This window comes from Rhodococcus sp. HNM0569 (assembly GCF_012726205.1).
In the GTDB taxonomy this organism is placed as follows: domain Bacteria; phylum Actinomycetota; class Actinomycetes; order Mycobacteriales; family Mycobacteriaceae; genus Rhodococcus_F.
The window spans coordinates 226165-338640 of sequence record NZ_JAASAE010000004.1 but is presented as its reverse complement, the minus strand read 5'-3'; the positions used below and the strand labels follow the sequence as shown (position 1 = coordinate 338640).

Below are 112476 nucleotides of genomic sequence, written 5' to 3'. Positions count from 1 at the left end.
AGCGACGCCGTCGGCGCGCACGGCCCGCGTCCGGCCCTGCCGCCGCCGAGGAGCCCCATCAGAAGGTGCGCGGACGTGCCCCGGCGCCCCGGCGGCGCACCGCCGCACCCGACGCCCGTCCGGCTCCGGAACCTCGCGCCACTCCTCGCGCACAGCCCGGCCCGCCGCCGCAACGCCGACCGGAGACCCCGGCGGGCCGCCGCGTCGAAGCGCGGCCCGAGCCCGCACCGATGGCGCGCCCCGAACCGACGGCCGCGCCGAAGGCGTCGATGCCGCGTCGGCGTCGGCCGGCGCCCGAACCCGGCACGATGCCGCGCGCGTCGATGCGAGAGGACTGGAACTCGCCGTCCCAGGCGCGGCGGCAGGAGATGCCCGCGCGTCCCATGCCGCGCGTGCGCTATCGCGACGAGCGGCCCCCGCGCGAGTTCGACCGCTGAGTCACCGCTCCCCGCGCGAGCGGGGTCAGCGGCGCGGGCTGCGCAGCTCGCGCGGAAGCGCGAACACCAGGGTTTCGTTGGCGGTCGTCACCGACTGGACGTCGCTGAAGCCGTGCTCGGCAAGCAGATCGACGACGCCGCGCACGAGGATCTCCGGCACCGACGCGCCGGACGTGATGCCGACCGTCGTGACACCGTCGAGCCACTCCGGGTCCACCTCGCGGGCGTAGTCGACCAGGTGCGCGTCCTTGGCTCCCGCACCGAGCGCGACCTCGACCAGGCGCACCGAGTTGGACGAATTGCGCGACCCGACGACGATCACGAGATCGCATTCGGCGGCCATCGCCTTGACCGCGACCTGACGGTTCTGGGTGGCGTAACAGATGTCGTCGGACGGTGGGTCCTGCAGATGCGGGAACTTCGTGCGCAGCCGGGCGACCGTCTCCATCGTCTCGTCGACGCTGAGCGTGGTCTGCGACAGCCAGATGACCTTCGAGTCGTCGCGGACGGTGACGGCGTCGACCGCGTCGGGGCCGTCGACGAGTTGCACGTGATCGGGCGCCTCGCCCGCCGTGCCCTCGACCTCTTCATGGCCTTCGTGGCCGATCAACAGGATGTCGTAGTCGTCGCGCGCGAACCTCTTGGCTTCCTGGTGCACCTTGGTGACGAGGGGGCACGTCGCGTCGATCGTCTGCAGATTGCGGGCCGCTGCGGCCTGGTGGACGGCGGGAGACACGCCGTGCGCCGAGAACACGAGCAACGAGCCGTCGGGCACCTCGTCCGTCTCGTCGACGAACACGACACCGCGTTCGGTGAGCGTCTCCACCACGTGCCGGTTGTGCACGATCTCCTTGCGCACGTAGATCGGCGCCCCGTGCTTGTCGAGCGCCTTCTCCACGGTTTCGACGGCTCGGTCGACGCCCGCGCAGTAGCCACGGGGCTCGGCGAGCAGCACACGCTTGCCGCCCGCCGGACCGGAATCGGCGGAACGAGAGATACCCACTTCGAGGGGGACAGCCGAAGACATGCCTCCAGGGTACGGGCAGCGCGCCGGGACCGGGCGCCGGGAAGCCGACTCGCGGCCCGTCCCGACTACCCAAACCGGGCGATGTCGTGCACCCTTGTGGACATGATCCGTCCGCCCTTCGCTGCTCGCGTCGCCGCCGGTCTCGCCGCCACCGCGGTCGAGGAACTGCGCAAACTGCCGTCGACGGCCGTGTCGTTCCCGGTCACCGCCGTCAGTCATGCGCTGCAGACCACGATGCGCGTGCAGCAGTCGGTCACGTCGCTCGCGATCAAGGGCGATCAGGTTTTCGACCTCGCCGGGTGTGCGCGCGACGAGCAGCCCGAGTGGGCCGTGTTCGACGACGATCCTGTGTCGGACGGGGACGACGAATCAGTACCGGACGGGGACGGCGAGCCTGTGTCGGACGAGGCCACCGGTCAGCCGGGCCGGTTCGCGCTGTACTCGCTGAGCCCCGAGGAGACCCCGCCCGCCGCGACGGCGCCCGAGGTGACCGTGCCCGAGGTAGTCGAGTACCTCGATTATCCGGAGCTGACGCTCGCGCAACTGCGGGCGCGGCTGCGCACACTGTCGATCGACGAACTCACCACACTGCTCGACTACGAGAACGCGACGTCGGCGCGCGCGCCGTTCCAGACGATGCTCGAGAATCGCATCTCGACCGCCAAGGCCAAGTGAGTTCGTCTCCCGCCGGCACTCCCACTCCCCCGAACTCGGCCGAACATCCGTGGCCGGTGCGGTCGGTGGCGATGAAGGTCGCGCAGTGGATCGACCGTCTCGGCAGCATCTGGGTCGAGGGCCAGATCACCCAGATCAACGCGCGTCCCGGCACGCGCACCGCGTTCCTGGTCCTGCGCGATCCCGCAGCCGACATGTCGCTGTCGGTCACGTGCTCGCCGCGACTGCTCGAGGAATCCCCGGTGCCGCTCACCGAGGGCAGCCGGGTACTGATGTTCGGCAAGATGTCCTTCTACACCGGTCGCGGTTCGGTGTCCTTGCGAGTCACCGAGATCCGGCCCGTCGGAATAGGCGAGCTCCTCGCGCGCATCGAGCGGCTGCGCGCACTGCTCACCGCCGAGGGCCTGTTCGACCCCCGACTCAAGCGGCCACTGCCGTTCCTGCCGCGCACGATCGGTCTGGTCACCGGGCGCGCGAGTGCCGCCGAGCGCGACGTCATGTCGGTCGCGCGCAGTCGCTGGCCCGCCGTGCGTTTCGAGGTGCGCAACACCGCCGTGCAGGGGCCCACCGCGGTGCCGCAGATCGTGGACGCACTCGCCGAACTCGACCGCGCCGAACATGTCGACGTCGTCGTCGTCGCGCGGGGCGGCGGTTCCGTCGAGGATCTGCTGCCGTTTTCGGACGAGGCGCTGATCCGTGCGGTCGCCGCCGCCCGCACGCCGGTCGTGAGCGCGATCGGGCACGAACCCGACAGTCCGCTGCTCGACCACGTCGCGGACGTGCGGGCCGCCACTCCCACCGATGCGGCCAAGCGCGTCGTGCCGGATGCGGCCGCCGAACGCGCACTCGTGCGGGAGCTGCACGCGCGCGCCACGGCGGCGCTGCGCAACTGGGTCGACCGCGAGGAATACCGCGTCTCGCAGTTGCGCAGCCGGCCGGTACTCGCGAATCCGCTGCAGGCGCTCGACCGTCGGGTCGACGAGATCGAACGGCTGCGCAGCCACCTGCGCCGCGATGTCGGACGGGTCCTGACGGCCGAGGAGACGTCGGGCGCACACCTGCGCGCACGGCTCGCAACGCTCGGACCTGCGGCGACCCTCGCGCGAGGGTATGCCGTCGTGCAACGTATCGTGCCCGGGTCGGACCCCGAGGTGCTGCGCGCGGTCGACGACGCACCACCGGGCACCCAACTGCGGGTGCGGGTCGCGGACGGCGCGGTGCGCGCAGCGGTGATGGGAAAGGACCGGCCGTGACGGGAAAGGACCAGCACACGTGAGCGAGAACGACGCAGCGAGCGGCGAGGAGATCGCGGTCGGCAGCCTCGGCTACGAGGCCGCGCGCGACGAACTCGTCGATGTCGTGAAAGTGCTCGAGCAGGGCGGACTCGATCTCGACGCCTCGCTCGCGCTGTGGGAGCGCGGCGAGGCGCTCGCCACGCGGTGCGAAGAGCATCTCGCCGGGGCGCGAGCACGTGTCGAGAAGGCCATCGCCGCGCATACGGACGACGCGGCCGGCGAGGGCTGAGCCGGGCTCGCGCGATCGGAGCGAATTACGGCGCCGGCACCTCGGCCGCGGCCACCGCGTCGGCCAGGGTGCGGAAGGCGTCGTCGTCGCCCGCGCCGGTGAGCAGCACGCGCACGTCACCGAAGTCGCTGATCCAGATCGGTTCGACATCCGCGCCGCCGTACACGATCCACGTCTGCCCGCCGGCGTTCTCGGTGCCGGTCGCGCTGCGCGGTTCGCCCGCGACGAAGCGCACCAACTCGTCCTCGGCGGCGTTGCTCTGTGTCAGCTGCAGGTAGCGCCCCGCGGTGTCGATGTAGCCGACCGTCGTGGCGTCTCCGCCGTCGTTGCCGGTGACGATGCTGCGGCTGCCCGAGTTGGGTGTCCACCCCTCGGGAATCTCGGGGTTGCGCACCGGGAACGGCAGCGTCTGCGCGTCGTAGTCGAGCGCGGCGTCGACGTCGAAACTCGGGATGGGGCCGGTGGTGGGCCCACCCGGGCTGAACGTGCACTGACTCGCGATGCCCGCGATGATCACGGCGAACAGCGCGAGCGGAATCAGCGACCACAGCATGTCGCGGTTGCTGTTCAGAATGCGGGGTTTCGAGGAGGCCACGGGTCCAGTATCCAGATCGCGCGATTCTGCAGCGTGGACGCCCTCCCTCCGGCGGCCCGACCGGGACCCTCGACCGGCCGCGCGGGCCCCGAGTGCGACAATGACGACACCCGCCGGTGCCCGACGCCGGCTCGTCACATCGTCCGCCCACCCAGCAGGAGGCACAGCCCATGACGGCCAGCACCGAGTCGAGTCGCCGCGAAGCTCCGGACCGTAACCTGGCGCTCGAACTGGTCCGCGTCACCGAGGCGGGTGCTCTGGCAGCCGGTCGCTGGGTCGGCCGGGGCGACAAGGAGGGTGGCGACGGCGCCGCCGTCGACGCGATGCGCGAGCTCGTCTCGAGCGTCTCGATGAACGGCATCGTCGTGATCGGCGAGGGCGAGAAGGACGAGGCGCCGATGCTCTACAACGGCGAGAACGTCGGCAACGGCGACGGCCCGGACTGCGACTTCGCGGTCGATCCGGTCGACGGCACCACCCTCATGTCGAAGGGGATGCCGAACGCGATCTCGGTGCTCGCGGTGTCCGAGCGTGGCTCGATGTTCGACCCGTCGGCCGTGTTCTACATGGAGAAGATCGCGGTGGGCCCCGAGGCCGCCGACCTGATCGACATCACCGCGCCGGTCGCCGAGAACATCAAGCGCGTCGCGAAGGTGCGCAAGTCGTCGGTGTCGGATGTCACCGTGTGCATCCTGGACCGCCCCCGCCACAGCGAGCTGATCCAGCAGGTCCGCGACACGGGTGCGCGCATCCGGCTGATCTCGGACGGCGACGTCGCGGGCGCGATCGCGGCGGCACGCCCCGAGTCGGGCACCGACATGCTGATCGGCACGGGCGGCACGCCCGAAGGCATCATCGCGGCCGCCGCGATGCGCTGCATGGGCGGTGCCCTGCAGGGCAGGCTCGCTCCCAAGGACGACGAGGAACGCCAGAAGGCGATCGACGCGGGCTACGACCTCGACCGCGTGCTGTGCACCGACGATCTCGTGTCGGGCGAGAACGTCTTCTTCTGCGCGACGGGTGTCACCGACGGCGACCTGCTGCGCGGTGTCCGCTACTACGGCGGCGGCGCGTCGACGCAGTCGCTCGTGATGCGCAGCAAGTCGGGCACGGTCCGCATGATCGACGCGTACCACCGGCTCGAGAAGCTGCGCGAGTACTCGGCCGTCGACTTCGACGGTGTCGACGGAGCCATTCCCCCGTCGTTCTGACCCGCGTCGTTCCGACGTCGACGAAGCACCCCACACTTTCCGCCCCGAGTGGGAAAGTGTGGGGTATGAGCGAATCCAGCGACCAGAACTACCGCATCGAACACGACACCATGGGTGAGGTGCGGGTGCCCGCGGACGCGCTGTGGCGCGCGCAGACCCAGCGCGCCGTGGAGAACTTCCCGATCAGCGAGCGGCCGCTCGAGCGTCGGCAGATCCGCGCTCTCGGACTCCTCAAGGCCGCATGCGCGCGTGTCAACCGCGACCTCGGCAAGCTCGATCCTGCGAAAGCCGACGCGATCATCGCGGCCGCCGAGGAGATCGCCGACGGCAAGCACGACGACCAGTTCCCGATCGACGTGTTCCAGACGGGTTCGGGTACGAGCTCGAACATGAACACCAACGAGGTCATCGCGTCGATCGCGGCGCGCGCGGGTGTGCAGGTACACCCCAACGACGACGTCAACATGTCGCAGTCGTCGAACGACACCTTCCCCACCGCGACCCATCTCGCCGCCACGGAAGCCGCTGTCACACACCTGATTCCGGCTCTCGATCATCTGCGCCTCGCATTGCGCGACAAGGCCCACGAGTGGCGCGAGGTGGTCAAGTCCGGCCGCACACATCTGATGGATGCGGTACCGGTCACCCTCGGCCAGGAGTTCAGCGGGTACGCCCGGCAGATCGAGGCAGGTATCGAGCGCGTGAACGCCACGCTGCCGCGCCTGGGCGAGCTGCCGATCGGTGGCACCGCCGTCGGTACCGGACTGAACGCACCTGCCGAGTTCGGCGAGAAGGTCGTCGCGGAACTCGCCAAGGCGACCAACCTGGATTCGTTGAGCCACGCGACGAACGCCTTCGAGGCGCAGGCGGCGCGCGACGGCCTCGTCGAGGCGTCGGGCGCACTGCGCACGATCGCGGTGTCGATCACGAAGATCGCGAACGACGTGCGCTGGATGGGGTCGGGTCCGCTGACCGGCCTCGCCGAACTCCACCTGCCGGACCTGCAGCCGGGCAGCTCGATCATGCCCGGCAAGGTCAATCCTGTTCTCCCCGAAGCGGTCACGCAGGTCGCGGCGCAGGTGGTGGGCAACGACGCCGCCGTCGCATGGGGCGGGGCCAACGGCGCGTTCGAACTCAACGTCTACATCCCGATGATGGCGCGCAACCTGCTCGAGTCGTTCCGTTTGCTGGCGAACGTGTCGCGCCTGTTCGCGGATCGCTGCATCGCGGGCCTGAAGGCGAACGACGAGCACCTGCGCACACTCGCGGAGTCGTCGCCGTCGATCGTGACGCCCCTCAACTCGATGATCGGGTACGAGAAGGCCGCCGCGGTCGCGAAGACCGCACTGAAGGAGAAGAAGACGATCCGGCAGACCGTCATCGACATGGGCCTGCTCGGCCCCGACTTCACCGAGGAACAGCTCGACGAGAAGCTCGACGTCCTCGCGATGACGAATATCGACCGCAGCAAGGATCTCTGAACTGGTCTCCTACCTCGCACCAGGCCGCTTTGCCGCAGCGGAGCTGTCCTACCCGCACCCCGGGATGACGGCCGGTGGACAACGACCTCCCGGGTTCCGGGAAGTGCGGCAGCGTCGACGCCTCGGCGTCGGCGCCGCCGCCTTCGCATCCGCAAGCGGAGCCCTCGCGCACTGGCGCATGCACGAACAAGCCGGATTGCACGTCGCCGCGACGACCGAACACGCGGCGATCGGCGCCGTCGTTCTCGTCACCGTTCGTCTTGCGGGCGTACCGTTCGAGGCCCCCTGCCGTGTCGTGTACGAAATCGACGACCGCGCCGAGGACGGCACGCGTCGCGCAGGTTTCGCATACGGCACCCTGCGCGGGCACCCCGAGCGTGGCGAGGAGGCGTTCGTCGTCTCGCTCGACGCCGACGGCGCAGTGTGGGGCGAGATCGTTGCGTGGTCACGGCCGGGCCGCTGGTTCACCGCGGTCGCGGGCCCCGCGGCACGCCTCGTGCAGAACCGAATGACAACGCGCTATCTGGACGCACTCGCCGATTTCGTGTGACCCGAGGCGCGCGTCCTACTTCTGACGCCCCTTGAACCGGGGATCCTTCTTGTTGAGGACGAACACGCGGCCGCGGCGGCGCACGACTTGCGAGCCGGGTTGGGCTGCGAGCGATTTCAACGAAGCACGGACCTTCATGCTGGCCTCCGGGGATAGTCGCAGTGATGTCGACCGCCATCATGCGCCATAACGACAATGATTGTCATTATGGCGTGCGTCTCGCCCACAGGTCTACGGACGCAGCAGCGCCTTGATCGCCCGGCGCTCGTCCATCGCGCGGTATCCCTCGGCCGCCTCTTCGAGCGGCAACGTCAGGTCGAAGACGCGGCCCGGGTCGATCGTGCCGTTCCAGATCAGGTCGACCAGCTCCGGCAGGAACCGGCGTACCGGAGCGGGCCCGCCGTGCAGGTGCACCTCGGCGAAGAACAGTTCGGCGCCCGGCAGTCGCACGTCGTGCGACACCCCGACGTAGCCGACGTGCCCACCCGGACGCGTCGACCGGATCGCCTGCATCATCGACTCCTGCGTGCCCACCGCCTCGACGACACTGTGCGCGCCGAGGCCACCGGTGAGCTCCTTGACTCGCTCGACCCCGTCGTCGCCGCGTTCGGCCACGACGTCGGTGCCGCCGAACTCACGGGCAAGTTGCTGACGGCTCTCGTGCCGGCTCATCGCGATGATGCGTTCGGCGCCGAGCGTCGCGGCGGCGAGGACGGCCAGCAGTCCGACCGCCCCGTCGCCGACGACGGCGACCGTCCTGCCGGGCCCGGCGTCGGCGGCCACCGCGCCGAACCACCCCGTCCCGAGCACGTCCGATGCCGCGAGCAGGCTCGGTACCAGCGCGTCGTCCGGCACCCCGGGCGTCGCGACGAGCGTGCCGTCGGCGAGCGGTATGCGCGCGTACTGCGCCTGGGTGCCGATCCCACCCATGGGCACGTTGTGCACACATCGGCTCTGGTATCCGGCGCGGCAGATCTCGCACGTGTTGTCGGACGCGAAGAACGAGCCGATCACGAACTGTCCGGGCCTGATCTCCGCGACACCGGAACCGACCTCCTCGACGATGCCCACGTACTCGTGCCCCATCGGCGCCGGTCCGTCTACGGATTCGAGGCCGCGGTACGGCCACAGATCGGAGCCGCACACGCACGTCGCCGTCACCCGGACGACGGCATCGGTGGGTTCGACGATCACCGGGTCGGCACGGTCCACGACCTGCACCTCGCCCGGCGCGTTCAGGACGACACCACGCATCTCGAGCCTCCTCGTCCATCGATCGGTCCGTGCTTCCCACTCCACCACTCCGGCGAGCGGACCACGGACGGTTCCGGCAAAAGGAGTGCGCGAGTCAGGCAGTGCTCCAGGCAGGACCGAGGAATTGCAGCTGTTACTCGCGGTAATGGGGAGTCGCGGTCACCAGCAGGCCGCGGTGATCCGAACCCGGCAGATCGACCGCGTCGAACGAGTCGATCGTCATGTCCCGCACGACCACATGGTCGATCCCGACGACGGGCGGAAACGCCGTGTCGGTCGGGTACGACGGCACGAGGCCCGCACCGGCGAGATCGGCGGCATCGCGATAACCGTCGGTGAGCAGTGAGCGGTAGCGCGAGTGCGACCACGTCGAGTTGAAGTCGCCGCCCACGAGCACGGGCACCCCTCGTGCCGCGAGATCGTGCAGATCACCCGCGAGACGGCCCATCTCGGCCGCCCACATCCACGCGGGCGACGGATAGGGCGGCAGGGGGTGCACGGCCGCGACGCTGATCGAGCGGCCGTCCCCGAGATCGGCACGCGCGGTGAGATTCGCCATCTCGTAGCCGCGCAGGGTCTGCTCGTCGCGCAGCGGATAACGGCTGTAGATGCCGGTGCCGCCGCCTCCGTCCGGTTTCGGCGCGAGGTACTGGTACGGCAACAGCGCGTCGACGCCCGCGGCACGCAGCCGCACGACGGCGTCGTCGGTGAGTTCCTGCACCGTCAGGATGCCCGCGCCGCTCGACCGCACACGATCGACCACCGCGTCGACGTCCCCCTCCCCGAGCCGGATGTTGGCCTGCATCAGCGTGATCGGCTCCCCCGCGACGCCCGGCACATCGGGCTCGTCCGCCACGAACAGCGGCAGTTGCGTATACACGGCGGCGACCGCGATCAATGCGGCCACCGCCGCCAGGATCCGTTGCCGGGCGCACACGAGCAGCACGACACCGAGCAGCGCGGCACCGACCCCGAACGGCACGAACGACGACGCCTTGACGAGCACATTGCTGACCGGGCCCACGTAATGCGCGACCACGGCGCCCGCACCGCCCAGCGCCGCGACGACGCCGACCACCGCGCAGACACGTCGCGCGGCGCGAGCGAGTGTCACCGCACCGCCGCGTCGGGCTCGCGGACTGCACTCACGCGGCGCAGCGCCCCGAAGAGCGCGAACACGACGAGCGCCACCGCGAGCGCGCTCACGCTGTACCAGACGATCGCGCGGTCGGGTGCGAACCACGTGCCGTACGCGCCGGCGACGAGCGCACCGATCGACATGCCGCCCACCTCCTGCGCCGTCCACAGACCACTCACCCGACCGCGCAGGTGCGCGGGCGTGTGCGACTGGATGAGCGAGAACCGCAGGATCTCCTGCGCCGAGAGGACGGCGCCTGCGACGACCATCACAAGCATCGTGACCGCGACGATCGTGGTGAACCCGACGAGCGCCTGCACCGCGAAACCGGCGACGAGCGCGGAGAGCAGCACGAGCCCCGGACGCGACGCGCGGCCGAGGATCCCGCTCGTGAGCGTCACGACGACGGCACCGACCGCGCTCGCCGCGTACAGCAGGCCGGTCACCCGCGAATCGGACTCGAAACGTTGTGCGACGAATGCGGGCACGAGGACGAGCACGCCGCCACCGAGCATCGCGACGGTGCCCGCGACGATGACACCGCCCACGACGCGCGCCTGCACGAGATAGCGCAGCACCGAGGTTTCCTTCGGGCCGTCGTCACCGTCGCCGTGGTGGGTCGCGGGCGGAAGCGACGGCAGCCCCCACAGCGCGGTCACCGTGATCACGGTGCCGATCGCGGCGATCCAGTAGTTCCATGCGACCGAGCCTGCCGCGATCACGACACCGCCGAGCGCAGGCGAGAGCACCGAGCCCAGCCGCGCCCCGAGCACGTTGATCGCCCCCGCGCCGACCAGTTGTTCACGCGGGATGAGCGTCGGGATGACCGACATGAGTGCGGACACGCTGATCGAGCCGATCAAGCCGTTGATCACCGCGAGCACCACGATCGCGACGACCGACGGCGACGCCGACATCGCGTTGAGCGCGAGCCCGACGAATGTGAGCCCGGAGACCGTGCGGGCGAACAGGATCAGCCGTCTGCGGTCGTAACGGTCGGCGAGGTTTCCGCCGAGGAGCATGCCGCCGATCGACGCGATGCCCTCGGCGGCACTCACCGCGCCGACGAGAAACGACGATCCCGTCAGGTCGTACACCTGGATCGGAACGCCGACCGCGAGCATCCCGATGCCGAAGATCGAAATCGTGCGGGCGACGAAGACGCGCCGGAAGGGCGCGCTCACCTTGAGCGGTCGGAGGTCGATCAGTACCCGGTTCGCAGCCATACGCGTGTCTCGCTGCCGCCTCTCGTGTCGGAAATCAGTGGGTGGTCGTGTTCGGCGTCACTCGGCCGCCAGCGCCGTCGAGATCGTCGGCACCACCTGGTCGGTGGCCCACGACAGCGACAGTGCGGACGGGAAGCCGAGCGCGTTCGGCAGGCCCGAGGTGCGCGCGAGCTGCACGACGGAACCCCGTTGGACGGCCGGTAGACCGTTCCACGCCTCGAACTTGGTGTAATCCCCCATGTCGTCGGTGCGGGTCACGACGAACACGACATCCGCGTCGAGGTCGCCGAGATTCTCGTAGCTCACCATGCCACGACCGTCGGCGTCGACGGGCAGCGTGGTCGCGTACGGCGCGAGGACCAGTCCGAGCGACGACACGAACTGGCCGATGCCGCGCTCGTCGGACGCGAGCACCGCCATCTGGCCGCCGCCGAGGTCGCCGATCAGGGCGTTGTACGTCTTGCCTGCGAACTGCGGATCAGCCGCCCTCGCGTCGGCTGCCTTGGCCTCGGCGGCCGCGATGACTTCGTCGGCCTTGCCCGGGATGCCGAGTGCCTGCGCGACCTTGCGGGTCGAGTCCTGCCATGGCTCGCCGTTGGCCTTGGAGTCGAAGTGCACGACGGGTACCTGCGCACTCAACTGGTCGTAGGTCGCCTGGTCGAGTCCCCAGAATCCGGTCGAGACGATCACGTCGGGTTCGAGGGCGGCGATCTTCTCGGCCGCGGACGCCGCATTCTGCAGTTGCAGTTGTTCGGGCCGCTCCCCACCGAGCGCCTCCTCCTCCCACGGGAAGATACCGGTGCCCCCGGTGGCCGCGAGGTTCTGCTGGTCGGTGGGCATCGCGATCGGGACGATCCCGAGCGAGAGCAGGATGTCGGCGTCCTGCGGCGACAAGGGCAGCGCCCGCACCGGCTGGGCATCGATCGTCGCGTCGCCGAACTTGCCGGAGACCGTCACCGGGTAGGCGCCCGCAGCGACGTCGGACGAATCGGTGGCGCCGGACGTGGTGTCTTCGTCGCTGCCGCACGCGGCGAGGCCGGTCACGAGCACCGCGGCGGCGAGCAGAGCGCCGATTCTTCGTCGGACACCCGCAGGATTCACTCCGTCCCTTCCTGAATGCGCGAACATCATCGGGTTCCTCTCGTTCGGTTCGGGATCTCTGAAGCTGTGTCGGCGCTCGCGGCGCGCGCCGCGAGCAGTTCGATCGAGCCCGTGGTGAAGACGTCCGCGACGTCGAGTTCGAGGCCCTCGCGTCGTGCCGCGCCGACGAGCCGCATCACCGCCATGCTGTCGAGTCCGAGATCGACGACGCTGTCGCCGAGCCCGACGCGCACGCCGGCAACGTCGCCGACGAGGCGGCACACGATCCGCTCGGCGTCGGTCACCGGCGCACGGTAGGACGCGCCGGAATGTCGCTCGGGTACGGGCAGAGCGCGCCGGTCGAGCTTGCCGTTCGCGAGCGTCGGCAGCCGGTCGAGAACCACGAATCCCGACGGAATCATGTATGCCGGCAACACCTTCGCGAGCGCGGCACGCAACTCGTCACCGTCGACCGAGCGGCCGGACGCGGGCACGACGTACGCGGCAAGTGCGACCGGGACACCCATGTCGTCGCGTGCGACGACCACGGCGTCGGACACGTCGCGGTGCGCGAGCAGCGCCGCTGCCACCTCACCCGGTTCGACGCGGTACCCGCGGACCTTCACCTGATCGTCGTCGCGACCGCGGTAGCGGACCGCGCCGTCGGCCGTCCACGACACCCGGTCGCCGGTGCGGTACATACGTGCACCGTCGCCGTACGGGTCCGGCACGAATCGTTCTGCGGTGCGCCCGGACTCGCCGTGATAGCCGCGCGCGAGACCCGCGCCGGTGACGTACAGTTCGCCGACCACACCGACGGGAACGGGCCGCAGCCGCTCGTCGAGCACTCGCACCGCGGTGCCCGCGACGGCCCGGCCCGCGACCGGGGCGGATGCGTCGCTCACCCGCGCGACGAGCGAATCGACGGTGCTCTCGCTCGGGCCGTACAGGTTGTACGACTCGGTCGCGGGAGCCATCGCGCGCAATCGGTCCCACAGGGGTTGCGCGACCGCCTCGCCGCCGAAGCCCAGCGCGGCGGGGGCGCCCCCGTCCGGCACGAGTCCGGCGTCGAGCAGCTGCGCGAGATGAGACGGCGTGACCTCGACGAAATCCCAACCCTGCGCGCGTGCCTGGGCGACGGTCCGGGCCGGGTCGCGCCGCGTGTCGTCGTCGACGAGGCACACGGTGTGCCCGGAGAGCATCCACAGTTGCGGCTGCCACGCCGCGTCGAAGAACAACGACCACGCGTGCCCGACGTGCAGGTGGTCACGCCCGGCGCGCCGCTGCGTCGGCACGTGCAGCGCGCGGCGGTGGCTGCGGTACAGCGCGGCGAGGCCGCGATGCGTGGCAACCACGGCTTTCGGGGCTCCCGTCGATCCCGACGTGTGCACGACGTAGACCGGGTGGTCGGGACGCAGCGGGGTGGTCCGTTCGTGCTGTGCGACGGGACCGGACGCGAGCGCGAGCGCGTCGGCCTCGGCCACCGACGGATCCAGCACCAGCGCAGGCAGCGGCCCGAACCGGGTCGCGAGGTCGCCGGTCGCGAGCACCAGTCGGGGACGCACGGATTCGACGATCGTCGCGATGCGCTCGCGTGGCGCGCCGGGATCGCACATCACGTACGCGCCGCCCGCTGCGGCGATCGCGTACACCGCGACGAGCGCGTCGACGCCGCGCGGTACGAGCAGCGCGACGGTGGTCTCCGGGCCGACTCCGTGGCCGATCAGAGCACGCGCGAACCGGTGGACACGGGCACCGAACTCGGCGAATGTGATTCGGTGCTCGCCTGCCACCGACGCGGCCCGCTCACCGAAGCGCGCGACCGCGTCGTCGAGCAGGTCCGGCAGGGTGGTGGCCACGCCGTCGCCGCCCGCGTCGGACGGATCCGGCAGCGCGAGGTGCGCGGGTTCGGTACCCAGGTGCACGTCGAGGGCGGCGACCGCGCGTTCCAGCGGTTCGCGGGCGAATGCCGACAGGACCGCGACGACACCGGCCGCGAGCCGCTCGGCCGTCGCACGGTCGAACAGTTCGGTGCTGTACTCGAGCAGGCCCACGACGGTGTCGGTGCCTGCGAACTCGACGAAGTCGAACGACAGGTCGAACTTCGACGTCTGCGCGGCGACGGGATACGGTGCGGCACCGTCGAAGCGGTCGGGTCCGGGCTGTGTCAGGTACACGACCATCACCTGGAACAGCGGGTGCGCGGGCCCGGGCCGGTCGTCGGCGTCCGCACTCACGGCGTCCACGACGTGATCGAACGGCACGTCCTGGTTGTCGAAGGCCGCGAGGTCGGTGGCGCGCACGCGCGCGAGAAGTTCGCGCAGCGTCGGGTCATCCGACAGGTCGGTACGGAGCACGAGCGTGTTGAGGAAGAATCCCACGAGCCGTTCGAACGCGGCGTCGGTGCGCCCGGACACCGGTGTGCCGAGCGGGATGTCGGTGCCGGCACCGAACCGCTGCAGCAGCACCGCGACCGCGGCTTGCACGAGCATGAACATGCTCGTGCCCGTCTCGGAGGCGACCGTGCGCAGCCGGGTGACGACCTCGGCGGGGACGACGATCGGCGCGGCGTCGCCTGCGAACGTCGACCGCGCGGGTCGTGCCCGGTCGTACGGCAGGGCGAGCTCGTCGGGGATGCCCGCGAGGTCGGCGCGCCAGTGGTCGAGTTGGCGCCGCGCCGTCGACTGCGGGTCCGCGGGATCCCCGAGCACCGCGCGCTGCCACAGTGCGTAGTCGGCGTACTGCACCTCGAGCGGCTCCCACTCGGGCGCGCGGTCGAGCTGACGCAACGCGAACGCGTGCGCGAGATCCTCGACGAGCGCGGGCGTCGACCACTCGTCGATCGCGATGTGGTGCACCACGATCACCACGACCGTCGAGTCGGCGCCGTCCGCGCGCACGAGCGCGGCACGGATCGGGATCTCGTCGCGCAACCGGAACGGCCTGCGGACGAATGCGGCGACGGCGGCGGATTCGGCACGGCCTCCGGCTCCCTCGGCACGACCCCCGGCCGCTCCCCCGACGGACACGACCTCGACCGGGACCGCGGCATCGTCGGGCTCGACGACGTCCTGGTACGGCTCGCCGTCCTCGCCCACCGGGAAGCGGGTGCGCAGCGCCTCGTGCCGCATCGTGACGTCGTGCAGTGCGGCACGGAAGGCGACGTCGTCGAGCACACCGTCGACGCGCCACGACACCGGAACGTTGTACGCGGCGCCCGCCGCGGACAACTGGTCGACGAGCCACATGCGGCGTTGCGCGTAGGAGACCGGCAGCCGTGCCGGCCGCTCGTATCCGCGCACGGCGGGCCGCACCGACACGGCTGCCCGCTCGGCGACGCGGGCGAGAAGTTCCGGTGTGGGGGCGTCGAACACGTCACGCACCGAGAGCCGGATACCGAGCCGCGAATCGACCGCGTTCACGAGCCGCACCGCGGCGAGCGAGTGGCCGCCGAGCGTGAAGAAGTTCTCGTCCACGCCCACGGGCGGCTCGTCGGCGGACCGGCCGAGAGAGTCGGCGAACAGCGCGCACAGGTCGGCTTCGAGACCGGGGCGCGGCGCGCGGGACTCGTGCGACGCGAAATCAGGTGCGGGCAGGGCCTTGCGGTCGAGTTTTCCGTGCACCGACACCGGGACCCTGTCGATTCCGAGCACGACGGACGGCACGAGGTGGTCGGGGACGCGACCGAGCAGTGCGTCGCGTACCGCGGCCGGTTCGAGGTCGGCGGTCACGACGTAGCCGACGAGGACGGGGCCCGCAGGGCTGCGGTGTACCGCAGCCACGCCGCGGCCCACCCCCGGTACGGATTCGAGTACGGCGTCGACCTCGGCGAGTTCGATGCGCATACCGCGCACCTTCACCTGGTCGTCCGCGCGGCCGAGGAAGTCGAGTGCGCCGTCGCGGCGTACCCGCACGATGTCGCCCGTGCGGTAGAGGCGAGCGCCGGGTGCGCCGAACGGATCGGCGACGAAACGCTCCGCGGTGAGCACCTGTCGGCCGAGATAGCCCGTCGCGACCTGGACGCCGCCGAGCCACAGCTCACCGGGCACGCCTGCGGGCACCGGACGCAGCCGCGTATCGAGCACGTAGGTCGTGACATTGGCACCCGGCGAGCCGATGCCTCCGTGCCGGCCCGTGGTGACGGAGTCCGCACGGGTGACCTCGACCGCCGCCTCGGTGGGTCCGTACAGGTCGTCGACCTGTACACCGGGCCATTGTCGCGCGACGCGCGCGACGGTTGCCACCGACAGCGCCTCGCCGCTACACGCGACGTACTCGAGCTCGCCCGGTCGCTCCGCCGCCGCGGCGAGCAGTTCTTCGAGCATGGACGGCACGAAATGCGCGTGTGTGACGGCGCGGCGCGCGAGCACGTCGGCGAGCGCGTGCGGGTCGCGATGCGCGTCGACCGGCGCGAGCACCACGCGCGCCCCGGACAGCAACGGCCAGAACAGCTCCCACACCGAGACGTCGAAGCTGACCGGGGTCTTCGCGATCATCGTGTGCGCCTGCGTGATCGGCCGGGCGTCGCTCACCCACGCGAGCCGGTTCGCGACCGCGCGGTGCGACACGACGACGCCCTTGGGTGTGCCGGTCGACCCGGAGGTGTAGATGACGTACGCCGGGTGGTCGAGTCCGGCACTCGTGTGCACCGGCTCGTCCGGTTGCGCGTCGAGTTGCGCACGCGCTTCGGGCTCGTCGACGGCGACGACCGGCGCACTCGTGACGGACGCGTCGAACCCGCGCGTCGCGAGCACGCACAGCGGCCTCGCGTCGCCGAGCAGGTACCGGATGCGCTCGTCGGGCAGCGCGGTGTCGATCGGCAGGTAGGCGGCACCGGCCTTCAGGACGGCATGGATCGCGACGAACTGGTCGATCGAGCGCGGGATCGCCACGGCTACGACGTCTCCGGGCCGCACACCACGCGCCACGAGCGCATGCGCCCACCGGTGCGAGGCGGCGTCGAGTTCGCGGTAGCCGAGCGTCCGTCCGGCGCAGTCTTCGACCAGGGCGATCGACTCGGCGTGTTCGCGCGCCGCGCGGGTGAGGGCGTCACCCAGCGGCGCGAGCGCGAACTCGCGCACCGGTCCGGTCGCGAGCCCGAGCGCACGACGGGTCTCGTCGTCGGTGAGCAGCGGGATGTCCGAGACGCGCTGCGCCGCATCGTCGACGGTCCGCGCGAGCATCCGGGTCAGCGACTCGACGATCATGTATGCGGTCGACTCGTCGAACAGATCCTCGGCGTACTCGGCGGCGATCGTGAGCGAGCCGGTGTCGGGTGCGTCGACGAAGGTGAGGCCGAGGTCGAACTTCGCGCGGACGCTCACGAGTGGTTCCCACTCGCTGCGAAGACCGAGGAAATCCGGTGTCGTGGCGGGCCGTTGGAGATACCCCACCATCACCTGGAAGAGCGGATTGCGGCCCTCGACACGCGGCGGCGCGAGCCGCTCGACGACGTCCTGGAAGGGCACGTCCTGGTGTTCCATCGCCCGTAGGTCCGCGTCGCGCACCCGCTCGACGAGTTCGGCGAATGTCGGGTCGCCCCCGAGGTCGGTGCGCAGCACCACGGTGTCGACGAAGAAGCCGACGAGATCGTCGAGTGCCGCGTCGCTGCGTCCGGACACGGGACTGCCGACGGCGATGTCCTCGCCCGCGCCGAGCCTGCCCAGCGTGGCCGCCGCGGCGGCATGCAGCACCATGAACACCGACGCGCCCGCGCGATCGGCGAGCGCCCGCACGCCCGCCGCGGTGTGCGGGGCGAGGTCGAGCCGGACGTGACCCGCGGCGCCGGTCGCGCGCTCGCCACGGGCACGGTCGCGTGGCAGGTCGGTTTCGACGGGCAGGCCGTCGAGTTCGCGTGTCCAGAAATCGAGTTGCGCGTCGAGGGTGCCGTCGGCGGCGAGCGCGCGCTGCCACAGTGTGTAGTCGGTGTACTGCACGGGAAGAGGCGCCCACTCGGGCTCGGTGGCGCGTGCCCGCGCGAGATAGGCGAGGGTCAGATCACGCAGTAGGGGCATGTCGGACCATTCGTCGGTCGCGATGTGGTGCAACACGAGCGCCACGACGTGCTGCGGCTCCCCCGTCGCGGCGGCGGGCCCTTCGGTCTCGGCCACGCGGTAGACCGCGACCCGCAGCGGGGTGTCGCGGCGCAGGTCGAACGGCGCGGTGAGCCGGGCCGCGACGAGGCCACGCACGTCGTCCGGTGCGGCGGCGGCGACGGTGACGTCGAGTGCGCTGTCGGCGTCCACCACATGCTGGTGGGTGATCCCGTCGGTGACGTCGATCCTGGTGCGCAGGCTCTCGTGCCGCGTGAGCACATCCCGCACGGCCGCGACGAACGCGTCCGGATCGAGGTGACCGTGCACCGTCGCGACGTGCGCGTAGTGGTACGGCAACGAATCGCCGTGCAGCTGTTGCACCGTCCACAGCCGCTCTTGCGCGGCCGACAGCGGGACGAGCGCGGGCCGTTCACGCGGCGTGAGCGCGGGCCTCGCAGCTGCCGCGCCAGGCAGCCGCTGCGCCAGGCCCTCGACGGTCCGAGCCTCGAACAGATCGCGGATCGTGAGTTGCACGTCGAGCTCCGAGCGGACGCGGCTCACGACGCGCATCGCGATCATCGAATGCCCGCCGAGTTCGAAGAAGTCGGCGTCGGCGGCCACCTCGTCGACATCGAGGACGTCGGCGAAGATCGAGGCGAGTGCGTGTTCGGCCGGTGTCTGCGCGGCGCGGCCGCCGGTGGCCGACGGCAGTGCGGGCGCGGGCAGTGCGGCGACGTCGAGTTTGCCATTGACGGTCGTCGGAAGGTGGTCGACACTCTGCAGTCGCGCGGGAACCATGTAGTCGGGCAGCTCGGCGCGCACGTGCGCGAGCACGTCCGCCTCGACGTAGCCGTCCGCGGGCACCACGTACGCGGCGAGCCGCTTCGTGCCGGGCACGAGCGGGTCGTCGACCGCGACGACGGCGGCGGCGGCCACCGTGCCGAATCCTTCGATCACGGAGTCGATCTCGTGGAGTTCGACACGATAGCCGCGGATCTTGACCTGGTCGTCGACGCGTCCGAGGTAGTCGATGTTGCCGTCGCCGCGCCGCCGCACGAGGTCACCCGTGCGGTACATGCGGGCGCCGGTCTCGGCGCCGCGCGCGCACGGGTCGGCGACGAACCGGTCGGCGGTCAGGTCGGGCCTGCGCAGGTATCCCCGGGCGAGGCCGGCACCCGCGACGTACAGCTCGCCCGCGACACCGTCGGGCACGGGCCGCAGCCACGGGTCGAGGATGTGGACACGGGTCGCGCGGATCGGCGTACCGACGGTGGGTGCAGGGCTGTCGGCGGTGCCGCCGCCGAGTGTGTTGATCGTGTACTCGGTCGGCCCGTACAGGTTGTACCCGAGCGTTCCCTCGGTGTCGCGCAACCGGTTCCACACGGAGTCGGCGACCGCCTCACCGCCGAGCAGGACCAGCGGCGGCCGGTGCGCGTGTGCGGACTCGGTGAGCAGCCCCTCGGCGAACAGTGCGGTCGCGTAGGTGGGCGTGACGTTGACGACGTCGATCGCGTGCGCGTCGCAGTAGTCGACGAGCGCACGCGCGTCGCGGCGCAGGTCCTCGTCGCACACGTGCACCTCGTGGCCTTCGACGAGCCACAGCAGCTCTTCCCACGACATGTCGAAGGCGAAGGACACGGTGTGCGCGATGCGCATGCGGCCGCGCCCTGCCGTCGCGGGGCCGAAGATCGCGGCCTGGTGATTGCGCTGCATGTTGGTCAGGCCGCGGTACGGCGTGACGACGCCCTTGGGCTTTCCGGTCGATCCCGACGTGTAGATGACGTATGCGGGCCGGTCGAGGCGCCCAGGCGTGCCCGGCGCGAAAGGAACGCATTCGGCCGCGGTGAGCGCAGGCCCGGCACCCTGGTCCGGTGTCAGGCAGCGATTCTCGTCGAGCGCGAGCCGTTCGCGTACCGCATCGGTGACGACGAACAGTGCGGGCGCCGCGTCGTCGACGACGGTGAGCAGACGCCCGTCCGGCTGGTCGAGTTCGAGCGGCAGGTAGGCGGCGCCGGTACGCAGCACCGCGAACAGCGCGACGACCGTGTCGATCGACCGCGGGACGCCGAGGCACACGACGTCCTCCGGGCCCACCCCGCGTCCGAGCAGTGCGCGGGCGAGCGCGTCGACACGCAGGGCCAGGTCGGCATAGGTGCAGCGCGCGTCGCCGGACACCAGCGCGATCTCGTCGGGCACGGCCGAGGCCTTCGCGATCAGCATCTCGGCGATCGTGACGTCCTCGACCGGAGGCAGCGGAGTCGACCATTCGTCTTGTGCAGCAGCCGCTTCGGCGTCGGTGAGCGTCGGCGCCGTGACGGCGAGAGCGTCGCCCGCGTGTGCGAGGAAACGCAGCACGGCGAGGAAACGCTCGTGCAGCGCATGCGCCCGCGCGGCGGTCACCAGGTCGGTGCGGTAGTCGATCTTGACGTGCAGGCGCTCGCCCGGCGAGACGACGACGGCCAGCGGGTAGTGGGTGTGGTCGAGGCTGTCCTCGCCGACGATGCCGTAGCGCTCGGACTGTGCACGCATCCGCGCGGCGTCCTTGAAGTTCTGCAGCACGAAGAGCGTGTCGAACAGTTCGGTGTGTCCGGTGGCCTGCTGGATGTCGCCGAGACCGAGATACTCGATGTCCATCCGGTCGACGTACTCGTCCTGCATGCGGCGCAGCAGCGCGGTCACCGTCTCGTCCGGGCGCAGCGCGACCCGGATCGGCACGGTGTTGAGGAACATGCCGACGACGCGGTCGAGGCCGACCACATCGGCGGGCCTGCCCGCGACGGTCGAGCCGAACACGACGTCGGTGCGGCCAGATTCGGCCGCGACGAGCAGGCCGGTCGCGGCATTCATCAGTGCGTTGAGGGTGACGCCCGTCGACCGGGCGCGCTCGCGCAGCGCGCCTGTGAGGCCGTCGTCGACGTACGACTCGATGCGCGCGGGCACGACGGCGCCGCGGCCCGCCACCGAGCCGGCGAGGAGGGTCGGTTCGACGTCCGCGAGCCCGCGCTGCCATTGCTGCCGTGTCGCGTCGTCGTCGCGGGTCGCGAGCCAGGCGAGATAGTCGGTGTAGGCGGCCTCGGGCCGCGCGAACTCGTCGCCGGCGTAGTGCGCGAGGAGCGCGTCGACGAACAGCGCTCCCGACCACCCGTCGAACACGATGAACTCGCGGTTGACGACGAGTCGGTCGAGTGCGCTCGTGCGGAGCAGCATCATGCGCCACAGCGGCGGCCGCGCGAGATCGAACGGCGTGCGCCGGTCGCGTTCGGCGAGTTCGGCCGCGCGCGCATGCTGCTGCGCGGCCGGCAGGTCGGTGAGGTCGATCACGGTGAACGGCACCTCGACGGCGCGCGGGACGAACTGCACGGCCTCGTCGAGGCCCGCGTCGGTGAATCCGGCACGCAGCGTGGGGTTCTCGTGCGCGAGCGCCGCGGCGGCGGCACGCATGCGCTCGACGTCGACGCGACCACCGAAGTCGAGCGTGAACTGCGCCGTGTAGATGTCGGTGCTCGTATCGGCGTCGCCTGCATCGGTGTCGATCGTCCCGGAATCGGGGCGCCCCCGCTCGAACACCGACTGGAACAGCAGGCCGCGCTGCAGCGGCGACAGCGGCCAGATGTCCGCGAGTTCGGTGTCCGCGGCGGCCTCGACCGCCGCGATCTGCGTGGCGGTGAGCGTGATGTGCCGCAGGTCGGCGGGCGCGAGGCCACGGACGTGTCCCGCCAGGGAGTCGACCACCGCGGCGAGTTCGGCACTCCAATGACCGGCGAGCTCGTCGAGCCTCCCGGCGGCGCCGGGCCGGCTCACGGGTGCGCCGGCGAGGCTGAGTTCGACCGCCGAGCCGTCCGGCCGCACGTGCACGTCGAGCGCGTAGTGGGTGAGCCTGTCGCCGCCGATCCGCACGAGTACCTCGGGGCGCGGCAGCGCCGCGAGCGTGGGCCCGGCCACCACATTCGCGTACCGCAACATCGCCCAGTGCTCGCCGGGCGAGCGGCGGCCGACCCGCACGACGGCATCGTCGATCGTGCCACCGAGTGGCATCCGCACCGGCGTGGTCCACGACAGCGGGCCCGCGAGCCGCGACAGTTCCACCGCCGCGCGACCCTCGTCGTGGAGGTCGACGACGATCTCACCGTCGGTCTGTCCGGTCCAGCGGGCGAGCGCACGGGCGGTGACGACCGTGTAGAGCTCGCGTGCGGACACGCCCGCCGCGCGGGCCGCGCGGTCGACGAGCCTGCGGCCCACCGCCAGTGCGACGGTTTCGCTGTCGCTGCTCGTGTAAGGCGGGTCGGCGAACAGTGGCGTCGCGACTTCCAGCACGTGAGTCCACTCGTCGAGCTCGGCGAGGAGTTCGGGTGACGCTGCGGCCTGCGTGAACTGCCGGGCACGGGCGACGAGCGAGACCGGAACCGGCCGGAGTTCGGGGATGCGGCCTGCTGCGGTGGCGGCGAGCGCCGCGCGCAGGTCGGCGACGACGATGCGCCACGAGCGGGCGTCGAGCAGAGTGACGGAACCCGCGACGTCGAGCGTGGTAGCACCCCGTCCGGTGATCGCGAGGACGCGGCGCGCCAGTGGGTCCGGTCGGTCCATGCTCGCGACAAGGTCTGCGGCGCACGGCGTCCCGACTGGCGCGACATCGAGCAGCCACAGCGTCGGCACCGGTGCGGTGAGCTGGGCGCGCAGCACGTCGTGGTGGGCGAGCACGGCGTCGAGTGCAGCCACGACGTCGCCGCCGTGCGGGATGCCGAGGCGCGCGGTGTGCACGCGGTCGCCGGGCGCCTCGCCGCTCTCGCGCACCGCGGTGATCGCGGGCAGCGCGGCGAGCGGCCCCACCCCGCTGGTGTCGTGCGCGTCGTGTGCAGCCGCGTCGACCGCCGAGGTGGGGCCGAGTTGCCAGACGTCGGCGTCCGGATCGGCGAGGAAGTCGTCGACGAACGCGTCGAGCCCTTGCGCGTACCGCATCGCGGAGTCCACGTGGTCCGGGTGGGCGCGCATTCCGACGGTGATCGGATCACCCGTATTCGGTGTCACAACGGTGATTTCGAGCTCGCCGACCGGACCCCACGAGAGCGGCGTCGCGACGGTGTCGCGACCGATCGCGTTGCGCGGAGTCGGGTTCGGCACGATGTTGACGCCGATGGACGGCGGGCGCCACGCCGTCTCCCCGGGCGCCGCCGCCCCGGCCGCAGGCGAGGTGCGCTCGGCGATCGCGCGACCGATGTCCTCGCCGCGATAACGACCGTGACGCATCGCATTCCACAGTTTCCCGACCACACCGTCGGCGACCTCGGCGAGCCGCGCGCCGTGAGCGACGGGGAACCGCAACGGCACGACATTCGACGCCATGCACGGGAGGGTGCGCAGCACCCGATCGCCGCGGGCGGCGGTGGGCAGCGACAGCACGACCTCGTCGCGCTCGGTGATGCGTGCGATGTACGCGCCCGCGAGCGCGACGAGCAGGTGGGTGAGCCGCATCCCGTGTTCGCGCGCGTACTGCTCGAGCGGGATCCGGCGGTCGAGGTCGAGCACCATCGGGTCGAGGATCACCGGCTGCGCGGGTCCGGGCGGCGGGCCGACGCGCGAAAGGGTGCTCGACTGGGGAAGATCCGCGAGTTCGGCGAGCCAGTAGGCACGGTCGGCGGCGAACTGCTCGCTCGCGCGGTAGTCGGCGTCGGCGGCGACGTAGACCGGCAGCGTCCAGCCGGGTTCCAGGTCGACGGACTGCTCGCGTGGGTACCCGCGGGCGATGCGCCCGATGACCAGCGCGATGCCGTACCCGTCGTTGACGATGTGGTGGTATTGCTGGAACACCCGGACGGTGTCGGCGTCGAGCCGGTGTACCGCGAGATCGAAGAGCCGGTCGGTGGCGAGGTCGAGCCTGCGCGACATGCGTGCGCGCATCCACTCGTCGGATGCGGCGTACGGGTCGGCCTCGTGGCCGAAGTCGACGACGGGCACGGTCCAGTCGCTGTCGTCGCGCACACGTTGCACCACGTCGGCGGACGCTGCGGCGGTACCCGCGCCGTCCGCGGCGGCGTCGGAGATCTCGAAGTTGACGTGCAGTGGCTGCGACCGTGCGACGATCTGCCCGGCCACCTCGGCGAGCCGGTCGGCGTCGACGTCTCCCGTGGTCTCGGTGTAGACGCCGATGTTGTAGAGGTGCCCGGAGCTGTCGAGCTCGTGGCCGAAGTAGATGTTGCGTTGCGCCGCCGTGGCCGGATACACCGTGCCCGCCTGCAGTTCCGCATCCCTGTGTAGCACCGTGACATCTCCCAGATCTCCGTGCCCGTGCGGGACGCCGGTCGTACTCGTGTGGCGCGAAGACCGTGCCGTTCGTGGCCGCATTCTGCGGCCGTGACTTGATCAGTAGTTAGGGTACCCAAAGACTGTCCGGGTTCAGCGCGCGGTCGCCCGCACACGCACCTCCCCCGCTGCCGCGCCCGCGGTGGTCACCGCGTCGGGCCACGCCTGCACGAGTGCGTGGGCCGCCTCCTCGCCCCACCGGCCCACGTCGATCCGCAGGCGCGTGTGCAGCACGCTCGCTCCGCCCGGCGCCGTCTCGACCCGCACCGCGAGGTCGATCGGCGCACCCGTGTCGACGCTCACGACGCCTCGCGCGCAGGTCACGGCGACTTCGGGTGTCGCGAGCGCCGCGAATGCGGGCGCGGCCTGCGCGTTGAGATAGCGCAGGAAGGAATAGGCGGCGCCGGCATCGGCGGCGAGGGCCTGCTCGGTGTGCGCAGCGACCTCGCCGGGATCCGCACCGAGTTCGACGCGCACGGGAACCACGACGTCGAACGGGCCGACCACCCCCGCCGGGTCGGGGGTCTTCGCGACAGCCGGCGGTGCGGCGGGTACCGGATTCGGCGCACCTGCGTGGACCGCCGGACGCGCGTCGCGGCCGACCGCGACGACCGTTGACGTCGCGCCCGCCGCCGCGGTCCACCGCGTCAGGACCACCGTGACCGCCGCAACCACGAGTGGCTCGGGAACGGCGGCAGCAGCCCCCGGGTCGAGAGTGACCGGATCGCATACGTATTCGGCCCGCCGATCTGTCGGGTCTCCACCGAGACCGCCACCGGACGCGAGAACGGGTGCAAGCTCGGCGAGCCGCATGAGCAGCGCCGGGTCCTGTGCGTCCGCAGCCAGGCGCGCCGCGAAGCCCGCTCCGGTCACGGCCGGTCGCGCCGCCGCGGTCCCGCGCGGCGCCGCGAGCAGCACCTCGAGTTGCGCACGCAAGATCTCGAGTGACGCGGCGTCGGCGGCCGCCGCGTGCACGGCGACCTCCAGCGCAGCGTCGGTGCGGCGGGCCGCGATCATCCGGCCCGCGTGGGCATCGAGGGCCGACGCCGGGTCGGCATCGGTCAGCACTGCCGGTTCGGCGACCTCGAGGTGCGGGAGGGTCCGCAGCGCCCACACGCCGTGCGCGCCGACGTCGAGCCTGGTGCGCAGCGCGTCGTGCGCGACGACGAGCTCGCGCAATGCGGCGGCGAGGGTGTCGTCGTCGATCCCGTCGGTCGGCGCGACGCAGAATCGACCGGCCGCGGTCGCCCCGGGCACCTCGCGCAGCCTGTGCAGTGCGGGCGTGAGCGCGAACGGTCCGGGCTCGTCGGCATCGCGCGGCCCGGATTGCGGGGCCTGACCGGCGGGCGCCGAGGATTCGCCGGGGAACTCGGCGACCGCCACGAGCCCTGCAGGCGTGCGCGCCGAGAAGACGTCGCGCGCCGCGAACGAGATGCCCGCGCGCCGTGCGGTGTTGACGAGCGTCATCGACGTGATGCTGTCGCCACCGAGCATGAAGAAGTCGTCGTCCGGGCCGACCTCGCCGACCGGGAGACGCAGCACGTCCGCGACGAGAGCGCACAGCGTCTGTTCCTCGGGCGTGTCGGGCCGCGTCCTGCCGTGCGCCGCGTCGACGACCGGGAGAGCTGCGCGATCGAGCTTGCCGTTCGCGGTGAGCGGCAGCGTGTCCAGCACCGTCGTCGTCGACGGAATCATGTAGGCCGGCAGAGTCTTCGAGGCAGTCTCGAGTACGGCATCGGTGTCGATCACGACGCCCGGCCGGGGCACGACGTAAGCATGCACGTGCCCGTCGCGCACGAGCGCGACCGCGTGGGCGACGGTGGGATGTGCGGCAAGGGTTGCTTCGATTTCGCCGAGTTCGACTCGCAGGCCACGAAGTTTGACCTGTCCGTCCGCACGCCCGAGATAGTCGAGCGTGGGTGTGCCGTCACTCGAGGCGATCCAGCGGACGATGTCGCCGGTGCGGTAGAGCCGTTCGCCGCGACTGTTCGGATCCGCGACGAAGCGTTCCGAGGTGAGTCCGGGCCTGCCGGAATAACCCCGCGCGAGCTGGACACCACCGAGGTAGAGCTCGCCCGCGACGCCGACCGGGACGCGTGCGAGTCGCGCGTCGAGCACGTAGGTGCGGGTGTTCGTGATCGGTGTGCCGATCGGCACGGGACCGACACCCGCCGGGTCGATCTCGGTGGCGGTGACGTCGACCGCGGCCTCCGTCGGTCCGTACAGGTTGTGCAGCTCGGCCGACAGCAGCCCGCGCCGCGCGAGTGCGTCGACACTCGCGCGGTGTTCGGGGCGCAGCGCTTCGCCACTGCACAGCAGGCGTCGCACCGGCAGCGCGGTGTCGTCTTCCGCGCGTTCGGGGGCAGGCCCGGGGGCCTGGGCCAGTTCGGTCAGGAAGGCACCGAGCATCGACGGCACGAAGTGCGCGGTCGTGACGCCGCGTCTGCGGACGACGTCGATCAGGTACGCGGGGTCGCGGTGGCCGTCGGGTGTCGCGAGCACGAGCGTCGCGCCGGTCACGAGGGGCCAGAAGAACTCCCACACCGACACGTCGAATCCGCTGGGCGTCTTCTGCAGCACGCGGTCGACGGCGGTGAGTGCGTAGCGCTGCTGCATCCAGGCGAGGCGATTGGCGATCGCCCGCTGCCCGACGACGACTCCCTTGGGCGTGCCGGTGGATCCCGACGTGTAGAGCACGTAAGCAGCGGCGTCGCCCGCGGCGGGGGTGCGGGCCCGGTCGCGGCCGTCCGCCGCGGGGGCCCCTGACTCGTCCACCTCGAGCACCGGCGCGGCGTGTCCCGTCGCGGCGGCACCCACGGCCGTCACGACGAGCGCCGGGTTCGCATCTGCGGTCATGAACGCGAGGCGCTCGGCGGGGTACGACGGATCGAGCGGAAGGTACGCGGCGCCGACGCGGTGCACCGCGAGCAGCGTCACGACGAGAGCCGCGCTGCGCGGCACGGCAACCGCGACCACCGCGTCGGGGCCGACGGCACCAGCCGACGCCGTGCGAAGCGCGGCCGCGAGCCGGTCCACGGCCGCGTCGAGCGTGCGGTAGGTCCACTCGTCGCCGGTCTCGTCGACCACGAGCGCGAGAGCATCCGGGGTCTGCGCGGCCTGACGCGCGAACAGCTCTCCCAGCCCCTCCGTGGGAAGCAGTGCCTCACAGCCGTTCTCGGCGGCACGAAGCGCGTCGAGTTCGGCCTCCGGTACGGCCGCGATGCGCGAGAGCGGGACGTCGACGTCCCGCGCGATGGCGTCGAGCACCGAGACGAGCCGGTCGGCGACACGCTGCGCGCTCGCGCGGTCGAACAGGTCGGTGGCGTACTCGATCCGCCCGCGGATTCCGGCGTCACCCGCATCGGCAAGCTCGAACGTGAGGTCGAACTTCGCGGTCCCGGTCTCGACGAACTCGGGTGTCGCAGTGAGACCGGCCATCTCGATCGGGACGATCGGATCTCGGTACTGCACGAGCACCTGGAAGATCGGATGCCGCGACAGCGACCGCTCGGGCGCGACGACGTCGACGAGTTGCTCGAACGGGAGATCCTGATGCGCGAATCCGTCGAGATCGGCGGAGCGCACGCGCGCGAGCACGTCGCGCAGTGTCGGGTCGCCGGCCAGATCGGTGCGCAGGACGACGGTGTTGACGAAGAAGCCGACGAGTTCGTCGAGCGCCGGGTCCGGGCGCCCCGCGACGGGCGTCCCGACGACGACGTCCTCGCCCGCCCCCATGCGTGCGAGCAGCACCGCGACCGCCGCGTGCACGAGCATGAACATCGACACGCCCGCGTCGGCAGCCGATACGGCCAACCGGGCGTGGACATCACGGTCGAGCGTGAAGTGCACGGCGTCACCGTGATACGAGCTCTCGGCGGGCCGCGGCCGGTCGCGCGGCAATGCGATCTCGTCGGGCACCCCGTCCAGGCGTGCGCGCCAGTACTCGGCCTGCGACGCGACCAGCGCGCCGGCCTCGGCGGGGTCGCCGAGCAATTCACGCTGCCACCGGGTGAAGTCTCGGTACTGCACGGGCAGCGGTGGGACGTCGAGCACGGTGCCCCGCACGCGCGCTGTGTAGGCGTGCGCGACGAACGACATCAGCGGGTGTGCCGACCGCTCGTCGGCCGCGATGTGGTGTACCAGCACGAGCAGGTGATGCTCACGTCCGGCCGCGCGGACCAGTACCGCACGCAGCGGCCATTCGTGTTCGAGGTCGAAGGCGTGTCTCGCGCGGGCGCGCAGTTCGGCGTCGGCAGCACCCACCACGTCGGCAGCACCCGCCACGTCGACTTGGTCGAACGGGACGGCCTGCGCGTCACTCTCGTGTACGTACGCCACGCCGAGACCGTCCTCACCCGGCGCGAAGGTCGTGCGCAGGGTCTCGTGACGCGCTGCCACGTCGCCGAGGGCGCCACGCAGCGCGTCGAGGTCGAGGTCGCCGTCCAGTCGCAGCGCGAAGGCGATCGTGTACGTCGGACTCGGGCCCTCGAGTTGGAACTGGAACCACAGCCGGCGCTGTGCGGGCGACAGGGCGGCGCCGGTCGGCTCCGGCGAGTGCCCGCGGCGCAGCGGCGGCCGTGCGGGTGCATGCGATGCGACGCGCGCGAATCCGGCCGCGGTGCGGGCGTCGAACACGTCGCGCATCGTGAGCTCGACGCCGAGCCGGTCCCGCACGGTGGCGCCGAGACGTGCAGCGAGCAGTGAGTTTCCGCCCAGCGCGAAGAAGTCCTCGTCCGGCCCCACCGACGCGACGCCGAGCAGGTCGGCGAGGAGGTCGCAGTAGACGATCTCAACGCCGTGCGGCACCCGCGAGACCCCGCGCGACGGTTCGGGCAGCGCGCGCCGGTCGAGCTTGCCGTTGGGCAGCGTCGGGAGCTCGGGCAACATTACGAAGGACACGGGGACCATGTAGTCCGGCAGCGTCGTTCGCAGCCGGTCTCGCAGAACGTCGTCGTCGGGCACCGACGACCCGGCGACATACGCGACGAGCATGTCGTCGCCCGCGGACGAGGGCCTGACGTCCACGGCGGCGGCGTCGACGCCGTTGACGGCAAGGAGCGCCGCCTCGATCTCGCCGGGTTCGATGCGGAAGCCGCGCACACTCAGCTGGGTGTCGGCGCGGCCCACGAACTGCAGTGCGCCCGAACGCGTGCGGCGCACGAGGTCGCCGGTGCGGAACAGCCGTGCTCCGCCGGGTGCGGCCACGAACCGGGCGGCCGTCTGGGCGGAGAGACCGCGGTATCCGCGGGCGACCTGCACGCCGTCGACGTACAGATCGCCGACGACACCGTCCGGGACGGGGGCGAGAGTGTCGTCGAGCACGTGCAGCGTCGTGCCGGGGACCGCATCGCCGACGAGCACGCGTGGGCCGCCGTCGGCCGTCCACACGGCGACGTCACCCGCCACCTCCGACGACCCGTACGAGTTGAGCACGGCTGCGCCGGTGGCCCCCAGTGCGGCGACGGTGGCGGCGTCGAGCGGCTCGCCGCTGAGGAACCACGTGCGGACGAGCCGTGCCGCATCGGGCCGCACGTCGGCGAGCGTCGCGGCGAGACTGGGGACCGCGGTGAGCACCCGTACCCGGTGGGTGACGATCAGGTCGGCGAGCGCGTCGACGTCGCGGGCCTGGTGCGGCTCGCTCAGTACGAGTCGCGCACCCGCGACGAGACCCGCGAGCACCTCGGTGGTGCCGTCGACGAACGCGACCGAACTCTTGACCAGCCGCACGTCGCCCTCGGCCGGAACCGGCAGGACGTCCCGCTGCCAGGCGACTCGCTCGGCGAGCGCAGCGGCCGTGCCGACGACTCCCTTCGGCGTGCCGGTCGATCCGGACGTGTACAGGACGTACGCGGCGTCGTCGGGACGCAGGTCTCGCACCGGAACCGACTGCGGCGCCGACGCCGAGCGCACGGCGCGCACGTCGCCCCGGTCGAGCGCGGCGTCCGGGCGTGCGTCCGACAGCATCGCGTCGATGCGGGCCTGCGGGTAGTCGAGATCGATCGGCAGTACCGCGGCGCCTGCCGTCAGGACGCCGCAGAGTGCGACGACGAACTCGACGCCGCGCGGCACCGACAGCGCGACGACCGAGCCCGGTCCGATGCCGTCGGCATGCAGCGCGGCGGCGACGCGGTCCGCCCACTCGCGCAGATCGCGATAGGTGAGTGTGGTGTCCCCGCAGACGAGTGCGGTGCGGTCGGCATTGCGCGCGTAGGCATCCGACAGCAGGGTCGGCAGGAGCGGAGTGTGCGCGGCCGCACCCGACTGCGCGCGGGCTCGTTCGCGGCGGGTGCGTACATCGAGGTCGGCGACCGGCCGCTGCGGGCTCTCGGCGAGCGCCGCCAGCACCGTGTGCAGTCGTTCGGCGAGATCCTCCGCGGTCTCGGCGCCGAACACGTCGTGTGCATACTCGATGCGCACGCACATGCTGCCGTCCGCCTGTTCGACGAACTCGAACGTGAGGTCCAGTTTCGCGGTGCCCGTACCGACGAACTCGGCACTCGCACGGGTCGCTCCCAGAGCGAACTCGTCGAACGCGGCCCGGTACTGCACCATCGTCTGGAACAGCGGGTGCCGCGCCGAGGAGTGTGTTGCACCGACCGCGGCGGCGATGTCTTCGAGTTGCACGTCCGCGTGTGCCTCGGCATCGAGTGTCGCGGTGCCCGCCTGCTCGACCGCGTCACGCAGTGTCGCGTCGCGCGGCAGGTCGAATCGCAGCGGCAGCACGTCGACGAAGAGCCCGATCAGGTGCTCGAGGCCGCTGCGCCCGCGGCGCGCCACGGGGGCGCCGAGCACGACATCGCGTCCGGCGCCGAGTCGCGAGAGCAGAACCGCGACGGCCGCGGACGCGACCGCGGGTGCGCCGACACCTGCCTGCTCGGCGACCGTGCGTACGTACGGCGCGGCGAGGTCGAGAACGACTTCGCCGCCCGTGTGCGACGGCGAAGGCGGGCGCACCCGGTCGTACGGCAGCGCGAGTTCGTCGGGCGCGCCGTCGAGTACGTGACGCCAGTGGCCGAGCAGACGGGTGCGCAGCGTCCCGAATTCGGGAGCGGCGGCGATCCGCCGCTGCCAGGCCGCAAAGTCCGCGTACTGCACGGGTAGCGCAGGCAGTGCGTCGCCGCGCCACACCGCCTGCAGATCGTCGAGGAACAGACCTGCGGACCATTCGTCCGCGGCGACATGGTGGAAGACGACCACGAGCGTCGCGCGGGCCGGCGAAGACACGAACACCGTTGCGCGTACGGGTGGTTCGGAGGCCAGGTCGAACGGGCGACGGATTTCGTCGTCGAGCAGCCGGGCGCGGTCCACATCGTCCACCGGGACGATCCGGGTGGACGGGCCGTCGGCACGGCGCTGCGCCGCCGGCAGCCCGTCGTGCTCGACCGTCACCGAGCGCAGCACGTCGTGCCGCGCGAATACCCGATCGACCGCGCCGGCGAGGCGGCGCGCGTCGACCTCGCCGGTGAGCGCGACGACGAGGGGGATGTTGAACGCTGCCGAACCCGGCGAGAGCCGATCCTGCAGCCAGATCCGCTGCTGCGCGAACGACACCACCGCGGCATCGGATCGGGCGGCCGGTTCGATCGGCGGAAGGGCGGGCGGCGCGCAGGCGACCACCTCGGCCAGACCCGCGACGGTAGGCGCGTCGAACACCTCCCGCAACGTGACCGCGACCGCGAACTCGCGCGCGATCCGGCCGATGAGGCGCGTCGCGGACAGCGATGTGCCGCCGAGCGCGAAGAAGTCGACGTCGGCGCCCACCGAGGGCAGGCCGAGCACGTCCGCAACGAGATCGGCAAGCGCTGTCTGCACCGGCCCGACGGGTGCGAGCCCTTCGGCGGCGAAATCGGGTTCGGGCAGCGCCTTCCGGTCGACCTTGAGGTTCGGGGTGAGCGGGAACGTCTCGAGCGGGACGATCGCGGACGGCACCATGTACGCGGGCACTGTGGCACGCAGGTGCGCGGTGAGCGCCGCGGGATCGACCGAATCACCCTCGCGGGGCACGACGTATCCGACGAGCCTGCCGGTACCGGTCGCGTCCCGTCGTACGGTCACGACCGCGTGCGCGACGGTATCGAATGCGCAGGCCGCGCTCTCCACGTCGCCCAGTTCGACGCGGTGGCCACGCACCTTGACCTGGTCGTCGGCGCGACCGAGATAGTGCAGCGCACCGTCGTCGTTCCACCGGACGAGATCGCCCGTGCGGTACATACGGCCGTCGCCGAACGGATCGGCGACGAAGCGGGTCGCGGTGAGATCGACCCGGCCGCGATAACCCTGCGCGAGCTGCTCGCCCGTCACGTACAGCTCGCCGGTCACGCCCGGCGGCGTGGGTCGCAGCGCGTCGTCGAGTACGCGCACGCCGGTGCCCGGATACGGCCTGCCGATCGAGCCGTTCCACTCCCCTGCGCGGACCGGAGTGCTCGTGCACCACACCGTCGCCTCGGTCGGTCCGTACATGTCGACGACCGACCGCGCCCTCGTCGCGAGTTCGCGCGCGAGCGACGTCGGCAACGCCTCGCCGCCCACGACGACATCGACACCGGAGAGGTCGGCGTCGCCTGCGCCGGGCTCGAGCACCGCGCTCCACAGCGACGGCGTCGCCTGCATGCACGTGACGTGTTCGTCGCGGATCAGCCGCGCGAGCACGGCGGGATCGCGGGCGTCGTCGTCGCGCGCGAGCACGACGCACGCGCCGCGCGTGAGCGGAACGAGGAGTTCGAGCACCGCGATGTCGAACGACAGTGTGGTGACCGCCAGCATCCGAGTGCGGGTGCCCAGATCGACGAGTTCCGGTGCGGCCGCGGCGAATCGCGCGAGCGCACGACGCGACAGCACGACGCCCTTGGGCCTGCCCGTCGAACCGGACGTGTAGATCAGGTACGCACACTGCCCGGGCAGCGGTGCGTCGGCGGCCGAGGTGACGGGCGCGGGCTCGCCGATCGTTGCGAGGTCGACGAACTGGGTCCCGCCGGGAATCACGACCGTGTCGGCGAATCCGCTCGCCGCCAGCAGTACTCGCGGCGACGCATCGGCGAGCATGAACTCGAGACGCGCAGGCGGGAAACCGGGGTCGAGCGGCACGTACCCGGCGCCGGTCCGGAGCACCGCGAGCAGGGCGGCGACGGTGTCCGCGCTGCGCGGAAGGGCGAGTGCCACGAGGTCACCGGCGCCCACCCCACGCGACGCGAGGACCTCCGCGAGTCGACCGACGCGTCGCGCGAGATCGGCGTACGTGAGCCGTTCGCCGCCGCACACGAGCGCCTCCGCGTCCGGGTGCGCCGCGACGCACCGGTCGAACAGCACGAGCACGTCCGGTGCGGGCTCGGGCGTCCCCGCACCGACGACCCACTGCACGAATGCGGCGCGATCCGTCAGCTCGGCGTGCGCGATCGGCACCGGCGGACCCGGCTGCCCCGCGGGGCCGGCAGCGAACTCGACCATGCGCGCGAGCTCGTGTGCGTGGCGGAGTGTTTCGGCGTCGCTGTAGCGGTCGGCGTCGGCGTCCACGACGATCTCGAGGTCGTCGCCGGTGGTGCGGCGGAGCACGAACGCGAGATCGCGCACCGGTCCACGGGCGACCGAGTGCACGGTCGTCTCGCAGTCGGGCAACGACACGGAGTCGCCGAACGGTTTGACGTTGACGGTGGGTCCGACGATGCCGGGATGCCCGGCAGGGACGTGCAGGTCGCGGTGGATGTCCTCGCCGCGATAGCGCGTGTGGGCCTCGAGGCTCCGGCGTGCCGCGTGCACCGCCTCGGCAATCTCGGTCAGCGTGTGCGACAGCATGACCGGCACACGCAGCGGGACGACGTTGACCGCGGTCGTGACCACCGACCCCGCGGGGGTGCCGAACCGGTTCATCGTGGGAAAGCCCAGCACGATGTCGCCCGCGCCGGTGCGACGCGCGACGTACGCGGCCGTCGCGGCGATCACCGTGTCGACCCAGCCGCCTGCACCGCCGCGCGCCGCCCCTGCCACCGAGACCGTCGCGGTGCGCACCGTACGCGCGGTGCGCGACGCGTCGACGGGGCCCGCGGTCGACAACGTGCGCGCGTCGGCGGCGCCCGAGAGTGCACGGGACCAGAAGGCGGCGTCCTGGTCGCGGTCGTCGCTCGCGCGGTACGCGGCGTCGTGGGCGACGACGTCCTCGAATTTCCCGAACCGTGCCCGCGGCGCGTCGGCGCCGCTTCGGGCCGCGGTGTAGAGCGCGGCGGCGCGCCGCACGAGCAACGAGTACCCGTAGACGTCGATCAGGACGTGATGTCCCCACATCACGATGCGGTGCCGATCGCGTCCGAGAGCAAGTACCTCGCAACCGAACCCGGGCTCGCGCGACGGATCGAGCGGCGTTCGGGTGCGCGTCCGGATACGGTCGTCGGCCGCTGCGGCGGGATCGGGTGCCGACGACAGGTCGATCACGTCGACGTCGCGGACGGGCCACGCGTGCGCCTCGACCGCGGGCCCGCACTCGTCCTCGGCGACCCTGGACGTGAGGGTGCCGGACTCGCGAACGGCGCGGCCCAGGGCATCGGACCATGTCCCGGCGTCGAACGCGCCACGGACGTCGAGATACTCCAGCGTGACGAAGGTGGGATTCGACGGGTCGAGGCGCTGCGCGAACCACATGCCGGACTGCGCGCCGGTCAGTGCCGATCGCCGGTTCTCACTCACGACATCCTCCACGCGACCAGCTTTAGTGAGCCTTACCTAAGGCTCGCTCACAATAGCAGGTAGGCTGCCCGTCGTTCGGCGCCGACGAGTGCCCGGTCGCCCGACACTCGATTCCAACGAAAGGACACGCCGATGCCGGTGACCACACCCTCGCGCCGCATGGAGCTCCCCATCGTGTTGCGCAAGCTCGACGTGATGCGCACCCACGACGTCACGCCCCGCATGCGGCGCATCACGGTCGCCGGCGACCAACTCGGCAGCTTCGAGTCGGGCGGCAGGACGCTGCCCGCGTTCACCACGGCGGGGTGCGACGACTACGTCAAACTCTTCCTCGCCGAGCCCGGCCACGACCCGGTGCTCCCCGAGCAGCACGACGGCCATCTGCACTGGCCGAAGAAGCCGGCCCCCCTCGCCCGCACGTACACGGTGCGCCGATTCGACGCGGACGCGGGCGAACTCGACCTCGACTTCGTGCTGCACGGGCACGGCGTCGCGGGCAACTGGGCGCGCGCGGCCCGGCCCGGCGACGTCCTGCACCTCGCGGGCCCGAAGATCTCCACCGTGCCGCCGACTGGTGTCGACTGGTGGCTGCTCGCGGGCGACGACACGGCGCTTCCCGCGATCGCACGCTTCGTGGAGTCCGCGCCCGGTGTACCCGTGCACGCCGCGGTCCTCGTCGAGAGCGCCGACGAGGAGCAGCGAGACCTGCCCGGCGTCACATGGGTGCACCGCCAGGCCGGGGTGCCCGACGCGCGTGTCCTCGCCGACGCCGCCCGCTCGATCGCGCCCGATACCGGGCAAGCGTGGATGTGGATCGCGGGCGAGACGGGCGTCGTGCGCGAACTCCGTTCGGTGGCCAAAACTCTCGGGATCGGCAAGCCCATGCTCGACGCGTCCGGCTACTGGCGCTCGCCGGACACGCAACGGCCACTCGGGCGCCTCCTCGCGATGCGCGAGGAGGCGCGCGAGAGCCTCGACGTCCGACGGCGCACACGGGTTCCGCGGACGGCCGACTGACCCGTTACCGGATCACGCGCCCGCTGCCGAGTGTTGTGTCAGGGCCGGCTGCGCGGTGGCCGCGAGGTCGGCGACGATCGTGTCGGTCGTCGCGACCACGCCGCACCGCTTGCCCACGTAGTCGAGCGCCATGAGGTGCTCGTCGCGCGTGAAGTCGGCGGTCGCGTCGGCCACCATGAACGGCGCGACGTCGTTCATGAATCCGTCTGCCGCACTGAGCATGCACCCCATGTGTGCATAGATGCCGGTCACGATCAGCTGGTCACGGCCGAAGTGCCCGAGCAACTGCCGGAGATCGGTGCGCTGGAATGCCGAGTACCGCCACTTGGTCACCTGGATGTCCGACGCAGTCGGAGCCAGCTCGGCGATCACCTCCGTGGCGCGCCCCGTCTCGAGGCCCACGCCCCAGAAATCGGCGAGAATGCCACGGCGCGAAGGATGCTGGTCGCCTGGTTGCATCGTGTAGATCACCGGGACCTCCGCCGCGGCGCACGCGGCGCGGATGCGCTCGATGTTCGCGACGGCGGGGTCGATCGGTTCCTCGCCACGCGTGTAGGCGTCGACGAAGTAGTTCTGCATGTCGTGGATCAGCAGCGCGCAGCGGCCCGCGTCGAGCGACCAGTCCACCCGTGCGGCGGGGACGTCGTCCGCGCCGGGGAGCGGGTACGGGGTGATCGATGGGATGGCCAACAGTGACTCCTCGTCTCGGTTGTCTCTCGTGGTTCGGGTCGCGAATCCCGTTCGTACACCGCGTGTCGACGGTCGGTGTGCCGTCACATGTCGAGCGTGGCGCCGCCGTCGACACGCAGGTCGTGCAATGTGACATGCCGTGCGGCGTCCGAACTCAGGTACAGCGCGGCGTGCGCGACGTCCTCGGCGAGTGCGAGACGGCGCAGCGGGATACCGAGCCGGTACGTCGCGGCATCGCCCGCGATGACCGAATCCGACTGATCGGACGAATCCCACATGCCACGCAGCATGGGCGTATCCGTCGAACCGGGCGACACGATGTTGCAGCGCACACCCTGATTCGCGACTTCTAGGCCGAGCGAGCGGACGAATGCCGTCGCCGCGGCCTTCGACGCACCGTACGCCGCCATGTTCGTCCGTGGGGACGCCGCCGCATTGGAGCTGACCGTCGTGAGCGCACCACCACCCGCCGCGATCAGGCGTTTCGCGCCTTCCGAGGCGACCGTGACGGTGCCGGTTGCGTTGACGTTCATGCAGGCCGACCAGTCGTCGGCGGCGTCGAGCGCGGATCCGGTGCGCAGGACGCCCGCGGCGTGCACGACGATCCGGACGGGACCGAGGGCGCGTTCGGCGTCGTCGAAAGCTCCCCGCACCGCGGCCTTGTCGGTGACGTCCACCTGTTGCGCGAGACCGCCGGGCGGTGTGCTGCGCAGGGGCTCCGCGTCCCACGCCGCGACCACCGCGCCGCGGTCCGCGAACAGCTGCGCGATCGCCGCTCCCATGCCGCCTGCCGCACCGGTGACGACCGTGACCCTCCCGTCGATTCCGTCCATGATCATGAGCATAGGCTATCCTTAACCGCCGAACATCGGGCCGCGCCCCGCAGTCGATCGCCAGGAGACTCATGTCGTCGATGACCACCGAACCCGAGATGTCCGACACGGAAGCATCGTTCACGCCGTGGCCCGCAGAGCTGGCCGAGCGATACCGCCGCGAGGGACTCTGGGCCGGTCGCACCTTCGACGACGTGCTGCGCGACACCGTCGCCGCCCGCCCCGAGCACACCGCCGTCGTCGACGCGCACAGGCAGTGGACCTACCGCGATCTCGACGGCAAGGTGGACGCGCTCGCGGCCGGCCTCGCCGATCTCGGCGTGACACCCGGTCAGCGAGTCATGATCCAGCTGCCCAACCGCGCCGAATACATCCAGACCGTGTTCGCGCTGTTCCGGCTCGGTGCGCTGCCCGTCTTCTGCCTTCCGGCGCACCGGTCCGCCGAGCTGACAGCGCTCGCGAAGTCCTCGGCGGCCGTTGCGCTCGTCACCGTCGACGAGCACGAGAAGTTCGACCACGCGTCGCTCGCCCTCGACGTCGCGGGCGCCGTCGAGCACGACATGCAGGTGATCGTCCTGAGCGATTCAGCCGGTGGGATCCCCGACGGAGCAGTCGATTTCGGCTCCCTACGCGGCGCCCCGCGTGAATTCGCGCGCGCGGAGCCGTCGTCGGTGGCCTTTCTCCAGCTGTCCGGCGGCAGCACCGGCGTCCCCAAGCTCATCCCCCGCACACACGACGACTACCTGTACAGCGTTGTGCGCAGCAACGAGATCTGCGAGGTCACGCCCGACACCGTCTACCTCGCCGCACTGCCTGCCGCACACAACTTCCCGATGAGCTCCCCCGGAATCCTCGGCGCGGTCGTCGCAGGCGGCACGGTCGCGCTGACGCTCTCCCCCGCGCCGTCCGTCGCCTTCGCGATGATCGAGAAGGCGCGCGTCACGATGACCGGCCTCGTGCCACCACTCGCGCGGCTGTGGACCGAGACTGCCGAACAGGGCACCGATTTCGACGTGTCCTCGCTCGTCACCGTTCTGGTCGGCGGTGCACGCTGCCCCGACGAGCTGGCCGCGCGCGTCGAACCCGCGCTCGGCGCGCGGCTACAGCAGGTGTTCGGCATGGCCGAAGGTCTCGTGTGCTACACGCGATTCGACGACCCGATGGGCATCGTCACCACCACGCAGGGCCGCCCGATGTCGCCGTTCGACGAGGTCCGTGTCGTCGACGATCACGGCGACGACGTGCCCGCAGGCGCCGAGGGGAATCTGATCACGCAGGGCCCCTACACGATTCGCGGTTACTATCGCAATGCCGGCGCGAACGCGCGTTCGTTCACCGCGGACGGCTGGTACCGCACGGGCGACGTCGTACGATTCGACGACGCGGGCAACATCATCGTGTGCGGCCGCGCGGTCGACCACATCAACCGCGGCGGCGAGAAGGTGTCGGCCGAGGAGGTCGAGGAGCAACTTCTCGCGCACCCCGCGGTGCGCGACGCCGTCGTCGTCGGTGTGCCGGATCCCTACCTGGGCAATCGCACGTGCGCGTTCGTCCTCGCCGCCGACCCGGCCGCCCCGCCTCGGACCGGCACGATCCGCAAGTTCGTGCGCGAACGCGGCCTCGCAGCGTGGAAGGTGCCCGACGTGGTGACGGTGCTCGACGAGTTCCCCGAGACCGGTGTCGGCAAGACCAGCCGAAAGGATCTCCGGACGCTGCTCACCGCGAACGCCGAAAACGCCTGAGCCCCAACTACACCCCCTGAACACCCAGGCCCCCAGGGGCACAATGTCACATAGTGTGCATCCAACGCACACTATGTGACATTGTGACCGACCGGCGGGGCTACCGACCGGCGGAGCGAGCAACCGGCGCAAATCAGATTCCCGGGCCGAACTCCTCGAGCATCTCGGTGACGAGTTCCGCGATCGGCGAGCGTTCGCTCCGGGTGAGCGTGATGTGCGCGAACAGCGGATGACCCTTGAGCTTCTCGATCACGGCGGCGACGCCGTCGTGCCTGCCGACTCGCAGGTTGTCGCGCTGCGCGACGTCGTGGGTGAGGACGACCCGCGACCCGCTGCCGAGTCGGGAGAGCACGGTGAGCAGCACATTGCGTTCGAGCGACTGTGCCTCGTCGACGACGACGAACGAATCGTGCAGCGACCGTCCACGAATGTGTGTGAGCGGCAGTACTTCCAGCATTCCGCGGCTGATCACTTCGTCCATGACCTCGGGGCTTGCGAGACCGTCGAGCGTGTCGAAGACGGCCTGGGCCCACGGCCCCATCTTCTCGCTCTCGCTGCCCGGCAGGTACCCGAGCTCCTGGCCGCCGACCGCGTACAGCGGCCGGAAGACGACGACCTTGCGATGGCTGCGCCGCTCGAGCACCGCTTCGAGACCCGCGGTGAGCGCGAGCGCCGACTTGCCGGTGCCCGCCTTGCCGCCGAGCGAGACGATGCCGATGCTCTCGTCGAGCAGCAGATCGAGTGCGATGCGCTGTTCGGCCGAGCGCCCGTGCAGCCCGAATGCCTCGCGCTCGCCGCGCACGAGTTGCACGCGCTTGTCGGGAGTGACCCGGCCGAGCGCGCTCGACGTGCCGCCGAGCAGCCGGATACCGGTGTTGCACGGCAGTTCACGCGCGTCTTCGAGGTCGACCGCGCCGTCACGGAACAGGTCGTCGATGTCGCCGGGCCCGACCGACAATTCGGTCATTCCAGTCCACCCCGACGGCACGACGTCCTGCGCGTGGTACTCGTCGGCGGGCAGGCCCACCGCGCCCGCCTTGACCCGCAGCGGCGTGTCCTTCGTGACCAGGACGACGTCGCGGCCCTCCGCGGCGAGGTTGAGCGCGCACGCGAGGATGCGGGAGTCGTTGCTGTCGGTGCGGAAGCCGACCGGCAGCACCGTGGGATCGGTGTGATTGAGCTCGACGTGCAGGGCGCCGCCGTCGGCACCGATCGGGACCGGATTGTCGAGCCTGCCGTGCTCGATGCGGAGGTCGTCGAGCATCCGGAGAGCTTCGCGCGCGAACCATCCCAGCTCGTGATGATTGCGTTTGTCCTCGAGCTCGCCGATCACGACGAGCGGAAGGACGACGGAGTGCTCGGCGAATCTGGTGACGGCCCACGGGTCCGACAGCAGGACCGACGTGTCGAGAACGTACGTACGGACGGAGCGAGTATCAGTCACGTGAAGCTCCTAGGTCTGCGCGGCACCACGCAGACTCGGATCGCTGGACCGGTCCGTCCCTTGTGCGGCATCCCGCACAGGGGCCGGGTGCCGGCCCCTTCGCGCTGATTTCCAGAGCACGATCAGGACCTCCCGTACAGATAGCTTCCGCGCTACCTGTTGATCGTGACGGTACTGCGAAAAGACACACCCGTCGCCCTGGGGCGACGGGTGTGTCGGTGAACTCTGGGTAAAGGTGCAGGTCGGCTTACAGCAGACGCCAGTCCTCGAGGCCCTCGTACAGCGGGAAGTCGGCGGCGAGCTTCGAGACCCGGCCGCGCAGCGCGTCGACGTCCGCCTTGCCGGCGAGTGCCGTGGCGATGATGTCGGCGACCTCGGTGAACTGGGCATCGCCGAAGCCGCGGGAGGCGAGGGCCGCCGTGCCGATCCGCAGGCCGGACGTGACCATCGGCGGGCGCGGGTCGAAGGGCACGGCGTTGCGGTTGACCGTGATGCCGACCTCGTGCAGCAGATCCTCGGCCTGCTGGCCGTCGAGCTGCGAGTTGCGGAGGTCGACGAGCACGAGGTGCACGTCGGTGCCACCGGTGAGGACGCTGACGCCCTGGTCGGCGACGTCGGACGCGGTGAGCCTTTCGGCGAGGATCTTCGCACCCGACAGCGTGCGCTGCTGGCGGCCCTTGAACTCGTCGGTGCCCGCGATCTTGAGCGAGACGGCCTTCGCGGCGATGACGTGCATGAGGGGGCCGCCCTGCTGGCCCGGGAAGACCGCCGAGTTGATCTTCTTGGCCCACTCCTGCTTCGCCAGGATCAGACCGGAACGCGGCCCGCCGAGCGTCTTGTGGACCGTGGTGGACACGACGTCGGCGTAGGGCACGGGCGACGGGTGCAGGCCCGCGGCGACGAGCCCCGCGAAGTGCGCCATGTCGACCCACAGGTACGCGCCGACTTCGTCGGCGATCGAGCGGAAGGCCGCGAAGTCCTCGTGGCGCGGGTAGGCCGACCACCCGGCGACGATGACCTTCGGCTTGCCCGCGAGCGCGATCTTGCGGACCTCGTCCATGTCGATGCGGTGGTCTTCCTTGCTGACCCCGTACGACTCGACGTCGTAGAGCTTGCCCGAGAAGTTGAGCTTCATACCGTGCGTGAGGTGACCGCCGTGCGCGAGGTCGAGGCCGAGGAGCTTCTCCCCCGGGTTCATCAGCGCCATCAGGACGGCCGCATTGGCCTGGGCGCCCGAGTGCGGCTGCACGTTCGCGAACTCGGCACCGAACAGCTCCTTGGCGCGGGTCCGTGCGAGGTCCTCGACGACGTCGACGTACTCGCAGCCGCCGTAGTAGCGCCGCCCCGGGTAGCCCTCGGCGTACTTGTTGGTGAGCACGCTGCCCTGCGCCTGCAGCACCGCGCGCGGAACGAAGTTCTCCGACGCGATCATCTCGAGCGTGTCGCGCTGGCGGCCGAGTTCGCCGGCCATCGCGAGAGCGAGCTCGGGATCGAGATCGGCGAGCGGGGCCGTGTTGACGTCGGAACCGGGCACAGCGGTCATCGAGATGTCTCCAGAAGGTCGGGGCTGGGTGTCGGGTTGTGGCCGCGGGCGCACACGCACCCGTCACCCCAGTCTACGAAGCCACCCGACCCGCCCGGCAACCGCCTATGCAGCGTCGACGCCGCGCAGCGCGCTCGGGACGAGCGGTTCGTCGAGCAGTCGGCGGAACCGTTCGGCGCGATCGGAACCACGCGGGACGTCGTCGAGCCACGTGCCGAGCAGCCGATAGCCCTCGACGTATGTGCTGATGTAGGCGCGCCACAGCGGCGACGACAGGAAGCGCAGCTGCTGACGCGCACGCTCGGGGGTGGTGAGCGACCAGCGCTGCAGGAACTGCGCGACGTCGTCGTGGCTGCGGTGCTCGTCGTGCAGCATCATCGCCGCATCCTGGCGGACGCCGAGCAGGCCCGCCGACGCCTCCGACAGCCGCTCGGCCGTCTCGCCGTCGAACCGCAGGCCCAGGTCGGCGTAGATCTCCTGTGCCCAGGCACCCCACCCGGGGCCGACGACCGCGCCGAGCGCGAGGTCGGCGAGCCCCTCGGCCATGAGGCATTGCGGCGTGTTGACCACGAACAACGTCTGCTCGGCCTGGCCGCTGCCGACGAGGCCCGCTTCCTTGCGGCAGTGCTCGGTGTGGTGCCCCGGGTACGCCTCGTGCGCGATGAGCCGCGGCAGGTTCGCCATGTGCTGTTTCAGGTCGGAGTTGATCGCGACGCGCGAGCGGTAGTCGCCGAGGTAGTAGTTGAAGCCGGACCACGGCTTGTCGCCCACGACCTCGTATTCGACGGTCTCGACCTCGGGCAGCGCGTACTGCGCGCGCACCAGATCGCGCAGCGCGCTCGAGAACGCTTCGACGCACTCGCGCAGCCGCTCGGGCGGGATCTCGTCGGCCGCCCGGTGCGCGCGGATGCGGTCGGCGAGCGGGCCGGACCCGGGCAGCACCTCGTCCATCCTGCGGTGCGCCTCGCGGTAGACGGCCTCGTCCTCGCGTGCGATGCGCACGTCGAAGTACGCCTCGACCTCGTCGACGAAACCGATGTCCTCGCCCGCGAACTTGCGGCCCGAGCATTCGAGGGCCCGCAGGTGCACGTCGAGGAAGCGGGAGCGCTCGTGGGACAGGTTGGTCGAGGCCAGTTCGTCGCGCAGGGTGCGCGCGGTGCGGGCGAGCGCCGCGGGATCGGGCGGTGGCGCGTTGTCGACGGCGCGGCGCAACGCCGGATCGCCCGTGTAGGCGTCGACGAAGCCTTCTTCGAGGCGGTCGAACGACAGACCGAGTTGCAGGTATTCGCGTACCAGCGTGTCCGGTTCCATACGTCCCGACACTAGCCGAGGCGGTCCCCTCTCTCGTGGCAGCGGGGCGGGACCTTCGACCGTGCCGGGACGCCCGATTCCGACCCCGGCTGACGTGCCCGTGTGTCACCAAGCACAATCTTGGGCATGCACACACCCGTGACGCGTCCTGCCACCGGTGCCCACACCGACGAGGGTGAGCTGCGCTGATGTCCCGTACGAGTGAGCCGAGCCCGTACATCGAGTTCGACCGCAAGCAGTGGCGCACACTGCGCAAGTCCACGCCGCTCGTGCTCACCGAGGAAGAGCTCAAGGGTCTGCGGGGCCTGGGCGAGCAGATCGACCTCGAAGAGGTCGCGGAGGTGTACCTGCCGCTCGCACGTCTGATCCACCTGCAGGTCGCGGCACGGCAGCGGCTGTTCGCGGCCACCGCGACCTTCCTCGGGGAGAAGCATCCCGACCGGCAGGTGCCGTTCGTGATCGGTGTCGCCGGATCGGTCGCGGTGGGCAAGTCCACCACCGCGCGTGTGCTGCAGGCGCTCCTCGCCCGCTGGGAGCATCACCCCCGCGTCGATCTCGTGACGACCGACGGCTTCCTCTACCCGACGCGCGAGCTCGAGCGGCGCGGGCTGATGCACCGCAAAGGTTTTCCCGAGAGCTACGACCGCCGCAAGTTGCTGCGGTTCGTCACCGAGGTCAAGTCCGGTGCGCGCGAGGTGGCGGCACCGGTCTACTCGCACGTGTCGTACGACATCGTGCCCGGCCAGTACCACCTCATCCGCCAGCCGGACATCCTGATCATCGAGGGCCTCAACGTGCTGCAGACCGGCCCGCGTCTCATGGTGTCCGATCTGTTCGACTTCTCGATCTACGTCGACGCCCGCATCGAGGACATCGAGTCGTGGTACGTCAAACGCTTTCTCGCACTGCGCAAGACGTCGTTCTCCGACCCGCAGGCCCACTTCCACCACTATGCGGGCCTGTCCGACCGCGACGCGACCGTCGCGGCCGTCGAGATCTGGAACAACATCAACCGGCCCAATCTCGTCGAGAACATCCTCCCGACGCGTCCTCGCGCAACACTGGTGTTGCGCAAGGACGCCGATCATTCGATCAATCGGCTGCGCCTACGGAAGCTGTGACCCGGTCGCCCAGCGAGTCGTACACCGCCGACACGTAGCCGTCGGTGCGCGGTGAGCCGAGCAGTTCGGGCTCCATGCGGTTCATGACGTACGCGAAGGTGAGCCTGCGGTCGGCGTCGTTGACGACGATCGATCCGCCGTAGCCCGTCCACCAGCACGCCCGCTGTTGCGGGATGCTCGGGTGGAGGCGGCCGCCGCCGAGCGCGAAACCGGGACCGAACCGCACCGGGGCGCCGAGCACCGCATCGACGCCGTCGGAGTGCGGCTCGAACACGCGCTCGACGGTCTCGGCCGACAGCACCCGTACACCGCCCAGGCCCATACCTGCGTGCGAGACCGGAGTGTTGACCGCCGCGACCGAGCGGGCATTTCCGTGCCCGCCCGCCGCACCGATCCCCGCGGCGCGCCACTGCCGCGACGACGTGACAGGGATCGGCACGAGCGGATTGGTCATGGTCTTGACGAATACGCTCTCGGGATCGAGTGCGCCGTAATCGAAGCCCGTGGGCGGCGGCGCCACGAGCGGCGCGATCCGGTCGTCCTCGTCGGGGCCGACACCGAGATGGAAGTCCGCCCCCAGCGAATGCGCGATCTCGTCAGCGAACCAGGCACCGAGCGCACGCCCGTCGACGCGGCGCACGAGCGCGTCCACGAGATGCCCGTAGTTCAGCGCGTGGTAGCCCGAGGCCGTGCCCGGCTCCCACCACGGTTCCTGCGCCGCGAGCAGCGCCGACGACGCGGGCACGTCGCACACGTCGTCGACACTCACGCGCTCACGCCACCCGGCGACGCCGGACGTGTGCGACAGCACATGCCGCACGAGCACGCCCTGCTTGCCCGCCGCACCGAACTCGGGCCAGTAGCGCGCGACGGGCGCATCGAGGTCCAGCAGCCCGCGGTCGACGAGCGCGAGCGCGGCCATCGCGGTCGCCGTCTTGCTGAGCGAGTACACGTTGACGAGAGTGTCGCGCTGCCAAGACCTTCCGGCGCCGTCCTGCATCCCGCCCCACAGGTCGACCACGACCTCGCCGTCGTGCACGACACAGACCGAGGCCCCGAGGTCGGTGCCGTCCGCGAGGTTGCGTTCGAGGAGGTCGGCCACCGGCGCGAACCGCGGCGCGTACGTGCCGCCGAGCGCCGTGCTCACCGCGCGCCTACCGTCACGCGCGCACTGTCGCCCGCCGCCGCACCGGCACGCTTGCCACCCTCGTCGAGTTCGCGTTTCAGGTCGCGTACGTACCGCGCGAAGTCGACCTGGATGGTGTGCCGCGGCGCGTCGTAGTACTGCGCGAGGCTCGCGGCGTCGTCGCTGCGGATGGCCTCCTCCATGTCGCCGCGACCGGGCAACCGGTAGGTGCCCGCGAGCAGACCCGCGACCAGCTTGCTCTGCTGCTCCGCGAGGTTGACGATCGTGGGCGACGCCTGCGCGAGGCCCATGAAGAACAAGTCCTCCACACCGGGTTTGACGATGCGCTTGAAGAGCGGGAATCGATGATCCGAATCCGGTTGCAGCGCAGGATCGTCGAAGAAGGGGAAGCTCATATTGTAGCCGGTGGCACAGACGACCACGTCGGCCTCGATCTCGCGCCCGTCGGCGAGGCGCACACGATCGCCGTCGAGCGACTCGATGGCCGGCACGCACGTGAGATCGCCGGATGCGGACTTCGCGAGGAAGTCGATGCTGACGGACGGGTGCGCGCTCAGCGGTTCGTGGTCGGGCGTGGGCAGCCCGTAGTCCTCCATGCGGCCGATCGACTTCTTGATCTTGCGGCGCGCGATCGCGAGTCCGAGCTTGCGAGGCATCCACGGCGGCATCATCATCTTGTCCGCCGGCTTCCCCTCGCGGTACTTCGACAGCACCCACACGCCGCGGCGAGCCGACACCCACACGTGGTCGGCGATCGACCGGTGCGACAACTCGGACGCGATGTCGAGGCCTGAATTCCCCATGCCCACCACCACGATCCGCTTGCCGCGCATGTCGATCGGATCGAACGGGCTCCGGTAGTCGTGGCTGTGCATCAGGACCCCGTCGAACCGGCCGGGATACTCCGGCAGGCGCGGATCCCAATGGTGACCGTTCGCCACCACGAGCGCCTCGTACTCGCGTGTCTCGCCGGTGTCGAGGGTGACACTCCACCCGCCGCCGTCCCGCCGCCGCGCGGCCGTGACCGTCGTGCCGAAGGTGATGTGCTCGCGAAGCCCGAAGTGCTCGACATAGTCGCGGAAGTACTGGTGCATGAGCGAGTGGTGCGGGAAGTGCGGCCAGTCGTCGGGCACCGGGAAGTCCTCGAACTGCAACCGCGTGGAGGACGTGTCGATGTGCAGGCTCTCGTAGCACGCCGACCTGCCGGTGGGATTCTTGTAGTACCAGTTGCCGCCCACGTCGTCCGACGCCTCGAAGCAGTCGAACGTGATGCCGTGGTCGAGAAGCCTTTTGGCCGTCGTGAAGCCCGAGCACCCCGCGCCGATGATGCACACGCGGGCGCCGCCGACGGAACTCGTCATGGTTGACCTCCGAACGCCGTATTTGTGATGTGGTTCATAGAACGTGTTCACTGACGCCATGTCAAGTAAATGGCGACGAGCCGGCTCGTACGATCCCCGTGGGAGGTGGGCATGACACGCGCACAGCAGAAGGCCGCGACGCGAGCCGGACTCGTCGCCGCGGCACGCGACCTCTTCGCCGAGCACGGATATGCGCCCGTTCGGATCGAGGACATCGCGCGGCGGGCCGGGTGCAGTCGGGCCGCCTTCTACCTGCACTTCCCCGACAAGATGACGGTGCTGCGCGCCGTGAGCGCCGACTCGATGCACCCGCGGGCCGCCGAGTTGTACGCAGACCTGGACCGTGTGCTCACCACCGAGTCGAAGGCCGAGTTCACCGCGTGGATCGAGGCCGCTGTCGACTGGTTCGACCGCCATCGCACCCTCCTGCCCGCCTGGGACCAGGCCGTCGCCCTCGAGCCGGGTTTCACGCCCGTCGCGCGGCAGGCGATCGCCGATCTCTCCGACGCGATGCCCGGCTACCTCGCGAACTGGGGACCCGAGCGCGAAGCCGAGGCGCGGCTGCGGATCGAACTGCTCGTCGCGCAGCTCGAACGGTTCTTCGCACGATGGGCCGAGCAGGGCACGATCGACACCCCCCGCGAACTCGCCGTGCACGTGCTCGCCGACATCTGGTATTCCGCCCTCGTCCCGTCGCGTTCACAACCGCCCGCGTGACGCGGGCGACATCCGGGATTACGCCGCCACCGCCGAGCGTTCGACCTGTCGCACTCGTTCGCGGTCTCGAGGGGATGCCGAATGGTCGATATCCAGGCACTCGACGCCATCATCGCGCAGCTGTCCGCCCGACCGAAGCGGTGGAATCAGAAGGGATGGTGGTCCGGGTCTTCCGGGTGTATCGCGGGTTGGGCGGTGCACAACTCGACGAGCTTCTACATCGACGACATGCTCATGCCCAGGCGCGCCGACGACGACTCGCGGACGCACTGGGAACGCGCCGGCAGAGAGATACTCGGCCTGAGCCTTGCGCAGGCGGACGCGTTGTTCGGCTTCGACAACACCTGGCCGGACGTCCTCTACGTACGCGACCGACTGGCGGAAGGCGCGTGGACCGACAGCGACTACGAGTCCTTCTACGACGCCACACCCGCCCGGAAGGCAGCGATGCGCCGATCCACGGCCACCCGAGCGGGGCTTTCGCGCCCAGCGGCGGCAGGATGACGACCGAGGCGACCTGTGGTCGTCAGGTACCGAAACGGCGGTGCCGTGCCGCGTAGTCACGCAGCGCCCGCAGGAAGTCGACGCGACGGAACTCGGGCCAGTACGCCTCGGTGAACCAGATCTCCGAATAGGCGCTCTGCCACAACAGGAAACCCGACAGCCGCTGTTCCCCCGACGTGCGGATCACGAGATCGGGGTCGGGCTGCCCCGACGTGTACAGATGGTCGTCGATCGCATCGACGGTGACCGAGTCGACGAGTGCGTCGCCCCCGACGCCCGCCTCGATCCGCTGCCGCAGCAGCGATTGCACCGCATCGGCGATCTCCTGCCGCCCGCCGTACCCGACTGCGACGTTGACGTGTGTGCCCGTGCGGCCCTGGGTGCGCTCGGCGGCCTCACGCAGTCGGCGCGCATGCTCGGGCGGAAGCAGATCGGGCGCACCGACGATCTTGACGCTCCAGTTGGTGTCAGGACCCGAGATCTCCTCGACGACGTCGGTGATGATCTCGAGGAGAGTCGTGAGCTCTTCCGGATCGCGTCGCAGGTTCTCGGTGGACAGCAGGTAGATGGTGGCGGTCTCGACACCTGCGGCATCGCACCAGCCGAGCATCTCGGCGATCTTGAGTGCGCCCATGCGATGCCCATGGCTGACGTCGGTGAAACCGTTCTCGCGCGCCCAGCGCCGGTTGCCGTCGCACATGACCGCGATGTGCCGCGGGGCCTGCCGACCACGGAGACTGCGCAGCAAGCGCTGCTCGTACAGCCGATACAGCAATGAGCGCGGGGTCGGAATCCCGCGCTCCTCCCGCGTGCGCTCACTCACCGGACGATCACCATGGGTGCCCACAATACGCCGCCGCCGACGCCCGCCGAACCGCCGTCACCTCCCGGCGGCGAGGTCGCGCATGCCGCGCTACCGAGGGGTAGGGTGAGCACCGATCGACAACCTACGGTTCCGTAGGTTCACCCCGTCGCACTCCCTCGAGAGGACCCGCAGCGCCCCATGACCGCACTCGGACTGGACGAGATTCCCGTCAAACCGCGCCTGCGCGGCTGGATCCACGCGTGGGCGTTCGCGGTATCGGTCGTGTCCGGCGCAACCCTCGTGACCTGCGCCGCGACGCTGACCTCCACGGCCGCCGCCGTCGCGACGGGCGTCTATGCCCTCACCGTGTGCGGCGTGTTCGGCGTGAGCGCCACCTATCATCGCGTGCCGTGGCGCAGCGCGCGGGCACGCATGTGGATGAAGCGCGCCGACCACTCGATGATCTTCGTGTTCATCGCGGGCAGTTACACACCGTTCGGCGTGCTGGCACTGCCCGCGTCGACCGGTCGCACCCTGCTCGCGGTGGTCTGGACGGGCGCGATCGCGGGCGTAGCGCTGAAGATGTTGTGGCCCACCGCTCCTCGCTGGCTGGGTGTGCCGCTGTATCTACTCCTCGGGTGGGCGATCGTGCCGGTCGCACCCGAACTCGTCCGCGAGACCGGGTTCGCACCGATGATCCTGCTTCTGATCGGCGGCATCCTCTACAGCGTCGGCGGCGTGCTGTACGCGCTGCGCTGGCCCGACCCGTGGCCCGCCACCTTCGGCCATCACGAATTCTTCCATGCCGCCACCGCCGTGGCCGCACTGTGTCACTACGCCGCGGTGTGGCTGGTGGTGCTGGCGGTCTAGCCGGCGAGGGGCACCGCGCCGCACGTCTCGGCCGCGGCCCGCACGTCGACGTCCAGCGCGACACACAGTGCGACCACGGTCGCGAACGCGGGCGTGGGCAGCCGGCCCGTCTCGATCTTGCGCAGCGTTTCCGGCGAGATCGCGGCGCAGGCGGCGACATCGTCGAGGGTGCGTGTGCCGCGCGCGGCACGCAGCATCGCGCCGAGCCTGCGGCCTGCCTCGATCTGCTGCGGAGTGAGGGGTGGACGGACCATGCACCCACGCTAGCATCGTCGGTATTGGAATACCGGTCGGGAATCGGTATTAGAATACCGTTCATGATCGAACTCAAGTCGCCCGCCGAGATCGGGCGCATGCGCGTCACCGGCGCGTTCGTCGCCGAGGTCCTTGCCGACCTCGCGCAGCGCGCCGCCGTCGGCGTCAACCTCCTCGACCTCGAACAGCGCGCCCGCACGATGATCCGCGAGCGCGACGCGACCTCGTGCTACTGGGACTACTCGCCGTCCTTCGGGCGCGGCCCCTTCCGCAATGTGATCTGCCTGTCAGTCAACGATGCGGTGCTGCACGGACTTCCGCACGATTACGTCCTCGCGGACGGCGACGTACTGAGCATGGACCTCGCGGTGTCGATCGACGGCTGGGTCGCCGATTCGGCGCGCACCGTCGTCGTCGGCACGCCACGTCCAGAGGACGTACGCCTGGTCGACGCGACGCGCGATGCGCTCGACGCCGGCATCGCTGCCGCGGCTCCCGGCGCCCGCCTGGGCGACGTATCCGCCACGATCGGCGACGTCCTGCACGCGCGCGGCTACCGCATCAACACCGACTTCGGCGGCCACGGACTCGGCCGCACGATGCACGAAGACCCGCACATCGCCAACGACGGACGACCCGGGCGCGGACTCACCCTGCGGCCGGGCCTGACCATCGCGCTCGAACCGTGGTGTGCGACAGGCACCGACGACATCGTGTACGACCCCGACGGATGGACCATCCGCTCGGCCGACGGCTCACGTACCGCGCACTCCGAACACACCATCGCGGTCACCGAGGACGGCCCGGTGATCCTCACCGCACTGCGCTGATCAGGCCCGCGCGCGAGCGCCGCAGAATGTTCAGCGCGCGAGCGCCGCGGCGAGTTCGGCACTGTCGGTGACCGGCCGCTCGCACACGAAGCCGCGGCACACGTACGCGGCGGCCTGCCCGTCGACGAGTGGGCGGTCGACGAGCAGCGGCGCCGAATCGGGTACGCCGCCGACCACGACGGTCCCCCCGGGCGCGTCGCGGCGCGCGGCATCGAGCAAAGCCGTCGCCCCGTCCGTCGCGACCGCGACCTGCAACGGCCCGCGCACCGCCGCCTCGGCCACCGCGAGCCAGTTGCCTGCCGACCGCGGCACCCGTTCGAGCAACAGCGCGGCCCGCGCGAGCGACGCGTCGGCGGCGATGCGGTACCGCTCGGACAGATCGGGGGTCGCGAGCGCGGCGGCAGTGAGCAGCGCGTCGGCGATCGTCGACGCGCCGGACGGGGTCGCGCCGTCCACCGGATCGCGCGGGCGCGACACGAGCACTTCGGCGTCGTCGGCCGTGTCGAACCAGGCACCGGGCGCTTCGGCGTCGGCGAAGTGCTCGAGCGCCGCTTCGAGCAGCGCGCACGCCGTCTGGAGCCACCGGCCCTCACCCGTCGCCTGGTACAGCGCGAGCAGCCCGGCGGCGAGTGCCGCGTAGTCCTCGAGCACGCCTGCGGACTCCCCCACCTCGCCGCCGAGCGAGGCGCGGCGCACCCGGCCGTCGACGACATGCAGGTCCACCACCGCTTCCGCCGCGGCGCGTGCCGCGTCGACCCACTCCGGTTCGCCCAGCCCCGCACCGGCTTCCGCGAGTGCGCCGATCGCGAGGCCGTTCCACGCGGTGACGACCTTGTCGTCTCGCGCGGGTTGCGGACGGGTGAGCCGGTACGCGAACAGCGCCTCACGCACCCGCGCCCACCGCGCGGGGTCGTCGGGGGTCTCGAGCAGTTGCGCGACCGACGTGCCCGCCTCGAAGGTGCCGGACGCGCCGACCCCGAGCAGACCCGCGGCCCACACGCCGTCGTCGAAACCGAGGACGTCGACGAGTTCTTCGGGAGTCCACACGTAGGTGAGCCCTTCGACGCCTTCCGTGTCGGCGTCGAGGGAGGACGCGAAGGCGCCGGTCTCGGTGCGCAGATCGCGCAGCAGGAAGTCCACGATGCCGGCCGCGACCCGCGTGTACTCGGGCGACGACGTGCGCCGCGCGAGATGCGCGTAGACGCGCAGCAGTTGCGCGTTGTCGTACAGCATCTTCTCGAAGTGCGGCACGATCCACTCGGCGTCCACGGAGTACCGCGCGAACCCACCCGCAAGCTGATCGTGGATGCCGCCCCGCGCCATGGCCGACGCGGTCCGTTCGACCGCGTCGTGCACGTCACTCGAGCCCGTGCGCTCGGTGTGTCGTATCAGTCCCTCGAGCAGAGCGGACGGTGGAAACTTGGGTGCGCCGCCGAATCCGCCGTGTGCGGTGTCCTCGTCCTGCAGCACCGACGCGACCGCCGCATCCAGCGCATCGGCGGTGGGAGCACCACCCGCGGGGACCGCACCCGCACTGCGCGTGAGTTCGGTGACCACCGCGTCGCCCGCACGCGTGACGTCCTCGCGGCGGGTGCGCCACGTGTCCACGATCGCGTCGAGCACCTGGGTGAACGACGGCATGCCGCCGTGCGCGATGCGCGGGTAGTACGTGCCGCAGTAGAACGGGGCGCCGTCGGGCGTGAGGAAGCATGTCATGGGCCAGCCGCCCTGACCGGTCATCGCGACGGTCGCGGTCATGTAGATCGCGTCGAGATCGGGGCGTTCTTCGCGGTCGACCTTGACGCAGACGAAGTTGGCGTTCATGAGTTCTGCGGTCGCATCGTCCTCGAAGGACTCGTGCGCCATGACGTGACACCAGTGGCACGCGGCGTAGCCGACCGACAACAGGATGGGTACGTCGCGTTCCCGCGCGGACGCGAGGGCGTCGGGCCCCCATTCCTGCCAGTGGACCGGATTGTCGGCATGCTGGAGCAGGTACGGCGACCGCGAATCTGCCAGTCGATTCATCCGTCCATCGTGACATGCGGGGGCGGGGCGGCGGGTGGTCCACTCGAGGTCGCGGGCAACGCAGCCGTTCCGCCGCGGCGGTGCCGCGGCGGAACGGCCGGACCACGTCAGCTCTTCATGAGAGCGAACACTCCCCACCCGAGGTACTCACGCGTCGAACGCGCGTACCGGGCAGGCTCCTCCGTGAGTTCCTCGCGTACCCGACTCGCCAACTCGTCGTCGGGGTTGCCGTCGAGCCAGCGCCTCATCGTGAGCCACTGCGCCGCGGCATAGCGATCCCAGCTGTCCTGGTCGGCGAGCACCATTTCGACGACGTCGTAGCCGAGGCCCTGGAACTGCTCGATCAGCGCGGACAGGCTCAGGAAGTCGGCGATCGCGCCTGCCTGACACTCCCGCGCTGTGTGCTCGTCGGTAGGAGTGCGCCGCCAGTAGGGCTCGCCGATCAGCATCAGCCCTCCCGGGCGGAGGCTGCGGTCGAGCAACTCGATCGTTCCGGCCACACCCTCGCCGATCCATGTCGCGCCGAGGCACGCCGCCACGTCGACAGGCCTGTCCGCGACGTAGCCGACCGCGTCGGCGTGGACGAAATCGACCGACTCGGATACTCCGAGATCGACGGCGCGCGCACGTGCGTGCGCGGTGAAGACGGAGCTGATGTCGACGCCCGTGCCCGTGATCGCGTGATCGCGCGCCCACGTGCACAGCATCTCGCCCGAGCCACTGGCAAGGTCGAGGAGGGTCGTTCCGGGGGGTGAGCCCGAGTGCCTCGCCCAGAGCGGAAAGTTTGGCGGGTGTGAGGGGATTGTGTATCCGGTGTCCGCTCTCGCGGACTGTGTAGATGCGAGGGAGATCGGTGATGTGTCGATCGGACAAGGTGGAGTCCTTCGTGTGGGGCTCCGCGGCGCGTAGCTGCCGCAACTACTCCCCGCGGGGAGGAGGGCAGGCGACGATCAACGCGGGGCCCGGGAGGTAAGGATGGGTCGGGCGCCGCACATGGCGGCGATCTGCGCGACCGTCATCTACTCACCGTCCTCCACTCTCCACCGGCCGGATGCATACGCGAACCGGACAGCCGTAACCGATACGGTTCATCAGGCTAGCACTGCGGCACGGCCTCGTTAACTGTCACGTGTGGGTGGCTGATCGGCGCCGCTGCCCGATCCGCCTGCAGCCCGTTCGTCGCGCGATGACGTGTCCGTGGGAGGCAGGTCCTGCAGCGCGCCGCGGTCGGTGCCCTCGTCGGCGGCCTGATCGGCCTCGGGCCGATCCTGGTCGAACGTGTCCGGGAGCCGCTTGAGCTTCTTGTTCATCGACCGCACGAGCAACACGACGCCGACGAGCAGCAGCAGAATCAGCACGAGACCGACCGGCGAGGCCTTGCCGAATTCCGGGCCCGTGGGCGTGCCGGAGTCGTTGGGGAACTGGGCCAGCACCGCCGACACACTGGACACGATCACTCGAGATCACTCACTCTTCTCGACACCTGCGAACAGGTCGTCTTCGGGGATGGACGTCGTCACGCGGGTCTTCGCGAGCTCGAATTCCTCGGTGGGCCACACCTTCTGCTGGATGTCGAGCGGGACGGCGAAGAACGACCCGTTCGGGTCGATCTGCGTTGCGTGCGCACGCAACGCGTCGTCGCGCTGTGCGAAGTAGTCGCCGCACGTGATCTGGGTGGTCACGCGCGCCATCAGGTCACCCTGCTCGGTCTTCCACTTCGCGAGCCAGTCCGCCATCGGGAACTCGACGCCGCGGCGCTCGTACTCCTCCTGGAACTGCACGAGACGGCGACGGATGAACCCGTGGTTGTAGTAGATCTTCTGCACTTCCCACGGCTCGCCCGCGTCCGGGAACCGCTCGGGATCGCCCGCGGCCTCGAACGCCGCCATCGACACCTCGTGGCAGCGGATGTGGTCGGGATGCGGGTAGCCACCGTTCTCGTCGTAGGTCGTGATGACGTGCGGCCGGAACGCGCGGATGGACCGCACCAGCGCCTCGGTCGCGATCTCCAAGGGGACGAGCGCGAAGCTGCCTTCGGGCAGCGGCGGCAGCGGGTCGCCCTCGGGCAGACCGGAGTCGACGAACCCGAGCCACTCGTGTTCGACGCCGAGGATGCGCGCGGCTTCGGCCATCTCTTCGATGCGTAGTTCCGACATCCGCTCGCGGTTGCCGGGCAGGTCCATCGCGGGGTTGAGGATGTCGCCACGTTCGCCGCCGGTGAGCGTGACCACGCGCACGCGGTCGCCCTCGTGCGCGTAGCGGGCCATCGTGGCGGCACCCTTGCTCGACTCGTCGTCCGGGTGGGCATGGACGGCCATGAGGCGGTATCCGCTCACGTTGTGCTTCACCTCAGCTTCGCTGTCTGTCGCCGGGCCCGGCTTCTCGCCGGCTCCCCCGCGTCTCACTGGCTCCATTGTGCCTTGCCGCCCGGCCGTGCCCGCAGGTCGCCCCACATGTGGATCCCGCGCGCAGCCCGCGTCGATCGGCGGCTCGTGCTCGTCCTCTATAGTTCCACCCGAGAGAACCGCTTGCAGCCGTGCCCCGCCCCCTGCGCTGCGAGTCGCGCACCGATCGGAGCGGTACGAGAGCGACGAAGATGACCAGCACGCTTCCCCCGGGCCGGTACGCCGCGACGACGCGACGGCCACGGCGCACCTGGGTCTGGCTCGTCACCGCGGCGGCCGTCGTCGCAGGCATCGTCGTCGCGTTCATCGCGTACCAGCGGTTCTCGGTGTCCGATCTCGACGCCGAGGTCAAGTCCTACGAGATCATCGACGACTCACGCATCGACGTCGCGTTCACCGTCACGCGCGACGACCCCTCTCGCGACGTCGTCTGCATCGCGCGCGCCCGCTCGCGGGACGGCTCGGAAACCGGTCGCCGCGAGGTGCTCGTCCCGGGCGGGCCCGACTCGACCGTGCTGATCACGGCACAGGTGTTCACTTCCCTCCCGCCGGGCATGGGCGACCTGTACGGATGCAGCTTCGACGTGCCGGACTACCTCACCACGCCGTGACCTGACCGGCCGCCGGAGAATACGCCTCGATCGTTGTCGAACGCGGGGTCGGCGGCACCCGTCGTGCTAAAATGGGTTGATACACGGTTCCGGGCTGGAGCCGTGTATTGCTGCATTTGCGGCCCAGGATGCGTGCGGCCCGCATGTGCGTCCCGGATCGCGACACACGTGTGTCCGCAGCGTCCTGACGAGGGAACCACGAGGTTCCAGTTACGAGGGAGTGATCGAGATGACCGAGACCCAGGTGACCTGGCTGACTCAGGAGTCGCACGACAGGCTCAAGAGCGAACTCGACCAGCTCATCGCCAACCGTCCTGTCATCGCGGCCGAGATCAACGAGCGCCGGGAGGAAGGCGACCTCAAGGAGAACGGCGGCTATCACGCGGCGCGTGAAGAGCAGGGCCAACAGGAGGCGCGCATCCGCCAGCTCCAGGAGCTGCTCAACAACGCCAAGGTCGGCGAGGCCCCCACGCAGTCGGGCGTCGCCCTGCCCGGGTCGGTCGTCAAGGTGTACTACGACGGCGACGAGAGCGACACCGAAACCTTCCTGATCGCCACCCGCGAAGAGGGCCTGCGCGCGGGCGAGCTCGAGGTGTACTCGCCCAGCTCGCCGCTCGGCGGCGCGCTCATCGATGCGAAGGTGGGCGAGACGCGCAAGTACACGCTCCCCAACGGCAACACGATGCAGGTCACGCTGGTCAGTGCCGAGCCGTACCAGGGCTGAGTCTCGGCACCGGACATCCGCTTGTCCGGTCACCGGAAAGGGCCGCGATCCGATCGGATCGCGGCCCTTTCCTTATGTATGCAGCCCCGGTGGACACGGGTCAGAACAACCGGCGCGCCTTCATGCCTTCGAAGATCGGGCCGATGCGTACGACGTCACCCGTGGTGGGTGCGTGCAGCATCTGGCCGTTGCCGACGTAGATCGCGACGTGGCCGGGCCCCCCGCCGCCCCAGTTGCCGAACAGCAGGTCTCCGGGCTTCATCTGGTCGAGCGGCACCTCGACGCCCACCTTCCACTGCTGTTCCGACGTGCGCGGCAGCGAGATGCCGCTGGCCGCGTGCACGGCGTACGACGTGAGACCCGAGCAGTCGAAGCCACCCATCGTGGGACCGTTGATGCCGCCGCCGCCCCACACGTAGGGCAAGCCGATGAAGCGCATCGCGGCGTCGACGACCTTGCTGTCGGCGAAGCCGCTCGTGCCGTAGAAGAACGGCGAAAGCATGCGGGAGAACGACTCGGTGAGCGAACGCACGCGGGTGACGAACGGCTGCGTGTCCTGTTGGCGGCTGTCGCCGCGACCCGTCGGCACGCCGCCCGCGAGCCGGACGAGCTCGGGGGTGACCCCATAGGCCGCGAGCGTGAGGTCGAGCGAGTCGCCTCGCACGGCACCCTCGCGCTTCCACTGCTCGACCTGCTGATAGGTGTCGCACAGGACGTTCCCGCTCGCCATGACCGAGTCGGCGACACCGAGGATGTCGGCTTTGCCGTCGCCGTCGGCGTCCTTGCCGTACTTCGACCACGTGGCGGGCAGGAACTGCCCCGGCCCGCGCGCACCGACGAGCGACGTGGGCGCCGCCGCGCCGTAGCGGAAACCACTGGTGACCGAGTACAGGGACGCGATCGTCTCGGGCGTGATCTCCGAACAGATCGACCCGGCCTTGCGTAGCCACGGCGCGAATACCGCGACCGCACCGATCGGCGCGAGCGACACCCCCGGGAAGGTGGCCGCGACGGGCGGTACCAGGTTGCCGAGCCCGCCCAGTATCGGGGCGCCGGGCAGCGCGCCCGACACCGATCCCGCACCCGCTGCGGCGGTGCTCGTGCCTGCAGCCGCGGGCGGCGGTTGGTCGAGGACCGGTTCGGGCTCGAACGGCACGCCGTCGAGCCCCGGTTTCGGAGCATCCGGCACCCCGGCCTCCGGCGGCACCCACGGCGCGACGCCCTCCTGCACGGCGTCGCCCGCGCGACCGAGCATCGATTCGGCCTGCTGGCGAGTGCCTTCGGGTAGCCCCGCGAGTGCGCCGTCGACCTGCGACTGCACCTCCGGTGCCGCGTTCTGTACGGAATCGACGGCCTTCGCGGCCTCGTCCTTGATCTGTTGCGGTACGTCAGCCCCCTGAAGGATGGCCCCCGCTGCGGTGGTGATCGCCACGATGATCGCCGCTGCATCCACTGACATCCAACTGTCCCTCCTGCCCGGAAATCGCCGACCGGGTGGGACCACCGTACGACTCTGCGCCGAGAATTGGGAGAGGAATCTCACTTTGCGGTCTCGTGTCCCGTTCGGTCACCGACACCGCCCCCGGCGCGCCGGGTGACGCGCCGATTCCCAGACTCCTCACAGGTTCGCGCATCGTTCTCACAGAATCGGCAGGCACAGTGGAGACATGCAGGACGAGACCAGACGCGGATTCCGAAGACCCGTGCGGCGCACGGTTGCAGCACTCGGGCTCGCGGGCGTCGTCGTGGCGGGCGGCGCCGGAACCGCGACCGCGGCCACCGGCTATGTCACGACACGCACGCCCCAGGTCAGCGCCGACCAGAAGGACGGTGCCCCCCAGACGCTGCGCGTGGTCGCCGGAAGCGGCATGCCCGACGCCACGTCGTCGGGTTGGTGAACGCTGCCATGTTGAACGCTCCCGCCCGCGCGGCGACCGAGTGGACGTCGTGGGGCCGCCACGTGCGGGTCGTCGTCACCGACGCCGACCGCGTGGACGCGGCCGCCGACATGGTGCGCGGCGCGCTCGCCGCCGTGGACGCGACCGCGAACCCCGATCTGCCCGACGCCGAGGTGCACACCTTGCGCGCCGGGGCGACGACGCCCGTCACGCCGCTGCTCGCGCGACTCGTCTCCGACGCCGTGCAGGCAGCGGAACTCACCAACGGCGCGGTGAGCCCCAACGGTGCCCACTGGGACGGGATCCGGGTGCACGACGCCGGCAGCAACGGCCCGACCGTCGCCCTGCCTCCCGGCGCCGAGTTCACACTGGACGCCACAGCACTCGCGAGTGCCGCCGACCACTCCGCCCGGACGACCGCGGACATGCTCGGGTGCGGCGTCCTCGTCAGCGTCGGCGGCGACATCGCGACGGCAGGCACCGAACCCGAAGGCGGCTGGCAGGTACGCGTACAGGACCTCCCGGGCGACCCGACCTGCCAGATCGCGATCCCGCCCGGGAGCGCCGTCGCGACCACGAGCACCGTGCGGCCACTGCACCCCGACAACGCGGCACAGTGGCGCACCGTGTCGGTGGCCGCGCAGTCGTGCACCCGCGCGCACGCCGTCGCGACCGCTGCGATCGGGCGCCAGGGCAGCGCAATCGACTGGCTGTCGTCGCACGGCACACCTGCCCGGCTCGTCGACCAGGAGATGCGCGTCATCACGCTCGGCGGATGGCCCGTCTGAAGGTCGCGCGGCCCCGCCCGGCGCGCGCGCCTTCGCTGCTCGACGACCTTGCTCAGTAACCCCGGCCGGGGTTGAGGATGCCTGCAGGGTCGAACGCGCGCTTGACCCCGCGCATCAGTTCACGCTCGGTCTCGCCCACCTGCGCGGCGAGCCATGGCTGCTTGAGCACACCGATGCCGTGCTCGCCGCTGATCGACCCGCCGAGGTCCAGGCACGCGGAGACCATGTCGGCGAAAGCCGCATTCGCACGCGTGACCGTGTCCGGATCGGCGGCGTCGAACACGATCGTCGGATGCATGTTGCCGTCGGCAGCATGGCCGAACGTGCCGATCGTCAGGTCGTAGCGGGCCGCGACACCCTCGATGCGGGCGAGCATGTCCGGCAGCCGCGGCACCGGAACCGCGAGATCGTCGAGAAGCGTGCTGCCACACCGCTCGAGCGCGGTGAGGGCGACATAGCGCGCGTGCATGAACGCCTCGCCCTCGGCGTCGTCGCTCGTGTCGTACACCTCGGTGGCACCGTGCTCGCTGCACGCGTCCGCGCACACGCGCACGTCGTCCGCCGCACCGCGGCCGTCGCACTGCACGAGCAGCATCGCGGCAGCCGTGACGTCGAGGCCCATGTGCGTCATGTCGTCGACGGCGGCGATCGTGGTGCGGTCCATGAACTCGACGACCCGCGGCTCGGCGCGTGCGCGGATCGCGAGAACTGCCGCGACCGCCGAGGCCGTGTCCGGGAAGGTCGCCACCATCGTGGCCGTGTCCGTGGTGGCCGCACGCAGCCGCATCGTGGCCTCCACGATGACCGCGAGCGTGCCCTCCGACCCCACCAGCAACTGGGTGAGATCGAGGCCCGCGACGTTCTTGCGCGTGGCCGCCCCGGTCCGGACGACGCGGCCGTCGGCGAGGACCGCGGTGAGCTGCGCGACGTGATCGCGCGTGACACCGTACTTGGCGCAACAACTTCCGCCCGCATTGGTGGCGAGATTGCCACCGATCGACGAGATCGCACGACTGCCCGGGTCGGGCACGTACCACAAGCCGACCTGCGCGGCCGCCGCCGCGAGATCGGCGTTGATCACGCCGGGCTCGACGGTCGCGGTGCGCGCGTCGGTGTCGATGCGGACGATGCGGTTCATCTTCTCGACGCTGAGCACGATGCATCCGTCGAGGGCGTTCGCCGCGCCGGCCAGGCCCGTGCCCGCACCCCGTGTGACGACGGGAACGCCGTGCTGCGACGCGATGCGGAGTGTCGCGGCCACGTCGTCGGCGTCGCGGGCCCGCACGAGCGCACACGGAGCACCCGCGGGGGTGAGGACCGACTGGTCGCGGCGGTACGCGAGCATCGCGTCCGGATCGGTGGTGATCGCCGGACCGAGTTCGCGGACCAACTGGTCGACCGCGGCGTCGTCGAGGGTGGACATGCCGGTGCTCGCCCGCGCGCTCACGGAACCATCCACCCGAGCACGTCGGTGGACTGCAGGTAGATGATCGCGGTGAGGAACACGAGCAGGCCGAGACTCCAGCCGATCAGCTTGCGCAGCAAGGTGCCTTCCGCGCCGAGCAGTCCGACGGCGGCGACGGCGACCGACAGGTTCTGCGGCGACAGCATCTTGCCGAGTACGCCCGCCGACGAGTTGGCAGCGGCCATCAGCAGCGGGTCGAGGCCGGCCTCGCGCGCCGCGGTGACCTGCAGCACGCCGAACAGCGAGTTCGACGATGTGTCGGAGCCGGTGATCGCGACGCCGAGCCAGCCGACGACCGGCGAGAGCAGCGCGAACGCGCCTCCCGTCGACGCAAGCGCCATACCGAGGCTCGAGGTCTGACCGGACAGGTTCATGACGTACGCGAGCGCGAGGACCGCGGCGACGGTGACGAGCGTCCAGCGCAGTTGCACGAGCGTGTCGCGGTAGGCGAGAACGAAGCGGCGCGGCGAGATCTTGTACAGCACAGCGGTGATCAGGCCCGACAGCAGCAACAGGGTGCCGGTGGCCTTGAGGTGGTCGAGCTTGAAGACCTGCGGCAGTTCCTTCCCGTCCGCGTTCGCGATGTCGAGGCCGGGCCACGTGAACGCGGTCGTGCCGATGTCGCCGAGCCAGGACTTGACCGACGGGATCTGCGCGATGCTGAACACCACGATGATGACGAGATACGGTGCGAGCGCGAGGAAGGTGCGCATGCCCGGCGAGTAGCGCGCGATCTTGTCGGCGTTCGAGCGGTCCGCATTCGAGCCGGCATTCGACGTGCCACCACCGTCGCCGCCGACCACGCCGACTCCGTTGCCCGCCCCGACGGGCTGCGGCAGCACCGGCGCCTCGGCGGGCAGGCCCTCCTTGGGCTGCCACAGCCGCAGCATTCCCAGCACGACGCCCACCGTGACGATCGCGGCGACGACGTCGGTGAGCTCCACCGTCAGGTAGTTGGATGTGACGAACTGTGCGGCACCGAACGAGATGCCCGCGACGAGCGCGACCGGCCACACCTGACGCACACCGCGCTTGCCGTCGACCATGAACACGAGCAGCAACGGCACGATGGCGGCGATGAACGGCGTCTGACGACCCGCCATGGCCGACAGGTCGTCGAGCGGCAGGGTGGTGACGCCTGCGAGGGCGAGGATCGGAGCGCCCATCGCACCGAACGCGACGGGCGCGGTGTTCGCGAGCAGCGCGGTGCACGCCGCCTTGAGTGGCTTCATGCCCGCCGCCATCAGCATCGCCGCGGTGATCGCCACGGGCGCACCGAATCCGGCGAGCGATTCGAGCAGCGCGCCGAAACAGAACGCGATGAGGATCGCGAGGATGCGCTGGTCGTCCGAGATCGACCGGATGACGCGGCCCAGTTCCTCGAACCAGCCGGTCGCCACGGTGAGCTTGTAGACGAACAGGGCGTTGATCAGGATCCACAGGATCGGGAAGAAGCCGTAGAACGCGCCTTCGCCGGCGGCACTGAAGGTCTGCCCGATCGGCATGTCCCACACGAACGCGGCGGTGAGCATCGACAGCACGAGGCCGACGAGGCCGGCGATGTGGGCCTTGATCCGGAAGACGCCGAGCAGCACGAACATCGTGACGAGCGGGACCGCGGCTACCAGCGCCGACCATCCAAGCGACCCGGCGACCGGGTCGAGTGACTGTTGGAACATGCCTACCCCTTATGTGTTTCAGGACACTGTCGAGAATTGTCAGACAAGTACACTGGTCTGTCAATAAAGAAGTTGCCGAACGTGGGAAGATGATCAGCGCGGCGAGTGCGCAGGTCGACGCCGCTCGCACATCAGCCTGCGAAGCATCAGCCCGCGAAGCAGAGGAGGGTCGCCATGCCCCACCGGGTCGAGACGCTCTCCGTCGTGGATGCACTCGCGGGCGAACTGCGTCGCCGGCTGTTCGCGGGCGAGATCACGTCGCACAGCCCCGTCACCGAAGCCGAAGTGGCAGGCACCTATTCGGTGGCCCGGCCCACCGCGAAGGCGGCGATCGAGAAGCTTGTGAGCGAGGGACTGCTGCAGCGCAGCACGCACAAGACGGCCCGCGTACCGCGGCTGGGACCCGACGACGTGCGCGACATCTACCGGACGCGCGCGAGCCTCGAATCCGTCGTGGTGCGCGCGCTGTCCGAGACGCGCACGGTGCCGCAGGCCGCGCTCGACGCCAACCGCGAGATCTCCGCGATGACCGACTTCGATCCGATCGCCGTGGTGGAACCGGACATGGCATTCCACACCGCACTGGTCGACGAGATGGGCAGCCCGCGTACGAGTCGCATGTTCCGCTCGCTGGTCGGCGAGATCCGGCTGTGCATGGTGCAGGTGCAGGGGCACGAGTTGCTCACTGTCGGCGGCATCGCCACCGAGCACCGCATGATCCTCGACGCGATCGAGGCGGGCGACGGCGACCGCGCCGTCGACATCCTCACGGTGCACATCGGCCGCTCGCGCGAACGCCTCGTCGGTCTGCTCGGCGGCACACCCCGAGCCGAAGCCGACGTCCCCGAACCCGCGTGAGCTCACCGCTCCACTCCGGACACCGTACTCACTCGGGTTCCACGAGGATCACGTCGAGCGTGCGCGGCCCGTGCACACCCTCGACACGGTCGAGTTCGATGTCGCTCGTCGCGCTCGGCCCGCTCACGAAGGTGAGTGGGCGGCCCGGCACGAGCCGCGCGAACGCCTGCGGCACCGTGTCGACCACCTGGTCGGCCCGCACGATGCACACGTGCCGGTCGGGCACGAGCGTCACGAGCCTGCGCCCCTGCCCCGGCCCCGCGTCGAGCACGATCGTGCCGGTCTTCGCGATGCCGAGCCGGCAGCCCGTGACCACCGCATCGCCCTCGTCGAGTTCGCCGACCGACAGCAACGCCGGTTCGCCGTCGACGATCGGGGCGAGCCCCGCGGTCCATGCGGGGTCGAGGCCCGCGGGCGTCACGACGCGGCGCGCACCCCGCAGCAACGACGCCACCGTGGCGGCGACTTCCGAGGCCGCGACGCGGAACACCTGTGCCCGGTAGTCGCCGACCGTCTCGGCGAACAGCGCGACGTCTCCCGGGCCGGTGAGGTCGGCGCGCTCGTAGTCGCGGGGCACCGCGACCGGCACGCTGCCTGCCACCGCCTGCTCGATGCGGCCGAGCACCGCGTCTCTTGCGTTCACCGCGTCTCCTCCCCGTCCGTCCCGTCCGCTCCCGAGTCGCGGTTCTCCGCCCACCACCGCCGGAAGGACTGCTTCGGTGGCAACGGCAGGTCGCGGCTCTTCGTCCACAGCGCGCCCGGACCCGGCAACGACGACACCGTGCGGTCCTTGCCCGCCAGTCCACCCAGCGCGGACGCGACTCGCTCGGCGGCAGCGAACCGTTTCGGCGAGGACATCGCCCACTGCGCGGCCTTCATCGCGGTGGCCTGCGGTCCGGGTAGACCGCCACGCTCCGCGTCGACCTGTTTGCCGCGCAAGTGCACGAGCATGGACGGGATGTCGATGCGCACGGGACATGCGTCGAAGCACGCGCCGCACAGCGTCGACGCGTACGGGAGCGTCGAGTTCGGGTCGTCGTGGCCGGTGCCGTCGGCTCCGGTCGCGGTGAGCTGCGGGCTCAGCACGGCACCGATCGGGCCCGGATACACCGACCCGTAGGCGTGCCCGCCCGTGCGCTCGTACACGGGGCACACGTTGAGGCACGCGCTGCACCGGATGCAGTGCAGCGCAGAGCGTCCCGCTTCGTCGGCGAGGACGTTGGTGCGGCCGTTGTCGAGCAGCACGAGGTGGAACTCCTCGGGGCCGTCGCCGGGATGCACGCCGGTCCACATCGACGTGTAGGGATTCATGCGCTCGGCCGTCGACGAGCGGGGCAGCAGTTGCATGAACACCTCGAGATCGGTGAACGACGGCACGACCTTCTCGATCCCCATCACGGTGACGAGCGTCTTGGGCAGTGTGAGACACATCCGCCCGTTGCCCTCCGACTCGACGACCGCGAGGGTGCCGGTGTCGGCGACTCCGAAGTTGGCTCCGCTCACGGCCACTCGCGCCGACAGGAACTTGCGGCGCAGGTGTGCGCGCGCGGCCATCGCGAGTGCGGTCGGTTCGGCCGCGATGTCGGGATCGACGCCGGGCATCGCCTCGAGGAAGATCTCCCGGATCTCGGCGCGATTGCGGTGGATCGCCGGCACCAGGATGTGACTCGGCTTGTCGTCGCCCAACTGCACGATGAGCTCGGCGAGGTCGGTTTCGATCGCCGCGATGCCCTTCGCCTCGAGATGCTCGTTGAGGCCGATCTCCTGCGTCGCCATCGACTTGACCTTGACGACCTCGTCGGAACCCGTTGCGACGACGATGCCTTCGATGATGTCGTTCGCCTCGGCGGCGTCGCGGGCCCAGTGCACCACTCCCCCGCGGGCGGTCACATTCTCCTCGAGCTGCCGCAGCAGCTCGGGCAGCCGTGCCATGACGTCGGCCTTGATCGCGCTGCCCGCCGCGCGCAGCTCCTCCCAGTCCGGGCACTCGGCGACGGCACGCAGACGCTTGGTGCGGATCGTGTGCGTCGCGTGCCCGACATTGCGTCGCATCTGGGTGTCGCGCAGTGCGTGCGCCGCGGCCTGCGGAAAGGGTTCGAGGGCATGGATGTTGCCCTGGCCGGGGACCGAGGGCGACGGGGTGCCGAGGAAGGTGCTCACCTGGCCACCTCCGCCCGCGACACCGGGTGCTCGTTCGTGGCCTGCGTGCTCGCGAGGATCTGCGCGAGATGGACGGTGCCGACGCCGGTGCGCAGCCTCGAGAGCCCGCCGGCGATGTGCATGAGGCACGACGAGTCGCCCGCGGTGCACATCTCGGCACCCGTCGCGGTCACATTGCGCATCTTGTCGGCGAGCATCGCCGTCGAGACCTCGGAGTTCTTGAGCGCGAACGTGCCGCCGAAGCCGCAGCACGAGTCCGCCTCCGGGAGTTCGACGAGCGTCATGCCCCGCACCTCGCGGAGCAGCTGCAGCGGTTTGTCGCCGACGCGCAGCATGCGCAGCGAGTGGCACGTGGGGTGGTACGTGACGCGATGGGGGTAGTAGGCGCCGACGTCGGTGACGCCGAGTACGTCGACGAGCAGCTCGGACAGCTCGTAGGTGCGGTTCGCGAGTTCGGTGGCGCGCTCGGCGAGGGCGTCGTCGCCCGCGCGCCGCGCGATCATGCCGTGCTGGTGGCGTACCGACCCCACGCACGAGCCCGAGGGCGCGACCGCGACGTCCCACGACGCGCTCTCGAAGGCCTCGACATGGTTGCGCACGAGCGGCAGCGCCTCGGCGAAATAGCCTGTGTTGACGTGCATCTGGCCGCAGCACGTCTGCCCTTGCGGGAACACGACCTCGTGACCGAGACGTTCGAGCAGGCGCACCGTCGCCTTCGCGGACTCGGGAAACAGTGCGTCCGCGAGACACGTCGCGAACAGTGCGATCTTCATCGATCCTCCGTGCCGGGTGTGTGGTCGGACCACACTAACCCATGTGGTCCGACCACACCAGAGGAAATCGTGACGCGCGTCATGACCGCAGGCATACGTGGCCCGCCACCACACCTGCCGGCCGCTATACGATGGATCGGTGCGCACTCACGAGGTCGTCCTGAAACGCATCGAGGACGACATCACGACCGGTCGGCTCACGGTCGGCAGCAAGCTCCCCGCCGAGCGCGCATTCGCCGAAGAACTGGGCGTCAGCCGCTCCTCCGTGCGCGAAGCGCTCCGCATCCTCGAAGCGATGGGCCTGGTCAAGACCGCCGTCGGGTCCGGGCCCGGCGCGGGCGCCGTCATCGCGTCCGACCCCGCGGCGTCGCTGAGCCTCGCGCTGCGCCTGCACGTCGCCGCACGCACCCTGCCCGTCGAGGACATCGTGCAGACCCGCGTCCTGCTCGAGACGTGGGCTGTGGACGCGGCCGCGCGCACGGCCGATCTCGACCTCACCGCTGCGAACGCACTGCTCGACGCGATGGACGATCCGTCCCTGTCCCCCGAGGAGTTCCACCGCATCGACGCCGAATTCCACGTCACCCTCGCGGGCCTCGCCGGCAACGTCGTGGTGCGCGAGATGATGGCGTCGCTGCGCGAGGCGATCCGGGGCTACGTCATGGTGGCGGTACCGAAGCTGCCCGACTGGGGCGAGGTGGCCAACGGATTGCGGCGCGAACACCGTGCCGTCGTCGCAGCCCTCGACAAGCGGCAGCCCGGCAAGTCGGCCGCGATCATGCGCGACCACATCCTCGGCTACCACGCGCTCACCCACCCACTCGGACCGGATCAGCAAGGCTGAGAACGCACTCGGCCCCGGCCCGTGAATGCACAGACCGGGGCCGAGACGAGTGACACTACTGCGCGGGCAGCGCCTGCTCGATGTCGGCGAGCAGATCCGCACCGTCCTCGATGCCGACGGACAGGCGCACCAGGTCGTCCGGTACCTCGAGCACCGAACCCGCGGTGGATGCGTGCGTCATCGCGCCCGGATGCTCGATGAGCGATTCGACACCGCCGAGCGACTCGGCGAGCGTGAAGATCTCGGTGCGCGAGCAGAATTCGAGCGCCGCCTGCTTACCGCCCGCGAGGCGCACCGACACCATGCCGCCGAACCGGCGCATCTGCTTCGCCGCGACCGCGTGGCCCGGGTGCGAGTCGAGACCCGGGTAGACGACCGACGCCACCGCGGGATGGCCGACGAGCGCGTCGACGATCTTCTCGGCGTTGTCGCTGTGCCGCTCCATACGCAGCGCGAGCGTCTTGATGCCGCGCAGCGTCAGGAATGCATCGAACGGGCCCGGCACCGCGCCCGAGCCGTTCTGCAGGAATGCGAACGCCGCGTCGAGTTCTTCGTCGTCCGTGACGAGGGCACCGCCCACGACGTCCGAGTGTCCGCCGATGTACTTCGTGGTCGAGTGCAGCGCGATGTCGGCGCCGAGCTGCAGGGGCTGCTGCAGGTAGGGCGACGCGAACGTGTTGTCGACGACGAGCTTCGCGTTCGCGCCGTGCGCGACGTCCGCGAGTGCCGCGATGTCGCCGATGTTGAGCAGCGGGTTGGTGGGCGTCTCGACCCACACGAGCTTGGTCTCGGGACGGATCGCCGCGCGCACCGCGTCGACGTCGTTGACGGCCGCGGGCGTGTACTCGATACCCCACTGCGTGAAGACCTTGTCGATCAGCCGGAAGGTGCCGCCGTATGCGTCGTTCGGGATGACGAGGTGATCACCGGGACGCAGGATTGCGCGCAGCGCGCAATCGGTGGCCGCCATGCCCGAGCCGAACGCGCGGCCGTACGTGCCGGATTCGAGCGCCGCGAGGTTCGCCTCGAGCGGGCGGCGGGTGGGATTGCCGGTGCGGGCGTACTCGAAGCCGTCGCGCATACCGCCGACGCCGTCCTGCGCGAACGTCGAGCTCGCGTAGATCGGGACGTTGACGGCGCCGGTCTGCGCGTCGGGTTCGTACCCGGCGTGGATCGCCTTCGTCGAGAAACCTTGCGCGCTGTTCCGGTCGGCCTTGCTCCGCTGCTCACTCATGCCCTAGAGCGTAATGCGCCGCCGTGCCGCGCGGACACGGGCCGCCGCCACCGTTAGGGCTTCATGTGATCGGCCACCGCGAGCGCGACGTCGAGCGAGAGGGCGTCGTCGTCGCCCGAGCCGAACGCGACCACCACGATCTGCGCCCACTCGGTGACGAGGGCCGCACCGCCGGTCGACATCGCGACACCGCCGAGCGCGTCGACCCGCGGGTCCGGGATGACGCCCGGGCCGTCGCGCATGATGTCGAGGACCTCGGGGTCGATCTTTTCCGGCGTGGCCGTGACACTCACGGTGGTTGCGCCGCGCCACATGCAGCCTCCGGTGGGCTGCGCCGTCGGTGACGAGCCGTCCAGAGCGGGCACCATCGGCTCGACGACCGGTGCGAGTTCGTCGCACCCGAGAGTCTCGCCTGACCCGAAGCCGAGCGACATGTCGGGCGGCGCGTCCGCTCCCCCGCTGCCACCCGAAGCGCCGCCGTCCGGCACGGCGCCGTCGCCGGCCGGCGATGCGGCGACCGCCGTGCCCTGCACCTGATCGCCGCAACCCGCGAGCGCGAACGCGCCCACCGCCACCGCGACCGCACCCCATCGAACGCGTGCAACCTTCGTCATGTCGTCCCCCCTGTCGTCCCCGAACTGCGATTGCCGCGCGCCTACACTCCCGAGCTGACGAACCCGAGCAGGTCGTGCCGGGTGATGACGCCGACGGGTTTGCCGTCGTCGACGACCATCACCGCGTCGGTGTCGCCGAGCGCCTTGGTCGCGGCCGAGACCGGCTCGCCCGAACCGATCAGCGGGAACGGAGCGCTCATGTGCTTCTCGACCGGATCGGCGAGGTGCGCACGCCCCTCGAACACCGCGCTCAGCAGATCGCGCTCGGACACGCTACCCGCGACCTCGCCCGCCATGACCGGCGGCTCCGCACCGACGACCGGCATCTGGGACACGCCGTACTCGCGCAGGATCTCGATCGCGTCGCGCAGCGTCTCCGACGGGTGGGTGTGCACGAGGTCCGGCAGTTCACCCGACTTGCCCCGCAGCACGTCTCCCACGGTCTTCTCGTGGTCGCTGCCGTCGAGCGGCGTGCGCAGGAAGCCGTACGACGCCATCCACTTGTCGTTGAAGATCTTCGCCATGTAGCCGCGGCCACCGTCCGGCAGCAGCACGACCACGAGCGCGTCGGGCCCCTCCCGCTTGGCCACCTCGAGCGCGGCGACGACCGCCATGCCGCAGGAACCACCGACCAGCAGGCCCTCTTCGCGGGCCAGACGACGCGTCATCTCGAACGAATCGGCGTCGGAGACCGCGATGATCTCGTCCGGGATCGCGGGGTCGTACGCGGTGGGCCAGAAGTCCTCGCCCACACCCTCGACGAGGTAGGGACGACCGGTGCCGCCCGAGTACACCGAGCCCTCGGGGTCGGCGCCGACGACCTTGACCTTGCCGCCCGACACCTCCTTGAGGTAGCGCCCCGCGCCCGTGATCGTGCCGCCGGTACCCACACCCGCGACGAAGTGCGTGATCTTGCCGTCGGTGTCCGCCCAGATCTCCGGGCCCGTGGTCTCGTAGTGGCTCTCGGGGCCGCCCGGGTTCGAGTACTGGTCCGGCTTCCAGCCGCCGGGCAGCTCGCGTGCGAGCCGGTCGGACACGCTGTAGTAGCTGTCGGGGTGCTCCGGTGGGACCGCCGTGGGGCACACCACGACCTCCGCGCCGTACGCGCGCAGCACATTGCGCTTGTCCTCGCCCACCTTGTCCGGGCAGACGAACACGCACTTGTATCCGCGCTGCTGCGCGACGAGCGCGAGACCGATACCGGTGTTGCCGGATGTCGGTTCCACGATCGTGCCGCCGGGCTTCAACGCACCCGACTTCTCGGCCGCGTCGATCATCTTGACGGCGATGCGGTCCTTCGAGCTGCCGCCGGGGTTGAGGTACTCGATCTTCGCCGCGACGGTGCCGGATGCAGCCACGTCATCGACGACCGAGTTGAGCTTGACCAGGGGCGTGTTGCCGATCAGATCGACGACGTGGTTCGCGATGCGCATACCCCCATCGTCCCAGATCGGTCCCGCGCGTGCGCACACACATCCCACCGAACCGTCTTCGACGCCGGGGCGGTGTCCTGACCCACACTCGTGCACGTAGATTGGGCGTCAGCAACACGTTCCGATAACCGAGGAGTTACCCCCATGCCCGAGGCAGTCATCGTCTCAGCAGTCCGCTCGCCGATCGGGCGCGCGATGAAGGGTTCGTTGAAGGACATCCGTCCCGACGACCTCGCCACCCAGATGGTGGCAGCGGCCCTCGCGAAGGTCCCCGAGCTCGACCCGAAGGACATCGACGACCTCATCATGGGCTGCGGCCAGCCCGCCGGCCAGTCCGGCTTCAACATCGGCCGCGTCGTCGCCGTCGAACTCGGCTACGACCACCTTCCCGGCGTCACGGTCAACCGCTACTGCTCGTCGTCGCTGCAGACCACCCGCATGGCGATGCACGCCATTCGCGCGGGCGAAGGCGACGTCTTCGTCTCCGCAGGCGTCGAGTCCGTGTCGAGCTTCGTCACCGGCAACGCCGACGGCCTCCCCAACACCAAGAACCCCAAGTTCGCGGACGCAGAAGCGCTCACCGAGAAGCTCGCGGGCGGCGGCATCGCATGGAAGGACCCGCGCGAGTCGGGCGACCTGCCGGACGTCTACATCGCGATGGGCCAGACCGCCGAGAACGTCGCGTCCTACACGGGCATCTCGCGCGAAGACCAGGACCACTGGGGCGTGCGCTCGCAGAACCGCGCCGAGGAAGCCATCGAGCGCGGCTTCTTCGAGCGTGAGATCACCCCCGTCACGCTCCCCGACGGCACCGTCGTCTCCACCGACGACGGCCCGCGCGCCGGCACCACCTACGAGAAGATCAGCCAGCTCAAGCCGGTCTTCCGTCCCGACGGCACCGTCACCGCCGGCAACGCGTGCCCGCTCAACGACGGCGCCGCGGCGCTCGTCATCATGTCCGACACGAAGGCCAAGGAACTGGGGCTCACCCCGCTCGCGCGCATCGTGTCGACCGCCGTCACGGGCCTGTCCCCCGAGATCATGGGCCTCGGCCCCATCGAAGCCGTCAAGAAGGCCCTCGCGATCGCAGGCAAGTCGATCTCCGACATCGACCTGTTCGAGATCAACGAGGCCTTCGCGGTGCAGGTCCTCGGCTCCGCTCGCGCCCTCGGCATCGACGACGACAAGCTCAACGTGTCCGGCGGCGCGATCGCACTCGGCCACCCCTTCGGCATGACCGGTGCCCGCATCACCAACACGCTGCTCAACAACCTCCGCGAGCAGGACAAGACGTTCGGCGTCGAGACCATGTGTGTCGGCGGCGGCCAGGGCATGGCGATGGTGCTCGAGCGCCTCAGCTGATCCCTCCCTCCCGTCGAACGGGCGGTTTCCCAGAAGGTCACTCGACCGATACCTGGGAAACCGCCCGTTCGGCGTTTTCCAGTGCGCGTGCGACGCGGCGCACGAGATCGGCCGGACGGTCGTAGAGCAACTCGGCGCTGACACGGACGACGGTCCAGCCGAGCGCCTCGATCCGCGCATGGCGTTCGATGTCCCAGGCTCGCTGCGCCCGGTCCGTCCAGTGGTGTTCGCCGTCGTACTCGACGACGAGTCGGAGTTCCGGCCAGCCCAGATCCGCCCACGCAAACGGTCTGCCCGATGCGTCGGAGATCGGGATCTGAGTGCACGGGCGCGGAAGCCCGGAGTCGATCAGCAGCACACGGAGGTGGCTCTCCGGCGGCGATTGCGCACCGGCGTCGACGACGGCGAGCGTCTTCGCCAGTTGTCGTACGCCCCGCGCGCCGCGATGCCTGCGCGCAAGCTCGGAGATGGCGTCGACCGACAGTGCTGTCGCCGCACACAAGTCGTCGAGCACCGCGACGGCACGGCGACGCGGCAGTCGGCAACCGAGGTCGAATGCGGCACGCGCCGGTGTCGCCACCCGCACGCCGTCGACGCACGTGATCTCGTCGGGTTCGAGCCGACGGTTGTACGTGAGCAGGCCGGGAGTCGGCCGGTAGTGCCCGTTGCGAACGACCTCGGCGGGCGCCGACGCGGGAATCCACGACGCACCGTGCACGGCTGCGGCGGACAGGCCGGTGAGGACACCGTGCGGGGAGGTGAACAGCGCCGCTGCGTGTGCGCGCACGAGTGCGTCGACCGTGGTGCGGCGATCGACATGGATACCCGGGTACACGCGCACGTGGTCGAGGGCCAGTTGATGGCGAGTGACCACTCCGGCGGCCACCGCGCGAGGACCGTGGAAAGGCATGGCGAGTGAGTGCATGCGACGAGCGTCGTCACGCACTCCGACGAGTTCGCCTGGTGGCGCGGCCGCCTGTGGATAGGTTTTCGCTATCCACAAACGCCGAACGGGCGGTTTCCCAGGCATCGGTCGAGTGACCTTCTGGGAAACCGCCCGTTCGGCGTGCGAGAGCTAGTCGTTCTGGAAGTAGCTGAGCAGACGCAGGATCTCGATGTACAGCCACACGAGGGTGATGGTGAGACCGAATGCGACGCCCCACGCGGCCTTCTCGGGGGCCTGGGCGCGGATGAGCTGGTCGGCGGCGTCGAAGTCGAGCAGGAAGCTGAACGCGGCGACCGCGATGCACACGAGGCTGAAGATGATCGCGAGCGTGCCGCCGTCGCGCAGGCCGAAGCCACCGGGCGTGAAGAACGACGCCACGAGGTTGCCGACGACGAGGACGAGGATGCCGATCATGGCGCCGACGAGCATGCGGGTGAAGCGCGGCGTGACGCGGATGGCGCCGGTCTTGTAGACGACCAGCATGCCGAAGAACACGCCGAACGTGCCGAGCACTGCCTGACCGATCAGGCCCGCGCCACCGACACCGCCGAACTCGACGCCCGTGAACAGCAGCGACAGCGCGCCGAGGAACACGCCTTCGGCGACCGCATAGGCGAGCACGAGCGGGGGCTTGTCCATCTTGCGGCCGAGCGTGCCGATCATCGCGAGGACGAAGCCGATGATGCCGCCGCCCGCCACGAGCGGCACCGCGAGCGACGTGTCGTTGCTCGCCAGGTAGTACGAGACGATCGCGCTGATCGCGAGGACGCCGAGCGTGATGCCGGTCTTGGTGACGACGTCGTCGATCGTCATCGACCGCTGGTCGGGGCCTGCCTGCGTGAACTGCGGCTGCTGACCGAACTGGGTGGCCTGCGCGGCGCCGGCCGACGCCGTTCCGAACGAGGCGTAGCCGCCCTCCTGCTTGGGCAGGTTGCGGAACACCGGGTTGCTGGTGGTGCGCACCGTGCACGTCCCTTCTCGTGTGGTTGCCGGACAATTCCGGCCTACTGATCGTCCAACGACGGACGCCTGGCGCGAGTTCCCGCGTCGGCGCACCGAGGGCACCGGACATTTCGGACTCTACGGCGTGGCCACGCGAATCGCCACACGGGGCCCGCGCGGGCGCGTCACCGCAGCCGGGCTGTCAACGCGCGACCGAGGCGGTGACGGTGAACTTGCGGGTGCGCGTCACCGTGCGCGTGGGCCCGACGGCACGTTCGAGTGCCCGCGTGTAGGCGAGGTGCGTGTTGAAGACGGTCCACATCTCGCCGCCGCGCCGCAGGACACGTCCCGCGGCGCGAAACATCTTGTCGGCGGACCCGGTGTGCACGGCAGCGCCGACGTGAAAAGGCGGATTGCACACGACGAGGTCGACCGAGTCGTCGTCGAGCGAGCCCGCCGCATCGTCGCGGACGACGCGGATCCGGTCGGCCAGTCCGTTGGCCGCCGCGGTCTCGGCGGCCGACGCGACGGCCCCGGCGGACTGGTCGGTCGCGATCACCTCGAGTTCGGGACGCAGTCGCGCGAGGGCGGCCGCGAGGATGCCGGTGCCGCATCCGAGGTCGAGCGCGGTGCGAGCGTCGGCAGGCGTGTCGCCGAGAACACCGACGAGTGCGCGGGTGCCGATGTCGAGCCCCGCGCCCCCGAACGCCGCCCCGTGCGCCACGACCGTGAGCCCGAGTTCGGCGGAGTGCTCGCGGAGCGGGAACCGCGCGGGTTCCGGCACGGGGCCCGACGCGACCAGCACGCGGGACTTCTGCCGCGCGAGCGTCGCGTGGACATGGGAGAAGGACCGCGCGAGGACGTCGTTCATCGACGTCGACAGGTGCTTGATCCGGCCACCCGCGTACACCCGGACCGACGGATCGGCGTGCGCCGCGATCGCCTGCGCGTATTCGTCGAGTTCGGCGAGGCCGCGTGGCAGTTGCACGAGCACCACGCGGGCGCCGGCCAGCAACTCCACGCCGAGCGGCAGCGAACGGTAGCGGTCCGCGAGCCCGACGCGACGCGCATTCGACGCGAGCGCGCGCTCACCCGTCAGCGCGTCCTGGAACGTGCGGATGCCCGTCGCGCCCGCCGAGACCGCGGCACCGAGCGTGAGCGCGCCGTACCGGTCGCCGAGCACGACGACCGCCGCCGGGTCGGCGGCGAGCGCGTCGGCCGCCTCGTCGAGCAGCAGGCGATCGGTCGCGTCGACCGCGTGCAGATTGGGGGCCTCGACATCGGGACGGCGACGCAGGTGGGCGAGCACGCCGTCGACATCGAATTCACGGGCGCACACGCCCTCATCCTAGAGCGCCCGGGTACAGCGCCCCGCCGCGCGTCGAGCCCGGCACGCGGCGGGGTGCGCCACCGTCAGTAGAACTGCGCCTGCGTCACCGACGCCATCGACCGCAGCATCTGCGGCAACCGTACGAGCGCCCGCTGTTCGAGGATCTGCTGGTCCATCGGCTTGCTGAGCGCCGCCATCCACTGGTCCGGATGCTGCTCCTTCAACGCGCGATAGGTGGGCAGCATGTGCTCGGTGATGTACGCCCACCGGCCGTCGCGGTCGGCCCAGTTGAACGCGGGCAGCGGCGTCTGCAGGTGCCATTGCGGGCCGTCGACCTCGGCGCCGCCCAGATCCGACGCGACGAGCGTGAGCGGGCTCGCCTCGCGCGGCGGGACGAGACCGGGAATCGCGGGGTCGGCCGCGATCGTGCTGACGTAGGTGAGGGCGCGGCCCACCGGCTGCCGCATCGACGACGCGGCGTCCCACTGATCGGCGATGGCCTGGTTCTGCTCGCGGTAGAGCAGCTGTGCATTGCCGTCGACGATCTTGTCGGGCTCGCCCGTCGCGATGTCCTGCCACGCGGAGTACGCCGCGTCGTCGATCAGTCCGGCCGCGTGGTACTCGTCGATCGCGGCCATGCCACCGCCGAGATAGGCCTGATGCTGCGGGATCAGGTCGGTGAAGATGTGCTTGTTCATCGCGATGACCCGCACCTGGAATTCCGCGATGTCCTCGGCGGTGATCGATCCGCCGACGTCGAGAACGGCCTGCACGTCGCTGGGCAGGTTCGCTGTCGCGGGCGCGGCGACGTCGTTCACGCGCTGCACGATCTCGGCGACCACGTCCCGGATTTCGTGCACACCGAGAACGACGCGGCCCAGGTCGATGTCCATGATCCCGGCCGCGAACGACGGCCCGGCCATGCCGCCCTGACCCGTCCACAGGAAGTCCGGATTCTCACGCTGGAGTTTCTCGTAGTACGTGAAGACCTTCGCGAGGTTCTGCTCGTTCGCGGCGAGCCCACGCGTGGGATCCCAGTTCGCGAGGTCGAGGCCCGCAGCACGGGTGGCCTCGGTGAGCCAGTACTGGTGCAGCAGGCCCGCATAGCGCGCGGGCTCGACGCCCCGCTCGCGCGCGGCGTCGAGCACCGGCCGCAGCACCTCGGGATCGTTGGAGAACGACGGCACCACGCCGCCGTTGCCTTCGGACGTCTCGTTCGCGCGTGGCACGTCGAGATAGTCGACGTCACCGTCCGCCGCGGGCTGTGCGTGCGCGGCGGGTGCCGCGACGACGGCGAACGCGGTGAACGCCGCGAAAACGAGCTTCTTCATCGAGCCTCCTCGAATCGGTCGGCGAGCCACGGAATGTTCTGCATGCCCAGCAGTTCCGTGCCCATCCGATAGGGGTCGGTCAGGTCGGTGACACCGCACGAGCGGGCGGGATCCACCGTGACGTCGGTGCCACCAGCGCGGTAGGTGGCGATCAACTCCTCGACGTCCGAGTACGGCACGAGGAAGTCGTCCTTGCACGACGCGATCAGCACGGGCGCGTCCGGCGCCGACTGCCCGAGCCGGTTCTCGGCGTAGGCACGCGCGAACGCCGGATTGTCCGCGGGCCGCCCGTGCACGTAGAGCGCCGACATCGGGACGAACGGCGTGAACAGGTAGTTCAGCTGGCAGGTCGTGTTGTAGATGCCCGCCATCGTCTTGCCGAAAGGCGTCAGTTCGGTGTCGAGGTCGATCTCGGGATATTTCGCGGCGAACCCGAGCGAGTTCGCGAACACGAAGCCGGCACCGATACCGCCGTCGGCCTGCCGTTCGAAGGCGGCACTGTCGATCACCATCGATTCGAGCACGGTGCCGACGACGTTGAGTTCCGGCGCGTACTCGGCGCGGCGCTCGGCCGCGAACCCGGACGCGACGCCGCCACCGGCGATCCCGAACAGCCCGATCGGCACGTCGGGCGCGAACCCGGCCTCGGGCAGGGCGATCGCCGCGCGCAGACCGTCGAGGGTTGCGGCGCCGGAGAATCGGCCGATCGAGAAGCCGTTGGGCGCGGGGTCGCCGTCGTTGGCGGTGTCGCTCATCATGACGGCCCAGCCCTCGCCGAACATCTGCGCGACGGGCCCGAGCGCGGAGAACAACGACGGGTCGGTCTGGTTCCCGCCGGTCCACTGGTAGCTCGGCATGCAGTTGGGGCCGAGGCTGTCGTTGGCTTCCGAGTAACCGACGAGCCTGCGACCGCCCGGCGCCGTGTCGGCGTTGTCCGGGATCATCAGCAGCCCCGTGCTGACCGTCGGTGAACCGTCGAAGTCGGTGGTCACGTACATCATCTGGTAGCCGCGCACGTGCCCCGGCTGCACACCGCCCACCTGGATCGTCGCGGGGCGGGACTTCAACAGGGTGCCGGCCGGAGCGGTGGGATCGTAGGCCGGGACGTCGTAGAACGGGTCGCCGGTGGGCAGCTGCGGCAGCAACTGCTCGGGCGACGCGACCTGCGCGTCCTCGAATGTGGTGAGGACGAACGGATTGAACACGTCGCCCATGTCGACGGGCGGGACGGCCGACGCGGGGGCCGTGCACACCAGCGCCGCCGCGACGCACGCCGCAGGTACCGTCGCGGTCCGCGATCTCTTGCTCGCGGCACGCAGTTTTCCGCTTGCGGCACGCAAGCTTTCGATCGACAGACGACGCACGACACCCCTCCGAGAAGGCCTTGTTCCTCCGCTGCGCCACCCCGACTGCCGCACGCGCTGAGGCACTGTAACAGCGCGTGTGTCGGCCGGCGCACACGGCAGCCGGGCGCGGGGCCGGGTGCGGGAGCCGTCAGGTGAGGGAGCGGTAGTGCGCGCGCTCGGCCGGGGTGAGGTGTTCGGTGGCGTAACCGAGCGCGGTGCGCCCCCTGTGTGCGGCGTGGGTGTCGAGGAAGCCGGTGAGCGCAGCGCGGTCGACGCGCTTGCCGACCTCGCGCAGCATCCAGCCCGTCGCCTTCTGCGTGAGATCGCGGCGGTCGTCGAGCACGCGTGCGGCCACCTCCAGCGTGGTCGACGCGTCGCCGTGCTTGACGAACGCGAAGGTGGCGAGGAGCGCGACGCGCCGCCGCCACAGGTCGGGGTCGGCGGCCAGGGTGAACACGAGATCGCGCCGCCGGTCGACGAGCCACTCGCCGAGAATCGCGTGCGCCGACGTGTCGACCAGATCCCAGTTGTCGACGCGGCCGCGCAGCACCGCCTCCACGTAGTGGTCGACCACCGCCCGTCTGGTGTCGTCGTCGCGGGCGCGCGCGTAGCGCGTGACGAGCACGACGAGTGCCGCGAACCTGTGCTCGTGGAAGGCGCTGTCGAGCAGCACGTCGATCTGGTCGACCGGAAGATCCGCGAAGCCCTTCGCGACAGCGCGTACCTGCGGCACGCGCACACCGAGAAAGACGTCGCCTTCGCCGTACTCGCCGGGACCGGTCTTGAAGTACCGCTGCATCGTGCCGGCCGCGTCCGGGTCGGCGAGCTCCGCGAGCGCGTGGGCGACGTCGGCGGCGGTACTCACTCGTCGACCGGATCCAGCAGCTCGGGACCGTTGTTGCGTGGCGAGTTGACGGCGGTGCTCACCTCGTACGGCTGCAGGTGCGGTTCGGGTACCGACGCGAGCAGTGCCTTGACGTCGTCGGGGTCGGTGAGCGACGTGTCGAGCCAGTGGTCGACGAAATCGGGTGGCAGCAACAGCGGTGAGCGGTCGTGGATGCGGCCCGCCGCATCGGTGGCCTCGGTGGTGAGGACAGTGGTGGTCCACAACCACCGGTCCGGGTCGTCGCGGTCCTTCTCGGGGTCGGGCCACAACTCGTAGAGTCCGGCCATCGCGAGCACGCCGTCGCCGTGCAGGTAGTACGGGATCTTCGCGCCGTCGCGCTTCTCCCATTCGAAGTAGCCGTCCGCGGGCACGACGCATCGGCGGCGCACGGCCGCGCGCCGGAAGGCCGGCTTGTCGGTGATCGATTCGGAGCGCGCGTTGATCAGCCGATTGCCGATCTTGACGTCCTTCGCCCACGACGGCACCAGCCCCCAGCGCATCGTGCGCAGTTGCCGAACCGGCTCGGCGTCGGGCGCCTCACTGTCGGCAGCGTCGCGATCGCGGGGTGTGCGATCGAGGACGACGCGCACCGGCTGGGTGGGCGCGACGTTGTACGACGGCCCGGGCGTCTCGCCCACCACTTCCGCGACTTCGAACACCGACCGGAGTTCACGATCGGTGGTGGTACTCGCGTAGCGCCCGCACATCGGCCTTCCTTTCGTGTGGAGCGGCGTCTCCCCCGATCTCAGCACGGCCCACCGAAGTCCGCGCCCGTTTCACCGCTGCGACACGAGCCGGCACGTCTCCGTCCGGTGACACACTCTGCGGGTGGATCCCCAGAACACACCGGCGGGCAGCAGGCTCACCACGCCGACGATCGTGCTGATGGCGATCGCGGCGGGCCTGTGTGCGGGCGGCAACTACTTCAACCAGCCTCTGCTCGACTCGATCGCGGGTGCCCTGTCCGTGGCGCCCGCCACCGCCGCCGTGTCGGTCACCGTCGCGCAGGTTGCGTACGGCGCCGGGCTGCTGTTGCTCGTGCCGCTCGGCGACCTCCTCGATCGCAGGAAGCTCGCCGTCGGGCTGATGCTGCTCGCCGCCGCGGGCCAGGCGCTCAGTGGGTGGTCGCCGAACATCGCGACTTTCCTCACCGGCACTGCCGTCGCGGGCGCGTTCTCGGTGGCGGCCCAGGTGCTCGTCCCGTTCGCAGCGTCGCTGGCCGATCCCGCGCGTTCCGGTCGTGCAGTGGGGACGATGATGAGCGGCCTGCTCGTCGGGATTCTTGTGGCCCGCAGCGCCGCGGGCCTGGTGTCGACACTCGGCGGATGGACCACGATCTACCGCATCGCGGGTGCGCTGATGATCGTCGTCGCGCTCGCATTGTGGAAGGTGCTGCCCGACGATTCGCCGTCGCAACGGACGCGGATCGGCTACGGCGAGGCGCTGCGCTCGCTCGGCAGCCTCGTCGCGCGGTATCCCCGGCTGCGGACACGCGCGATGCTCGGCGCGACCACCTTCGCGGCTGTGAGCGCGGTGTTCGCGACGATGGCGCTGCTGCTCTCACGCGCGCCGTTCGGGTACTCCCCTGCCACGATCGGGCTGATCGGACTGTCCGGGGTGGCCGGGGCGGTGGCCGCCTCCGCGGTCGGACGGCTCGCGGATCGCGGCCTCGCGCAGTGGGCGAGTTTCGGTGGCCTGGTGCTGTTGCTCGTGTGCTGGCCGCTGTTCGGCTTTCTCGGCGCCCACTCGGTCGCGTGGTTCGTGGTGTCGTTCGTGGTCGCCGACCTCGCACTGCAATCGGTGCACATCAGCAACCAGAACATCGTGTTCGCGCTCGAGCCGCAGGCCCGCTCCCGCATGAACTCGGTGTACATGACGGCGTACTTCGTGGGAGCCGCGGCGGGGTCGGCCGTGGGCACCACGGCATGGCGCGCCGGCGGATGGACGGCGGTGTGCGTCGCCGGTGCCGCACTGTCGATGCTGTCGTTCGCCGTGTGGGCGGTGGATCTGCGCGCCACACGACGTCCGGTGACGGCCTGACACCGGTTTCCGACGCCCTGCCCGCCGGTCTCAGGGCCTCGACACCACGCCGCCCAGCACTGTCCGGCCCGCCGCATACCGCTCCGCCGCCGCGGGCAACGCACCGCGCTTGCCGCTCGTCAGCACGGTGACCGTGCCCTCGCCCGACGCGGGGCGTCCGAGGGCCTCGATGCGGCGGATCGTCTGAGCGGCGACGGCCTCGGCGCTGTCGAACAGACGCACTCCGGACGGCAGCGCGCTCGCGATCTCGTCCGCGACGAGCGGGTAGTGGGTACAACCGAGGACGACGCCCGTGACGTCGTCCGGCGTGGCCGCGGCTGCCCGCGCGACGGCGGAGCGGATCGCATCGGGATCTCCGGCATCGATCGCGTCCGCGAGTCCGTGACACGCGACGCCGACGACCGTCGCATCGCCACCGAAGTCCTCGACGAGTTTCGCCTGGTAGCGGCTCGCAGTGGTGGCGGCGGTCGCCCAGATCGCGACCGAGTCGCACTGCGCCGCGGCGGGCTTGACTGCGGGCACGGTGCCTACGACCGGCACGGACGGCCCGACGAAGGCCCGGACGTCGTCGAGCGCCGTGACGCTCGCGGTGTTGCACGGCAGCACGATCACCTCGGCGCCGTGTGCGAGACACGTGCCCACCGCGTCGAGCACGCGGGCGGTGACCCATTCCTTCGGTTTCGGTCCCCACGGCGCGCCCTCGGGGTCGAGCGCGAGCACGAGATCGAGGTCGGGACGCTTCGTGCGCAACCAGCCCGCGGTGGGCAGCAACCCGAGCCCGGAATCGATGAGCGCGACGATCACACCAGCCAATTTATCGCGGCGCGCGCGTGTGCGCCCCGACCGGCCTCACACCGGCGTGGGCACGACGTCCTCGATCGGCGACCCGATGCGGCCGCGCATCTTCATGACCTGCCCCGCCGCGCCCGCACCGACGACGCCCACGAACGTGCCGTCGACCTCGTAGTAGACGACGAACTTGCGGCCGTCGTCGCGCACCACGTGCACGGTGCCGCTGGGTGCCGAGGCGCCGAGCGACTGGATCTTGAGGCCGTGCTGGTCGCTCCAGAAGTACGGCACCTGGTCGGCCGGGCGCGGCTTGCCCGTGAGAGCAGCCGCGAGCACCGCGGCCTGCTCCCCCGCATTCGTCCAGTGCTCGACACGCGCGGGCGCTCCGTCCGGTGCGCGCCACGCGGCGACGTCCCCCACGGCCCACACGTGCGGCACGCCGGTGCGTCCCGAGTCGTCGCACACGACACCGTTGGCGACCTCGAGACCGCCGCCGTCGAGCCATTCCGTCTCGGGTACCGATCCGATTCCGATCACGACGGCGTCCGTGGCGATCTCGTCGCCGTCGGCGAGCACGACCGTGCGCACGCGGGTGTCGCCCTCGACGGAGGCAAGCGACGTACCGCACCGCACGTCGACGCCCGCGTCGACGTGCAGCCGTGCCACGAGCGATCCGACCTGTTCACCCAGCACGCTCGCGAGCGGCGTCGACTGTGGTTCGACGAGCGTGACGTCGACCCCGGCGCTGCGCGCGCTGGACGCGAGCTCGCATCCGATGAACCCGGCCCCGACGACGGTGACGTGACGCGCCGACGCGAGCGAGTCGCGCAGCATGCGCGCGTCGTCGACCGACCGCAGCACGTGCAGGCCCGCGAGTTCGGGCAGTCCGGGCAGGCGCCGCGGGCGCAGACCGGTCGCGACGACCAGATCGTCGTACCCGAGGTTCTCGCCGTCGGCGAAGGTCACCTCCCGGTGGGTGGTGTCGAGCGCGACCGCCCTGCGGCCGGGCCGGAAGTCGATGCGCTGCTCGTCGAAGAACTCGCGCGGTCGCAGCGCCGTGTCGTCGAGAGCGCCGGCGAGGAACTCCTTCGACAGCGGCGGACGGTCGTACGGCGGGTGCGGTTCGGCGCCGCACAGCACGATCTCGCCGTCGTAGCCGGCCTTGCGTAGTTCTTCGGCGGTCCGCAGGCCTGCCAGCCCCGCGCCCACGATCACGGTTCGCGACTTTCGTTCCTGGCCGATCGACATCGCCCACCTCGACTCTCCGGACCGCCCGGCCCCCACCACGGATGAATGACGGCCGACACAAACCGGCCGCTCATGTTCTCTGTCCTACCAGAGTCGCGGGTGAGGAGGAACACGGTGGGTCGGCGGACGCGTCGCGCACCACCGATCGTGGCCCGGATCATTACGCTTGGACACGCGCCGGGACGGGCGCGGTACATACCGATCGAGGAGTTGAACGATGACCGGCGATTCCGGCGGCGAGAACCGCATCGTATACGGCAGCGGTTCCCCGGGTCTCGTGAGCACGGAGGGCCGGACGATCATCGCCGATGCCGTGGTCGCGAAGATCGCCGGCATCGCGACGCGCGAGATCAGCGGCGTCTACGACGTCGGCGGCGGCACGGCCCGCGCGGTGGGCGCGCTGCGCGACCGCATCCCGGGTGCGCGGGTCAACCACGCCCAGGGAGTCGCGGTCGAGGTGGGCGAGAAGCAGGCCGCGATCGACATCGGCATCGTCGCGGAATACGGCGTCGCGCTGCACGAGCTCGCGGCCGGCATCCGTCGCAATGTCATCGACGCCGTCGAACGCATGACCGGCCTGGAGGTCACCGAGGTCGACATCACGGTCTTCGACGTGATGCTGTTCGAGGACGGCGAAGCCGTCGACGTCGACAAGCCCCGCGTGCAATGACGTCCCTGCACCACGACGCGACGCGCCTCGTCGACGACGTGGCCGCCGCGGTGCTCGCGGTGCCCGGTGTCGCGGCACTGCACGGCGGCGAATTCGGCGAGGTCGCGACGTACCTGCCGGGGCGACGCGTCACAGGAATCGTGCTGGGCGACGACGCGTGCCGCGTGCACGTCACCGTGCACTATCCGGTCGACGCCGTGGCCACGGCCGACGCGGTGCGCGATGCGGTCGCGCGTCTCGTCGGTGCGGTGCCCATCGAGATCACCATCGGCGACGTCGAGACGCCGCATGACACGGTCGACGTCGAGGCGCCGCATGACACAGCCGACGTCGAGGCGCCGCATGACACAGCCGACGTCGAGACGCCGGACGAGAAGGAGTGAGCGGGATGTCCAGTACGTCTGTGGGGTTGATCGTCGGGCTGTTGCTCGCACTCGCGGGGATCATGGGCGGCTTCAGCGGTTTCGTGTTCGCGGTACTGCTGGGTGCCGTGGGGATGGCGGTCGGGGCGCACCGCGACGGGCATCTGGACCTGGGCGCGATCCTCCGAAGCCGCGGCCGTGGTTGACGCCGACCCGGCGCACGCTGCAGATCCGGGATCGCGCGGCACGCTCACCGTCAAGGAACGGGTGGTCGCGAAGATCGTCGTCGGCGCGGCGCTGCAGGTTCCGGGCGTCGTGCGGCAGCTCGGCGGGCTCAACCGGCTCACCGGGCGGGATCTGCCGCGCGCCGACGTCACGGTGGGCACGGACGCGGTCGCGGTCAATCTCTACGTGAGCGTCGAGTGGCCGTGCCGTCTCGACGTGCTGACACGCCAGGTGCGCGACGGCGTCGAGCAGGACGTCGAGCATCTCACCGGCTTGCCGGTCCACGAGCTGAACGTGGTGGTCGCGAGCACGGCACCTGCTGCGGGGGCGACGGCCGATCACTCGGGCGACGACGTCGTTCCGGTCGTGCCGCACACGCCGCGCGCCGCGCCCGCCGCGATGCCGGCGGCAGTCGCGATCGCGGGCGCCGCGCTGGTCCTCGCCGCGGTCTGTGCGCGCGAGCTGCTCATCGTGCACGACGTCGTGGGCGGGGCACCGTGGGTGCGCAACACCGTCGAGTGGGCCGCGCGCCTGCACTGGTCGGACTGGATCATCCCGGTGATCGTGGTGTCGGTGGTGACGGGTCTCGTGTGTGTCGCCCTCGCGGTCAAGCCTCGGCCACGCACGCACGTGCCACTGCGGACGCCCGGGGCGCCCGGTGCGGACGGCAGCCGGAGCGCGGGGGCGGTCCCGATCGTGTGGGCGCGGCCCACTGACCTCGCGCGTGGCACGAGCAGCCGGGCGCTCGCGGTGCCCGGTGTCGACGCGGCCCGCACGACTGTCGACCGCAAGCGGGTGACGGTGCACGTGCGTGGTTCGGACGAGCCGGCGGCACACGTCGACGACGACGTCCTGATCGAGGCCGTCACCGATGCCGTCGCGCCCACGTTGGGGCTGCTCGAGGCGCAGCCGGATGTGCGGGTTCGGATCAAGCGGTGAGGAGGGAGTCGGCATGAGTCGGCGGGCGGCGGCGCTCAATCGGGCCATCGTGTTCGTGATCGGCCTGGCGCTGATCGGTGTGGGCGCGTACGCGGCGGCGTGGTACCTGCGGGTGCCCTTCGTGCGTGATCTCGTGGCGCGCTACGACCGCGTCCGCGTCGAGTCGGCGCCGCTGCAGGGGTGGTGGCAGTGGGCGCTGGCCGGCACGCTGGTCGTCGCGCTCGTCTTCGGTCTGGCGCTGGCGGTCGTCGACCTGACGCGCAGACGCACGTCGGCGGTCACCGTGACCGATCCGGCCACCGGTGCCGTCACGACGGTCGATCCGGGCGCGCTCGCCGATGGTCTGGCCGCGCAGCTCGCGCAGTTCCCGGGGGTGCACCGAGTGCGCGCGCGGGCGGTGCTCGAACGTGGTCTGCCGACGATGCTCGTGACTGTGTCGGCGGATGCGGCGCTCGACACCGTCGCGTTCACGGCAAGCGCGGAGGCACTTGCCCGGGGCGCGGCGCGGGCACTCGGCGGCGCGCGCGTGGCCACGCAAGTACTGCTGCATGTCGATCCGGCAGCACAGACCGAACACGGACAGACCGAGCGTGCGCACGTACCGCCTGAAGTGCCGGGAGCAGCGCGGGCTTCGTGAACAGCCAGCGCAGTCCGCATCGCATCGCGACGCGGTGCGCGGTGAGCGACGCCGCGACGGCGAACGCGGTGACCACGACGGGACCGAGCGGGATGCGTTGCGCGTCCACCAGATCGAGACCCGCGACGGTGAGCACGGCGACGAGTGTTCCGAACGCGATCTCGTGGAGCAGGAACACCTGCAGGGTGCGGCGGCCGAGTTGCTGCAGCGGCTCGGTGAATCGGTACCTCGCGAGCGTCGCGGCGACGAGGATGCCTGCCACGAGCCCGACGAGGGTGAGCCCGAAGTGCGCGAGCGAACTCGAACTCGCCACTGTGTCACGCACGAGCGTGTAGCCGCACACGAACACGAGCAGCGCGGTGGCCGCGCGCACCGGGGTGGCGACGGCGGCGACGGCATGCGCATGCACCGCGGCGTACGCACCGAGGAGGAAGAAGACGAACAGGCCCGCCATGTTGTGCCACGTCCAGCTGTCGAATGCGAGGTACGGCGACGCGACGGACAGCACGGCGGTGCCCACGAGCTGGACGACGGTGGGCACGTGCACGAGGGCCCGGGCCGCGACGGTGAAGACGGCGAGCGCGAAGATGAACCACATTCCGCTGTCGGGGATCACCATCGCCCTGATCGGCTTCCAGATGCTGCCCGCTTCCGCGGTACCGCTCGTGGCGGGAAACAGCGTGAAGTATGCCCACCGCAGGAACGTCCACAGCACGTACACGTACACGAGCGGCACCACGCGGCGGGCGAGCACAGCCCGCCACGGCAAGGCCAGCGTCTTGGCGAGGAACAGGCCCGACGCCAGGAAGAACAACGGCATCCGCACGGGCTGCAGGAGCGCGTTGAAATCGCTCCAGCGAGGATCGGCCATCTCGCGGCCGACCATGAAGTTGGTGGCGTGCAGCAACACGACGAGCGCGATGCAGGCGCCCTTCGCGACGTCCACCCACGCGTACCGAGGCCGCACCGAGCCGTGCACGGGACGGTCTGTGCGGTGGGAGGGCGAAGACACGGTGAGGCAATCCTGGAAGTCGGGAGCGGGGAACCGGGGTCGGGTGGGCCCGAGCGCCGAGCACCGCGAGCGACCTACATACTACCGTATGGTAAAGCGCAGGTAATGAATCGTGCGTGCATCAGGAGGCCGACACGAGTTCCGGCTCGGGAGTGTCGTCGACTCGGGCGGCGGGCTCGGGCACCGACTGCCGCAGATGCCGCTTCGTGGCGGCGACGACCGCCGCGATCAGCAACACGATGCCCATGATGCACTGCGCGTTGCCCACGAGTTGGCGCGCCGCGACGTCTACCCAATCCTGGGGATGCGTGTCGAAGGCGATGTGCGGCGCGATCCAGAACACGAGGATCGCGGCGCCGAGCATCGCCCGCCACGACCGATAGCGGGGCGCAAACGCGAGCGGCACGAGCAGCACACACCAGATCCAGTGGTGGGTGACCGCGAACGGCGCTGCGAGGAGTACCGCGAGCGCGACGACGCCGACCACCACGACGTGTTCACCCGCCCGGGTGAAGCACCAGCCCGCGTACACGGCGGCCGCGACGACGAGCGCCGCGAGGACGAGCCAGACGGCGTCGCGCAGGATGCCGTCGAGCCCCATGCGCGCGAGCATCCCGGTGATCGCCTGGTTGCGCGAGAAGTCGTAACCGCCCGCACGCTCGGACTTGAAGAACTCGGTGAGCCAGAACCACACCGACGCCTGCGGGAGGAACGCGAAGCCGATCGCAACGGTGGCCGCGAACGTGCCGGCGGCCCGGCCGATGGACGCGAAGTCGCGGCGCAGCAGGAAGACGAGACCGAAGGCCGCGGGGGTGAGCTTGATCGCGGCCGCGAGGCCGACACCCATGCCGCGCATCCTGCGCGGTAGCACGCCGAGACAGTCGGCGACGACGAGCGCCATGAGCACGAGGTTGATCTGTCCGAATCCGAAGTTCGAGCGGACGGGCTCGAGGAGGAGCGCGACCCCCAAGATCGCGCTCGCGATCACCCACGAGCGCGGGACCTTGAGCGCATTGAGCACGCGGTCGACGATCCACCACAGCAGCGCGAGGTTGACGACCGTCCACAGCACCTCGAGGGGATCGGACGAGATCCACGCGAGGGGCGCGAACAGGATTGCCGCGATCGGCGGGTAGATGAACCGGAAGCCGGACGTGCTCGGGAAGTCCGCCGAGTACAGCGGCTGCCCATGCAGGAATGCGCCACCGGCATCCCGGAAGACCGACAGGTCCATCAGATAGCCCGTGGCGGCGTCGTGGAGATAGGCCACCACGAGCGCGATGGAGACGGCGATTCCGCCGCCGATCCAGAGTTGTCGTGATCTGGCCCGAACCGCACCCATGATGCGCTGCACGCGTACGACCTCCCGATATCGACTTCGCGTTCCTCGATGCACGGTACCGGAGGGCGTAACGGCAGGTGGTCGGCATGCACGCAGGACCTGGACGAAACGGACGACTCGGATACGGGTCGCGTACCCGGCCACCGGCACGCTCCGGTACGACGGAGCGGCGCCCACCCCCCAGGTCGGGGATGGGCGCCGCTCCGTGTTCAGTGATGTGTCACACGCGGTGACTGTTCACGTCGAGATCACTTGATGATCTTCGTGACCTTGCCTGCACCGACGGTGCGGCCACCCTCGCGGATCGCGAAGCGCAGGCCCTCGTCCATGGCGACCGGCTGGATCAGCTTGACCGACATCTCGGTGTTGTCGCCCGGCATGACCATCTCGGTGCCCTCGGGGAGCGTCACAACGCCCGTCACGTCCGTCGTGCGGAAGTAGAACTGCGGACGGTAGTTGTTGAAGAACGGCGTGTGGCGGCCGCCCTCGTCCTTGGACAGGATGTACGCCTGGCCCTCGAACTCCGTGTGGGGAGTCGTGGTGCCCGGCTTGATGACGACCTGGCCGCGCTCGACGTCCTCACGCTTGATGCCACGGATGAGCAGGCCGACGTTGTCGCCCGCCTCACCCGAGTCGAGCAGCTTGCGGAACATCTCGATGCCCGTGACCGTGGTCTTGGTCGAGCCTTCCTTGATGCCGACGATCTCGACGTCCTCGTTCACGTTGATCACACCGCGCTCGATGCGACCCGTGACGACGGTGCCACGACCGGTGATCGTGAAGACGTCCTCGACCGGCATGAGGAACGGCTTGTCCGTCTCGCGAACCGGGTCCGGGATGGACTCGTCGACGGCGTTCATGAGCTCGAGGATGCTCTCGGCCCACTTCTCGTCGCCCTCGAGCGCCTTGAGTGCGGACACCTTGACGACGGGAGCTTCCTCGTCGAAGTCCTGGTCGGCGAGGAGCTCACGCACCTCCATCTCGACGAGCTCGATGATCTCGTCGTCGTCGACCATGTCGGCCTTGTTGAGCGCGACGAGGATGTAGGGCACGCCGACCTGGCGGGCGAGCAGCACGTGCTCACGCGTCTGCGGCATCGGGCCGTCGGTGGCCGCGACCACGAGGATGGCGCCGTCCATCTGCGCTGCACCCGTGATCATGTTCTTGATGTAGTCGGCGTGACCGGGGGCGTCGACGTGAGCGTAGTGGCGCTTCTCCGTCTGGTACTCGACGTGCGAGATGTTGATCGTGATACCGCGAGCCTTTTCCTCAGGCGCCTTGTCGATCATGTCGAACGCAAAGCTCTGGTTCAGGTCCGGGTACTTGTCGTGCAGAACCTTGGTGATGGCTGCGGTCAGCGTCGTCTTGCCGTGGTCGACGTGACCGATGGTGCCGATGTTCACGTGCGGCTTGGTCCGCTCGAACTTCGCCTTCGCCACTTTTGTGTCCTCCTGGACTGATTGTTGCTTGCGGTATGCAGCAGTGCGGTTGTTTTACTTTGTCGTGCAGACGCCGGCTCGGGAGAACCCCGAGACTATTCTCCGGTCGCCTTGGCGATGATTTCCTTCGAGACGTTCGAGGGAACCTCTGCGTAGGAATCGAACACCATGGAGAAGTTCGCGCGGCCCTGGGTCTTCGACCGCAGGTCACCGATGTAACCGAACATCTCCGAGAGCGGAACCAGCGCCTTCACGACACGGGCACCACTGCGTTCCTCCATGGCCTGGATCTGACCACGGCGGGAGTTGAGGTCGCCGATCACTTCACCCATGTAGTCCTCGGGCGTCGTGACCTCGACAGCCATGAGCGGCTCGAGAATGACCGGACCAGCCTTGCGGGCAGCTTCCTTGAGCGCCTGCGAACCGGCGATCTTGAAGGCCATCTCCGAAGAGTCGACGTCGTGGTATGCGCCGTCGAGCAGCGTGACCTTCATGTTCACCAGCGGGTAGCCGGCGAGCACGCCGTACTGCATCGCGTCCTGCGCACCCGCGTCGACCGACGGGATGTACTCGCGGGGCACACGGCCACCGGTGACCTTGTTCTCGAACTCGTAGGTCGCGCCGTCCTCGCCGACGAACGGTGCGAGGGCGATGATGACCTTCGCGAACTGGCCGGAGCCACCCGTCTGCTTCTTGTGGGTGAACTCGAGCTTCTCGACCGGACGCGTGATGGTCTCGCGGTACGCGACCTGCGGCTTGCCGACGTTGGCCTCGACCTTGAACTCACGCTTCATGCGATCGACCAGGATGTCGAGGTGGAGCTCGCCCATACCGCCGATGACGGTCTGGCCGGTCTCGTCGTCGAGCTCGACCGAGAAGGTCGGATCCTCTTCGGCGAGCTTCTGGATCGCGATGCCCAGCTTTTCCTGGTCGGACTTGGTCTTGGGCTCGATGGAGACCTGGATGACCGGGTCCGGGAACGACATCGACTCGAGGACGATGGGGTTCGCCTGCTCGCACAGGGTGTCACCGGTCGTGGTGTCCTTCAGGCCGATCATCGCGTAGATGTGGCCCGCGACGGCCTCGTCGACCGGGTTCTCCTTGTTGGCGTGCATCTGGAAGAGCTTGCCGATGCGTTCCTTCTTGCCCTTCGTGGCGTTGAGCACCTGGGCGCCCGGCTCGACACGGCCCGAGTAGACACGGACGAAGGTGAGCTTGCCGAAGAAGGGGTGTGCGGCGATCTTGAAGGCGAGCGCCGAGAAGGGCTCGTCCTTCGAGGGGCGACGCGACATCTCGTCTTCTTCGTTGCCCACGGCGTGGCCGAGGACGTTGCCGATGTCGAGCGGGGTCGGCAGGTAGTCGATGACCGCGTCGAGCATGGGCTGGACGCCCTTGTTCTTGAATGCGGAGCCGCAGAGCACCGGGTAGAGCTCGGAGTTGACGGTCATCTTGCGAATCGCGCCCTTGATCTCGTCGACCGTGAGCTCTTCGCCTGCGAAGTACTTCTCCATGAGCGCTTCGTCGGACTCGGCGACGGTCTCGAGCAGCTTCTCGCGGTACTCGGCGGCCTTGTCGGCGAGATCGGCGGGGATCTCCTCGATGGTCGGCTCGGCGCCGATCGCGACGGTGCCGCGCCAGGTGATCGCCTTCATCTCGACCAGGTCGACGACGCCGTCGAAGGCATCCTCGGCACCGATCGGGAGCTGCAGGACCAGCGGCTTCGCGCCGAGGCGGTCGATGATGGTCTGCACGGTGAAGTAGAAGTCCGCGCCCATCTTGTCCATCTTGTTGACGAAACAGATGCGCGGAACGTCGTACTTGGCAGCCTGTCGCCAGACCTGCTCGGACTGGGGCTCGACGCCCTCTTTGCCGTCGAACACGGCAACGGCGCCGTCGAGCACGCGCAGCGAGCGCTCGACCTCGACGGTGAAGTCGACGTGGCCAGGGGTGTCGATGATGTTGATCTGGTTGTTGTTCCAGAAGCAGGTGACCGCGGCGGACGTGATCGTGATGCCGCGCTCCTTCTCCTGTTCCATCCAGTCGGTGGTCGAGGCGCCATCGTGCGTCTCACCGATCTTGTAATTGACACCGGTGTAGTACAGGATGCGCTCGGTGGTGGTGGTCTTGCCGGCATCGATGTGCGCCATGATGCCGATGTTGCGGACCTTGTTCAGGTCGGTCAGCACTTCCTGTGCCACAGGACTCTTCCCCGCTCGTTGCTCGTGGTTCGGGCTTCGGCCGGTCCTGGGTTCGGACGTCGGCCGGATTTCTTCGAAATGTGTGTCGCCGGCCCCGTGGGGCCGACCCGTGACGGACGCCGGGGCGCACGCGCGATCAGGTGCGCGACGCCCCGGCGACCTGCGTCACCAGCGGTAGTGGGCGAACGCCTTGTTGGCTTCGGCCATCTTGTGGGTGTCCTCGCGACGCTTCACCGCGGCGCCGAGACCGTTGCTCGCGTCGAGGAGCTCGTTGGCGAGACGCTCGACCATGGTCTTCTCGCGACGCTGGCGCGAGAAGGTGACCAGCCAGCGCAGTGCCAGCGTGGTGGAACGGCCGGGGCGGACCTCGACGGGCACCTGGTAGGTGGCGCCACCGACACGGCGGCTGCGGACCTCGAGGGCCGGCTTGACGTTGTCGAGCGCACGCTTGAGGGTGACGACCGGATCGGTGCCGGTCTTCTCGCGTGCCTGCTCGAGCGCGCCGTAGACGATGCGCTCGGCGGTGGACTTCTTGCCGTCCAGCAGGATCTTGTTGACCAGCTGGGTCACCAGCGGCGAACCGTAGACCGGGTCGTTGATGAGCGGACGCTTCGGAGCGGGGCCTTTACGTGGCATCAGCTCTTCTCCTTCTTCGCGCCGTAACGGCTACGGGCCTGCTTGCGGTTCTTGACACCCTGGGTGTCGAGCGAGCCGCGGATGATCTTGTAGCGCACACCCGGGAGGTCCTTCACACGACCGCCACGCACGAGCACCATCGAGTGCTCCTGGAGGTTGTGGCCCTCACCCGGGATGTAGGCGGTGACCTCGACCGAGGTGGTCAGGCGCACACGCGCGACCTTACGAAGAGCCGAGTTCGGCTTCTTCGGCGTGGTGGTGTACACACGCGTGCACACGCCACGGCGCTGCGGGCTGCCCTTGAGGGCCGCGGTCTTGACCTTGGCGGCCTTGTCGCGGCGGCCCTTGCGGACCAGTTGGTTGATGGTTGGCATAAACCGGCTTTCTCGTTCGTGAACAGACTGCTCGAGACAAGCAACCTGGCTGTTCTGAAATTAGGGATCCAGCAGTTGAGGCAAGAGAGCTGCTGCCTCTCACCCGCCCAGGTCGTACGCACTCGCGCGCACCCCAGGGTCGGGCGTGTCGCATACCCCCACACAGGCAGCCGGATGCTCGTTCCTGCAGCGACCTGCATGAACGCGCACGGCACTACCTAGCTAGGCACACAGTTCGGCCCGGACATGGCCGGACACGACCCTCAACGATACCCGGCGGCGAGCCGGATGGTCAAAGTGGGTCGAGCGCGCTATGGAGGCCCGAGCCCAGGTCCCCGGGTGCGGAGGCCTGCGTCGGAGCCGGATCGCTGCCACTGTACGACACCGCACGCGCGAGGCGTCAGTTGCTGACGTCCACGGTCAGCTCGGCGAGCTTCACCACCGCGTCGCACGGATCGACGGGCGATGCGCCCTTGTACTGCACCCACCATCCGACGACGCCGTCGCTCGGCGAACCGAGAGTGATGCCGCACGAGGCAGGATCCGCGGGCTGGGTGAGCACCAGCGCGCGTCTGCCCTGCACAGTGGTGTCGCTGACGGTGTAACCGAGGCGGGTGTTGGTCTGTTCCTCGGTGTCGAGGCTGCCGGTCTCGAACCAGTCGAAGGTGACCTTCGCGGCGGCTCCCGCGCCGATCGAGTCCCATCGGCAGATCGCACCGAAGAATCCCCGGAGTACCTGGTCGGCACCGATCACCTCGGCGATCTGCTGGTCCGCGACGGCGTCGCACTCCTCGAGCAGATCTGTGTACCGGTCACCACCGGCCGAGCCGGCCACGGTGGGTGTGCCGGTGATCGTGCGACCGCAGCCGCCGAGGGTGGCGGCGAGCGCGACGACCGCTCCGCAGACCACGAGCCGGATCCCGTGGCGCCTCGTGCCGCCGCCCGTCATTTCGCAGACCTCGAGACCGAAAGCTCCGCGAGCTCACGCGCGACGTCGCACGGGTCGGCCGTCGGGATGAACCCGTTGTAGGTGACCGACCAGTGGACGAAGTCGCCGCCGAACTGCACGCCGAGTTCGCACAGATAGTCCTCGGCCGACGCGAGGAAACCAGGATTGCCGTCGATCGAGATGTCTTCGGCGGGCCTGCCGATCAGGTCCGAGCCGGCGCGCTCGCGGCCGATCGGGCTGCCGCGATACCACGAGAACGTGACGCTGGGCCCACCGACGCCGCCGCTCTCCCACTCGCATCCGACCGAGTTGCGGGTGACGTCGGTGAAGGGCGGGACGGCGAACGCGCGGGCGACCTCGTCGTCGGTGACCGAGCCGCACTCGCCGAAGAAGGGGCCGGGGGGTGTCACCTCGCGCACCGGGGCGGGCGGGGGCGGCGCGGGCGCGTCGTCGCCCGAGCCGCATGCCGCGACAGCGAGGACCGCGGCGGTGACGACGACCACAGCCAGCGAACGCACGGGCGCGACTCTACCGAGTACCGACGCTCAGCGCGCGCCCGCGCTCGACTGTGCCCCGGCACCGGAGGCGGCGCGGTGACGGCTCAGCGAGTCGTCGAGCTCGGCCGCCCACTGCCGGACGATCTCGGTGCGGCGCCTCGAGTCGTCGGTGAGCAGGTCGGCGAGGCCGAGGCCGCGAGCGAGATCGAGAGTCGCCTGCACGAGCCGGTGCGACGCGGGATCGCTGTCGTCGACGCCGAGCTGCTCGACGGCAGTGCGATGCGCGACGCGGCCGAAGCGTTCTTCGAGGGGCACGATCCGGTCGCGCAGTTCGGAGTCGGCGGCCGCGGCCGTCCACACCTGCAGTGCGGCCTTGAACAGGGTCCCCGTGTAGTACTCGAACAACTGCGCGACGACGGCCTCGGTGCGCCCTTCGCCGTCGGGCAGCTCGCGGGCACTGCGGCGCGCGTCGTCCATGCGTGCGTCGAACATGTACTCGAGTGCCGCGGTGATGAGGTCTTCGCGGGTCGGGAAGTGATGCTGTGTCGCACCACGTGAGACGCCTGCGCGCGCCGCGACCACCGCGACCGTCGTCGCGGCCCACCCGTGCTCGGCGAGGCAGTCGATCGTCGCCTCGAGCAGATGACGGCGGGTGGCGCGACTGCGGTCTTGCTTCGGTTCCCGTTTCACGTCCGGCATTCTCCCCTGGGCGCTCGCGTCGGACCGGGCGGTGGTGTCAGTACGACTTCGGGAGCCCGAGCGAATGCTGGGCGACGAAGTTGAGCACCATCTCGCGACTGACCGGAGCGACGCGCCCGATGCGGGCCGCGCCGAGCATCGCGGCGAGTCCGTACTCCTCGGTGAGCCCCGCGCCGCCGTGGGTCTGGATGGCCTGGTCGAGCGCCTTGATGCTGACCTCGGCGGCGGCGTACTTCGCCATGTTCGCCGCTTCCGCGGCGCCGAAGTCGTCGCCACTGTCGTAGAGCACGGCGGCCTTGCGCATCATGAGCTCGGCGAGCTCGAGTTCGATCTTGATCTGCGCGAGCGGGTGCGAAAGACCTTGGTGGGCCCCGATCGGCGTCTTCCAGACGGTGCGTTCGCGGGCGTACCGTACGGCGGCGTCGAGCGCGTAGCGGCCCATGCCGATCGCCATCGCCGCGCCGAGGATCCGTTCCGGGTTCAGTCCCGCGAACAACTGCATGAGTGCGGCGTCGGGCTCGCCGACGAGTGCGTCGGCGGGCAGCCGGACGTCGTCGAGGAAGAGCATGAACTGGTGATCGGGTTCGACGATGTCCATCTGCATCTGCGTGCGATGGAAGTTCTCGGCGTCGGTCGGCACGATGAACAGCGCGGGACGCAGCTTTCCGGTCTTGGCGTCCTCGGTGCGCGCGACGATCAGCACGGCGTCGGCCTGGTCGACGCCCGAGATGAAGATCTTGTTGCCGCGCAGGATCCAGTCGTCGCCGTCGCGACGGGCCGTCGTGGTGATCTGGTGCGAGTTCGATCCCGCGTCGGCCTCGGTGATGCCGAACGCCATGATCTTCGAGCCGTCCGCGAGACCGGTGAGCCACTGTGCGCGTTGCGCGTCGGTGCCGTACTTGCCGATGATCGTGCCGCAGATTGCAGGCGAGACGACGACGAGCAGCAGGCCCGCGCCGTGCGCCGAGAGTTCCTCCTGCACGAGCGCGAGTTCGTAGATGCCCGCTCCCCCGCCGCCGTATTCTTCGGGCAGGTTGACCCCGAGGAAACCGAGTTTTCCTGCCTCGCTCCACAGTTCGGTCAGCGGTTCGCCCTTGCGGGCGTGCGGGAGCACGTAGTCGGTGTAGTTGTAGCGGGCGCCGAGTTTCGACACCGCCTCGCGCAGTTCCCTGCGTTCGTCGGACTCGACGAAACTCGTGTCGACTGCCTTGGTGCCTGCGTCGGTCATGCCTGATACCCCAATCGTTTCGCTGCCAAGCCGGTGAGGATTTCGGTGGTTCCACCGCCGATACCGAGGATCCGCATGTCGCGGTACTGGCGTTCGACTTCGCTCTCGCTCATGTAGCCGAGGCCGCCGTGCAACTGGACGGCCTGGTTCGCCACCCATTCGCCCGCCTCGACCGCGGTGTTCTTCGCGAAGCACACCTCGGCGATCAGGTCGGCGTCCCCCGCGGCAGCCCGTTCGACGACGCGGCGGGAGTACACGCGTGCGACGTCGATACGGCGGGCCATCTCGGTGACCGTGTTCTGCACCGCCTGCCGCGCGATCAGCGGTTTACCAAAGGTCTCGCGAGCGCGCACCCACTCGAGGGTGAGGTCGAGGCACCGCTGCGCGCTCGCGTAGGCCTGCGCGGCGAGCGCGATGCGTTCGGCGACGAATCCCTGTGCGATCTGCACGAATCCGGTGTTCTCGGCGCCCACCAGATTCTCCACCGGAACATGTGCGTCCACGAACGACAGCTCCGCGGTGTCGGAGGCGCGCCAGCCCATCTTGTCGAGCTTGCGCGAGACCTCGAATCCGGGTGTGCCCTTCTCGACGACGAGCAGCGACACGCCCGCCGCGCCCGGCCCGCCGGTGCGCACCGCGGCGACGACGAAGTCCGCGCGGCAACCCGACGTGATGAACGTCTTGGCGCCGTTGACGACGTAGTGGTCGCCGTCGCGCACGGCGGTCGTGCGCAGGTGTCCGACGTCGGAGCCGCCGCCCGGCTCCGTGATCGCGAGCGACCCGATGGTCTCGCCTGCCAGCGTCGGCCGTACCCAGCGATCGATCTGTGCGGCGTTGCCCGCCGCGATCAGGTGCGGCAACGCGATGCCGGACGTGAACAGGGACGCGAACACGCCGCCGGATCCGCCGGACTCGTGGAACTCCTCGCACACGACGAGCGGGTCGACCATGTCGCCGCCGGATCCGCCGACCGATTCGGGGATGCCCGCACCGAGGAGCCCGAGTTCGGCTGCACGCACGTGCAACTCGCGCGGGATCTCGCCGTCGCGTTCCCACTCGGCGAGTGCGGGCAGCACGTGCCGCTGGACGAATCCGCGCACGGTCTTGCGCAACTCCTGTCGTTCGGGTGTCGCCCACACGCCGGTGTCGATCGCCATCACACGTACCTTTCCGTCTTGCTGTGTTCGCTGGGTCGGTTGATCGGGCGGTGTCGGGTCATCGCGTCCCCGGATCGCGTCCCCCGCCGGGCGGACCCGCGAACGCCTGGGCCAACGAGAGCCATTCGTCGGCCTCGGAGCCGGTCGCGTGGAGCGTGAGGTCGTCACGATGGGCGCGCTGCGTCACGAGCAGGCAGAAGTCTTCGGCGCTACCGCTGACCCTTTGGTCGGCGTCGGCCGGACCCCACGACCACACACCGCCGTCCGGCGCGGTGAGCTCGATGCGGAACTCGTTCGGTGGCGGCGTCTTTCCGTGGACCGCATACGCGAAGTCGCGAGTACGCACGCCGAGATGCGCGACGCTCTTCAACCGCGCGGTGGGCACCCGGTGTACGCCGAGCGAATCGGCGACGTCGAGCCCGTGCGCCCACGTCTCCATGAGCCGCGCGGTGGCCATCGAGGCGGGCGACATCGGCGGCCCGTACCACGGCACCTTGTCGCCCTCCGGCACCGCGGCGAGGGCGCCGGCGAGCGCGTCGCGACCGGCGCGCCATCGTACGAGCAGATCGGCGGGCGACGACCGCGCGTACTTCTCGGCCGCACGGTCGACGAAGCCGTACGGATCGCTCGCGGCTGCCTCGAGTTCGCGCGCGAAGGCGTCGGGGTCGGTGGCCGCGACGAGCGCCGCCTCGTCGGTCCACGCGAGGTGGCCGATCTGGTACGCGACGGTCCAGCCCGCCGCGGGCGTGGGCGTGGCCCACGCAGCGGGTTCGAGGTGTGCGACGAGCGCGTCGAGCGACGCGCTCTCGGCACGCAGGTCGTCGAGAACGGATGTGAGCCGCGACATACGCCACAGCTTCACAGCACCCGCCTCAAAAATCAAGCACGCATGCTTGGTTTTTTCGAATCCTGGCGCCGGCACCGCACAGCAGGCGGCCGACGATCAAAGGTAGCGGCGCCAATCGTCGGGCGTCAGCGCGGTGAGCCCCTCGGCGCGCGCCGCGTCCTCGGCGCGCCGCACGCGGTCGGCGAACTCGCGGATGTCTTCGCGCAGCCGCCGCTCGGCACGCTCGACGTCGTCGGCCCCCTCGGGCAGCGCGGTGGGCACGAGATCGCCGGGCACACCTGCCCTTGTCACCCGTTCGATCACCTTCGCAGCGAGCGCCGCCGCCGGTTGGCTCCGCGCGACGCCGTCGAGCGACGACGCGCGCGCCTTCTCCGCGGCCTTGCGCTCCTCCCACGCGCGTTCCTGTTCCGCGACGTCGATCGGGCCCGTCGCGTCGTCGGCGAGGTGCGGGCTGCGGTGCACGAGTTTCGCGACGAGTTCCGCCGCGACGTCGTCGACCGTGAACTGCCCCGACGACTCGGCGATCCGCGAGTGGAACAGCACCTGCAGCAGCAGATCGCCGAGTTCCTCGCGCAGGTGTTCGGGCTCGTCCTCGTCGATCGCGTCGAGCACCTCGTAGGTCTCCTCGACGAGATAGTGCGCGAGGCTGCGGTGTGTCTGGCTCACCTCCCAGCCGCCGAAACCCCACAGTCGATCCATCACGGTGACGGCCTCGAGCAGGCTGTCGCCCGGTGCGACCGGTGCCGCGATCACCTCGCCGTCGTGGCGCGCGGCGGCTGTCCGGTCGGTGGTGACCAGTACGTCGGATTCCGGGTTCTCCGTGAGCAACTCGCGTACCGACGGTGGCACGTCGTCGGCGAACCGGACACCACCCGCGACGACGCCGAGCGCGCGCATCGGCAGCATCGTGGGGCGGGCCGGATCGAGCACCACCACCGTCATGCGAACTGCACGTCCATCGCCACCGCACCCGCGGCCTTGCCGTCGAGGGCGAGGATCAGGTCGGCGATGTACTGGAGCAGTTCGGTGTCGCGCACACGGTCGGCGCCGATACCGCCGCCTCCGGCACGCGGCACCGGCAACTGCACCATGCCCGTCGTCGCACGGTACTGCGCACTCGGATAGATCCGCTTGAGCCGCATCTGTTTCGAGTCGGGCAGCTGCATCGGCGCGATCTTGATCTGCGTGCCGACCACCGAGATCTCCTCGAGCCCGTACTCACGCGCGAGCAGCCGGAGCTTCGCGACCGACACGAGCCGGCGCACTTCCTCGGGCAGCGGGCCGTAGCGGTCGACGAGTTCGTCGACGACGCCACGCAATCCGTCGTCGTCTCCTGCCGACGCGATCTTGCGATAGGCCTCGAGCCGCAGCCGGTCGCTCGTGACGTAGTCGGGCGGAATGTGCGCGTCGACCGGCAGGTCGATGCGGACCTCCTTGGGCGTCTCCTCTGCCGTGACGGGTCTGCCGTCGGCCACCGCGCGGTACGCCTCGACCGCTTCGCCGACCAGCCGGACGTAGAGGTCGAAGCCGACGCCCGCGACGTGCCCGGACTGCTCGGCCCCGAGAACATTGCCTGCGCCGCGGATCTCGAGGTCCTTCATCGCGACGGCCATACCCGCGCCGAGGTCGGAGTTCTGCGAGATGGTGGCGAGTCGGTCGTAGGCGGTTTCGGTGAGCGGCTTCTCCGGCGGATACAGGAAGTAGGCGTATCCGCGCTCACGCGAGCGGCCGACGCGGCCACGCAACTGGTGCAGCTGCGACAGGCCGAGTGTGTCGGCGCGTTCGACGATGAGAGTGTTGGCGTTCGAGATGTCGAGACCGGTCTCGACGATCGTGGTGCACACCAGCACGTCGAACTCGCGTTCCCAGAAGCCCTGCACGGTCTTCTCCAGCCGCTCCTCGTTCATCTGACCGTGCGCGACGACCACGCGCGCCTCGGGCACGAGATCGCGAATACGCTTGGCGGCCTTGTCGATCGAGCTGACCCGGTTGTGCACGTAGAAGACCTGGCCGTCACGCAGCAGTTCGCGCCGGATCGCGGCGGCGACCTGCTTGTCGGCGTACGCCCCGACGTACGTGAGGATCGGGTGCCGCTCCTCGGGCGGCGTGAGGATGGTGGACATCTCGCGGATGCCCGCCATGCTCATCTCGAGGGTGCGCGGGATGGGCGTCGCCGACATCGTGAGGACGTCGACGTGGGTGCGCAGCGCCTTGATGTGTTCCTTGTGTTCGACGCCGAACCGCTGCTCCTCGTCGACGATCACGAGGCCCAGATCCTTCCAGCGCACACCCGTCTGCAGCAGGCGGTGGGTGCCGACGACGATGTCGATCTCGCCGTCCGCCATGCCCTCGACGATCTGCCGCGACTCGGCGGGATCGGTGAAGCGCGACAGTCCCTTCACGGTGACCGGGAACGCCGCCATGCGTTCGGTGAAGGTCTGCAGGTGCTGTTGCGCGAGCAGTGTGGTGGGTACGAGCACCGCGACCTGTTTGCCGTCCTGCACGGCCTTGAATGCCGCGCGCACCGCGATCTCCGTCTTGCCGTAGCCGACGTCGCCGATGACGACGCGGTCCATCGGAACCGGCTTCTCCATGTCGCCCTTGACCTCGGAGATGACGGTGAGCTGGTCCTGCGTCTCCTGGAACGGGAAGGCGTCCTCCATCTCCTTCTGCCACGGGCTGTCCGGAGCGAAGGGGTGGCCCGGCGCGGCCTGACGCGCCGCATACAGCTGCACCAGCTCGCCCGCGATCTCGCGAACAGCCTTGCGCGCCTTGCGCTTCGTGTTCGCCCAGTCGGATCCGCCGAGTTTCGACAGCGCGGGCATCTCGCCGCCGACATAGCGCGAGAGCTGATCGAGCGACTCCATCGGCACGAACAGGCGGTCGCCGGGGTGGCCGCGCTTGCTGGGTGCGTACTCGATGACGAGATATTCCCGCCGCGCGCCGCCGACCGTGCGCTCGACCATCTCGACGAATTTGCCGATGCCGTGCTGATCGTGCACCACCATGTCGCCCGCCGTGAGCGCGAGCGGGTCGACCTGATTGCGCCGCTTGGCAGGCAGCCGCTTGCCGTCGCCCGGGGCCGCGACGCGATTGCCGGTCAGGTCGGCCTCGGTGACGACGACCGTGCCGGGCGTCGCGTCGTCGCCCGCGAGGACGATGCCGTCGTGCAGCGAACCGCACATCACTGCGACCTGGCCGCGGGGCGGTTCGGTGCCCGGTTCCGTGCGGGCGGCGGGCACCTCCGCCTCGCTGAGCCGCTCGAGGATGCGCTGTGCGGTACCGGAGCCCGCGAGCACGATCGCGGCGCGACCGCCGGTGGTGACGTGCGCACGCAGCGACACGAACAGCTCGCCGAGCAGATCCTCCGAGCCGCGCACCTGGGGTGCGGGCGAGACCGCCAGTTCGAGCTCGTCGCCGCTGCCCGACGACAGCGGCGACACCGTCCACCACGGACGCCCCGCGGCCTCCGCGGAGTCACGGACCTGCCGCAACGACCGGTAGGCCGACGCGGCGAGGTCGATGCCGCCGCCGTTCAGCTCCGACGTGTCGAGCGGTGCCTCGGCCCCGATCGACGCGGCCGTCCACGACGCCTCGAGGAATTCCTGACCCGTGCGCGCGAGATCGGACGCGCGGGTGCGGACCTTCTCGGGATCGACGACGAGCACGTGCGTCGCGGCGGGCAGGACGTCGGTGAGCAGTTGCAGTTCACCCTGGCGCAACACCGGCAGCAGGGCCTCCATGCCCTCGACCGGGACGCCACCCGCCATCTTGTCGAGCATTTCGACGAGCGCCGCGTCGGCCGGATTGTCGCGTGCGAGCTGCGCGGCACGGTCGCGAACGTCCTCGGTGAGCAGCAGCTCGCGGCAGGGCGGCGCGACGACGAGCGGCACGTCGATCTCCGGGATCGAACGCTGGTCGGCCACGGAGAACGCGCGCATCTCGGTGACCTCGTCGCCCCAGAACTCGACTCGCACCGGGTGGTCGGCAGTGGGCGGGAACAGGTCGAGGATGCCGCCGCGGACCGCGAACTCGCCGCGCTTGCCGACCATGTCGGCGCGCGTGTAGGCCATCTCGACGAGCCGTGTGAGCAGCTCGTCGAAGTCGAGTTCGGCGCCCACGCGCAGGACGACCGGCTCGACCTCGCCGAGCCCGGGCGCCATCGGCTGCACGAGCGAGCGCACCGTGGTGACGACGACCCGCAGCGGTGGGCCGTAGGTGGGATCGTCGGGCCGGGCGAGGCGGCGCAACACCTCGAGCCTGCGCCCCACGGTGTCGGCGCTCGGCGACAACCGCTCGTGCGGCAGCGTCTCCCACGACGGGAACTGCGCGACCCCGGCGCCGAGCGTCTCGCGCAGCTCGGTCGTGAGGTCGTCGGCTTCGCGACCGGTGGCGGTGACGACGAGCAGTTGCTCGCGCTGCGCGAGCGCTGCGGCGACCCACGTGCGCGCGGCGGGTGGGGCGACGATGTCGAGCGTGGGTGCGCCGACCGCCTCGACGACGCCCGCAAGGGCCGGGTCGGCCAGCGCCACCCGCGTCAACCCGGCGAGCGGCGCCTCGACGTCCGCCTGAGAGATGGTGGAAACCAGCCCCGGTGTCGGAACTGGATCTGTTGACTGAGCGGACAAGAACGCACACTCCTGGTCTGCGGTGACTGCTGGCGGCCGTGACCGTCTGCGGCGCTGCTCGATCTTTCGAACTTGGGCGCCGTGAGGCGCCGGGGACCGCCGAAAGGCCTGTTCGAGTGTACTCGCGGCGGCCGACGCCCCGGGCGTGGCGTCAGTGCCCGGATCCGCGCGACTCCCCCAGCTGCGGATCGGCCTCGAGGTGCGTGAGCCCGTTCCAGCACAGGTTCACCAGGTGTGCGGCGACGACCTCTTTCGACGGCGAGCGGACGTCGAGCCACCACGTGGCGGTGGTCGACACCATCCCGACGAGTGCCTGCGCGTACAGCGGCGCGAGATCGGGATCGAGGTTGCGGCGCGCGAAGTCGCCCGCCAGGAGGTAGGCGACGGAGTTGATCGCCTCGTTGAGCAGGCTCGAGTACGTGCCGTCGGGTGCGGCGACCGGCGAGTCGCGCACCAGGATGCGGAAGCCGTCGGTGTGTTCCTCGACGTACGTGAGCAATGCGAGCGCGACCCGCTCGACGCGCACGCGCGAGCGGTTTCGTGAGAGCGCGCCGGACACCGCGTCGTCGAGCCGGGACATCTCGCGGTCCACGACCACCGCGTACAGACCTTCCTTGCCGCCGAAGTGCTCGTACACGACAGGCTTGGAGACGTTCGCGCGGTGAGCGATCTCCTCGATCGACGCGGCCTCGTAGCCACGTTCGGCGAAGATCGCCCGTCCGATCCGGATGAGCTGTTCGCGGCGCTGCGTACCGGTCATGCGCGTGCGTGCCGGGCGGGCGATCGCGGCGTCCTGCACGGCCGGGCGGTCGGCCGGGTTCTCGCGTCGAGACACCGCGCGGTCCTCCTTCGAAGGTCGGGCTCCGGCACGGGCGGGTGTGCCGGTCGAGCTCCAGGCTATCGACACGCGAGGAAAGCCTTCGCCACCCGCGAGGGAGATCTTCGCCGGAGCGGTTCGACCGCGGGTGGGTCGTCGTGCGAGTATTCATGACGCGCACTCGGGGCCGAGCGACCCCGTGGGCGTGGCAATCCGCCGTAGTGTAATGGCAGCACCTCTGATTTTGGTTCAGATAGTTCAGGTTCGAGTCCTGGCGGCGGAGCCGAGACGACCGCAGCGTGTCGAGTACGAGCGCGCTCGGCCGGCCCGTCCCGCTGGATCGACATGAGGGAGTTACATGCCAGTGCAGACCGCTGTCGTCGTCCTCGCTGCCGGAGCAGGCACCCGGATGCGGTCGAAGACTCCCAAGGTTCTGCACACTCTGGGCGGTCGCACGATGCTCGACCACGCGTTGCACACCGCAGCCGCGGTCGACCCCGAGCATCTCGTCACCGTGGTCGGCCACGACCGCGAACGCGTCACCGCGGCCGTCGAGGCCACCGCGACCGCACTCGGTCGCGCGCTCACCGTCGCGGTGCAGGAAGAACAGAACGGCACCGGGCACGCCGTGAGCTGTGGGCTCACCGCCCTGCCCGACGACTTCGACGGCACCGTCCTGGTCACCGCGGCCGACGTCCCGCTGCTCGATTCGGCAACCGTCGACGCGCTCCTCGCCGCGCACACCGCCGAGCCCGCCGCGGCCGTCACGGTCCTCACCTCCACCGCGCCCGACCCCACCGGCTACGGGCGTGTGCTGCGCACCACCGACGGCGAGGTCAATGCAATCGTCGAGGAAGCCGACGCCACCGACTCGCAGCGCGCGATCACCGAGGTCAACTCGGGCATCTACGCGTTCGACGCCGCGACCCTGCGGGCCGCGCTCGCACAGTTGCGCTCCGACAACGCCCAGGGTGAGTTGTATCTCACGGACGTGATCGCCATCGCACGCCGTGCGGGCAAGCGCGTGCGCGGCCAGCACACCGCCGACGCCGTCGTGGTCGCGGGCGCGAACGACCGCGTCCAGCTCGCGGCGCTCGCGGCGGAACTCAATCGCCGCACCCTCGAGGCGTGGATGCGCGCGGGCGTCACCGTCGTCGACCCGGCCGACACCTGGGTCGACGTCGACGTCACCCTCGCCCGCGACGTCACGCTCCTTCCCGGCACACAGCTGCACGGCGCCACCGACATCGGCGAAGACGCGGTGGTCGGGCCGGACACCACGCTCACCGACGTCACCGTCGGCGTCGGGGCGTCCGTGGTGCGCACGCACGGCAGCGGCGCGACGATCGGCGACGGCGCGACCGTCGGGCCGTTCACCTATCTTCGACCGGGCACCGAACTCGGCGCGGGCGGCAAGCTCGGGGCGTTCGTCGAGACCAAGAACGCTCAGATCGGCGACCACTCGAAGGTTCCCCACCTCACCTACGTGGGGGACGCGACCATCGGCCATCACAGCAACATCGGCGCGTCGAGCGTCTTCGTCAATTACGACGGAGTCGGCAAAAGCCGTACCGTGGTGGGGTCGCACGTGCGGACCGGCTCGGACACGATGTTCGTCGCCCCGGTCCAGGTGGGTGACGGCGCCTACACCGGCGCCGGCACCGTGTTGCGCCACGACGTCCCGCCCGGGGCGCTTGCCGTGTCGAGTGGCAAGCAGCGCAACATCGAAGGTTGGGTGCAACGCAACCGTCCGGGGACCCCGGCGGCCGACGCCGCGGCGTCGGCGGTGCAGCCGATCGACGAAGAGCTTGCACAGCAAGACGAGTCCGAACAGCACGAACAAAAGGATGGCTAGAGAGCAGTGACCGCGAACTGGATCGACAATCAGAAGAACCTCATGCTCTTCGCCGGTCGTGCGCATCCGGAGCTGGCCGAACAGGTCGCCAAGGAACTCGACGTGCGCATCACGCCGCAGACGGCGCGGGACTTCGCGAACGGCGAGACGTTCGTCCGGTTCGAGGAGTCGGTGCGCGGGTCGGACGCGTTCGTCCTCCAGAGCCACCCCGCCCCGCTCAACCAGTGGGTCATGGAGCAGCTCATCATGATCGACGCGCTCAAGCGCGGGTCGGCCAAGCGCATCACGGCGATCCTGCCGTTCTACCCGTACGCACGTCAGGACAAGAAGCACCGCGGCCGCGAGCCCATCTCCGCCCGCCTCATCGCCGACCTGCTGAAGACCGCGGGCGCCGACCGCATCGTCACGGTCGACCTCCACACCGACCAGATCCAGGGCTTCTTCGACGGCCCCGTCGACCACATGCACGCGCAGGGACAGCTCGCCGAGTACATCCGCGAGAAGTACGGCACCGACAACATCGCCGTCGTCTCCCCCGACTCGGGTCGTGTCCGCGTCGCCGAGAAGTGGGCCGACACCCTCGCGGGCGCTCCCCTCGCGTTCATCCACAAGACCCGCGACCCCAATGTCCCGAACCAGGTCGTGTCGAACCGCGTCGTCGGCGACGTCGAGGGCCGCACCTGCATCCTGATCGACGACATGATCGACACGGGCGGCACGATCGCCGGTGCCGTCGACATCCTCCGTAAGGCAGGCGCGGGCGACGTCATCATCGCCGCGACGCACGGCGTGCTGTCCGATCCCGCGAAGGAGCGGCTCTCGGCGTGCGGCGCGAAGGAAGTCATCGTCACCAACACGCTGCCGATCGACGAGTCGAAGCGGTTCCCGTCGCTCACCGTGCTCTCGATCGCGCCGCTGCTCGCGCGCACCATCAAGGAAGTCTTCGAGAACGGCTCGGTCACCTCGCTGTTCAACGGCAGCGCCTAGTCACTCCCCTGTGAGCACTTTGCGAGTCCCTGGACTCGCAAAGTGCTCACAGTAGGGTTCAGTGATGTTCACCGGAATTCCCGTCGCGGCACTCGACTTCTACGAAGACCTCGAAGCCGACAACAGCAAGGCGTTCTGGACGGCGCACAAGCACGTGTACGACACCGCCGTCCGCGAGCCGATGCTCGCGCTCGTCGACGCGCTCGGCAACGAGTTCGGCGATGCCAAGGTTTTCCGCCCGTATCGCGACGTCCGGTTCTCGAAGGACAAGACTCCCTACAAGACTCACCAGGGCGCGTTCGTCGCGCTTCGTCCCGGCGTCGGGTACTACCTGCAGATCGACGCGGCGGGCCTGCTCGCCGCGGGCGGCTTCTATCATGCGACGCCCGCACAGCTCGGCCGCTACCGCGCTGCGCTCGACGACGACCGTCGCGCGGCGCAGCTCGAACGGATCGTCGGCAAGCTCCGCCGCAGTGGACACGATGTCGACGGCGACAAGCTGAAGACCCGCCCGCGCGGCACCGCACCGGATCATCCGCGTCTGGAGCTGCTGCGTCACCGGTCGATGACGGCGCGGGCGTTCTTCGAGTCCCCGCCGTGGATCGACTCGCCACGCACCGCCGACGAGGTGCGTGCGGTGTGGCGTGCGACGCGTCCGCTCGTGGAGTGGGCGGCCGACACCCTCGGCGAATCGGAATGATACCTGTCGGTACGAATACTCCTGTGACACAACGCGACCGACCTTCCACATGAGCTTCGTCACCGCCGGCGCCGGCCCGATGCGGCGAAATCACCCCGGTGTCACCCGGCTTTTCGGCGTCGCTTACTGTGGCACCCCGTGATCGACGCGCACACTCTTTCCGGCCGTTCCGAAACTGGCACCGACATCGATGCGATCCGCAACATCCGACGATGGAGCCCCGGCCAATGTGTGTGGTGCGGAAGCGACGACGACGTCGACATGTTCCGCAACGAGCCGCGCTGCGCGCTGTGCCGCGAGAAGGAAACCATCGTCGACGACGCCCGCAAGTTCCTCGGCATGTACGGGCTGCGCCCCCTCGGTGGCACACTCCAGTCGGACGACGACGAAGAGTACGAACACCGTCTGAACGGGCGTGACGCGCGCAGGATTCTCAACGAGATCCGGCTGCCCGAGCTGCCCGATCCCGCCGCCGTGCGCAAGGCGATCCGTCCACGCGCGGCGGGTGTCGTCGCCGCCGCGCAGCTCGAGGAGCAGCAGTCCTCGCCGTCCGCGAAGAAGCCCGTCTCGGTCTCTTCCTCCACCTCGCGTCCAGCGGCGGCCCGAAAGTCCACTCCCGCAGCGTCTCCGGCCCGCACCGACACCGTGGACCTCGCTCAGCTCGAGGAACGCGTCAAGGGCCTGCTCGAACAACTCGACACCGTCGACGCCCAGATCGCACTCGTCGGCGAGGCGAGCGGGCTCGCCGCGAAAGCACGGCTCAAGAACCTCGAGAACCAGAAAGCCACGGTGCTGCGCACCCTCGCGGCGCTCGAGAAAGCGCGTATCGCAGCCGCGAAGTGACGGCCGGAACGTCTGATAGCGTCTCGTAGGCCGCGCGCCGGCCGCGCACGGTTCTTCGGCACGTAGGGGGAGATATGCAGCCGGTCACCAGCGAACTGTTCACGTACCTCGCCGAAGAAGGCGTCGAGTACATGCCGTGCGGATACGGCCCCGACACCGAACCCGAGGTGTTCCTGCCCGCCGTGCCCGGCTGGGTGGCCGTGCCGCCCGAGATGGTGCCCGACGTCTACATCGCGCTCGCCAATCACGAATGGGCGGTCGCCGGCTGGGCCCCCAATGCAGTTGTCCTGCACGGCCGCCTGTCCCGCGAACTGCCCGCCGACGAGATTCTGCAACGCGCGCACCGCGACGCCGCGCGCCAGGACGGCTGGACCGAGCAGGTCTCGAGCTACGAACAGTGGCACGGCTGGCCGTCGCTCTTCCTCGAAGGCACCTACCCGCTGGGCGACGTCGAACTGTTCGCCAGCACGCGGTACGTCCTCCTCGTCGCGGACGGCGAGCAGTACCTCACCCAGCTCACCGTCACCGTGCTCGCGCAGGATCGCGACGAGCTCTACCTCGACGTCGCCACATTCGATTCGGATCTCGCGATCGCGTAGCGACGGGTCGCGTTCAGCTGGGGACCGAGAGATTCGGTGCGGCCCGGTCTCGCGCGAGAAGGTCGCCGACGCCCTTGATCTTGCCGTCCACGAGGACGTAACCCCAGTAGCCGAGCGGCTCCTCGTAGCCCAGCAGTCTGCGCGTCAGCGGCGGGAGCGCCTCGACGGTCTCCCGGTCGTAGACCACGAAGTGGTTCTCTTCCCAGTTCAGGTGCGCGCGGTCGAATGCCATCGTGATCCCGTGGCGCACGTCGTTTTCGGACGTGTTGAGTCCGCCGCCGTGGTAGACCCCGCCGAGCCAGATCAAGGCCGAGCCTGCCTTCATCTCGGTCGGCACGGCCTCTTCGATCCGAGGCCCCCGTCCGCTGTCCCAACGATGGCTGCCGGCCACGACATTGGTGCCACCGTTCTCCGCGGTGAAGTCCGTGAGCGCGAACATCATCTGGACACGGACCTGCGGACCCGGGTGCGGGTTGAACAGCAGGACGTCGTCGCGGTGCAGCGGCTGGTGCCCCTGACCGGGATGGATCGCGATCGCTTGGGTGAGGCTCAGGTGGTAGTCGGGCACCTGGTCGACGAGGTGTTCGCCGTGCCAGACCTTGCTGGGGGTGCGAAGGAAGTGTTCGGCGGCGCCGAGGAAATGCGGCTGCTCGACGAGGGCGGACAGCGCGGTCGAGTACTGGAACAGGCATCCGAAGCGGCGGGTGCGGTCGCCCAGGAAATCACCGCCCCAGTCGACGGTTTCGTACACCGGCATCATGTCGTCGCGGATCGCGTTCAGCGCGTCGTCCGGCACGTAGCCTTCGATCACCACGCCACCGTCTCGTTCGATGACGGCGTTGACCTCCTCGACGGACGCGGTGACATGCAGAGCGGTCAGGCTCATGGATACTCCTCGAATTCTGTCGGGTGGTCAGAAAGCCGCCGTCATCTTCACTTCGACCAGCACCCCGGGCACACCGCCGCCCAGGCCTGCGACCTCGACTGCGGTCCAGGCCGGATACGGCCCGGTGATGAACTCGTCGCGCACCGCAGAGAAGGTGTCGAGGTGCTCTGCCAGATCGACGTGGAAGGTGACCATCTCGGCCACGTCCGCGAGCGTCAGGCCTGCCCCCGCGAGCACGTGCTGAGCGTTCCGGAACACGGTGCGGAACTGCTCGGTCGGGTCGGGGTCGACCTGGTAGCGCGCATCCATTCCGGTGACTCCCGAGCAGATCAGCAGGTCGCCCACCCGAACGGCCGGCGCCAGATGCCACTCGTCGTGCTGCCGTTGCAGGTCGCCCGGAGCTACCACTTCCCATGTGCCCATCGATCGATTCTTCCTTCGGAGTCGGTGAAACCGCGAGTGGATCGACTGTCCAGAGGTTCCGGACAGCCCGTGCGAGCATCGTTGCCAGGCCGAGCTTTCCAGCCAAACGCGACAAGTGTCGTTATATCACCGTTCCGCTGGCGGCGCAGCTTGGATACGGTGGTGCGCGTGCCTGACCCCGACTCGAAGACCACAGCCACCAGCCGGCCGACGCGGCAACGTCGCGGGGGACGGAGCGAGATCGTTCGGGGCAAGGTGGCCGAATCCGTGTTGTCGTTCCTCCGCGAAGGCAGGACGGACTTCGGAGTCGCCGAGGTCGCCGAGCGTGCAGGCGTGCACCGCGCCACCGTCTATCGGTGGTGGCCCACGCGTGGCGACCTGCTCGCCGAAGCGCTCACGGAGCACGGTGGCCGCCTCGCATTGCCCGATACCGGGTCGTGGCGTGGCGACGTCAGCGCCGCGTGCGAGGCCTTCGCCGAGTTCCTCACCGACCCAGTCGAACTGGCGCTCACCGCCGCCTTGGCAGCACACACCGACGCCGAAGCGGATCGAGCCCAGTTCGAGTACTGGGCCCCGATCGACGACCAGCTACGGCAGATGGTGCGGCGCGCGATCGACCGCGGCGAGGTGCGACCCACGACCGATCCACGGGTGGCGTCGCTGCTGCTGATCGGCCCGATCTCGACCTATGCGCTCACCTTCCGGGCTGCTCCACCGCCCGACATGCTGGCCGGAATCGCCGAGGCGATCACGCGGGCCCACGCTCTCTGACGCACTGGGGCCGCAGCGGTCGTCAGAGATACTGCCCGGTGAGTTCCGACGTCTTCCATCTACCCTGCTCCACGACGCTGCGGATCTTTGCTTCGTCCAGATCCGTGCCGTGGTCGATCACAGCACGCTGAGCGATGGCGCGGACGTCCGCCCCGGAGAGGGGTCCGTCGACGATGGCGAGCGCGGCGACGAAATCGACCGACGGCGCGACGGGCGACAGGATCGACGCGAGGATCTGTGCAGATGCCGCGCGGGTCGGATAGCCGAGCTCGACGATCGTGTCGAAGCGTGCCGACCGAGTGGCCGCGCTGTCGAGAGCCGACGGATCGTTCGTCGTCGCGATCGTGAGAATGTCGTCGTGCTCCACGGCGCCGTCGAGCACGTCCAGCAACGCCGCCAGCGAGGAGCCGGAGGTGCCGCGGGTGCGGCTTCCGACGTAGAGATCGATGTCGTCGAGCAGGACGACCGTCGGGCCGAGCTCCGCTGCCTCCGCGTACACATCGCGCAGCCGCGCGCCGCCCGCGGATTCGTCGACGACGATGACGGTGAACGCACCGACGAGCTCCGCGGCGAGAAGCCAGCTCGCCGCGGTCTTCCCGACGCCGGGCGGGCCCGCGAGCAGGATGCCGCGACGCGTCGCGAGGCCGAGTTCGCGGAGGATCTCCGCGCGGGTGGTCACCGCGGCCACGGCGGCGTCCAACTCCCGCCATACCTCGTCGGGCAGTACGAGCGAGTCGCGGCCGCGCGCCTGCAGCGTCGTGACGTCGAAGCGCAACGCGTAGTCGTACGACGCGGCGAGCACTCTTCCGCGCAGGAAGTTGCCGGCGCCGTGCGCGTCGCGGACGAAGGACTTCGCGACACCGGACGCGACTGCATGGTCCTCCGCAGCAGCGAACACACGGATCTCGAGTCGGTCGCTGGTCACCTGTTCCGCGATGCGCACGACGACGTCGGCGTCGGCCAGCGTGCCGCGGGGAAAGAAGGCGGACAGCGCAACCGGCACCGACAGCGCGGAATGGTCGATCTCGACGGTGCGCCAGCGAGGCGGCTCGTCGTCCTCACCGGGCCCCGTCTCGGCAGCGTGCTCGTGGATACGGGTCGCCAACACCCCCGCCAGCGTGATCTCGGTGGAGGCCGTGAGCTTGACCGACTGCGCCGCGAGCAGGTGCAGCGGAGCGCCGAGACGCCGCGAGGCGAACGAATCGGCGGTCGGACGGGCCGCACCGGTGCCGGTCAGCAGGCGACCCAGCGCGTCGAGCGTGGCACGGACAGTGGGGTTGGTGCCGGCGAGAAGGCCGTCGAGTGACGGCGAGACATCGGTGGTCATGGCTCCTGCTCACAACTACCACGGTGAGCGCGTGGACTACTCCGCGCTGAAGCGAAGAGAGGAACATTATCGGTCGTCCTTCGGCTGCGCAACCCGATTCTCGGAACGGCCGCACCGCAAGGAGGCGCACATGGTGTGTCTCGCCAGAGTGTCAGTGGACTCTGCAGACTCGCGACGTGCCCCGCGGGAGGCCGTCACAAATCGCCGTCTTCCGACGACATCCATTCGTGAAGTACCGACAGCCGCAGCTGTCGGCATTCTCGGTGCTCGTTCGCGGGGTCGCGTGGACCCCGGGGCACCG

Annotated in this window: 89 protein-coding genes, 1 tRNA gene and 2 pseudogenes; 34 read left to right on the top strand and 58 right to left on the bottom strand. The window is 70.0% G+C overall.

The features are described 5' to 3' along the window. Positions 1-437, top strand: a pseudogene (locus HCA44_RS08475) (hypothetical protein); the annotation flags it as partial. A gap of 25 nt (positions 438-462) precedes the next feature. Here the strand turns inward: HCA44_RS08475 and HCA44_RS08470 are convergent. Further along, the gene (locus HCA44_RS08470) at positions 463-1464 is read right to left on the bottom strand and encodes a 4-hydroxy-3-methylbut-2-enyl diphosphate reductase (protein ID WP_169648082.1); all 1002 of its coding nucleotides are present in this window, start codon (positions 1462-1464) and stop codon (positions 463-465) included. Between the two features lie 102 nt (positions 1465-1566). On the opposite strand from HCA44_RS08470, the gene HCA44_RS08465 reads away from it, so the two are divergent. The 3 genes from HCA44_RS08465 to HCA44_RS08455 are packed head-to-tail and all read left to right on the top strand — an operon-like array spanning position 1567 to position 3663. Beyond that, positions 1567-2139 (top strand): lipid droplet-associated protein, encoded by a 573-nt coding sequence (locus tag HCA44_RS08465; protein ID WP_169648081.1) that lies wholly within the window; start codon positions 1567-1569, stop codon positions 2137-2139. Further along, positions 2136-3392 carry an exodeoxyribonuclease VII large subunit gene (gene xseA, locus HCA44_RS08460; RefSeq protein WP_169648080.1) on the top strand — a complete coding sequence of 419 codons (1257 nt, stop codon included), beginning with the start codon at positions 2136-2138 and terminating at the stop codon, positions 3390-3392. Before HCA44_RS08465 ends, xseA begins: the two co-directional genes overlap by 4 nt. Before the next feature lie 19 nt (positions 3393-3411). Further along, positions 3412-3663, top strand: a complete 252-nt coding sequence (locus tag HCA44_RS08455; RefSeq protein ID WP_346764641.1) for an exodeoxyribonuclease VII small subunit — start codon at positions 3412-3414, stop codon at positions 3661-3663. A gap of 25 nt (positions 3664-3688) precedes the next feature. Here HCA44_RS08455 and HCA44_RS08450 read toward each other — a convergent pair whose 3' ends face one another. Continuing rightward, a complete protein-coding gene (locus HCA44_RS08450) occupies positions 3689-4258 on the bottom strand; it encodes a DUF4245 domain-containing protein (protein WP_169648079.1) in 570 nt (189 codons plus the stop codon). A gap of 170 nt (positions 4259-4428) precedes the next feature. Here HCA44_RS08450 and glpX point away from each other — a divergent pair, with 170 nt between their 5' ends. From glpX to HCA44_RS08435, 3 genes are all read left to right on the top strand, one after another. Beyond that, positions 4429-5469 carry a class II fructose-bisphosphatase gene (glpX, locus tag HCA44_RS08445; RefSeq protein WP_169648078.1) on the top strand — a complete coding sequence of 347 codons (1041 nt, stop codon included), beginning with the start codon at positions 4429-4431 and terminating at the stop codon, positions 5467-5469. 65 nt (positions 5470-5534) lie between these two features. Continuing rightward, entirely contained in the window at positions 5535-6950 is a 1416-nt protein-coding gene (locus HCA44_RS08440; protein WP_169648077.1) for a class II fumarate hydratase, read from the top strand. Then, complete coding sequence (locus tag HCA44_RS08435; RefSeq protein WP_346764644.1) at positions 6925-7500, top strand: DUF1990 domain-containing protein; 576 nt, start codon at positions 6925-6927, stop codon at positions 7498-7500. Before HCA44_RS08440 ends, HCA44_RS08435 begins: the two co-directional genes overlap by 26 nt. Before the next feature lie 15 nt (positions 7501-7515). Here HCA44_RS08435 and ykgO read toward each other — a convergent pair whose 3' ends face one another. The 7 genes from ykgO to HCA44_RS08400 all read right to left on the bottom strand — a co-directional run bounded on the left by ykgO (position 7516) and on the right by HCA44_RS08400 (position 35204). Next, positions 7516-7638 carry a type B 50S ribosomal protein L36 gene (ykgO, locus tag HCA44_RS08430; RefSeq protein WP_169648075.1) on the bottom strand — a complete coding sequence of 41 codons (123 nt, stop codon included), beginning with the start codon at positions 7636-7638 and terminating at the stop codon, positions 7516-7518. Positions 7639-7731: 93 nt separating this feature from the next. Continuing rightward, positions 7732-8754 carry a zinc-dependent alcohol dehydrogenase family protein gene (locus tag HCA44_RS08425; protein ID WP_169648074.1) on the bottom strand — a complete coding sequence of 341 codons (1023 nt, stop codon included), beginning with the start codon at positions 8752-8754 and terminating at the stop codon, positions 7732-7734. 133 nt (positions 8755-8887) lie between these two features. Beyond that, positions 8888-9868: an endonuclease/exonuclease/phosphatase family protein gene (locus tag HCA44_RS08420; RefSeq protein ID WP_169648073.1), complete on the bottom strand. Its 981-nt coding sequence runs from the start codon at positions 9866-9868 to the stop codon at positions 8888-8890. Then, positions 9865-11118 carry an enterobactin transporter EntS gene (gene entS, locus HCA44_RS08415; RefSeq protein WP_169648072.1) on the bottom strand — a complete coding sequence of 418 codons (1254 nt, stop codon included), beginning with the start codon at positions 11116-11118 and terminating at the stop codon, positions 9865-9867. The genes HCA44_RS08420 and entS overlap by 4 nt, the downstream gene beginning before the upstream one ends. 57 nt (positions 11119-11175) lie before the next feature. Then, a complete protein-coding gene (locus HCA44_RS08410) occupies positions 11176-12219 on the bottom strand; it encodes an ABC transporter substrate-binding protein (RefSeq protein ID WP_346764640.1) in 1044 nt (347 codons plus the stop codon). A gap of 26 nt (positions 12220-12245) precedes the next feature. Then, positions 12246-24488, bottom strand: a complete 12243-nt coding sequence (locus HCA44_RS08405) for an amino acid adenylation domain-containing protein (RefSeq protein WP_346764639.1) — start codon at positions 24486-24488, stop codon at positions 12246-12248. A 135-nt stretch (positions 24489-24623) separates the two neighbouring features. After that, complete coding sequence (locus HCA44_RS08400) at positions 24624-35204, bottom strand: non-ribosomal peptide synthetase (RefSeq protein ID WP_169648070.1); 10581 nt, start codon at positions 35202-35204, stop codon at positions 24624-24626. Positions 35205-35363: 159 nt separating this feature from the next. Here HCA44_RS08400 and HCA44_RS08395 point away from each other — a divergent pair, with 159 nt between their 5' ends. Next, positions 35364-36221 (top strand): siderophore-interacting protein, encoded by an 858-nt coding sequence (locus HCA44_RS08395; protein WP_240945371.1) that lies wholly within the window; start codon positions 35364-35366, stop codon positions 36219-36221. Between the two features lie 12 nt (positions 36222-36233). On the opposite strand, the gene HCA44_RS08390 is transcribed toward HCA44_RS08395, so the two are convergent. Beyond that, positions 36234-36911 carry an isochorismatase family protein gene (locus HCA44_RS08390; RefSeq protein ID WP_169648068.1) on the bottom strand — a complete coding sequence of 226 codons (678 nt, stop codon included), beginning with the start codon at positions 36909-36911 and terminating at the stop codon, positions 36234-36236. An 83-nt stretch (positions 36912-36994) separates the two neighbouring features. Next, complete coding sequence (locus tag HCA44_RS08385; protein WP_206037862.1) at positions 36995-37756, bottom strand: SDR family oxidoreductase; 762 nt, start codon at positions 37754-37756, stop codon at positions 36995-36997. Positions 37757-37824: 68 nt separating this feature from the next. On the opposite strand from HCA44_RS08385, the gene HCA44_RS08380 reads away from it, so the two are divergent. After that, positions 37825-39486, top strand: a complete 1662-nt coding sequence (locus tag HCA44_RS08380) for an AMP-binding protein (protein WP_240945370.1) — start codon at positions 37825-37827, stop codon at positions 39484-39486. Between the two features lie 133 nt (positions 39487-39619). Here HCA44_RS08380 and HCA44_RS08375 read toward each other — a convergent pair whose 3' ends face one another. The 3 genes from HCA44_RS08375 to HCA44_RS08365 form a co-directional block, all read right to left on the bottom strand. Then, positions 39620-40930, bottom strand: coding sequence for a PhoH family protein (locus HCA44_RS08375; RefSeq protein WP_169648066.1), 1311 nt, complete (start codon positions 40928-40930; stop codon positions 39620-39622). 247 nt (positions 40931-41177) lie between these two features. Then, the gene (glyA, locus tag HCA44_RS08370; protein ID WP_169648065.1) at positions 41178-42473 is read right to left on the bottom strand and encodes a serine hydroxymethyltransferase; all 1296 of its coding nucleotides are present in this window, start codon (positions 42471-42473) and stop codon (positions 41178-41180) included. A 105-nt stretch (positions 42474-42578) separates the two neighbouring features. Next, positions 42579-43784 (bottom strand): DUF885 domain-containing protein, encoded by a 1206-nt coding sequence (locus tag HCA44_RS08365; RefSeq protein WP_169648064.1) that lies wholly within the window; start codon positions 43782-43784, stop codon positions 42579-42581. Between the two features lie 188 nt (positions 43785-43972). On the opposite strand from HCA44_RS08365, the gene coaA reads away from it, so the two are divergent. Beyond that, positions 43973-44905, top strand: a complete 933-nt coding sequence (coaA, locus tag HCA44_RS08360) for a type I pantothenate kinase (protein WP_169648063.1) — start codon at positions 43973-43975, stop codon at positions 44903-44905. Here the strand turns inward: coaA and HCA44_RS08355 are convergent. Both HCA44_RS08355 and HCA44_RS08350 read right to left on the bottom strand, forming a co-directional pair. After that, positions 44877-46052: a serine hydrolase domain-containing protein gene (locus HCA44_RS08355; protein WP_169648062.1), complete on the bottom strand. Its 1176-nt coding sequence runs from the start codon at positions 46050-46052 to the stop codon at positions 44877-44879. The genes coaA and HCA44_RS08355 overlap by 29 nt on opposite strands. Then, positions 46049-47413, bottom strand: a complete 1365-nt coding sequence (locus HCA44_RS08350) for an NAD(P)-binding domain-containing protein (RefSeq protein WP_169648061.1) — start codon at positions 47411-47413, stop codon at positions 46049-46051. Before HCA44_RS08350 ends, HCA44_RS08355 begins: the two co-directional genes overlap by 4 nt. A 111-nt stretch (positions 47414-47524) precedes the next feature. On the opposite strand from HCA44_RS08350, the gene HCA44_RS08345 reads away from it, so the two are divergent. Both HCA44_RS08345 and HCA44_RS08340 read left to right on the top strand, forming a co-directional pair. Then, positions 47525-48130, top strand: coding sequence for a TetR/AcrR family transcriptional regulator (locus tag HCA44_RS08345; protein WP_169648060.1), 606 nt, complete (start codon positions 47525-47527; stop codon positions 48128-48130). 81 nt (positions 48131-48211) lie between these two features. Then, positions 48212-48634: a hypothetical protein gene (locus HCA44_RS08340; RefSeq protein WP_169648059.1), complete on the top strand. Its 423-nt coding sequence runs from the start codon at positions 48212-48214 to the stop codon at positions 48632-48634. A gap of 22 nt (positions 48635-48656) precedes the next feature. On the opposite strand, the gene HCA44_RS08335 is transcribed toward HCA44_RS08340, so the two are convergent. After that, positions 48657-49457: an isoprenyl transferase gene (locus HCA44_RS08335; protein WP_169648058.1), complete on the bottom strand. Its 801-nt coding sequence runs from the start codon at positions 49455-49457 to the stop codon at positions 48657-48659. A 180-nt stretch (positions 49458-49637) separates the two neighbouring features. On the opposite strand from HCA44_RS08335, the gene HCA44_RS08330 reads away from it, so the two are divergent. Next, positions 49638-50309, top strand: coding sequence for a hemolysin III family protein (locus HCA44_RS08330; protein WP_169648057.1), 672 nt, complete (start codon positions 49638-49640; stop codon positions 50307-50309). On the opposite strand, the gene HCA44_RS08325 is transcribed toward HCA44_RS08330, so the two are convergent. Continuing rightward, positions 50306-50563, bottom strand: coding sequence for a helix-turn-helix transcriptional regulator (locus HCA44_RS08325; protein WP_169648056.1), 258 nt, complete (start codon positions 50561-50563; stop codon positions 50306-50308). The genes HCA44_RS08330 and HCA44_RS08325 overlap by 4 nt on opposite strands. A gap of 63 nt (positions 50564-50626) precedes the next feature. On the opposite strand from HCA44_RS08325, the gene map reads away from it, so the two are divergent. After that, complete coding sequence (map, locus tag HCA44_RS08320) at positions 50627-51394, top strand: type I methionyl aminopeptidase (protein WP_169648055.1); 768 nt, start codon at positions 50627-50629, stop codon at positions 51392-51394. Between the two features lie 30 nt (positions 51395-51424). Here the strand turns inward: map and HCA44_RS08315 are convergent, their stop codons facing one another. The 4 genes from HCA44_RS08315 to mca all read right to left on the bottom strand — a co-directional run bounded on the left by HCA44_RS08315 (position 51425) and on the right by mca (position 55758). Further along, positions 51425-53422: a thioredoxin domain-containing protein gene (locus HCA44_RS08315; protein WP_169648054.1), complete on the bottom strand. Its 1998-nt coding sequence runs from the start codon at positions 53420-53422 to the stop codon at positions 51425-51427. 107 nt (positions 53423-53529) lie between these two features. Continuing rightward, positions 53530-54129, bottom strand: a complete 600-nt coding sequence (locus HCA44_RS08310) for a class I SAM-dependent methyltransferase (protein ID WP_240945369.1) — start codon at positions 54127-54129, stop codon at positions 53530-53532. 411 nt (positions 54130-54540) lie between these two features. Continuing rightward, a complete protein-coding gene (locus tag HCA44_RS08305) occupies positions 54541-54873 on the bottom strand; it encodes a hypothetical protein (RefSeq protein WP_346764643.1) in 333 nt (110 codons plus the stop codon). Between the two features lie 12 nt (positions 54874-54885). Then, positions 54886-55758, bottom strand: coding sequence for a mycothiol conjugate amidase Mca (gene mca, locus HCA44_RS08300; protein ID WP_169648052.1), 873 nt, complete (start codon positions 55756-55758; stop codon positions 54886-54888). Between the two features lie 260 nt (positions 55759-56018). Here mca and HCA44_RS08295 point away from each other — a divergent pair, with 260 nt between their 5' ends. Together HCA44_RS08295 and greA are read left to right on the top strand one after the other, a co-directional pair. Next, positions 56019-56438 (top strand): DUF4307 domain-containing protein, encoded by a 420-nt coding sequence (locus tag HCA44_RS08295; protein WP_169648051.1) that lies wholly within the window; start codon positions 56019-56021, stop codon positions 56436-56438. Positions 56439-56667: 229 nt separating this feature from the next. Next, a complete protein-coding gene (greA, locus tag HCA44_RS08290) occupies positions 56668-57162 on the top strand; it encodes a transcription elongation factor GreA (RefSeq protein ID WP_169648050.1) in 495 nt (164 codons plus the stop codon). Positions 57163-57262: 100 nt separating this feature from the next. On the opposite strand, the gene HCA44_RS08285 is transcribed toward greA, so the two are convergent. Beyond that, positions 57263-58621: a bifunctional lytic transglycosylase/C40 family peptidase gene (locus HCA44_RS08285; RefSeq protein WP_169648049.1), complete on the bottom strand. Its 1359-nt coding sequence runs from the start codon at positions 58619-58621 to the stop codon at positions 57263-57265. A gap of 208 nt (positions 58622-58829) precedes the next feature. Between HCA44_RS08285 and HCA44_RS08280 the strand changes: the two genes are divergently transcribed. Together HCA44_RS08280 and HCA44_RS08275 are read left to right on the top strand one after the other, a co-directional pair. Next, positions 58830-59060, top strand: a complete 231-nt coding sequence (locus tag HCA44_RS08280; protein WP_169648048.1) for a hypothetical protein — start codon at positions 58830-58832, stop codon at positions 59058-59060. Between the two features lie 8 nt (positions 59061-59068). Beyond that, positions 59069-59848, top strand: coding sequence for an FAD:protein FMN transferase (locus tag HCA44_RS08275; RefSeq protein ID WP_169648047.1), 780 nt, complete (start codon positions 59069-59071; stop codon positions 59846-59848). Positions 59849-59900: 52 nt separating this feature from the next. Here HCA44_RS08275 and HCA44_RS08270 read toward each other — a convergent pair whose 3' ends face one another. Together HCA44_RS08270 and HCA44_RS08265 are read right to left on the bottom strand one after the other, a co-directional pair. After that, positions 59901-61271, bottom strand: a complete 1371-nt coding sequence (locus HCA44_RS08270; protein ID WP_169648118.1) for an FAD-linked oxidase C-terminal domain-containing protein — start codon at positions 61269-61271, stop codon at positions 59901-59903. Between the two features lie 20 nt (positions 61272-61291). Continuing rightward, on the bottom strand, positions 61292-62992 hold the full coding sequence (locus HCA44_RS08265; RefSeq protein ID WP_169648046.1) for an L-lactate permease: 1701 nt from the start codon (positions 62990-62992) through the stop codon (positions 61292-61294). Positions 62993-63166: 174 nt separating this feature from the next. On the opposite strand from HCA44_RS08265, the gene HCA44_RS08260 reads away from it, so the two are divergent. Beyond that, entirely contained in the window at positions 63167-63850 is a 684-nt protein-coding gene (locus tag HCA44_RS08260) for a GntR family transcriptional regulator (protein WP_169648045.1), read from the top strand. A 28-nt stretch (positions 63851-63878) separates the two neighbouring features. Here HCA44_RS08260 and HCA44_RS08255 read toward each other — a convergent pair whose 3' ends face one another. The 3 genes from HCA44_RS08255 to HCA44_RS08245 are packed head-to-tail and all read right to left on the bottom strand — an operon-like array spanning position 63879 to position 66783. After that, entirely contained in the window at positions 63879-64493 is a 615-nt protein-coding gene (locus tag HCA44_RS08255; protein WP_346764638.1) for a lactate utilization protein C, read from the bottom strand. Further along, positions 64490-66010 carry a LutB/LldF family L-lactate oxidation iron-sulfur protein gene (locus HCA44_RS08250; protein WP_169648044.1) on the bottom strand — a complete coding sequence of 507 codons (1521 nt, stop codon included), beginning with the start codon at positions 66008-66010 and terminating at the stop codon, positions 64490-64492. The genes HCA44_RS08255 and HCA44_RS08250 overlap by 4 nt, the downstream gene beginning before the upstream one ends. Further along, positions 66007-66783 (bottom strand): (Fe-S)-binding protein, encoded by a 777-nt coding sequence (locus HCA44_RS08245; RefSeq protein WP_169648043.1) that lies wholly within the window; start codon positions 66781-66783, stop codon positions 66007-66009. The genes HCA44_RS08250 and HCA44_RS08245 overlap by 4 nt, the downstream gene beginning before the upstream one ends. Before the next feature lie 139 nt (positions 66784-66922). Here HCA44_RS08245 and HCA44_RS08240 point away from each other — a divergent pair, with 139 nt between their 5' ends. Next, positions 66923-67627 (top strand): FCD domain-containing protein, encoded by a 705-nt coding sequence (locus HCA44_RS08240; protein ID WP_169648042.1) that lies wholly within the window; start codon positions 66923-66925, stop codon positions 67625-67627. A gap of 55 nt (positions 67628-67682) precedes the next feature. Here HCA44_RS08240 and HCA44_RS08235 read toward each other — a convergent pair whose 3' ends face one another. Genes HCA44_RS08235 through HCA44_RS08225 form a run of 3 tightly spaced genes read right to left on the bottom strand, consistent with a single transcriptional unit; the run spans position 67683 to position 70908 of the window. After that, positions 67683-68861, bottom strand: a complete 1179-nt coding sequence (locus HCA44_RS08235) for a cystathionine gamma-synthase (protein ID WP_169648041.1) — start codon at positions 68859-68861, stop codon at positions 67683-67685. Between the two features lie 53 nt (positions 68862-68914). Next, on the bottom strand, positions 68915-69475 hold the full coding sequence (locus HCA44_RS08230; RefSeq protein ID WP_169648040.1) for a hypothetical protein: 561 nt from the start codon (positions 69473-69475) through the stop codon (positions 68915-68917). Positions 69476-69516: 41 nt separating this feature from the next. Further along, positions 69517-70908 carry a cystathionine beta-synthase gene (locus HCA44_RS08225; RefSeq protein ID WP_169648039.1) on the bottom strand — a complete coding sequence of 464 codons (1392 nt, stop codon included), beginning with the start codon at positions 70906-70908 and terminating at the stop codon, positions 69517-69519. A gap of 144 nt (positions 70909-71052) precedes the next feature. Between HCA44_RS08225 and HCA44_RS08220 the strand changes: the two genes are divergently transcribed. After that, on the top strand, positions 71053-72270 hold the full coding sequence (locus tag HCA44_RS08220; RefSeq protein WP_169648038.1) for an acetyl-CoA C-acetyltransferase: 1218 nt from the start codon (positions 71053-71055) through the stop codon (positions 72268-72270). A 37-nt stretch (positions 72271-72307) separates the two neighbouring features. Here HCA44_RS08220 and HCA44_RS08215 read toward each other — a convergent pair whose 3' ends face one another. The 7 genes from HCA44_RS08215 to HCA44_RS08185 form a co-directional block, all read right to left on the bottom strand. After that, positions 72308-73195 carry a DUF559 domain-containing protein gene (locus HCA44_RS08215; protein ID WP_169648037.1) on the bottom strand — a complete coding sequence of 296 codons (888 nt, stop codon included), beginning with the start codon at positions 73193-73195 and terminating at the stop codon, positions 72308-72310. Between the two features lie 150 nt (positions 73196-73345). Continuing rightward, positions 73346-74179, bottom strand: coding sequence for a Bax inhibitor-1/YccA family protein (locus HCA44_RS08210; protein ID WP_169648036.1), 834 nt, complete (start codon positions 74177-74179; stop codon positions 73346-73348). Between the two features lie 181 nt (positions 74180-74360). Then, on the bottom strand, positions 74361-75497 hold the full coding sequence (locus HCA44_RS08205) for a methyltransferase (RefSeq protein ID WP_169648035.1): 1137 nt from the start codon (positions 75495-75497) through the stop codon (positions 74361-74363). 74 nt (positions 75498-75571) lie between these two features. Continuing rightward, positions 75572-76819, bottom strand: coding sequence for a Tat pathway signal protein (locus tag HCA44_RS08200; protein ID WP_169648034.1), 1248 nt, complete (start codon positions 76817-76819; stop codon positions 75572-75574). Next, positions 76816-78183 carry a lipase family protein gene (locus tag HCA44_RS08195; RefSeq protein ID WP_346764637.1) on the bottom strand — a complete coding sequence of 456 codons (1368 nt, stop codon included), beginning with the start codon at positions 78181-78183 and terminating at the stop codon, positions 76816-76818. The genes HCA44_RS08200 and HCA44_RS08195 overlap by 4 nt, the downstream gene beginning before the upstream one ends. A 130-nt stretch (positions 78184-78313) precedes the next feature. Then, the gene (locus HCA44_RS08190) at positions 78314-79030 is read right to left on the bottom strand and encodes a DNA alkylation repair protein (RefSeq protein WP_346764636.1); all 717 of its coding nucleotides are present in this window, start codon (positions 79028-79030) and stop codon (positions 78314-78316) included. Beyond that, positions 79027-79758, bottom strand: coding sequence for an SOS response-associated peptidase (locus HCA44_RS08185; protein ID WP_169648033.1), 732 nt, complete (start codon positions 79756-79758; stop codon positions 79027-79029). Before HCA44_RS08185 ends, HCA44_RS08190 begins: the two co-directional genes overlap by 4 nt. 178 nt (positions 79759-79936) lie before the next feature. On the opposite strand from HCA44_RS08185, the gene HCA44_RS08180 reads away from it, so the two are divergent. After that, positions 79937-81091, top strand: a complete 1155-nt coding sequence (locus tag HCA44_RS08180; RefSeq protein ID WP_169648114.1) for an MFS transporter — start codon at positions 79937-79939, stop codon at positions 81089-81091. Between the two features lie 30 nt (positions 81092-81121). Here the strand turns inward: HCA44_RS08180 and HCA44_RS08175 are convergent, their stop codons facing one another. Beyond that, positions 81122-81895 carry an aspartate/glutamate racemase family protein gene (locus HCA44_RS08175; protein WP_169648032.1) on the bottom strand — a complete coding sequence of 258 codons (774 nt, stop codon included), beginning with the start codon at positions 81893-81895 and terminating at the stop codon, positions 81122-81124. A gap of 45 nt (positions 81896-81940) precedes the next feature. Next, the gene (locus HCA44_RS08170; RefSeq protein ID WP_169648031.1) at positions 81941-83128 is read right to left on the bottom strand and encodes an FAD-dependent oxidoreductase; all 1188 of its coding nucleotides are present in this window, start codon (positions 83126-83128) and stop codon (positions 81941-81943) included. 217 nt (positions 83129-83345) lie between these two features. Between HCA44_RS08170 and HCA44_RS08165 the strand changes: the two genes are divergently transcribed. From HCA44_RS08165 to HCA44_RS20960, 5 genes are read left to right on the top strand one after another with little or no spacing between them, the layout of a single operon-like run. Beyond that, positions 83346-83798, top strand: a complete 453-nt coding sequence (locus HCA44_RS08165; RefSeq protein ID WP_169648030.1) for an Asp23/Gls24 family envelope stress response protein — start codon at positions 83346-83348, stop codon at positions 83796-83798. Beyond that, a complete protein-coding gene (locus HCA44_RS08160) occupies positions 83795-84181 on the top strand; it encodes a hypothetical protein (protein ID WP_240945368.1) in 387 nt (128 codons plus the stop codon). The genes HCA44_RS08165 and HCA44_RS08160 overlap by 4 nt, the downstream gene beginning before the upstream one ends. A 5-nt stretch (positions 84182-84186) precedes the next feature. Further along, a complete protein-coding gene (locus tag HCA44_RS08155; protein ID WP_169648029.1) occupies positions 84187-84366 on the top strand; it encodes a DUF2273 domain-containing protein in 180 nt (59 codons plus the stop codon). Beyond that, positions 84359-85324 (top strand): Asp23/Gls24 family envelope stress response protein, encoded by a 966-nt coding sequence (locus HCA44_RS21250; protein WP_169648028.1) that lies wholly within the window; start codon positions 84359-84361, stop codon positions 85322-85324. The genes HCA44_RS08155 and HCA44_RS21250 overlap by 8 nt, the downstream gene beginning before the upstream one ends. Positions 85325-85337: 13 nt before the next feature. Then, positions 85338-85961: an alkaline shock response membrane anchor protein AmaP gene (locus HCA44_RS20960; protein WP_240945367.1), complete on the top strand. Its 624-nt coding sequence runs from the start codon at positions 85338-85340 to the stop codon at positions 85959-85961. Positions 85962-86016: 55 nt separating this feature from the next. Here the strand turns inward: HCA44_RS20960 and HCA44_RS08145 are convergent. The 15 genes and pseudogenes from HCA44_RS08145 to HCA44_RS08075 all read right to left on the bottom strand — a co-directional run. Next, a pseudogene (locus HCA44_RS08145) lies at positions 86017-86907 on the bottom strand (acyltransferase family protein); the annotation flags it as partial. Positions 86908-87094: 187 nt separating this feature from the next. Beyond that, on the bottom strand, positions 87095-88327 hold the full coding sequence (locus HCA44_RS08140) for a glycosyltransferase family 87 protein (RefSeq protein WP_346764635.1): 1233 nt from the start codon (positions 88325-88327) through the stop codon (positions 87095-87097). 236 nt (positions 88328-88563) lie between these two features. Next, on the bottom strand, positions 88564-89754 hold the full coding sequence (gene tuf / locus HCA44_RS08135) for an elongation factor Tu (RefSeq protein WP_169648027.1): 1191 nt from the start codon (positions 89752-89754) through the stop codon (positions 88564-88566). Between the two features lie 95 nt (positions 89755-89849). Beyond that, on the bottom strand, positions 89850-91952 hold the full coding sequence (fusA, locus tag HCA44_RS08130; protein ID WP_169648026.1) for an elongation factor G: 2103 nt from the start codon (positions 91950-91952) through the stop codon (positions 89850-89852). Positions 91953-92117: 165 nt separating this feature from the next. Continuing rightward, complete coding sequence (rpsG, locus tag HCA44_RS08125) at positions 92118-92588, bottom strand: 30S ribosomal protein S7 (protein WP_169648025.1); 471 nt, start codon at positions 92586-92588, stop codon at positions 92118-92120. Continuing rightward, positions 92588-92962, bottom strand: coding sequence for a 30S ribosomal protein S12 (rpsL, locus tag HCA44_RS08120; RefSeq protein WP_169648024.1), 375 nt, complete (start codon positions 92960-92962; stop codon positions 92588-92590). Before rpsL ends, rpsG begins: the two co-directional genes overlap by 1 nt. 400 nt (positions 92963-93362) lie before the next feature. Further along, complete coding sequence (locus HCA44_RS08115; protein ID WP_169648023.1) at positions 93363-93911, bottom strand: DUF3558 domain-containing protein; 549 nt, start codon at positions 93909-93911, stop codon at positions 93363-93365. After that, on the bottom strand, positions 93908-94429 hold the full coding sequence (locus tag HCA44_RS08110; protein WP_169648022.1) for a DUF3558 domain-containing protein: 522 nt from the start codon (positions 94427-94429) through the stop codon (positions 93908-93910). Before HCA44_RS08110 ends, HCA44_RS08115 begins: the two co-directional genes overlap by 4 nt. 27 nt (positions 94430-94456) lie before the next feature. Continuing rightward, positions 94457-95098: a TetR/AcrR family transcriptional regulator gene (locus tag HCA44_RS08105; RefSeq protein WP_169648021.1), complete on the bottom strand. Its 642-nt coding sequence runs from the start codon at positions 95096-95098 to the stop codon at positions 94457-94459. A 46-nt stretch (positions 95099-95144) separates the two neighbouring features. Next, positions 95145-96335 (bottom strand): acyl-CoA dehydrogenase family protein, encoded by a 1191-nt coding sequence (locus tag HCA44_RS08100; RefSeq protein WP_169648020.1) that lies wholly within the window; start codon positions 96333-96335, stop codon positions 95145-95147. Continuing rightward, positions 96332-97492 carry an acyl-CoA dehydrogenase family protein gene (locus tag HCA44_RS08095; RefSeq protein ID WP_169648019.1) on the bottom strand — a complete coding sequence of 387 codons (1161 nt, stop codon included), beginning with the start codon at positions 97490-97492 and terminating at the stop codon, positions 96332-96334. The genes HCA44_RS08100 and HCA44_RS08095 overlap by 4 nt, the downstream gene beginning before the upstream one ends. 58 nt (positions 97493-97550) lie before the next feature. Further along, positions 97551-98339 carry a TIGR03084 family metal-binding protein gene (locus HCA44_RS08090; protein WP_169648111.1) on the bottom strand — a complete coding sequence of 263 codons (789 nt, stop codon included), beginning with the start codon at positions 98337-98339 and terminating at the stop codon, positions 97551-97553. A 96-nt stretch (positions 98340-98435) separates the two neighbouring features. Next, positions 98436-99281, bottom strand: a complete 846-nt coding sequence (locus HCA44_RS08085) for a MazG family protein (RefSeq protein WP_169648018.1) — start codon at positions 99279-99281, stop codon at positions 98436-98438. Beyond that, complete coding sequence (gene mfd, locus HCA44_RS08080; protein WP_240945388.1) at positions 99278-102928, bottom strand: transcription-repair coupling factor; 3651 nt, start codon at positions 102926-102928, stop codon at positions 99278-99280. Before mfd ends, HCA44_RS08085 begins: the two co-directional genes overlap by 4 nt. A 190-nt stretch (positions 102929-103118) precedes the next feature. Beyond that, complete coding sequence (locus tag HCA44_RS08075) at positions 103119-103727, bottom strand: TetR/AcrR family transcriptional regulator (protein ID WP_169648109.1); 609 nt, start codon at positions 103725-103727, stop codon at positions 103119-103121. A gap of 269 nt (positions 103728-103996) precedes the next feature. Here HCA44_RS08075 and HCA44_RS08070 point away from each other — a divergent pair. From HCA44_RS08070 to HCA44_RS08045, 6 genes are all read left to right on the top strand, one after another. After that, positions 103997-104067, top strand: a tRNA-Gln gene (locus tag HCA44_RS08070). A gap of 75 nt (positions 104068-104142) precedes the next feature. Further along, a complete protein-coding gene (gene glmU, locus HCA44_RS08065; protein WP_169648017.1) occupies positions 104143-105639 on the top strand; it encodes a bifunctional UDP-N-acetylglucosamine diphosphorylase/glucosamine-1-phosphate N-acetyltransferase GlmU in 1497 nt (498 codons plus the stop codon). A 6-nt stretch (positions 105640-105645) separates the two neighbouring features. Continuing rightward, a complete protein-coding gene (locus HCA44_RS08060; protein ID WP_169648016.1) occupies positions 105646-106626 on the top strand; it encodes a ribose-phosphate diphosphokinase in 981 nt (326 codons plus the stop codon). A gap of 64 nt (positions 106627-106690) precedes the next feature. Next, on the top strand, positions 106691-107326 hold the full coding sequence (locus tag HCA44_RS08055; protein ID WP_169648015.1) for a DUF2461 domain-containing protein: 636 nt from the start codon (positions 106691-106693) through the stop codon (positions 107324-107326). A 138-nt stretch (positions 107327-107464) separates the two neighbouring features. Further along, complete coding sequence (locus tag HCA44_RS08050) at positions 107465-108169, top strand: hypothetical protein (protein WP_346764634.1); 705 nt, start codon at positions 107465-107467, stop codon at positions 108167-108169. 74 nt (positions 108170-108243) lie between these two features. After that, on the top strand, positions 108244-108768 hold the full coding sequence (locus HCA44_RS08045; RefSeq protein ID WP_169648014.1) for an LpqN/LpqT family lipoprotein: 525 nt from the start codon (positions 108244-108246) through the stop codon (positions 108766-108768). Positions 108769-108781: 13 nt separating this feature from the next. On the opposite strand, the gene HCA44_RS08040 is transcribed toward HCA44_RS08045, so the two are convergent. Together HCA44_RS08040 and HCA44_RS08035 are read right to left on the bottom strand one after the other, a co-directional pair. Then, entirely contained in the window at positions 108782-109654 is an 873-nt protein-coding gene (locus HCA44_RS08040; RefSeq protein WP_169648013.1) for a phytanoyl-CoA dioxygenase family protein, read from the bottom strand. 27 nt (positions 109655-109681) lie between these two features. Continuing rightward, positions 109682-110077, bottom strand: a complete 396-nt coding sequence (locus HCA44_RS08035) for a Rid family hydrolase (RefSeq protein ID WP_169648012.1) — start codon at positions 110075-110077, stop codon at positions 109682-109684. 168 nt (positions 110078-110245) lie between these two features. Here HCA44_RS08035 and HCA44_RS08030 point away from each other — a divergent pair, with 168 nt between their 5' ends. Next, entirely contained in the window at positions 110246-110848 is a 603-nt protein-coding gene (locus HCA44_RS08030) for a TetR/AcrR family transcriptional regulator C-terminal ligand-binding domain-containing protein (RefSeq protein WP_169648011.1), read from the top strand. Between the two features lie 22 nt (positions 110849-110870). Here the strand turns inward: HCA44_RS08030 and HCA44_RS08025 are convergent, their stop codons facing one another. Further along, on the bottom strand, positions 110871-112175 hold the full coding sequence (locus HCA44_RS08025) for an ATP-binding protein (protein WP_169648010.1): 1305 nt from the start codon (positions 112173-112175) through the stop codon (positions 110871-110873). Positions 112176-112476 lie beyond the last annotated feature (301 nt).

Coding starts and splice junctions, on each gene's coding strand:
- HCA44_RS08395 (WP_240945371.1), top strand. CDS start 35,364: ATGGAGCTCCCCATCGTGTTGCGCAAGCTCGACGTGATGCGCACCCAC.
- HCA44_RS08260 (WP_169648045.1), top strand. CDS start 63,167: ATGCCCCACCGGGTCGAGACGCTCTCCGTCGTGGATGCACTCGCGGGC.
- HCA44_RS08315 (WP_169648054.1), bottom strand. CDS start 53,422: ATGAATCGACTGGCAGATTCGCGGTCGCCGTACCTGCTCCAGCATGCC.
- HCA44_RS08075 (WP_169648109.1), bottom strand. CDS start 103,727: ATGACCGGTACGCAGCGCCGCGAACAGCTCATCCGGATCGGACGGGCG.
- HCA44_RS08295 (WP_169648051.1), top strand. CDS start 56,019: ATGACCAGCACGCTTCCCCCGGGCCGGTACGCCGCGACGACGCGACGG.
- HCA44_RS08235 (WP_169648041.1), bottom strand. CDS start 68,861: ATGAGTGAGCAGCGGAGCAAGGCCGACCGGAACAGCGCGCAAGGTTTC.
- HCA44_RS08330 (WP_169648057.1), top strand. CDS start 49,638: ATGACCGCACTCGGACTGGACGAGATTCCCGTCAAACCGCGCCTGCGC.
- HCA44_RS08310 (WP_240945369.1), bottom strand. CDS start 54,129: ATGCTGTGCACGTGGGCGCGCGATCACGCGATCACGGGCACGGGCGTC.
- HCA44_RS08085 (WP_169648018.1), bottom strand. CDS start 99,281: ATGACGGTGGTGGTGCTCGATCCGGCCCGCCCCACGATGCTGCCGATG.
- HCA44_RS08340 (WP_169648059.1), top strand. CDS start 48,212: ATGGTCGATATCCAGGCACTCGACGCCATCATCGCGCAGCTGTCCGCC.
- HCA44_RS08025 (WP_169648010.1), bottom strand. CDS start 112,175: ATGACCACCGATGTCTCGCCGTCACTCGACGGCCTTCTCGCCGGCACC.
- HCA44_RS08230 (WP_169648040.1), bottom strand. CDS start 69,475: ATGACGAAGGTTGCACGCGTTCGATGGGGTGCGGTCGCGGTGGCGGTG.
- rpsG (WP_169648025.1), bottom strand. CDS start 92,588: ATGCCACGTAAAGGCCCCGCTCCGAAGCGTCCGCTCATCAACGACCCG.
- HCA44_RS08200 (WP_169648034.1), bottom strand. CDS start 76,819: ATGAAGAAGCTCGTTTTCGCGGCGTTCACCGCGTTCGCCGTCGTCGCG.
- HCA44_RS08385 (WP_206037862.1), bottom strand. CDS start 37,756: ATGCTCATGATCATGGACGGAATCGACGGGAGGGTCACGGTCGTCACC.
- glyA (WP_169648065.1), bottom strand. CDS start 42,473: ATGACCGCTGTGCCCGGTTCCGACGTCAACACGGCCCCGCTCGCCGAT.
- HCA44_RS08045 (WP_169648014.1), top strand. CDS start 108,244: ATGCAGCCGGTCACCAGCGAACTGTTCACGTACCTCGCCGAAGAAGGC.
- HCA44_RS08440 (WP_169648077.1), top strand. CDS start 5,535: ATGAGCGAATCCAGCGACCAGAACTACCGCATCGAACACGACACCATG.
- HCA44_RS08265 (WP_169648046.1), bottom strand. CDS start 62,992: ATGTTCCAACAGTCACTCGACCCGGTCGCCGGGTCGCTTGGATGGTCG.
- HCA44_RS08470 (WP_169648082.1), bottom strand. CDS start 1,464: ATGTCTTCGGCTGTCCCCCTCGAAGTGGGTATCTCTCGTTCCGCCGAT.
- HCA44_RS08380 (WP_240945370.1), top strand. CDS start 37,825: ATGACCACCGAACCCGAGATGTCCGACACGGAAGCATCGTTCACGCCG.
- glmU (WP_169648017.1), top strand. CDS start 104,143: ATGCCAGTGCAGACCGCTGTCGTCGTCCTCGCTGCCGGAGCAGGCACC.
- HCA44_RS20960 (WP_240945367.1), top strand. CDS start 85,338: ATGAGTCGGCGGGCGGCGGCGCTCAATCGGGCCATCGTGTTCGTGATC.
- rpsL (WP_169648024.1), bottom strand. CDS start 92,962: ATGCCAACCATCAACCAACTGGTCCGCAAGGGCCGCCGCGACAAGGCC.
- HCA44_RS08115 (WP_169648023.1), bottom strand. CDS start 93,911: ATGACGGGCGGCGGCACGAGGCGCCACGGGATCCGGCTCGTGGTCTGC.
- HCA44_RS08270 (WP_169648118.1), bottom strand. CDS start 61,271: ATGTCCACCCTCGACGACGCCGCGGTCGACCAGTTGGTCCGCGAACTC.
- HCA44_RS08245 (WP_169648043.1), bottom strand. CDS start 66,783: ATGAAGATCGCACTGTTCGCGACGTGTCTCGCGGACGCACTGTTTCCC.
- HCA44_RS08325 (WP_169648056.1), bottom strand. CDS start 50,563: ATGGTCCGTCCACCCCTCACTCCGCAGCAGATCGAGGCAGGCCGCAGG.
- HCA44_RS08100 (WP_169648020.1), bottom strand. CDS start 96,335: ATGACCGACGCAGGCACCAAGGCAGTCGACACGAGTTTCGTCGAGTCC.
- HCA44_RS08170 (WP_169648031.1), bottom strand. CDS start 83,128: ATGTCGATCGGCCAGGAACGAAAGTCGCGAACCGTGATCGTGGGCGCG.
- HCA44_RS08425 (WP_169648074.1), bottom strand. CDS start 8,754: ATGCGTGGTGTCGTCCTGAACGCGCCGGGCGAGGTGCAGGTCGTGGAC.
- map (WP_169648055.1), top strand. CDS start 50,627: ATGATCGAACTCAAGTCGCCCGCCGAGATCGGGCGCATGCGCGTCACC.
- HCA44_RS08040 (WP_169648013.1), bottom strand. CDS start 109,654: ATGAGCCTGACCGCTCTGCATGTCACCGCGTCCGTCGAGGAGGTCAAC.
- HCA44_RS08160 (WP_240945368.1), top strand. CDS start 83,795: ATGACGTCCCTGCACCACGACGCGACGCGCCTCGTCGACGACGTGGCC.
- HCA44_RS08095 (WP_169648019.1), bottom strand. CDS start 97,492: ATGGCGATCGACACCGGCGTGTGGGCGACACCCGAACGACAGGAGTTG.
- coaA (WP_169648063.1), top strand. CDS start 43,973: ATGTCCCGTACGAGTGAGCCGAGCCCGTACATCGAGTTCGACCGCAAG.
- HCA44_RS08365 (WP_169648064.1), bottom strand. CDS start 43,784: ATGGAACCGGACACGCTGGTACGCGAATACCTGCAACTCGGTCTGTCG.
- glpX (WP_169648078.1), top strand. CDS start 4,429: ATGACGGCCAGCACCGAGTCGAGTCGCCGCGAAGCTCCGGACCGTAAC.
- HCA44_RS08215 (WP_169648037.1), bottom strand. CDS start 73,195: ATGCACTCACTCGCCATGCCTTTCCACGGTCCTCGCGCGGTGGCCGCC.
- HCA44_RS08225 (WP_169648039.1), bottom strand. CDS start 70,908: ATGCGCATCGCGAACCACGTCGTCGATCTGATCGGCAACACGCCCCTG.
- HCA44_RS08185 (WP_169648033.1), bottom strand. CDS start 79,758: ATGTGCGGGCGCTACGCGAGTACCACCACCGATCGTGAACTCCGGTCG.
- greA (WP_169648050.1), top strand. CDS start 56,668: ATGACCGAGACCCAGGTGACCTGGCTGACTCAGGAGTCGCACGACAGG.
- HCA44_RS08180 (WP_169648114.1), top strand. CDS start 79,937: ATGGCGATCGCGGCGGGCCTGTGTGCGGGCGGCAACTACTTCAACCAG.
- HCA44_RS08090 (WP_169648111.1), bottom strand. CDS start 98,339: ATGTCGCGGCTCACATCCGTTCTCGACGACCTGCGTGCCGAGAGCGCG.
- HCA44_RS08275 (WP_169648047.1), top strand. CDS start 59,069: ATGTTGAACGCTCCCGCCCGCGCGGCGACCGAGTGGACGTCGTGGGGC.
- HCA44_RS08220 (WP_169648038.1), top strand. CDS start 71,053: ATGCCCGAGGCAGTCATCGTCTCAGCAGTCCGCTCGCCGATCGGGCGC.
- ykgO (WP_169648075.1), bottom strand. CDS start 7,638: ATGAAGGTCCGTGCTTCGTTGAAATCGCTCGCAGCCCAACCCGGCTCG.
- HCA44_RS08280 (WP_169648048.1), top strand. CDS start 58,830: ATGCAGGACGAGACCAGACGCGGATTCCGAAGACCCGTGCGGCGCACG.
- entS (WP_169648072.1), bottom strand. CDS start 11,118: ATGGCTGCGAACCGGGTACTGATCGACCTCCGACCGCTCAAGGTGAGC.
- HCA44_RS08465 (WP_169648081.1), top strand. CDS start 1,567: ATGATCCGTCCGCCCTTCGCTGCTCGCGTCGCCGCCGGTCTCGCCGCC.
- HCA44_RS08035 (WP_169648012.1), bottom strand. CDS start 110,077: ATGGGCACATGGGAAGTGGTAGCTCCGGGCGACCTGCAACGGCAGCAC.
- HCA44_RS08055 (WP_169648015.1), top strand. CDS start 106,691: ATGTTCACCGGAATTCCCGTCGCGGCACTCGACTTCTACGAAGACCTC.
- HCA44_RS08285 (WP_169648049.1), bottom strand. CDS start 58,621: ATGTCAGTGGATGCAGCGGCGATCATCGTGGCGATCACCACCGCAGCG.
- HCA44_RS08345 (WP_169648060.1), top strand. CDS start 47,525: ATGACACGCGCACAGCAGAAGGCCGCGACGCGAGCCGGACTCGTCGCC.
- HCA44_RS08350 (WP_169648061.1), bottom strand. CDS start 47,413: ATGACGAGTTCCGTCGGCGGCGCCCGCGTGTGCATCATCGGCGCGGGG.
- HCA44_RS08165 (WP_169648030.1), top strand. CDS start 83,346: ATGACCGGCGATTCCGGCGGCGAGAACCGCATCGTATACGGCAGCGGT.
- HCA44_RS08155 (WP_169648029.1), top strand. CDS start 84,187: ATGTCCAGTACGTCTGTGGGGTTGATCGTCGGGCTGTTGCTCGCACTC.